This is a genomic window from Aestuariibaculum sp. M13, assembly GCF_024723255.1.
Taxonomy (GTDB): Bacteria; Bacteroidota; Bacteroidia; order Flavobacteriales; family Flavobacteriaceae; genus Aestuariibaculum; species Aestuariibaculum lutulentum.
The window spans coordinates 173,014-288,356 of sequence record NZ_JANIAC010000004.1 but is presented as its reverse complement, the minus strand read 5'-3'; the positions used below and the strand labels follow the sequence as shown (position 1 = coordinate 288,356).

The 115,343-nt window shown below is 32.9% G+C and carries 81 protein-coding genes, 1 tRNA gene and 1 pseudogene (2 of these 83 only partly in view); 16 read left to right on the top strand and 67 right to left on the bottom strand.

Annotated elements, in window-relative coordinates; translation table 11 throughout:
* The 5 genes from NO995_RS14895 to NO995_RS14875 form a co-directional block, all read right to left on the bottom strand.
* Window positions 1-643, bottom strand: the 5' portion of a protein-coding gene (locus NO995_RS14895) for a cellulase family glycosylhydrolase (RefSeq protein ID WP_258228189.1). It extends 1,604 nt beyond the left edge of the window; only the first 643 of its 2,247 coding nucleotides appear in the window; the start codon lies at window positions 641-643; its stop codon lies beyond the left edge, outside the window.
* Window positions 636-2,960, bottom strand: a complete 2,325-nt coding sequence (locus NO995_RS14890) for a glycoside hydrolase family 3 protein (protein ID WP_258228188.1) — start codon at window positions 2,958-2,960, stop codon at window positions 636-638. The genes NO995_RS14895 and NO995_RS14890 overlap by 8 nt, the downstream gene beginning before the upstream one ends.
* 144 nt (window positions 2,961-3,104) lie before the next feature.
* A complete protein-coding gene (locus NO995_RS14885) occupies window positions 3,105-4,616 on the bottom strand; it encodes a RagB/SusD family nutrient uptake outer membrane protein (RefSeq protein WP_258228187.1) in 1,512 nt (503 codons plus the stop codon).
* 25 nt (window positions 4,617-4,641) lie between these two features.
* Window positions 4,642-7,950 carry a TonB-dependent receptor gene (locus NO995_RS14880; protein WP_258228186.1) on the bottom strand — a complete coding sequence of 1,103 codons (3,309 nt, stop codon included), beginning with the start codon at window positions 7,948-7,950 and terminating at the stop codon, window positions 4,642-4,644.
* A 162-nt stretch (window positions 7,951-8,112) separates the two neighbouring features.
* Window positions 8,113-9,288 carry a FecR family protein gene (locus tag NO995_RS14875; protein WP_258228185.1) on the bottom strand — a complete coding sequence of 392 codons (1,176 nt, stop codon included), beginning with the start codon at window positions 9,286-9,288 and terminating at the stop codon, window positions 8,113-8,115.
* 109 nt (window positions 9,289-9,397) lie between these two features.
* On the opposite strand from NO995_RS14875, the gene NO995_RS14870 reads away from it, so the two are divergent.
* Window positions 9,398-10,000, top strand: coding sequence for an RNA polymerase sigma factor (locus NO995_RS14870; RefSeq protein ID WP_258228184.1), 603 nt, complete (start codon window positions 9,398-9,400; stop codon window positions 9,998-10,000).
* A 524-nt stretch (window positions 10,001-10,524) separates the two neighbouring features.
* On the opposite strand, the gene NO995_RS14865 is transcribed toward NO995_RS14870, so the two are convergent.
* The 5 genes from NO995_RS14865 to NO995_RS14845 form a co-directional block, all read right to left on the bottom strand.
* A complete protein-coding gene (locus NO995_RS14865; protein WP_258228183.1) occupies window positions 10,525-11,913 on the bottom strand; it encodes an alpha/beta fold hydrolase in 1,389 nt (462 codons plus the stop codon).
* Window positions 11,914-11,916: 3 nt separating this feature from the next.
* Window positions 11,917-13,887 (bottom strand): TlpA disulfide reductase family protein, encoded by a 1,971-nt coding sequence (locus NO995_RS14860; protein WP_258228182.1) that lies wholly within the window; start codon window positions 13,885-13,887, stop codon window positions 11,917-11,919.
* Window positions 13,888-13,942: 55 nt separating this feature from the next.
* Window positions 13,943-15,358, bottom strand: a complete 1,416-nt coding sequence (locus NO995_RS14855; protein ID WP_258228181.1) for a RagB/SusD family nutrient uptake outer membrane protein — start codon at window positions 15,356-15,358, stop codon at window positions 13,943-13,945.
* A 9-nt stretch (window positions 15,359-15,367) separates the two neighbouring features.
* Entirely contained in the window at window positions 15,368-18,877 is a 3,510-nt protein-coding gene (locus NO995_RS14850) for a SusC/RagA family TonB-linked outer membrane protein (protein ID WP_258228180.1), read from the bottom strand.
* 167 nt (window positions 18,878-19,044) lie between these two features.
* Complete coding sequence (locus tag NO995_RS14845) at window positions 19,045-20,208, bottom strand: FecR family protein (RefSeq protein ID WP_258228179.1); 1,164 nt, start codon at window positions 20,206-20,208, stop codon at window positions 19,045-19,047.
* Window positions 20,209-20,331: 123 nt separating this feature from the next.
* Between NO995_RS14845 and NO995_RS14840 the strand changes: the two genes are divergently transcribed.
* Window positions 20,332-20,913 (top strand): RNA polymerase sigma factor, encoded by a 582-nt coding sequence (locus NO995_RS14840; RefSeq protein WP_258228178.1) that lies wholly within the window; start codon window positions 20,332-20,334, stop codon window positions 20,911-20,913.
* Between the two features lie 361 nt (window positions 20,914-21,274).
* Here NO995_RS14840 and NO995_RS14835 read toward each other — a convergent pair whose 3' ends face one another.
* From NO995_RS14835 to NO995_RS14800, 8 genes are all read right to left on the bottom strand, one after another.
* Window positions 21,275-21,667 carry a ribonuclease inhibitor gene (locus NO995_RS14835; RefSeq protein ID WP_258228177.1) on the bottom strand — a complete coding sequence of 131 codons (393 nt, stop codon included), beginning with the start codon at window positions 21,665-21,667 and terminating at the stop codon, window positions 21,275-21,277.
* Between the two features lie 73 nt (window positions 21,668-21,740).
* The gene (locus NO995_RS14830) at window positions 21,741-23,066 is read right to left on the bottom strand and encodes a hypothetical protein (RefSeq protein WP_258228176.1); all 1,326 of its coding nucleotides are present in this window, start codon (window positions 23,064-23,066) and stop codon (window positions 21,741-21,743) included.
* Window positions 23,067-23,072: 6 nt separating this feature from the next.
* Window positions 23,073-24,398: a hypothetical protein gene (locus NO995_RS14825; protein ID WP_258228175.1), complete on the bottom strand. Its 1,326-nt coding sequence runs from the start codon at window positions 24,396-24,398 to the stop codon at window positions 23,073-23,075.
* Window positions 24,399-24,443: 45 nt separating this feature from the next.
* On the bottom strand, window positions 24,444-26,747 hold the full coding sequence (locus tag NO995_RS14820) for a Gldg family protein (protein WP_258228174.1): 2,304 nt from the start codon (window positions 26,745-26,747) through the stop codon (window positions 24,444-24,446).
* A 38-nt stretch (window positions 26,748-26,785) separates the two neighbouring features.
* The gene (locus tag NO995_RS14815; protein WP_258228173.1) at window positions 26,786-27,709 is read right to left on the bottom strand and encodes an ABC transporter ATP-binding protein; all 924 of its coding nucleotides are present in this window, start codon (window positions 27,707-27,709) and stop codon (window positions 26,786-26,788) included.
* Window positions 27,710-27,891: 182 nt separating this feature from the next.
* Window positions 27,892-29,292 (bottom strand): RagB/SusD family nutrient uptake outer membrane protein, encoded by a 1,401-nt coding sequence (locus NO995_RS14810; protein WP_258228172.1) that lies wholly within the window; start codon window positions 29,290-29,292, stop codon window positions 27,892-27,894.
* 28 nt (window positions 29,293-29,320) lie between these two features.
* Window positions 29,321-32,773, bottom strand: a complete 3,453-nt coding sequence (locus NO995_RS14805; protein ID WP_258228171.1) for a SusC/RagA family TonB-linked outer membrane protein — start codon at window positions 32,771-32,773, stop codon at window positions 29,321-29,323.
* Between the two features lie 200 nt (window positions 32,774-32,973).
* Complete coding sequence (locus tag NO995_RS14800) at window positions 32,974-34,119, bottom strand: FecR family protein (RefSeq protein ID WP_258228170.1); 1,146 nt, start codon at window positions 34,117-34,119, stop codon at window positions 32,974-32,976.
* Window positions 34,120-34,225: 106 nt separating this feature from the next.
* Between NO995_RS14800 and NO995_RS14795 the strand changes: the two genes are divergently transcribed.
* Window positions 34,226-34,762 carry an RNA polymerase sigma factor gene (locus tag NO995_RS14795; protein ID WP_258228169.1) on the top strand — a complete coding sequence of 179 codons (537 nt, stop codon included), beginning with the start codon at window positions 34,226-34,228 and terminating at the stop codon, window positions 34,760-34,762.
* A gap of 122 nt (window positions 34,763-34,884) precedes the next feature.
* On the opposite strand, the gene NO995_RS14790 is transcribed toward NO995_RS14795, so the two are convergent.
* From NO995_RS14790 to NO995_RS14765, 6 genes are all read right to left on the bottom strand, one after another.
* Window positions 34,885-35,406 carry a DUF3347 domain-containing protein gene (locus NO995_RS14790; protein WP_258228168.1) on the bottom strand — a complete coding sequence of 174 codons (522 nt, stop codon included), beginning with the start codon at window positions 35,404-35,406 and terminating at the stop codon, window positions 34,885-34,887.
* Entirely contained in the window at window positions 35,403-37,838 is a 2,436-nt protein-coding gene (locus NO995_RS14785) for a zinc-dependent metalloprotease (RefSeq protein WP_258228167.1), read from the bottom strand. Before NO995_RS14785 ends, NO995_RS14790 begins: the two co-directional genes overlap by 4 nt.
* A 2-nt stretch (window positions 37,839-37,840) precedes the next feature.
* Window positions 37,841-39,265 carry a RagB/SusD family nutrient uptake outer membrane protein gene (locus tag NO995_RS14780; protein WP_258228166.1) on the bottom strand — a complete coding sequence of 475 codons (1,425 nt, stop codon included), beginning with the start codon at window positions 39,263-39,265 and terminating at the stop codon, window positions 37,841-37,843.
* A gap of 6 nt (window positions 39,266-39,271) precedes the next feature.
* Window positions 39,272-42,910 carry a SusC/RagA family TonB-linked outer membrane protein gene (locus NO995_RS14775; protein ID WP_258228165.1) on the bottom strand — a complete coding sequence of 1,213 codons (3,639 nt, stop codon included), beginning with the start codon at window positions 42,908-42,910 and terminating at the stop codon, window positions 39,272-39,274.
* Between the two features lie 131 nt (window positions 42,911-43,041).
* Entirely contained in the window at window positions 43,042-44,181 is a 1,140-nt protein-coding gene (locus NO995_RS14770; RefSeq protein WP_258228164.1) for a FecR family protein, read from the bottom strand.
* 178 nt (window positions 44,182-44,359) lie between these two features.
* Entirely contained in the window at window positions 44,360-44,935 is a 576-nt protein-coding gene (locus tag NO995_RS14765; RefSeq protein WP_258228163.1) for an RNA polymerase sigma factor, read from the bottom strand.
* A gap of 202 nt (window positions 44,936-45,137) precedes the next feature.
* Between NO995_RS14765 and NO995_RS14760 the strand changes: the two genes are divergently transcribed.
* Window positions 45,138-45,584, top strand: a complete 447-nt coding sequence (locus tag NO995_RS14760; RefSeq protein WP_258228162.1) for a hypothetical protein — start codon at window positions 45,138-45,140, stop codon at window positions 45,582-45,584.
* Window positions 45,585-45,800: 216 nt separating this feature from the next.
* Here NO995_RS14760 and NO995_RS14755 read toward each other — a convergent pair whose 3' ends face one another.
* From NO995_RS14755 to NO995_RS14740, 4 genes are all read right to left on the bottom strand, one after another.
* The gene (locus NO995_RS14755; protein ID WP_258228161.1) at window positions 45,801-47,213 is read right to left on the bottom strand and encodes a TlpA disulfide reductase family protein; all 1,413 of its coding nucleotides are present in this window, start codon (window positions 47,211-47,213) and stop codon (window positions 45,801-45,803) included.
* Window positions 47,214-47,293: 80 nt separating this feature from the next.
* Window positions 47,294-48,829 carry a RagB/SusD family nutrient uptake outer membrane protein gene (locus NO995_RS14750; RefSeq protein WP_258228160.1) on the bottom strand — a complete coding sequence of 512 codons (1,536 nt, stop codon included), beginning with the start codon at window positions 48,827-48,829 and terminating at the stop codon, window positions 47,294-47,296.
* Window positions 48,830-48,841: 12 nt separating this feature from the next.
* On the bottom strand, window positions 48,842-52,297 hold the full coding sequence (locus NO995_RS14745; RefSeq protein WP_258228159.1) for a SusC/RagA family TonB-linked outer membrane protein: 3,456 nt from the start codon (window positions 52,295-52,297) through the stop codon (window positions 48,842-48,844).
* Window positions 52,298-52,464: 167 nt separating this feature from the next.
* Window positions 52,465-53,610, bottom strand: coding sequence for a FecR family protein (locus NO995_RS14740; protein WP_258228158.1), 1,146 nt, complete (start codon window positions 53,608-53,610; stop codon window positions 52,465-52,467).
* 131 nt (window positions 53,611-53,741) lie between these two features.
* Here NO995_RS14740 and NO995_RS14735 point away from each other — a divergent pair, with 131 nt between their 5' ends.
* Window positions 53,742-54,314 (top strand): RNA polymerase sigma factor, encoded by a 573-nt coding sequence (locus NO995_RS14735; RefSeq protein WP_258228157.1) that lies wholly within the window; start codon window positions 53,742-53,744, stop codon window positions 54,312-54,314.
* A gap of 118 nt (window positions 54,315-54,432) precedes the next feature.
* On the opposite strand, the gene NO995_RS14730 is transcribed toward NO995_RS14735, so the two are convergent.
* The 9 genes from NO995_RS14730 to NO995_RS14690 all read right to left on the bottom strand — a co-directional run bounded on the left by NO995_RS14730 (window position 54,433) and on the right by NO995_RS14690 (window position 69,806).
* A complete protein-coding gene (locus NO995_RS14730; RefSeq protein ID WP_258228156.1) occupies window positions 54,433-55,107 on the bottom strand; it encodes a hypothetical protein in 675 nt (224 codons plus the stop codon).
* Between the two features lie 27 nt (window positions 55,108-55,134).
* Entirely contained in the window at window positions 55,135-56,439 is a 1,305-nt protein-coding gene (locus tag NO995_RS14725; protein WP_258228155.1) for a site-specific integrase, read from the bottom strand.
* A 428-nt stretch (window positions 56,440-56,867) separates the two neighbouring features.
* A complete protein-coding gene (locus tag NO995_RS14720; protein WP_258228154.1) occupies window positions 56,868-59,978 on the bottom strand; it encodes a glycoside hydrolase family 2 TIM barrel-domain containing protein in 3,111 nt (1,036 codons plus the stop codon).
* A 268-nt stretch (window positions 59,979-60,246) separates the two neighbouring features.
* Window positions 60,247-61,461 (bottom strand): thioredoxin fold domain-containing protein, encoded by a 1,215-nt coding sequence (locus NO995_RS14715; protein ID WP_258228153.1) that lies wholly within the window; start codon window positions 61,459-61,461, stop codon window positions 60,247-60,249.
* Between the two features lie 14 nt (window positions 61,462-61,475).
* Window positions 61,476-62,984, bottom strand: coding sequence for a PKD-like family lipoprotein (locus NO995_RS14710; protein WP_258228152.1), 1,509 nt, complete (start codon window positions 62,982-62,984; stop codon window positions 61,476-61,478).
* 25 nt (window positions 62,985-63,009) lie between these two features.
* Window positions 63,010-63,732: a DUF4843 domain-containing protein gene (locus NO995_RS14705; protein ID WP_258228151.1), complete on the bottom strand. Its 723-nt coding sequence runs from the start codon at window positions 63,730-63,732 to the stop codon at window positions 63,010-63,012.
* Window positions 63,733-63,757: 25 nt separating this feature from the next.
* On the bottom strand, window positions 63,758-65,179 hold the full coding sequence (locus NO995_RS14700) for a RagB/SusD family nutrient uptake outer membrane protein (RefSeq protein WP_258228150.1): 1,422 nt from the start codon (window positions 65,177-65,179) through the stop codon (window positions 63,758-63,760).
* A gap of 12 nt (window positions 65,180-65,191) precedes the next feature.
* Window positions 65,192-68,500, bottom strand: a complete 3,309-nt coding sequence (locus NO995_RS14695) for a SusC/RagA family TonB-linked outer membrane protein (protein ID WP_258228149.1) — start codon at window positions 68,498-68,500, stop codon at window positions 65,192-65,194.
* 157 nt (window positions 68,501-68,657) lie between these two features.
* Entirely contained in the window at window positions 68,658-69,806 is a 1,149-nt protein-coding gene (locus tag NO995_RS14690) for a FecR family protein (RefSeq protein ID WP_258228148.1), read from the bottom strand.
* Between the two features lie 221 nt (window positions 69,807-70,027).
* Here NO995_RS14690 and NO995_RS14685 point away from each other — a divergent pair, with 221 nt between their 5' ends.
* Entirely contained in the window at window positions 70,028-70,615 is a 588-nt protein-coding gene (locus NO995_RS14685) for an RNA polymerase sigma factor (protein WP_258228147.1), read from the top strand.
* A 124-nt stretch (window positions 70,616-70,739) separates the two neighbouring features.
* Here NO995_RS14685 and NO995_RS14680 read toward each other — a convergent pair whose 3' ends face one another.
* The 3 genes from NO995_RS14680 to NO995_RS14670 form a co-directional block, all read right to left on the bottom strand.
* Window positions 70,740-71,678, bottom strand: coding sequence for a serine protease (locus NO995_RS14680; RefSeq protein WP_258228146.1), 939 nt, complete (start codon window positions 71,676-71,678; stop codon window positions 70,740-70,742).
* A gap of 312 nt (window positions 71,679-71,990) precedes the next feature.
* On the bottom strand, window positions 71,991-73,505 hold the full coding sequence (locus NO995_RS14675) for an arylsulfatase (RefSeq protein WP_258228145.1): 1,515 nt from the start codon (window positions 73,503-73,505) through the stop codon (window positions 71,991-71,993).
* Between the two features lie 29 nt (window positions 73,506-73,534).
* The gene (locus NO995_RS14670) at window positions 73,535-76,378 is read right to left on the bottom strand and encodes a sugar-binding domain-containing protein (RefSeq protein ID WP_258228144.1); all 2,844 of its coding nucleotides are present in this window, start codon (window positions 76,376-76,378) and stop codon (window positions 73,535-73,537) included.
* A 427-nt stretch (window positions 76,379-76,805) separates the two neighbouring features.
* Between NO995_RS14670 and NO995_RS14665 the strand changes: the two genes are divergently transcribed.
* Together NO995_RS14665 and NO995_RS17845 are read left to right on the top strand one after the other, a co-directional pair.
* Window positions 76,806-76,952 carry a hypothetical protein gene (locus tag NO995_RS14665; protein WP_258228143.1) on the top strand — a complete coding sequence of 49 codons (147 nt, stop codon included), beginning with the start codon at window positions 76,806-76,808 and terminating at the stop codon, window positions 76,950-76,952.
* Window positions 76,952-77,176 (top strand): sigma-70 family RNA polymerase sigma factor, encoded by a 225-nt coding sequence (locus NO995_RS17845; protein ID WP_375141560.1) that lies wholly within the window; start codon window positions 76,952-76,954, stop codon window positions 77,174-77,176. Before NO995_RS14665 ends, NO995_RS17845 begins: the two co-directional genes overlap by 1 nt.
* A 235-nt stretch (window positions 77,177-77,411) precedes the next feature.
* On the opposite strand, the gene NO995_RS14660 is transcribed toward NO995_RS17845, so the two are convergent.
* The 18 genes and pseudogenes from NO995_RS14660 to NO995_RS14575 form a co-directional block, all read right to left on the bottom strand.
* Window positions 77,412-78,836, bottom strand: coding sequence for a redoxin domain-containing protein (locus NO995_RS14660; protein ID WP_258228142.1), 1,425 nt, complete (start codon window positions 78,834-78,836; stop codon window positions 77,412-77,414).
* A 39-nt stretch (window positions 78,837-78,875) separates the two neighbouring features.
* The gene (locus tag NO995_RS14655) at window positions 78,876-80,273 is read right to left on the bottom strand and encodes a redoxin family protein (RefSeq protein ID WP_258228141.1); all 1,398 of its coding nucleotides are present in this window, start codon (window positions 80,271-80,273) and stop codon (window positions 78,876-78,878) included.
* A 7-nt stretch (window positions 80,274-80,280) separates the two neighbouring features.
* Window positions 80,281-81,684, bottom strand: a complete 1,404-nt coding sequence (locus NO995_RS14650; protein ID WP_258228140.1) for a TlpA disulfide reductase family protein — start codon at window positions 81,682-81,684, stop codon at window positions 80,281-80,283.
* 227 nt (window positions 81,685-81,911) lie between these two features.
* The gene (locus tag NO995_RS14645) at window positions 81,912-83,387 is read right to left on the bottom strand and encodes a PKD-like family lipoprotein (RefSeq protein WP_258228139.1); all 1,476 of its coding nucleotides are present in this window, start codon (window positions 83,385-83,387) and stop codon (window positions 81,912-81,914) included.
* 14 nt (window positions 83,388-83,401) lie between these two features.
* A complete protein-coding gene (locus NO995_RS14640) occupies window positions 83,402-84,175 on the bottom strand; it encodes a DUF4843 domain-containing protein (RefSeq protein ID WP_258228138.1) in 774 nt (257 codons plus the stop codon).
* A gap of 17 nt (window positions 84,176-84,192) precedes the next feature.
* Window positions 84,193-85,635 carry a RagB/SusD family nutrient uptake outer membrane protein gene (locus NO995_RS14635; RefSeq protein WP_258228137.1) on the bottom strand — a complete coding sequence of 481 codons (1,443 nt, stop codon included), beginning with the start codon at window positions 85,633-85,635 and terminating at the stop codon, window positions 84,193-84,195.
* 14 nt (window positions 85,636-85,649) lie between these two features.
* Window positions 85,650-88,904, bottom strand: a complete 3,255-nt coding sequence (locus NO995_RS14630) for a SusC/RagA family TonB-linked outer membrane protein (RefSeq protein WP_258228136.1) — start codon at window positions 88,902-88,904, stop codon at window positions 85,650-85,652.
* Window positions 88,905-89,074: 170 nt separating this feature from the next.
* A complete protein-coding gene (locus NO995_RS14625; protein WP_258228135.1) occupies window positions 89,075-90,271 on the bottom strand; it encodes a FecR family protein in 1,197 nt (398 codons plus the stop codon).
* A gap of 90 nt (window positions 90,272-90,361) precedes the next feature.
* Window positions 90,362-90,916 carry an RNA polymerase sigma-70 factor gene (locus tag NO995_RS14620; RefSeq protein WP_258228134.1) on the bottom strand — a complete coding sequence of 185 codons (555 nt, stop codon included), beginning with the start codon at window positions 90,914-90,916 and terminating at the stop codon, window positions 90,362-90,364.
* A 440-nt stretch (window positions 90,917-91,356) separates the two neighbouring features.
* A complete protein-coding gene (locus tag NO995_RS14615) occupies window positions 91,357-91,911 on the bottom strand; it encodes a hypothetical protein (protein WP_258228133.1) in 555 nt (184 codons plus the stop codon).
* 68 nt (window positions 91,912-91,979) lie between these two features.
* Entirely contained in the window at window positions 91,980-92,702 is a 723-nt protein-coding gene (locus NO995_RS14610) for a hypothetical protein (protein WP_258228132.1), read from the bottom strand.
* Between the two features lie 6 nt (window positions 92,703-92,708).
* Entirely contained in the window at window positions 92,709-93,314 is a 606-nt protein-coding gene (locus NO995_RS14605; protein WP_375141564.1) for a tyrosine-type recombinase/integrase, read from the bottom strand.
* A gap of 36 nt (window positions 93,315-93,350) precedes the next feature.
* A pseudogene (locus tag NO995_RS14600) lies at window positions 93,351-93,548 on the bottom strand (site-specific integrase); the annotation flags it as partial.
* Window positions 93,549-93,569: 21 nt separating this feature from the next.
* Window positions 93,570-94,040 (bottom strand): hypothetical protein, encoded by a 471-nt coding sequence (locus NO995_RS14595; RefSeq protein ID WP_258228131.1) that lies wholly within the window; start codon window positions 94,038-94,040, stop codon window positions 93,570-93,572.
* A 54-nt stretch (window positions 94,041-94,094) separates the two neighbouring features.
* Window positions 94,095-94,167: transfer RNA gene (locus NO995_RS14590), tRNA-Met, on the bottom strand.
* 65 nt (window positions 94,168-94,232) lie between these two features.
* The gene (locus NO995_RS14585) at window positions 94,233-94,361 is read right to left on the bottom strand and encodes a CPXCG motif-containing cysteine-rich protein (RefSeq protein WP_375141563.1); all 129 of its coding nucleotides are present in this window, start codon (window positions 94,359-94,361) and stop codon (window positions 94,233-94,235) included.
* A gap of 120 nt (window positions 94,362-94,481) precedes the next feature.
* Window positions 94,482-95,306 carry a Two component regulator three Y domain protein gene (locus NO995_RS14580; protein WP_258228129.1) on the bottom strand — a complete coding sequence of 275 codons (825 nt, stop codon included), beginning with the start codon at window positions 95,304-95,306 and terminating at the stop codon, window positions 94,482-94,484.
* 99 nt (window positions 95,307-95,405) lie between these two features.
* A complete protein-coding gene (locus NO995_RS14575) occupies window positions 95,406-97,313 on the bottom strand; it encodes an ABC-F family ATP-binding cassette domain-containing protein (protein ID WP_258228128.1) in 1,908 nt (635 codons plus the stop codon).
* Window positions 97,314-97,401: 88 nt separating this feature from the next.
* Here NO995_RS14575 and NO995_RS14570 point away from each other — a divergent pair, with 88 nt between their 5' ends.
* The gene (locus tag NO995_RS14570) at window positions 97,402-97,791 is read left to right on the top strand and encodes a DUF983 domain-containing protein (RefSeq protein WP_240573571.1); all 390 of its coding nucleotides are present in this window, start codon (window positions 97,402-97,404) and stop codon (window positions 97,789-97,791) included.
* Here NO995_RS14570 and NO995_RS14565 read toward each other — a convergent pair whose 3' ends face one another.
* The 9 genes from NO995_RS14565 to NO995_RS14525 form a co-directional block, all read right to left on the bottom strand.
* Window positions 97,792-98,835 carry an FAD-binding oxidoreductase gene (locus NO995_RS14565; protein WP_258228127.1) on the bottom strand — a complete coding sequence of 348 codons (1,044 nt, stop codon included), beginning with the start codon at window positions 98,833-98,835 and terminating at the stop codon, window positions 97,792-97,794.
* Between the two features lie 71 nt (window positions 98,836-98,906).
* Window positions 98,907-99,797: a gliding motility protein GldN gene (gene gldN, locus NO995_RS14560; protein ID WP_240573573.1), complete on the bottom strand. Its 891-nt coding sequence runs from the start codon at window positions 99,795-99,797 to the stop codon at window positions 98,907-98,909.
* A 101-nt stretch (window positions 99,798-99,898) separates the two neighbouring features.
* Window positions 99,899-101,461, bottom strand: coding sequence for a gliding motility protein GldM (gene gldM, locus NO995_RS14555; RefSeq protein WP_258228126.1), 1,563 nt, complete (start codon window positions 101,459-101,461; stop codon window positions 99,899-99,901).
* A 42-nt stretch (window positions 101,462-101,503) separates the two neighbouring features.
* On the bottom strand, window positions 101,504-102,148 hold the full coding sequence (gldL, locus tag NO995_RS14550; RefSeq protein WP_240573575.1) for a gliding motility protein GldL: 645 nt from the start codon (window positions 102,146-102,148) through the stop codon (window positions 101,504-101,506).
* Window positions 102,149-102,252: 104 nt separating this feature from the next.
* Window positions 102,253-103,611 (bottom strand): gliding motility lipoprotein GldK, encoded by a 1,359-nt coding sequence (gene gldK / locus NO995_RS14545; protein WP_258228125.1) that lies wholly within the window; start codon window positions 103,609-103,611, stop codon window positions 102,253-102,255.
* Window positions 103,612-103,767: 156 nt separating this feature from the next.
* The gene (locus tag NO995_RS14540; RefSeq protein ID WP_258228124.1) at window positions 103,768-104,934 is read right to left on the bottom strand and encodes a formimidoylglutamase; all 1,167 of its coding nucleotides are present in this window, start codon (window positions 104,932-104,934) and stop codon (window positions 103,768-103,770) included.
* Window positions 104,935-105,081: 147 nt separating this feature from the next.
* Complete coding sequence (gene topA / locus NO995_RS14535) at window positions 105,082-107,583, bottom strand: type I DNA topoisomerase (RefSeq protein WP_258228123.1); 2,502 nt, start codon at window positions 107,581-107,583, stop codon at window positions 105,082-105,084.
* 137 nt (window positions 107,584-107,720) lie between these two features.
* Window positions 107,721-108,503: a hypothetical protein gene (locus NO995_RS14530; protein WP_258228122.1), complete on the bottom strand. Its 783-nt coding sequence runs from the start codon at window positions 108,501-108,503 to the stop codon at window positions 107,721-107,723.
* Between the two features lie 146 nt (window positions 108,504-108,649).
* Window positions 108,650-109,885, bottom strand: a complete 1,236-nt coding sequence (locus tag NO995_RS14525) for an LVIVD repeat-containing protein (RefSeq protein ID WP_258228121.1) — start codon at window positions 109,883-109,885, stop codon at window positions 108,650-108,652.
* A 167-nt stretch (window positions 109,886-110,052) separates the two neighbouring features.
* Here NO995_RS14525 and miaB point away from each other — a divergent pair, with 167 nt between their 5' ends.
* The 7 genes from miaB to groL all read left to right on the top strand — a co-directional run.
* Window positions 110,053-111,501, top strand: a complete 1,449-nt coding sequence (gene miaB, locus NO995_RS14520; protein ID WP_258228120.1) for a tRNA (N6-isopentenyl adenosine(37)-C2)-methylthiotransferase MiaB — start codon at window positions 110,053-110,055, stop codon at window positions 111,499-111,501.
* 9 nt (window positions 111,502-111,510) lie between these two features.
* A complete protein-coding gene (locus NO995_RS14515) occupies window positions 111,511-112,785 on the top strand; it encodes a sigma-54-dependent Fis family transcriptional regulator (protein WP_258228119.1) in 1,275 nt (424 codons plus the stop codon).
* 69 nt (window positions 112,786-112,854) lie between these two features.
* A complete protein-coding gene (locus NO995_RS14510; protein ID WP_240573584.1) occupies window positions 112,855-113,364 on the top strand; it encodes an LptE family protein in 510 nt (169 codons plus the stop codon).
* Between the two features lie 39 nt (window positions 113,365-113,403).
* The gene (locus NO995_RS14505; RefSeq protein WP_258228118.1) at window positions 113,404-114,372 is read left to right on the top strand and encodes a hypothetical protein; all 969 of its coding nucleotides are present in this window, start codon (window positions 113,404-113,406) and stop codon (window positions 114,370-114,372) included.
* Window positions 114,372-114,722, top strand: a complete 351-nt coding sequence (gene secG / locus NO995_RS14500; protein WP_240573586.1) for a preprotein translocase subunit SecG — start codon at window positions 114,372-114,374, stop codon at window positions 114,720-114,722. The genes NO995_RS14505 and secG overlap by 1 nt, the downstream gene beginning before the upstream one ends.
* A gap of 150 nt (window positions 114,723-114,872) precedes the next feature.
* The gene (gene groES, locus NO995_RS14495; RefSeq protein WP_188216614.1) at window positions 114,873-115,148 is read left to right on the top strand and encodes a co-chaperone GroES; all 276 of its coding nucleotides are present in this window, start codon (window positions 114,873-114,875) and stop codon (window positions 115,146-115,148) included.
* A 31-nt stretch (window positions 115,149-115,179) separates the two neighbouring features.
* Window positions 115,180-115,343, top strand: the beginning of a protein-coding gene (gene groL, locus NO995_RS14490) for a chaperonin GroEL (RefSeq protein ID WP_240573587.1). It continues 1,462 nt past the right edge of the window; only the first 164 of its 1,626 coding nucleotides appear in the window; the start codon lies at window positions 115,180-115,182; its stop codon lies off the right edge, out of view.

Sequence of the window (115,343 nt, the reverse complement as noted above, 5' to 3'; positions counted from 1 at the left end):
ACCTATCGATTAACGAATTTCTAACTGTAAAATCATCTTCCATATACAGATTAAATTCTGCTATGGACCAAAAATTAGAATTAGCCGTTCCTGTTTGTGTTATTTTTATGTATCGCTTAAAATAAATATTTGGTAGCTGAACAAAGATGTTTTCTGTTGAACCAGTTCCAGACATGACTTCCTCCCAATTGTTTGCATCTTCTGAAACTTCAATTTTATAACCACGAGGATAATCACCTGTGTGAGATCCCGCCTCAAAAGACACACGATTAAACAAAACGTTTTCCTGCATGTCAACCATAAAATATTGAGAGCCATCAGGTATTTGTGCCAAACCACTTGACCACCTCGAATTTAAATCTCTATCAAAAACATTCTGTAAATCTGTACCTGGATAGGAGGATGAAGCGCTTGCTTGCCACGTGCTTCTGTTTAATGAGCCTTTACCTACGGGTCCCATCCAATATTCCATGCTTAACCAAGCCCCTAAATTTGTCCCTCTAAGTGTTATGGTATCACCCAGACCATTATTGTTTCGTAAAACGGTGCCATCTGCTTTTAAAAAATCTGCTGAAGTCATTTGACCATGAACAGAAAGTGTTAAAAAGCATACAAAGGCTATATATATCTTATAATTACTCAATGTTCATACTTTTTTTAGTTAGTTTAGATATTTCTCGATTAGGCACAAGGCTTTTCGTTGTTTTCAATACTTCTAAAGTGTTTGGAATTTCTATAGACTCCGTAAACGAAATATTTGATATGGAATTTCCAACCATTATTTTATAGGTTCCAGCCTCTAAAACCCACGCCGATTTTTCAGTTGAAAACGAAGCATAATCTTTAGGCTCTATTTGAAAATAGATATTTTGATATTCATTGGGACTTAATAATTTTGACTTTGAAAATGCCCGTAACTCTTTGCTCGGCTTTTCTAAATTACCGTCAGGTGAAGCTATGTAAACCTGCACAACCTCTTTTCCTTTAACATTCCCAATATTCTTAACAGAACAACTAATTTCCAACACTCCGTCTTTATTTACATTAATAGAGTTATTTGCAATTTCAAATGTTGTGTAAGACATCCCGAATCCAAAAGGATAAGAAACCGGCACATTAAACGTTTCAAAATACCTATATCCAATATAAATATCCTCCTCATAAACAACCTCTGATTCGACACCTACCAATGCACTAGGAAAGGGATTATCTACCAATTCCCTCCCTGGAAAATTTTTAGAAGAATAATGATCCATATACCTGTTAGGAAAAGTCATTGGTAATTTCCCTGAAGGACTAGTTTCACCTATTAAAATATTGGCAATAGCATTACCTCCTTCTTGTCCTCCTTGCCACATTAAAAGAATACTATCTGCATAGGATTTCCAACTCGTCGTTTCAATAACACCTCCTATGTTCAAAACAACGATAAACTTTTTATTTTGGCTGTGATATGCTTCAGCTAATGATTTAAGTAAGGTATCTTCTTCCTTAGACAAATAAAAATCGTAAGCTTGTTTTCTATCGTAAAACTCTCCGGATGTTCTATTTATGGTTAAAATTCCAACACTAGTTTTTTTGGAAATACTGTCCAATTCCGTTCGACTCCATAATTTCTCTGGTAATATTTTATCAGGACCAAAAGACCAAGCTTTTTTGGGCATACTATCAAGCGTTCTTGCTATATAATTTTGATATACCTCTTTTAACTCCTGAGATACCTTTAAATCATTACCTTCTAAACCCTCCAATAAAGAAACTGAATAGGCCATATTTACATTGCCACTCCCAGTTCCAACAGCAATAGTTTTGTAAGATCCAACACCAAATAAAGCCACATCTTTAGGTTCTGACACAGATAAAGGTAAGGTTGTACCTTCATTCTTTAAAAGAATTGCACCTTCTTTAGCTGCTTTTTTGGCTATCAATTTCGATCTATCAAGATCAGGTGCCCCTGTAGGTTCATAACTTAGAAAACTTGGTGTTTTTTGATAAATATTTAAAATTGCTTCTACACAATTATCCAAATCTTCTTTCTTTAACTCACCGTTTTTTACCGCTTCTACAATCATGCCCTTATGTTTTGGAGTTCCCGGCATCAACAAATCATTTCCTGAACGAATTTGTTTAGGAACATCTTCTCCAGCAAACCAATCAGTCATAACAAAACCATTAAAGCCCCATTCATCTCTTAATATATTTTTAAGTAAATCGGCACTCTCTGAAGCATATTCTCCGTTTATCTTGTTATAAGCAGACATAACTGTCCATGGGTGAGATTCTTTGACTGCAATTTCAAAACCCTTCAAGTAAATTTCTCTTAATGCTCTTTCACTTACTATCGCATTAATACGACTTCTATTAGTTTCTTGGTTATTTACGGCTAGATGCTTAATTGAAACACCAACACCTAACGATTGTACTCCGTTAGTAAAAGCTGAAGCCATCTTGCCCGATACTAGCGGATCCTCTGAATAATATTCAAAATTTCTTCCTCCCAAAGGGTTTCTATGTATATTTAAAGCAGGAGCCAAAAGTACATCTACTCCATATTCTTTAGCCTCATGCCCAAATGCTTTTCCTACCTCCTCCATAAGCTCAGTATTAAAACTAGACGCCAACATGGTAGCTACCGGAAATGCTGTAGCATAATATGTTTTATTTGGATTATCTTTACGTATGGGGTTTATACGTACTCCTGCTGGTCCATCTGCAAAAACTACAACAGGTAAATTAAGGCGTTCATTTAATAAACTTTTTCCGGCTGCTCCAGGCACATTACCCCCAACCTCTCCAACTCCAGTATCTCCTCCTTCAGACCATGGTATTTCCATCTCAGACCCAATAACTATTCTTTCTTTCTCTTCCAAAGAAAGTTTTTGAATTAATTCTTTGGTAGATTTTTGAGCATGTAGATTTCCGGCAACTATGAATAATATAATTAATAAGTATTTTTTCATCTTTAGTTTAATTTATTAAGCATGAAGAATACTTCAGCTTATTACACAATAAGACTACCCTTATGTTTTAATAAAGGGAATATTAATCTCTTTCTTGAATAGAAAACACTATTCAAGAAAGAGTTTTATTGATTTCAATTATTACTAATAACCAGGGTTCTGGTCTTCTTGACTAATTTCAGGATTGACTCTTATTTCTCTTTGAGGAATTGGCAGTAACAAATGTTTTTCAGTAACATTATAAGCACCTGGAGGAAGAGAAATACCTATTGGGTAATAATAATTCTGTGGGTTACTTCTGATATTATCACCTTGAGCATTTAAAACAGAAATAGCATTATTTGTTCTTACTAAATCTAACCACCTTTTATTTTCAAAAGCTAATTCAATTTGTCGCTCATGCAAGATCATGTCTCGTAGTTCAGATTGACTGGCAGATGTTATTTCACTTAAACCAGTTCTAGAGTGTGCATGTACCATATTAAAATAGTTAATGGCATCTGCTTCTCCTTGTTCATTTTTAGCTTCTGCTATCATTAACAAAACTTCTGCATATCGATAAACAGGCCAATTATTGTTTGTATTAGGTGCTAATGATGAACCTTGAGTATACTTTTTAATATAAGGAACATCCACATATTGCCCTCCTGTATAGAATTCTATAGAAGCATTTAGCCTCAAATCACCCGACTCATAAGATGCAATAAGTTCAGGTGAAGGAATATTCCAACCGCCAGCTCCATTGGAATATCCAGAAGGGAAACCATCTATAACCCCTACGTCACTTAGAACCGGCAAGAAATTAAAAGCGAAATTACTAGATAAACCAGCACTCGCATCATCCCAATATTGTACTTCAAAAATTAATTCTGAATTTCCTTTGTTAGCTGGATTGAAAATTGCTTCATAATCTGAAAGTAAAGAATAGCCAGACACATCTAATAGAGTTGCCTCGGCTAGATCCCATTCTTCTCTGACAAGATAGATATTACCAAGAAGGGTTTGGGCTGCCCCTTTGGTTACTCGTCCTGCATCTTGATTTCCAACATTAGGCAATAATGTAATAGCTAACTCTAAATCTGATATTATCTGCTTATAAATAACTTCAGTATCCACTCTAGGTCCTGACGTATCGTTATAGGAAGCAGGCGGGTCTAATTTAAGCGGCACCGCACCAAAGTACTGAACCAAGTCAAAATAAGCAAAACATCTAATGAACAAGGCTTGCCCTTTAAAGTTGCTTCTTGCATCTTCATTTATCTCTGCATTATCAACTCTACTTAAAATTTGATTAGCACGACCTATTAAAATATAATTATTATCATATTTTGTACTTGCATGAGCTCCATTTGCATCAGCTATAAATTGGTCAATATATTCCAGTCCAGCAAATCCTCTGTTAGAAGAATTATAATAAAATATAGTATTATCAGATCTCATTTCTCCCGTAATCCATGCTCCATAGTCTGCCAAGCCTATGCCATATAAATTCCTTAGCGGAGCATACATACCTATAGTTGCTTGATCGAAATCTTCCTCGGTCTTAAAAAAGTCATCGGCAGAAACCACTGTCTCTGGTAAGTTTGTTAGGAATTCATCATCGCATGACACAAATAATAATCCCAGTATTAAAAATATATAAATATTAGTTTTCATAGTTTTCATTTAATTTCATTAATTATTAAAGTGACACATTTAAACCCAAAGTGAATGTTCTCGGTATTGGGTAAGCCGTTCTATCTGCTCCAGAGAATAACCCTCCTGCAGAAGACACTTCTGGGTTTGCCCCAGGATACTTTGTAAACACAAATGCCTGTTGCACACTTGCGTAAACTCTGAAATTTGATAAAAAACTGATATTTGATGTTGGAAAATTATATCCTAAAGTGATGTTTTTAATAGTCAAATAAGATGCATCGTAAACCAATTTTGAACTAAACCAATCTCGTTCAGGCCCTGTTGTTCCTGCAGCCACTGTACCGTAACGACCAGCTCCAGGATCGTTTTCAGATCTCCATCTATCTAAAACCCCTCTATTTACGTTAAAAGATCCATCAAGATTTCCTGTAAACCTTTCAATTACATTAACTATTTTATTTCCTTGTGACCCTTGCATCACGACGGACAAATCGAAATTTTTATATTTAAACGTATTTGTTATACCGTAAATAAAATCTGGATTAGTATCTCCTAAATATGTAAAGTCCCTCTCGTCATTAGTTACCTGACCATCTTCATTTTGATCTACAAATCGAATAGTTCCAACAGCTGCACCTGTGTGTTTTGCTCCTTCATCAAACTCTTCTTGATTTCGAAATAATCCGTCAGCCTGTAAACCATACAGTTGCCCCATTGGCTTACCTACTTCGGTAATTGTATACTCACCTCTAACAGGTGCATTATCTACTCCTAATTTTAAAACTTCATTTTTGTTAAAAGCAATATTAAAATTAGTATTCCACTTAAATTCACCTTCAAAATTCTTAGTATCTAAGGCAAATTCATGTCCCCAAAACTTAAAGTCTCCAATATTTGTAGCATAGTTATAGAACCCCGAGGAAATAGGAATTTCAACAGTATATAATAAATCTGTAGTCTTCTTTTCATAATAATCATATGAAAGATTAATACGATTATCAAACAGTCCTAACTCTAAACCTAAGTCTAACTGTCCTGTTCGCTCCCAACCTAGTTCAGAATTATCTAATCCTGCTAAACTTTTTCCACCAAATAAAACATTATTTATAGGATAATTGGTAGATACCACCGAGGCATATTGTGTGTAATTTCCAACATTATTATTACCTGTTACTCCATAACTACCTCTAAGTTTTAAAAATGAGATTTCTGGAATATTCGCCATAAAGTTTTCTTTAGTCACGATCCACCCTCCAGCAATAGAAGGAAAATTACCCCATCTCTTGGCTTTACCAAATTTAGAGGAACCATCTGCTCGATACGATGCGGTTAATAAATATTTATCTTTAAAGCTATATTTCACACGACCTAAAACAGAAGCCAAGCTCCATTCTTGAATATCTGTACTACCTGTAATTGTAGTTGCAGCATTTAAAGTTTCTATACGATTATCAGGAAAACCGGTGCCTGACATTGTTCCACTTTCACCTTGCGCAGCTTGTGTGGTATAACCTCCTAGTACTTCAAAGTCATGATCACCTAAGTTTACATCATACTTTAGCGTATTTTCTAAAATCCAGGAATACCCATAATTATTTGAATGACCTGCATTAATTCTTGAAGGATCGTTAGGGTTACCTGGATTAAATACACCGCCTGCTGTTGAAGGACTAAAATAATCACTCACAGAGTTACCTATATCAATACCAGTCATAATTTTATAGGTTAAATTTGGTACAATCTCTGCTTCTAAAAAGGCATTTGAAAGAACACCTAGATTTTTACTTGTATTTTTAACAGCATGAATTTGATGATACCAGTTAGGCATAGGAACAACTCCGTTAACAAAAAACTCATTATCCCATCCCGGTAAACCATATGGTGTAGAACCATCTGAATTAATATAATCATAAATAGGATTGGTTAGCAAAGCTCCTTGAATAATACCTCCCGTTTGATACCATACGCCATCTGTTTGTGGTGATTTCCTTGTAGTAAAAGTTGGAGCAACATTAAAACCGACTTTGAAGCGATCGCTAACTTCATAATCTAAATTAGCTCTTAAAGAAAACCTTTTAAACTCTGAATTCAACAGTACGCCTTGTTGATTAAAAAATCCTCCGACTACCGAAGCTTTTAATTTATCTGTTCCACTACTATATGACAAACTATAGTTCTGAACTGGTGCTGTTCTTGTTATAACATCAAACCAATCAGTTCCTTTTCCATATTCTTCAGGCGTTTGATAAGCCTCAGGGACGGCTTGCCCCCTAGCTTCAAAAATTTCCTTTTTAAATTGAGCGAATTCAGTAGCATTAAGCATGTCTGGCTTACCTTTATCCGGTATCTGCTGAATACCAGAATACATACTAAAGGACAAAGCGCCTTTTCCCTTTCCTCGTTTTGTTGTAACTAGTACAACCCCATTTGCTGCCCTTGAACCGTAAAGTGAAGTTGCAGATGCATCTTTTAATACCGAGATACTTTCTATTTCATCCGGATTTAAATTTGCAATATCTCCAGTAATAGGAAAGCCATCAACAACATATAAAGGATCACTACCAGCTGAAATGGACGCCTGCCCTCTAACACGTACCGAAAGACCAGCACCGGGTATTCCAGTAGTTTGCTGTATTTGAACACCTGTCAAACGCCCTTGTAATTTCTGTGTTACCTGAGACACCGGAAGCTCCTTTAAATCTTCACCGTCTACTTTTTGTACAGACCCCGTAACTTTACTTTTATCTAATGATCCGTAAGCCACAACAACAATATCATCCAAAACAGAAACCTCCTGCTTTAGGACAATATTTAAGGTTGTTGTTTTAGTAACCTTTACTTCTTCCTTTTTGTAACCTATATAAGTAAATTCTAAAACGGCTTCAGAGTTTACATTTATCACAAATCTTCCACTAAAGTCTGTTACCGTTCCATTCGAAACCCCTTTTTCTAAAACGTTCACACCAGGCAAAGGCATTCCTTCTTCATCAACAACAGATCCGGAAACCTCAACACCTTGAATAATATTATTACCTAAATCGCTATCAACAGAGGCCTCTGTTAAAATTAAATTGTTATCAACCAATTCATACTGAACATGACTGAATGAAAAAACCTGGTTTAACAATTCTGAAATTTCTACTTCCCCTTTTTCTAAACGTATTTTGGGTGCATTTTCAAATAAGCGCTTAGGATAAATAAAACTGTAATCGGTTTGTTTTTTAATTATTTTGAAAACTTGACTTACAGAAACCCACTGATCTTTATCTATAGAAATTTTTTCTTGCGAAAAAGTAATTTCTGAATTGAGACTGAAAACAGTAGTACAAAATAGAATTAAAAAAGTTCTCATAATAATTAGTAGCAGCCGCTTTTGGATTTTAAAACGGCACTTAATAAAATTAATTTTCATAATTTAGCTTAATGTTAGTTAGACAATTGTTTAATTAATGTTTGCAGAGGGATGTTGTTTGGAGACCGCGAAATTTCAAAACTTCTTCCCTCTTTTCTTATTTTAGTTTAGTATTAGCTTCTTTTCATTAAATTTATAATCATTTATTACTCCTGAATTTTTAATTGATTTTAAAATTTCTTTAATATCTCTGTCTTTAAATAGCACCCCCATAAACTCCTCTGATTTTATAGCTTCATTTTCAAAAACAACATCCATATCGTACCATCTAGACAATACAACCATGATTTCCTGTAAAGACATATCTTCAAAACTAAATACACCTTCTTTCCATGAAATGAGACTGGCAACATCAACCTCTGCCAATTTAACATCCCGATTTAAGACATTAAGTTTCACTTGTTGATTAGGTGCTACATGTTGAATTTTATCATCTACGCTTAATTCAATTTCTCCCTCTACTAATGTAGTGTATATATTTGCTTCTTCTCTATAAGCTTTAATATTGAATTCTGTTCCCAAAACATGAACTTCTTGATCATTTTGGTATACTTTAAAATCATCCCCACCATTTCTTTCACTGGAAGTCACATCAAAGTAAGCTTCTCCATAAACCAATTCTACTGTTCGTGTGTTTCCCTTTAAAAAGGCTACAGGATATTTTAATTGAGATTCAGAATTTAACCACACTTTCGTACCGTCAGACAGAGTTATTTGAAACTGTCCTCCTCTAGGTACTGTTAAAATATTATACTTTAAATCTTTACTGCCTTTATCTTCATAAATAATTTCTTCTCCATTACTATTTACATTTTGCAACACAAATTCTTCACCTTTATTCAACTCAATTTCAGAACCATCCTCAAGGGTTAGAGTTGCTTTATCTGTCCCTGGTTCAATAAAAGAATTAACTATAACCGGTTCTTCCCTTTCATAATTAAACAACTTTTCTTTAAACATGTAAGCAGTAGCCAATACTCCGATAATTATTGCAGCTGACGAAACCTTAATAAGGTTATTTATTATTTTTAGCTTAACTACCTTACTTTCTTTAAGTTTTTTATCGTCATCAATTAAACTTAATAGACTATCCCTAACTTCAGTCTTTTCAAATGATTTTAAATTATAGTCCACTGAATAATTAATTTTAACATAAGCTAAGAACAGTTCATAATTACCTGAATCTTGTAACCAATCTTCCAAATAATCCAGTTCGTTTGACGAACACTGATATGTTAAAAATTTAACAATTATATTTTCAGTTTCTTTTGGCACCATTTTTTACTACCTTTTTATTTAATTACGATGCTCAATTACATAACCCTAATTTTTTTAGTATTTTTTTATAAATTGCACAAACAACCAACTAACTAATTACGAATTTGATATGAATAACCATATTTACGAAAATTCAGATCTTATTAACGCATTAAAACAAGGAGAAGCAAAAGCTTATAGTTTTTTAGTGGATCATTTTCATCATAAACTTTGTATTTATGCATTTAGCTTATGTCATGACGATGATATAGCTAAAGATATTGTCCAAAATGTTTTTATTAGTATTTGGAAAAGAAGAGAAGACTTAAACCCTAGTTTTAACTTCAAAAACCTCTTATACAAATCTGTTTACAATGAATTCATAGATCATCATAGAAAAAGAAGAAAAGTTCTTGAATTGGAAAAAAAATACATTGAAGGTTTAAGTACAATTATTGAAGAAGATCATGAAAAATCACTTGAAAAATTAATCTTATTAGTAAAGCAAGAAATAGAAAACTTGCCTAAAAAATGTAAACAAACTTTCCTTTTAAGTAAAAGAGATGGTCTAACAAATATTGAAATATCTGAATATCTTAATGTTTCCATTAAGGCTGTTGAAGCAAATATGACAAAGGCCTTTAAAATTTTACGGAAATCAGTAGGAGATAAAACTAACAGTATTCTTTTTATCTTATTTGATTCTTCGAAAAAGAAAATATTATTGAAATAATAATTTAATACTGAACATCTAACAAAACTCATTAAGTTTTAAACTTAATCATAAAATCTTAATTTTAAAAAATGCCAAATTAATTCATATAATCTTGCCACTTAATTAAAATATATTTTTCCGTGTTTTGTTCTTTCCTTTTAAGAAAACTGTAAATTACTTTAAGGGTCAATTACAGAGAGTTAAAGAAGAATAACAATTTGCTCTCAAACTATTATTATACAGCTCTAATTTTAGCATCAGAAACAGATGAAAATCAAAGTCAAACGCAATTAAAAAAGCTAAAAACCTTTATTAACAATTTACTTGAAAGAAGTAAAGAAGTATTTCTATAAAATAAAATTTCAGGATTGAAATATTCTGAAGTGGCAGAAAAATTAAATATTCCAATTAAAACTATTGAAGGCCATATTTCTAGAGATTTAAGCTATATTCGAGAGTGTATGCATTAGTGTTAAAATATTAACTGCAACCTATTTTAAACAACAAAAGCAGTCTTATTGCTGCTTTTGTTATAATCAAATCTATTTATTGTGTTGCTTAATCCATTTTGCGATATCATTAAGAACCACTTGAGAAAACACCTCATCTAATTCCGGTATTTCTTCATTTGTACATGATACACAATGCTGATACATATGGTTTAGTGATGGATATATTTTAGTTGTTAAATCGGTTGATTTAGGCAAATATTTTTTAAATCCATTTAAATTCTCTTTTGCCAACACCATGATATCCATTTCACCGTTTAATGCTAAAACAGGGACTTCTATTTTAGATAAAAATTCTTCTGGGTTATAATGGATCATATATCTGTACCAATTGGTTTTAGCTGTTCTTGCATAACGGTAAATTAAGTTCATATCTCGACCATCATGTAAGTTAAGAGCTTCAATAGTGCCTTTTTCTTGTTTTTGTTTCCAATTACCAACAGTATGCTCTAGTTTCAATTCTAAACTATCATCTTTTTTTGAATCGTAAACGGTTTGAAACATCTCATTAAACAGTTCCATATGCTTATTCAACAACCCATCGGACTTATGGAGTCCTTTTAAAATTTCAGCATTCTGCAACTCCAACATTTTCAAACCATTAACCGCAACACCAGATAAGCTAATCACATATTTCACTTCTTTGTTTCTTGACGTTTCAATAGAAGCAACCATACCACCTTCACTGTGCCCAATAAGTCCTAATAATGAGTTATCGATATCATTTCGTTTCCTCAAATAATTTATGGCCTCGCTTACATCGTTAGCAAAATCGAGAGTAGTTGCTAAACTAAAATCACCAGTTGTTTCACCAATTCCTCTATCGTCAACTCTAAAAGAAGCAATCCCCTTTCTCGCCAAATAATCTGCCAAAACGGTAAAAAAATGATGTCCTGAATATGAATAATCTCGATCGTGTTGGCCAGTACCAGAAATCAAAACCGCTAACGGATATTTTTTCTTTCCTTTGGGTAATGTTAACGTTGCCCCATAGGTTAAGCCCGTTGAGTTTCCGTTAAACTTAACATCTTCAACAACATATGGATATGGCTTTTTAGGATGTTGTGGAAAGTATAGTGGCTGAACTGAATCTACCTTTTTAAAATTTAAACTGAAAGGTGTCGTATTATAAGGCTGAAGTGTGCTTTTACCAAAATTATTCAATACTAGCATTTTTAGCTTAAATCCGTAAGAATCATTATCTGCAGAAAGACTATCTCCATCTTGTTTTATTACCAAAGGAATATTTTCATAACCCTGCTCCAAAACAGATAGATATATTGTGTCATTTACAACAACATTATTATTTACCTTAACAACATAACGTTTAGAGTTATGTTGCGCTTGCCAAATATTTTGAGAATAACCTGAAATAAAAAAACAACCAAATATTAAAACCAGTAATGACTTATGAAAATGCATATTCTATTTTTCGTTTTTTAAATACTCTATAACAATTGATATTTCATCGGCTAATTCGCTCGGGCTTCCCATATAGCCAGTAGATCGCCATCTTAAATTACCTTTGGCATCGATAATCATTTTTTGAGGTATACCAGAAAAATGAAATGCTTTGGCATATTTAGAATAAGTATTATCTAATTTCCCTGTTTCAGGGTTTTTAGCATCAAAAAGAACATTAAAACTATATTGCTTTTCTTTAATAAATTCGCGTACTTTTTGTTTATAATTTTTATCGAATTCCTGAGTGTCTAAAAAGTAAAATTGTACGTTTTTGTCGTTAGCATACTTGTTTACCACCATTTGCATTCCTGGCATTGCTTTTTTACATGGCGCACACCAAGTAGCCCACATATCAATAACAACTATTTTCCCTTTTTGTTTGCTTAGTTTAACTAAGCTTCCATTCATACTTTCTAACTTAAAACCTTCGATAGGTTTATTTATAATCTCAGAAATAACTTTAGTTTTATGCTCTTCAAATGCTAAACCTTTCGATTTTAGATTTGAAATATATTCATCAAAAGAAATGCTATATTTTTGACTATTAAAATCTGACCTTAGCACTTCTAACATTTCAGGGGTAGTATTATTTTCTTTAACACATGCTTCAATAAAACTTATAGCCTGGTCTTTTTCCCCTCTTCTAATCAGTTGTCTTGCATACAAATCATTATAATCTGAATCTTTGTATTCGTATATAGATTTAATTTTATCAACAAACTTCTCTGCCTCTTCATAGTTTTTTGTGTCTTCCAATATTTTTGCATAGGTTAAATACTCTTTTGAAGACAACTCTAAGGCATTTTGTTTCCATTGATTTGGTGATAACTTACCTTGAAACTCTTTTGGAATAATATGCTCTCTCTTCTCTAATTCCGGGAAAATTTTACGAGAAAACATTAACAAACTATCTAATGCCATAGTCTCACGATTATGAGGAATGGAAACTAAATGCCAGGCATAATCTAAAACCGTGTAAAAACTTGCATCTTGAATGTTATCAAAAATAAAGTTAAAGTCGTTGTATTTGGTTATATGAGTATAGGCAACAGCTTTATAGGTCTTATCGTAATACATGGCCTCAACATCTGTATAAATATCTTTAAATTGTTCATTAGGAAATTGATTTTCAAACACTTTAAAATCCTTTATTTTCTTTTCTAAATTTGGTTCTCTAAACATTTTCAGAATACTTTTATCTCTTGCCAATACACCACTTGGATAAGTTTTTAATAGCACACTTTGAACCGAATCTAAATATGCTTTTTCTTCTTGCTTAGGCAATAATTCCAAAGTATTTTGAAGCTTATATTGCTGAACCTTATTGAGTTTTTTCGATAATAAAAAATTTACTTCCTTCTTAATTCGATCCAAAGGCATATTTGGCTCCATAATTTTACGCAGTTTTAACCCTGCATAAAACACATCAAGTCTGCTCTCTGGATGAAACTGCATTTCATTATTAATCCACATCATCGTAACCTCACGGTCAATCATCGCTAAACTATCAGCAATTTTAGGCGTTTCGTATTGAAAATCTGGACTTCTTAAGAGTGCCCAAGCATAACGACTTAAAGGCTCTCTATCTAACATCCAAGTATAAGTCAATTTACCTCCATTATCAACAACACCGTCCGCTTCAAAAACACAAGTTATTAGCGCTGTTTGTTCTGGTAAAATTATAGAAGCTTCCCATACACCTTCTGATTGCTCCAGAAGAATTAAATCTTTAACCTGCCATTGGTCTTTTACAAATAAATATACCCGACCATAAATTTCTTCTTTGTCATTCAATACCGTTTGCCTAGTATTATATGAAATTGTTATTTGATCGCCAGGATTTGGAAATTTTGGAGTAATATTAAAAGTTTGTCCAAAAACTGAGGTACAAACAGTTAACATACCTATTAAAAACATTGTTATTAATCGCATGAATTTGAATTTTAAAGCACCCGCCGACTAAAACGGGTGCCTATTGATAAAATGATTAAGGGTTTTGCTCTAAATTTGGAGCATAATTAAATAATGTAGATGCAAATGGAAACTGATAACGATTACCTTCTGGCTCTAGAGTAAAAGTCTGATCTAAATACTTATGTGTAATGGTTTTGGCAAAACGCACATCTTTGTTAAGGCGCTTTAAGTCAAACCAACGGAATCCGCCTTTACCCATAAGTTCGCGTCTGCGCTCTTCTAAAACTTTCAATAAAGCATCTTCTGAATCGGTAGCCGTTAAATCAACATAATCAGCAGCCTTAAATCGCTTCATTCGTAATGTATTTATAGTTTGCATTGCCGATTCTGTATCATTTGCTCTTGCCAGACACTCTGCTTTAATTAACATCATTTCTGGTACCGTAGGCCCTGCATTTCTGGCTTCTCCTGTTAATATTTCTCTACAAAACGCTCTACCTCCTGAAAATGCCCCCCAGGTCATATCGCCTATTGGACGTGTAAACATCGTATATCTTAAATCTCCGGAATCAAATAAATTTAACACCTCATCACTTAAAGACAATAGCGTAGGTGAGTAAATATATGATGTGCTGCTTTGCTTAGACAGCATTAACTCAGGATCTTCGTATCGTTTAAAAAAAGAATAATCATAAGCATTTTCATAATCTTCTAAATTGATTAATGAACTATTAATGTCTAATGCTGCTTCTGCATTTTTTAATGCTTCAGTGTAATTGCCCATATACAAATATGTTCTTGCCAATAAAGCGAAGGCTGATGATAAAGAAGGAAACGCTATGTTTCTTCCGGTTTGCTTATCTACCATTCCTGAAGCAATAGCTTCTTCTAAATCTGAAACAATTTGATTGTATACATCTTCAACAGGAGTTCTTATTATTTCTTCTTCAACAGTTGGTTCCGTAAACATTGGGATACCTGGATCTGTTGCTGAACTACTAACGTCATAAGCTTTTCCATATAGATTTACTAACTCTAAAAAAACAAATGCACGATGTACTAAAGCCTCTCCTTTTAAAGCTGCTTTTTCTAATTCAGTTCCTCCATTACTATTCATAACTTCAGAAATAACAACATTTGACAGATATAATGCTGAATACATTGTATTTAAGGTATAATCTGATTCTCCTGCGTAATAAATAGAATCTGCCCATTTATATACTTCTTTATATGGACGATAGTATGAACTTGTTCCGTAGTAATTTTCGAAATACTGGGCGTGTCCATCTCTTATCGCTATATCATCAGACATCAAATCTATTAATGCATTCGATCTATCGAAACTGTAGGTATTGTTTAATAGGTACCTATAGTTGATGGTCTCTTCCGGCACTAATTTGCCTTCAGTTTTAATATCAACATAATCGTCGCAACTGGTTAAACCTAAACCTACTGCTATTGTATATATATAAATTAAATATTTTTTCATCTCCAAAAATTAAAAGTTTACATTAAGCCCTAATGAATACATGGCTGTTGGTGGTAATTTAATCTGACCTGTTGTATATGGTAAGAAATCTGGATCTATACCATCCTTATTCTTACTCCAAATAAGTCCTAAGTTTCTTGCTGTAAACGATAAACTAGCACCTTTTATAAAGGTCTTGGATAAAACATCAGACAAATCGTAACTTAAAGCTACCTCTCTCAATCTTATATGATCGCCATCAATAACTCTATCGCTTCCAAACATATAACGTCCAAAACTATATCCCCCAGTTCCTTGAAGTCCTGGAACAGTTGTGGTTAATTCATCTCCGGCTTGTCTCCAACGGTTTGCCAATTCAGCACTTAAATCATAGCCATTAAAAGTACCCCATCTAGATACCACACTATTGAAGCCAGGCTTGAACAAGACGTAATCAAACTTATACGTCGCTAATGCATATAACGACCACTTTTTATAATTAATGGTGGTATTGAAGCTTCCATAATAGTTAGGTGTTCTACTCCCCATATACTTCATGTCTTCAATATCGGTTAAAACGGTATTGGCATCTACAGTATTCCCGTCCTTATCATAAACTAAGGTTGCCCCAAATTCGTCTAACCCTGCCGACCTAAAGGCAAACATACTATTTAAACTGTACCCTTTAATTGGAGGTGTACTTCCTGTTCCATTTAGGTAATTAGCATAGCTTTCATATCTAGAATCTGTTACTTCATTTTTATTGTAGGATAGCACAAAACCAGAATTTAAGCTAAAATCTTTTGTTCTTAAAATGGTTCCATTTAGGTTTAAATCGATACCATTACTTTCTAAAGTTGCTGTATTTCTTGTTAAAGAATTATTTGGTAATCCATAGAATTCTGAAACTGGAAAGTCCTGAATTAAATCTTCACTTTTCTTTTTATAGTATTCCACAGTACCATTTAATCGACTGTTAAATAATGAAAAGTCTAATCCAAAATTTAAAATACCTGTTTTCTCCCAACGTAACGCAGGATTAGCTGCTGCAGAAATAGAAGCATAAGGTAAGTTAGATAAATTATAATCGCTATCAGCTAATGAAATATTTGTAAACGGGTATGTTGTTAAACTAATATTTCCATTATACCCATAAGACATTCTAAAACTCAAACTATTTACAAAATCTGCATTCTCTAAAAATCTTTCTTTATAAATATCCCATTTAGCACCTGTAGACCATAAAGGTGTTCTTCGGTACTTTTTATCAAGTCCAAAGTTGTTGTAATCGTCTAAACGAACACTTCCTGAAACCGTATACTTGTTTTTATAAGAATATGCAGCATTTCCATAATAAGATAAAAATCGACGTCTAAAATCCTTTTTTTCATTACCATATGAAATTGAAGTGTCCCACCCATAAATCGATATGTACGTTGAAGAAGGTAGATCTATAGACGTTTGTGTTTGTTCATTATATCCAAACAACTTTCCTCCTTCGGTTTGCTCCCTTGTTTGTCTGAACTCAATACCAGCTATGGCATCAATAGCATGATTACCCTGTATTGTGGTATTGTAATTTAACTGACCTCGACCAGTATAACTATTCCTAATATATTTATTTCTTTGAAAAATGCCACCTTGTGGAATACCTACAACTAATTCCCCTGTGTTTGCATCAATAGTAGTAGCCGAATTAATCAAGTTTCTATTATAGATGGTATTTTCATTATAATAGTTTGAATTATCTAAATAAGAACGTTCTGTAAAGTAAGTTCCAACAGCATTAAGGCCCTTCAATAATGGTAAGGTTACAGAAATATTGGCCGAATAATTTTCTTCCTTAACCGGACGATCACTATTTTCTAGTTCATCAATATAATTATAGGTCCAGGGCAAATATCCCTGTGCCTCTAAATTTTGAGAAAAATCCTTATAAAAGGCGTTATAGTAATCTACTGAATTACCATTATCGTCAACTATTTGATCGTATGGCAATAATGTAGTTAGACTTGAAGCTAAAGGATTTAAACCTAAACCATTTTGTTTATAGTCGAAAAACGAGCCTCTTAAACTTGTACTTACCTTCGCATATTTAAACAGTTTAAAGTTTTGATTAGCCGTTAAAGTAAAGCGTTTTCCTTCTGTACCTTTAGATTGTGTTTTTTCTTTTGAAAATGCAACAGACGTAAAATAATTATAATCACCTTGGCCACCGCTTAGAGACAGGTCGTGTGTAGTAGCCTCTGATGCTTGTAATAAATAATCTTCAACCTGCCCATAAGTATATCTATTTCTTAAAACATCCAATGCAGTCTCCTTTTCTTCTGCAGTAATTTCTCCTCGTTGTGCTTGAAACATAATATCAACGCCTTTACTAATAGGCGAAGCATTATAAATACTACTTGAACCCGTTGGATCAAAAATAAAATAGTTATCTACCAATTCTTGCTCTAAATCTAATATTTGAGACGAATTCATTAACGGCAAACCTGATAATGAAGGTCTTGAAGAAAACGTATAACTTTGAGAATAGCTAATATTTGTTTTTCCCGTTTCACCTTTTTTTGTATCGATAACAATTACCCCATTTGCTGCTCTCGCTCCATAAATAGAAGCTGCTGCTGCATCTTTTAGAAATGTAATTTTTTCTATATCGTTAGGGTTAATTGTTCTAATATCCAATTCTGTTGGAGCACCATCTAAAACCACCAAAGGCATATCTTCAGCTTGGTAGGTAGATTGCCCACGAATTCTAAAATTATAACTTGTATTACCTTCTGTTTCTGGTAATAAATTACCATAAACAAATGTATTATCAGATTCTAAAAGGTCTATTTGTAACCCTGCTACTTGCCCCTCGAGTTTCATAATGGCATTAGATCCAGGTATTCTTTGTAAATCTTCAGACTCTATAACAGAAAACGATCCAGTAGCACGTTCTTTTGAAATATTTTGATATCCAGTCGAGATTAAAACCTCTTCTAATTCCTTGATAGATTCCTTTAAGGTTATGTTGATTGTTTTTTCCTTTCCTACTTTAATTTCTTTTGTTTCAAAACCTAAGGCAGAGAAAACTAATATATTCTCTGAATTCGGAACAACAATGCTATAAGAGCCATCAAAATCTGTGGCAGTGCCTTTAAATGTTCCTTTAATCAAAACTGTAACTCCAGGCACAGGCAAACCTGACTCATCGATAACTTTCCCTGTGATTTTTATGTTTTGATCATCTTCCTTTTTCTTAATGAGAATCACATTATTTTCACTTAAAACTACACTGTAGTTACCTGAAGACAGGCTTTTTTGCAATAGACGATCTACAGTAATATCACCTTCTTTTAATTGAATTTTAGGTTCCTTTTCAAATAGTTTGTCATAATAAAGAAAACGATACTTGGTTTGATTCATTATCATTTCGAAAACCTCATCAATTGTTACCGTCTTATCTGCTTGTATTTTAACACGTTCCTGCGCTAAACTATTGCTAGTATTAAAACTGAAAACAGTTGTACAAAGTAAAAAGATAAATGTTCTCATAATCCTCTTTAATAACCGTTTTCGCAAAAGCGAACGGACATTAATTGTTTTTAATTCCATAAATTTGTTTTGTGTTAGTTAGACATTTTGTTTAATTATTACATGTTAGAGGGGCGAAATCAACGACACGACCAAATGCTTGAATTTCGTTCCCTTTTCTTTTTATACTATTTTATTTTTACTTGCTTATTATTAATTTCATAACTATTTATAACTCCTGAATTAAGAATAGTATTTAAAATTTCCTCTACACTTAAATCTTTACTTAAGATTCCAACAAATTTCATTTCTTCAAGATCTTTATTCTCAAAGATGACATCCATATCATACCATCGCGATAATTCTCGCATAATTTGTTTTAAGGCTTTATGCTTAAAAATAAATTCTCCTTTTAACCATGCGGTTTCAGCTCGTACATCAGCTTCTTTAATTTCAATATTTTGATTTTCAATATTTACTACGGATTGTTGATTTGGCTTAAGAATTTTGGTTTCATTTGACGACTGAACAGACACTTTACCTTCTACCAAAGTTGTAAGAACATTTAATTCATTTTGATAAGATCTAACATTAAACTTTGTCCCCAATACCTGTATCTCCTGACTAGCATTAACTACCTTAAAATCTGAACCTCCATTTTTAATACTTGGAGAAACCTCGAAATACGCTTCACCGTAGACTAGTTCTACTTGACGTGTTTGACCTTCTATAAAATCTACAGGGTATTTTAATTGAGTTTCTGAGTTTAACCACACCTTTGTTCCATCAGAAAGTATAACCAAAAACTCTCCTCCCCGAGGAATGGTTAAAGTATTAAACACCAACTCCTTTTTATTTACATCATCATTGTAAACAATCTCTTCTCCATCACTAGTAGCATTAGCTGTTTTTAATGATGCTCCCTTCACAAATACAACCTCTGAACCATCTTCTAAAGTTAGGATAGCTTTATTCTCACCTGATTTAATATTATTGTTTACAATTACCGGAACTATTTGGTCTTTTGAATTATCGAACAAACCGTTAAAAACAATATTCCCTATCAACAAAGCCACAACTAAAATAGCTGCAACATAACCAGTCCATCTATAAATCTTAATACGTTTCGCTTTACGTTTTTCCTCACGTATTACTTTTATATAATTTTGTTTAGCCTTTTCCGAATCAAAAGAATTCAAACTTGAATCCATTATATAATTTGCTTTCACATAACTTTGGAATAGATGGTTATTTTTAGAATCCCTAAGCCAATCTTCTAAATGCTCCAAATCATTACCTTGCGCCTCATTTACAAGAAAATTAATACATGCTTGTTTATCTCTTTCTGTCATTTTATTAAAAGGTTATATTATTAATACGGATGAGATTTGATATCACCCACAACTTTTCGAAAAAAAATTATAAGTTTACACAAACTTTCAACTAATTTAACACTTAATCCATCGTATATTCAGGTGAATAGCAACATCCTTATAGAAAACTTAATAAAAGGAAATGAAAGCACTTATGCTTACATCATGGATGAATATTACACCAAATTATGTATTTATGCTCAAGGATTAACTAAAGATAAATTTAAAGCTGAAGACATTGTTCAGAATGTATTTTTAAAAGTCTGGCATAAAAGAAAAAAATTATCTCCCGAAATTTCAATTAAAAATTACCTATACAAAGCCGTTTATAACGAATTTATAGACCAGTACCGAAAAAATAAAATTATGTCTCCTCTTGAAGAGAAGCACATAAAACATCTTGACAATATTATTGAAGACACAGATTATAACGAAATTAACAAGTTAATTGAAGTTGTTAAAAAAGAGATTTCAAACCTCCCTCCAAAATGCAAAACCATTTTCACTATGGCTAAACTAGAAGGGCTTACCTATAACGAAATTGCAGAGCATCAAAATATATCTGTAAGAACCGTAGAAAACCAAATGTATAAGGCTTTTGAAATTATAAGACAGAAAGTTGGTGATAAAATGGAAAGTATTTTATTCTTATTATTTAAACTCAACCTAGAAAATCGCCTTTAGCCGTAACTATTTTTGGGTTAGAAAATTTCTTCTGACAGGACAAATCTTATACATTTTCGTATTCACCTTTCAAGATATTAGGCATAAAAAAAAACGGTTTAGCAAAAACTAAACCGTTGATTTTGAAAGAATTTAATCTTAGTAGCGGGAACAGGACTCGAACCTGTGACCTTCGGGTTATGAGCCCCAAGACTTCCTTTTAAAAAACCATTTTACTGGGGTTTTCCGCTGTTAATTTACTTAAATCGTATGCTAAAACGTATGCAGCTTTAGTTTTCTGATTATACTATGTAAATATATGAATTTGAAATAATTTTTAGAGAAAAAATAATTTTAACAAAAGACTTGTATTACCTAAATCTTACTGTTGTACCAATTTAATATTAGGATGATTTTCTATTATTTCAAGTATTATTTCAAAATAAGTTTTTCCTTCTCCACTTTCCAATTCAGCTAATTTTTTATGAATAAATTCATTATTAAATTTCTCTGGTTTTTCCAGCTTTTCCAAATAAAATTTTTTAGTTGTATCCAAACCCAAATCGAGCCTACTTTTCTCAAAACCAACCCAAACAAGCTCAATAGTTTTATTTTCTTTCAATATCCCATAAGCTCCATAAAACAAATCATTTAAAGCATCTAAACTTTGTCCTAACTTCCAGTTTTCATCTTTCATAAAAAGGTGATTAATTTCTTCGTAGAATGTTGGAATATTTCTAAAATTATTTCCGTCAAGTATTATTTTTTTTACCATTTGTTCTATTTGTCGTTTTCATGATTACAAATCGTATCATACAAATGTAATAATGTATTTAATTCTATTGGTTTTATAACTCGCCTTTAATGGTTTCAATTATTCTTTCGTTTTGAATAATCATCATGCCTTGGCGATCGTCTGTTAAACCTTCCTTTAAAGTATAGGTATACGTTGGCACATTATTTTCAACAACCGTAGGCAAAAATTTAAAAAAGACTTTTTCGTTTTCTTTAAGTTGTTCGCCTGCTTCTATAATATGTGTAGATATAATAAAAGTGCCTTCTCTTTTAGAAAAAGCATCTACAATGGCTATTGTACCATCTGAAGCATCTTTAACATTAGTTCCTTTAAACAACTCATCAAAAATAACCAAAAGCTGATTATTATCTGCAACCTGAGTCGCTACATGTTTAACCCGCAAAACTTCAGCATAAAAATGACTGTATCCCTTTGCTAAATTATCTGGCACATTTATGGAAGTAAATATACCGTCGTGTAACGAAAAACGCATATGTTTTGCAGAAACAGGGAACCCCATATGCGCCAAATAAAGAGCAACTCCAAACGACTTCATAAGGGTTGATTTTCCAGCCATATTAGCTCCCGTTAAAAAAAGTACTCGTTTGTTAGTATCTATAGACACATCGTTTGAAACAGCATTGGGGACAGAAGGATGAAATAAACCTTCTATTTGTATAAGTTTATCTTCCTTTTTTGATGCCTTAGCATAAGTAAACCCTCGTTTTTCAGCTATCTTTGCCACTGTTACATAAACATCTATATGATAAAGTTCTTCTATAAAACGCTGTATGTCTTTATAAAAGACTCCCCTAAATAGGTGATTTAATTTAATTACTTCCTGAAATGTTAACTTAGAAACAGTCTTAGTTTCCCATACTAAATTAAAACGTTTCTGATTTAATAATGCTTGTAGCTTTTGAGCCTGCTTTTGATAAACTGTATTTTTTGATGCATCTTCTATAACTACTATAATCTCTTTTATACTATGAAAAAATTGAAGTGTTTTATGTACGCCTTCTTCCAGTATTAAATAGTTTTCGTCGTTTATTACTGCATTTAAAAATTTACTTTTTAAAACATATGTACCGTTAACATATAAATTGGAAGATTGTGAAGATGCCAGATAATTTTCTACTAACTCAAAATCTGAAGCTATAAATGGCAAACTAATGTTTAATTTTTGAAATAACGAAAATATAGCACTCTGATTGTTAATAGCTTCAATACTAGAGAATGGTTTATTAAACATTTGCTCTAAAACCCTACTACCTCCAACGGTTACTGTATGATTAAAAAGTTTGAATATCGAATTACTTTTGTATTGTCCTAAAATATTAAGGTCATCAAGTGTTTGCTTATCTGTTATAAATTCCATATTCAACTAAGATTTTAAAATATCCAAAATATTTTCATTCTTTATAATTAACATACCATGGCGGTCTTCTGTTATACCTTCTTTTACCTTATAGGTGTATTCTGGCAGAGCACCTTTCATAAGTGTTGGCAGATATAAAAATTTAATGTTATCGTGTAGCTTTTTCAACACTTCCCCGGCTTCTACAATATGGGTGGAAACTATAAAAGTGCATTTTCTTTTACTTGCAAAAGCTGAAATAACCGCTATAGTAGCATCGTAAGCATCTTTAACATTGGTTCCTCTAAAAAGTTCATCAAATACAACAATTAATCGATCATGAGTATTAACCTCTTGTGCTATTTTTTTAACACGAGATACCTCTGCATAAAAATGACTGAATCCCATATTTAAACTATCGGCTAGATTAATGGTAGTAAACATTCCATCTTGTATACTAAAGCGCATTTGTTCTACCGGTACAGGAAAACCTATATGAGCTAAATACATGGCTATACTGAACGTTTTCATAAAAGTTGACTTCCCGGCCATGTTTGCCCCTGTTAAAAAAATTATATTATTATTTTCGTCTATTAATACGTCATTTGAAACTGCATTCGAAACCAACGGATGATACACTCCTTTTAACTCTATAGTATTGAAATTACTCGTATTTATTTCTGCAAAATTAAATTTCATAGAATCAGAAACTTCGGCTACTGCGATAAACACATCTATTTCGTAAGCATAATTTAGAAGCTTTAAAATATCATCTCTTAAATCGAAACGAAGACTTTCATCATATTTTACAGCCTCTTCATAAGACCATTTTTGCTTACCTTCTTCAGTGTTTAATTTTCTAAAAGATTCACTTGTTAGAATAGAATATATCTTTTTAAAATTATGATCAAATTCAACATCAGAAACCTTTGACTTAAATCTTAATATAAATTGATTAAAACTCCTTATAAACTGCAAAGTATCTTCAATACCTGAATATATTTGTTTGTGTTCAGTATTGGATCCTATAAATTGATCGAACTTTCTTTTTAGATTATCTTCAAATCCGGACAATTTTGTTCGTTCGTCTGTATTACTTAAATAAAATTCAATAGTATCTAAAACACTAGTACTAAAAGGAAATTCCAGCTGTTCTCTTTTAAACAGTTTTATAGCACTAACTCTGCTAGCTATTTCATTAGCTTGAGATATTGGATACAAAAACATATCTTTTAGTATCTCAGCTCCACCTCTTGTTCTGGTTTTATTAAAAAGACTAAATATATCTTTACCGCTACTTGAATTAAATATATTTAAATCGTTTAGTGTTTGCGAATCTACTTTAAATGCCATATCTATTTTGCTTTTAACCCTACTACTCCTTTTAATATCAAACCATTATCTCCCTTTACGACGAAACCAGATTAGTAAAAAAGATACTAACAGCACAAGTGGAACAATTACCTTAAATACAATATTTAAAAAAGGTATTTTACTTTTTGTAACATAAATTTTGTTATCTGTAAGATTTGGTCTTCTAACATCTATTGGCACTTCATTGTTAGATAACCAATAAAACATACCTGTCCCCATGTTAAAGTTTTGGGCACGATAGCCGTTTCTGTTTGTCGACAACTCTCCATTACTAATACAATCTGCGTCTCCTAAAATCATGATTCGCTGCTCCTTATCGCCGACATTTCGCGTTAAAGCTAATGCGGTTGTTATTGGTCCTAAAATTTCTTCTTTTTCAGGATTATATTTTGCAATACTATCTGTGTAATTTCTTGTCTGCAACTCATTCCATGACCCTGCAGAATCTATCGCTGATATATTTTCAACTAAATCTGAAGTTAAAACACGAGTATAATTAAACCCATCTATTTCTTTATATTTTATTCCAACTGCACCAGGCATCATAACAGGTTTTTCGTCACTAATAGTTTCAAATTGATAAGCCAGAGCATAACTTTCTTTGGTTGCAACCGAAGTAACTAAATCCATACCGTAACCTTTATTATGTTCGACCACCTGACCTTGAATAAATTCAACTCCTAAATGTTCTACCAATGGATTCATATTAAACTGCCTGTTTAAATCCGCCGCTATTACCAGGTTTCCACCTCTATCTATATAACTATTTAAATGCTTTAATTCTTTATCTGAAAATCCTTTTTTAGAATCTGAAACAATTAAAATATCGATGCTCTCTTCAACAGGTTTTGATAAGTTAAATTCTTTAAAGTCGAATCCATTATTTATTAAAGAGTATCTGTAATTTTTTTCTTTAGCTAACTGAAGATAACCTCTGGATCCAAAATCATTGACATCTCTTTCACTGTGTCCCGTTACAAAACCAACTACAGGTAAATCCATGGTTAACTTCTTTAAAGCGGCTGTAATTTCAGATTCACCAGGAACACGTTTCATATCGTTATAAACACGTAAATATGCTACCTTACCTGTTTCGTTAGTGATTTTAGTCACAAAACGATTGTTCTCTGATTTAAGATTAATTTCGTCTGTATAATGTTCTGCTGGTTTAAAAATACCTGAACTTACTTCTGATATATTTGACGCCTTCTCTAATGCTTGTTGTAACGTTAAGCCTGCAAATCGTTCGTTGTGACTTTTTAATTCATTTTTATCTGTAGGAAGTGCATAATAGTATTTATAATTTAACTCCATATCGGGGTGAAAACGTAAATACTGATCGTAACGACTCATATCGTACTTTTGATTTGAAGGTGCACCGTACCAAAAATTATCATCAAAAATATTCACATAAGTAGTAACATTAATTTTCCCTTCAACATGGGACACAACGTCCTGACTATTTAAGGTTAAGGTATTTAACTTGGTACGAGTAGCATCGTGATACATCATTAATGATGGTACTGTACTTATATACCCTATTACGGAAATGATAATAAAAACAGCAATGTACCTTAAAGCAGATATATGCTTAGGACTTTTTTCTCTTATACCTTTTAAACATAATACCGTAAAAGCTATAAACAGACCAGATACAAGTATAAAATATAAAATATCTTCACTGCAAATTAGGCCTCTAATAAGCGTATCTGATCTTCCGTTAATTGAAAGCCAATAAGTTATATCTCTAACAAAATCGACATCCTGCCACATAGAGCCTACCTGGCCAAGGATAAATAAAATTGCAAAAGTTCCAATAGCTGCAACAATTTGATACGATGTTAAAGAAGATACAAATAAGCCAACGGCAGCATATGCACATATTAATAAATACAGCCCCAATACAGCTGTAATTACAAGAGATAGTTCAAATTCCCTAATTACGACGCATCCAAAACTTACAGCCAACAAAAGAATAATCACCAATGCCAAACCAAAAATCATCATAGAAACAAATTTCCCAACAACAATTTGAATGTTCGAAATAGGAGCAGAATAAAGCAATTTTATAGAACCAGAGCTAAATTCCTGACTGAATAAGCCCATTGTTAGCAAAGGAATGTATAGGTACAATGTCATTTGCATTCTATTTAGAATACCACTTTGACCTGTAAAAAGAACTCTCGTTAAATTACTTGTAGAATACCCTAGATCAGAATTCACAACTGTCATATTAATTAATTGCATTAATTGCATTCCTGTTTGAATACTAAACGCAATGAGAACTAACCAGGCGATAGGAGAATAAAAAATTTTTTGTAGCTCCATTCGAGCTATTTTCAATATCATTTTCATAAATTATATTCTTACTTTTTTGATAATGCAGCAAACACGTCGTTTAGTGAATTTTTCTCTGCTCTAATTTCTTCAAGTCGCCAATCATATTTAACACTTGCTTGTACAACTCTCTCGACGGCTTGATTTAAAACCGAAAATTTTAATCTGTAATTTGGACCACCAAATTCTTCAACATTTTCTAAACCTTCTATATTTTTCAATAGTTCTTCTACTGTTGGCATTTCTAACAATCGAACAAAAACAGTATTTGGAGCTAAATAATTGTCAAAATCTTCTGCTTTTCCAGAAAACACCATTTTTCCATGTTCAATCATAAAAATATGATCGCACACTGCATGTACTTCCGTAAGCATATGTGTCGATAATAAGACTGCTCTATCTTCAGCTATTTCTTTTACTAATTTCCTTATCTCTAGAATTTGGTTGGGATCTAATCCATTTGTTGGTTCGTCAAGAATTACAAAAGCTGGTTCATGAATTATAGCCTGAGCAATACCTACACGTTGTCGGTAACCTCCAGATAAGTTTTTTATTAATCGTTTTCTAAAATGTGATATCGCGCATTTTTCTAAAACATGATCGACAGCTTCTTTAACCTGCTTAGAATCTATCTTACGTAAATGTGCACAATTAGTTAGATACTCTTCTACAGTTGTATCTAAATACAAGGGAGGATTTTGAGGTAAAAAACCAATCTGCTTTTTTGCTTCAATGGGTTTTTTAGATAAATTTATTCCTTTTACAAAAACATCTCCTTTACTCTGTTTTAAAACCCCACTTATAATATTCATCGTTGTAGATTTCCCTGCTCCGTTTGAGCCTAGTAATCCATAAATACCTTTTTCTGGTATTTCAAAACTAATGTCCTTAACTGCCCATTGAATACTGTATCTATGGGATAGGTTTTCGACTCTTACTAACGAATCTTTCATAAAAATTTTATTTATAAATTAATTTGACGGTATTCTTTGCTCCTGTATCAGCATAAAAAACCTAAGGGGCTATGTAGAAATGCTCCTAACCATCAAATAATAGTTGTCAAATGATTTACAATCTTAAAACAAGATTATAGACAACTGTACATTACAGTTGTCTATAAGTTCTTAACAAAAAATCAATTATCTATTGGATTTTGAGGCCAATCTGGATTAAAATACATTATTTGTATAGGTATTTGTAGTGTGTATTTATTACTATCTGGAGCTAGTGTTTCTACTATTTCTCCTGCAGCATCATACCTGTAAACTGTAGGCATTAAGCCTTCGGCTGCTAACCTACGCATATCGAACCAACGCATTCCGGTAAAAGCCATCTCAAATGTTCTTTCATCTAATACTTTTTGTAAAACCTCTTCTTGAATAGGGTTTTCTGGATCATATTTCTCATAATCTTCCGCCATAAAACGTTTACTTCTCAACAAATCTAATTGGTCAATAGCTGTATTTAAATTATTAGCTCTTGCTGCCGATTCTGCAAGAATTAATCTCATTTCTGCTACAGATGGCCCCCAATTAATTTGAACCATTGAGTTTCTATTTATTGGATACGCATACGAATAATATCTAACACTTCCTCTATCGGTAAAACTATAATCCCCAGATGTTCTGTAATAATAATTCAATCGCAAATCTAACGTATCAAAAGATTGAAGAAAATTAAGATCGCAATAAGCTGTAAAACGATGCGTCTTATTAAGACGGGCATATATGGCACTTTCTCTTGTTCTTAAATCTGGCATTTCACTTCCTCCAGACAATGTTGAAAAATCGACTAAAGCATTTGCTCCGCTATCTAAAGCCAATTGTGCATTTTCAGCCGCCTTTTCATAATCTCCCATAAACAAATAGGTTCGAGCTAACACACTATAGGCTGCTGCTACACTACCTCTAAAACGATTTGTACTATTATCTTCTGGTAAATTTGGAAGCGCTTTTTCAATATCTGAAATAATGTATTCATAAATTTCCTGAACAGTACTACGCTCTGGAACATCATCCTCTAAATCATTAGAAATTACAAAAGGCACTGCTAAATCTTGGTCAGCTGTATTTACATCATATACTTTCCCATATAAATTGACTAAATAAAGATATTCAAAAGCTCTTCCTAGGTAAGCTTCTGCTTTCATATTTTGCTTCTCAGATTCTGCTCCCCCAGTAGCATCATCAATACCTGCTAATACTGTATTAAAATAGTATATATTTTGATAAAAATCGGCCCAAAACACAGGCGTAGCTTTTAAATCTTCTGAAAATTGTAATTGCCAAGCATATATTCGTACCCCATCATAACTTGGAGGGTCTGTATAATCAGCGTCATCAACATTATCAGCTAAATCATTTAACTCATTTGGGATAGATGTTTGAACATCTTCACTATTTAACCATTGATTATAGTCCTCAACCGTTGTTAACAGTTGTACACCTTTAGGCTGTACATCGAGGTAATTATCACAAGAAACTGCCAATAGCCCTATAAATAACGCTATTACTAAATATTTATATTGATTTTCCATTATTTTCGATTTTGTAATTATACAAGAATTAGAAATTAACATTAAGACCTATTGTATAAGTTGGGGTTAAATACGTTTTTTCATAACTACCAGTAGCTTTACTGAAATTGTATTTATTAAACCCTACTGTATACAGATTAGATCCTTGTAGTCTTACTTCAAAATTTTTAATCCCTTTACTCTTTAACCATTTACTATCTCTAAAGCTATAAGTAGCTGTAAGATCTCCTAAGGTTAAATATGCCCCATTTACTGTATATTTATCTGAATACCCCAAGTTTTCATAATATAACGTATTAAGAAAAGGTAATTTACTAGGATCATTCTCATCTCCAGGTTCCAGCCAATAATTACCCGAACCTTCTAATGGTCTTAAATCACCCGCATACGGAACAGTTACCCTTGTCTTAAAACCGCCATAATAGTTTACCATACAATAAACATAGAAGTTACCAATATCTACACGGTTGCTTAAACCTAAGTTATAGGTAGGGATAGAACTTCCTGCATAAGAAACATCTAATATCCCTTCATCATTACTATAGATTTGTTTTGCAACTCCATCCTTATCATATATTAAAGGATACCCTTGTTCATTTAAACCAGCATATCTATAATTAAACATTGCACCTATAGCATAACCTTCTAAAAAATCTGTTGAACTACCCGACAAATATGAAGAGGACAAACTGTTATCTGTTAGATCACTAGCTACCGAAAGTACTTTACTCGTATTATAAGATAAATTTAGACCTGTATTCCAATTAAAATCTTTATGAGAAATCCAATCTGCATTTAAACTAGTTTCCCATCCATTATTTCTAATCGTAGCCTGATTTACATAAGCTGAACTCTGTCCTTTTGTAGCATCAATCTGGTTAACCGCTAATAAATCGGTACTTTTCTTATTGTAATACTCAAAGCTACCCGAAACGTTTTTGAAAATACTATAGTCTAGTCCTACATTAAAATTACTAGTTTGCTCCCAACGTAAACCACTATTAGCAGGAGACATTAAGCTTAACATCAATCCATTATTTGGATCATAATTATTGTAATCTGCTTCAGCAATTACCTGTGGCAATGAATTTTTAGCAACATTACCATTAAACCCATAAGCTAATCTAAGTTTAAGAGATTCTAACCATTCTGCACCTTGAACAAATTTTTCTTTATCAATATTCCATGCAGCTCCTAAAGACCATAAAGGTTTATACTTATACTTTGGGTCTGTCCCAAACAAATTTGATTGGTCTATTCGAATACTTCCGGTTAAGGTATATTTCCCCTTAAACCCATAAACTAAATTTGAATAAATTGAAACGAAACGATTATCTTCATAGCCTTGATCAAATAAACTATTGTAAGATAATGACGGGTTATTTCTAACATATGAAGGACTATAATTAGAAGACATCAATAATGTATTATCCATAGGTTGATGTAATAAATTTTGATCATCATAACCAAAATAAGCACCAGAACTTGTTTTTGTTAGTACATCTCTAACTTCCCCTCCAAATATGGCATTAATGGAATGGTTTTCATTAATCTGTTTATTATAATTTAATTGAGCTCTTACTGTATAGCCGTCAGTTTTTGTCTCACTTTGTCTTAAAAGTGCACCTGTTGGTAAGTTATAAACTAACGTTCCATCATCATCGGTTGTATAATAATTAATATATTGACGAACCTCTGCCGAGTTTTCATTTGATAGTTTTTTTACATCTGTTCTTGAAATCTCATAAACACCTCCAAAATTAAGACTTAAATCTGTATTAAAATCATAATTAAAATTAGCAACAATCCTATTATTTAAAGCATTTGTTACTGTACTTACATCATTTATTTCTTGAAGTGGGTAATATCTATTATCAAGTAATCCTTCTGAAATTAAATAATCGTTATAATACGGATTTGAATATGAATTGTAATATGTAGAAAGCGGGTTACCATATTCATCTTCAAAACGTTCATAAGCATAAAAATTAGTAATATCTGGAATTGGTGCTGAATTAGCTTTTGATTGTTGAAAATTATTCGTTAAATCCATTGAAAAACGATTATTAAACTTTACCGTTGTTCTTCCGGTAAGCATAGTTGTACTATTATCGTTATTAATTTCATTAAACTCGCTATCTGTATGATTTGCCGTTATATAATACAAAGCATCTTCAGACCCTCCTGACAAACTTAAATTATAGGTTTTTACAGCATTCGTTTGTAAAAACAAGCGGCTATAATCTTTTGAATTATTATAAGATCCCATGCTTGCAAATTGCTGATTTGCCTCCTCCTCTGTAATTACCCCGGCACTTTGTTGTGCTAGAATATATTGTACAGGGTCTATATTAAAATCAGGACTCGCATTAGGATTCGTTATTAAATTCCACAACCAAGAACCATTATCTACATAGGTATCCTTTACAAAATCAATATTAACATTAGATGCATCTTTATCCCAACGGTATCTATCATAATTTTCTTTAGGTGTAAACCCTAAAGTTGTTGTGAAGTTAACATTTACTTTTCCTGCTTTAGCTTTTTTGCGCTCTATAACAATAACACCATTAGAGGCTCGTACACCGTAAATAGTTGCTGCTGCAGCATCTTTTAAAACGGTTACAGATTCAATTTCATTTGGATTAATATTATCTAAAGACAATTCGGTAGGAAAACCATCTATAACGATTAAAGGCTCTCTACTTCCACTAATGGTAGAAATCCCTCTAATTTGAAATAAACTATTTCCTTCAAAATCAATATCATTATTTATTAATAAACCTGGGATTTTATTCTGTAATCCTGATAAAAAATCTGTGGTATTGATACGACTATCGTAATCTTTAGACTGTATGGTTGATACACTACCTGTAACTTGTTCTGGCTTGATTTTTTGATAACCAGTAGATATTACAACCTCATCTAAACCTGCTACTTCCTCTTCCAATTTAATATTAATAACATAATTGCTACCTACAAGCACTTCCTGGGTTTTGTAACCCAAAAAAGAAACTACCAGAACATTTTCAGGGCTTATAACATCTATACCATATGTTCCATCAAAGTTCGATACTGTTCCTTTAGATGTTCCTTTTACCACAACTGTAGCACCGGGTATTGGCAGACCTTCCTTATCTGTGATATTTCCAGTAACTCGTCGTTGCTGAATTGTATTTTTCTCTTTAACTATAATAGTATTATCCTCAGATAAAACTATATTAAATTGTTTGCTTGTAATACTCTTTCCTAATAATTTACCTACGCTAATTGTTCCCTTTTTTAATTGTACTTTGGGAACGTCCTTAAATAAATTTTTAGGATACATAAATTTATAATCCGTTTGCTCTCGTATAATTTCAAAAACCTCATCCACTGTTAATAATTGGTCTTGACCTATAGTCACTTTTGTTTGAGAAAATGACATATCTGTGGTTAAACCAAATACCGTTGTGCATAATAAAAAGATGAATGTTCTCATAATTAGCATACATAGCCGTTTTCGCATAAGCGAACGGACATTAATAAAATTAATTTCCATAAATTTGTTTTGTGTTAGTTAGACATTTGTTTAATTAATACTATCTAAAGGGGCGAAGTTTGATACACGTCCAAATGTTTTTATACTTCGTTCCCCTTTTCTTTTAATATCAACCAAAATCAAGGTTGATATATTCTATTCTATCTTATAATTACTTTTTTATTGTTTATTTCATAGTTATTTATGACGCCAAAACTTTTTATTTTAGATAAAATACTTTCTATAGCCTGATCTTTACCTAAAACACCAATAAACTCCTTATCCTCTATATCTTTATTTGCAAACTCAACATCCATATCATACCATCTAGATAAGACTATCATTATCTCTTTTAAAGATTTATCATTAAAACTAAATATGCCCTTTTTCCATGAAACTTCATTATAAACATTGGCTTCTGAAATAGAAATATTATTCTTTGATACATCAACAATTGATTGTTGACTAGGAGTTAAGACCTTTTTACCATTAGAAGTAGACACTTCAACTTTACCAGTAACAAGTGTGGTGTAAATTTTTAACTCGTCCATATAGGCTTTAACATTAAACTCTGTCCCCAATACTTCAACCTCTTGTGAACGGTTGAGAACTTTAAAATGTGAACCTTGATGTTCGGTACTATGTGTAACCTCAAAATAAGCTTCACCATAAACTAGTTCTACCTCACGTGTTTCCCCCTCTTCAAAACTTATAGGGTATTTAAGTTGAGATTCAGAATTAAGCCAAACTTTGGAACCATCAGATAGTTTAATAAAAAACTGTCCTCCTCTTGGAATTGTAAGCGTGTTATAAGCCAACTCCTTTGAACTAGAATCTTTGATATTATAAACTAGTTCTTCGCCATTACTGGTTACCTTTTCATTTTCATATAAAGTCCCCTTTTCCAAAACAACCTCTGAACCATCTTCTAACGTTAAAGTAGCTTTGTCAGATCCTACTTCAATATTATTATTCACAATTACCGGAGTTACAAATTCACTCTTTGAATTTTCATTTTTTGTAAAAAACAATCCTAAAGAGATAAAAATAACAATAGACGCAGCTATATATAAAGTTCTCTTTCTAAACCTATTTTCTGCCTGTGATTTTTCTACAAACTTTTCTAAAGAATACCTGTGATCAAACTTCTTTTTAGAGCTTATTAATTGATTAACTTCAACGAATTCGTTGAAGTAATTTAGATTACCTGAATCCTCAACCCACTTAGCCAACTTTTCTGATTCTTCCTCAGAAATTGTATTATTAATAAGCCTTAAAATCAATCTATCAGCTTCTATTCTATCCATTTGTTTAGTTATTTTGTACATATGATGCAAAAAAGAACAAAAACCCTCTATTAATTTATTTTTTTTTTCACATTTGCATAACATTCCCTAAGAACTAGTTATAATATTGAATAAAAAAGAAAACATAAACTTAGCTTTTGATGCTATTAAAAGTGGTAATCAAAAGGCTTTTGAAAAGCTTTATTCTGATTATTACAAAAAACTTTGTGTCTTTTTATTAGGGTATACAGATGACGAAAAAATCGTTGAAGATGTAGTACAGGATGTGTTCATAAAAATCTGGACTAACAGAAAAAAAATTAACATCACTTCATCATTAAATAGTTATTTATATAAGGCTACTTACACCTCTTTAATGATGAATTACAGAGAGTTAAAAAAAAACAACAATATGTTATCGTCTTACTATTACACGGCTCTAGTTCAAGCTTCTGACTCAGATGAAAATGCTGAAAATTCTCAATTAAAAAAATTAAAAGACTGCATTGACAATTTACCAGAAAGAAGTAGAGAAGTATTTCAAGAAAATAAAATTTCAGGATTGAAATATTCTGAAGTAGCTGAAAAATTAAATATTTCAATTAAAACTGTTGAAGGACATATTTCTAGAGCTTTGAGCTATATTCGAGAGTGTATGAACTAATTTGTACTCTTTCTGTTTTTATAATACTTCTCTTTATTTAATATAAAAAAACCGACGACAAAGTTTGCCGTCGGTAAAAGGACTAATTCATATTTTATATTTACCTTTTTATCGGTATCTTCTTATATACTTGCTTTTACTTCTCCGCAAGTCAGCATATTTTTTGGATAGTATGGATTTTTAATTTCTTTACTATCACTAAGCCACATAGCACCCGTCATCGGACAAACCTGAAGATTTAATTGTACATCTTCAGCTTTTAGCTTTTCAGCTATACTCCAAAATTTCGAAGACATTGTTTCAAAAACCTTACGTTGTTCATCTATGTTAGACGTTTCTTTTAAACCTGAATTAAGTTCTAAAATTTCCCTTCTGGTTTTAGTAGCTTCATTCATCTGGTCTAAGCTTAACTGTTTAAACTTAAACTGACTTAATGATTTTTCTAATTTTACAGAATTTGATATAACAGCCATATTATCTGATATTATAAGACTCTCCTTTATCGCTAAGTAATTAGCAGTTATCTCTCTTTTTAATACTTCTCGTTTTTCAACTAATTCAGGAGCTACCTCATCACTTGATGATAACTGAGCCTGAGCAATACTGCTAATACAAAATATTGCTATTACTAATACCTTTTTCATACTGTTACTTTATTAACTTTATTAATTAATTTTTCGATTTCTAATAAGATACTCTCATAATGAGATTTGTTAATTCCATCTTCTCGCTTCATTAGTTTATTTACCACATTTTTTAAGTTTAAAAGATGCTGCTTTCCATATAATCTAATATCACTACGTTGTGCAGTTGTCAAAGCTTTTCCTTCGGATGGAATAAGTAGTAATTCTAATTTTTCGATATAACTACGCTGAAGACTTCTTCTGTAAAAATCGAATTTTTCATCACCTGTAAAATTAACCCAAACCGTTTTCTGTAAATCATTTAAAAAATCTGAAACCGTATAAACATCTTCAAATTCAATGGATTTTTGATTTAAATTATACAGCATCCCTGGACTTAAAAGCATATTTAAAACCTGATTTTGCTGGTCTGATATCTGAGTTGCTGTTTTTAGTTCTATCAATTGCCCTATTTCCTGAGGATACATCCAAAGAGGCGCTTCAAATAACTGACTTCCTAAATAATCTATAGCTGCCTTTACATTTTGTTTAGGCACAGGCTTAAATACAACACCAGACTCATCAACTGTTCGTTTAGTTATATAGTTACTCCCAAAGTATTTTAAAACATGATACAAATATCTTGAATATTGACTTACAACAGCCTTGTGCATAGTTTCAAGGTTTTCGTAAGCGTCGTTTGGTTCGTAAGTCCATTCTATTAAATTAGGAACAACGCGTTTCAAATTCTTAATACCATACTCACTGGCCAAAACAGCATCATCACCAAGATCTTCTTTTTGGCTTCGAGGATCTTCATCTTTACCTTCACCCCCAAACCACAACTTCGGATTTTGCGTTAAGCTATCTGTTGTTAATTTACTCAACAATTCTTCTTCCTCAAAAGCATCTTTAGTTTCTGGGAAATAACTATAGCCCCATTTTATTGCCCATTTATCGTACATTCCAATACGAGGATAAATCCCTTTCGGACTAATATTATCTTCTGGTTGTGCCACATAATTAAAACGTGCGTAATCCATTATAGAAACAGTATGTCCATTAGCCTCAACCCATTTTTTATCTCTAAGTTTTTCTACTGGCGTTGCGCTACTAGCTCCCATATTATGACGTAAGCCTATGGTATGGCCTATTTCATGAGAAGACACAAAACGAATTAACTGTCCCATTAACTCATCATCTAAATGCATTTTACGTGCTCTTGGGTCTAATGGTCCGGCCTGAATCATGTACCAGTTTTGTACTAATTTCATAACATTATGAAACCACCCCACATGACTTTCTATAATTTCTCCACTTCTGGGATCGCTAACTCTTGGACCATAAGCATTAGGCGTTTCTGAGGCATAATAACGAACCACCGAATATCGAGCATCTTCCAAACTCATTGTAGGATCATCTTCCGGCCATTCTTTACCTATAATAGCATTTTTAAAACCAGCTGCTTCGAAAGCCTTTTGCCAGTCGTTTATTCCAGCTATTAAGTAAGGTCTCCATTTTTTAGGTGTAGCGGGATCTATATAATAAACAATTTGCTTTTTAGGCTCAACCAGCTCCCCGTTTTTATATTTTTCAAGATCTTCAGGTTTGGGCTCCAGACGGTAACGTTGTACTATATTTTTTTTTTGGGCTCTTTGCTGTTCGTCTCCGAACAATATATATTTATTCGCAAAGTAACCAACACGCTCATCAGCGAAACGTTTACGCATAGGCTCTTTTGGAAGCACAACAATGGAAGTATTAAATCTAATAGTTAAACTTTCTCCAGTAGCCGTAGCATTATTATAGGTTTTTGTCGTTTTAACTTCAATATTAATAGGGTATGCATTTATACTTTCTATATAAGACTTATCATCTGCCAAAGAATTTAATTTTTTATCCTTCTTCTCTTTACTTTCAACTGAGAATACTGAATTATCTTTTTTAAATGCATCGGTAACTTCAATAACAATATTCCCTGTCTCAGGATTAATAGCTTTAATAGGAAAAGCTAAAATTATTGGATTTTCATTACTACCTGCCAGCGCTTTTGCTAACATAGCATCAGGCGTTTTAACATCTTGTTTGTACTGTAATGACCTTAGGAATACATTATTATTAGGTCCCTTTTCAAAGTATATGGTTTGCTCATTCACTTTCTCTCCTCCATATCGTTTAAATCCTTCAGGAGTAGAAAGATATCTTGTTACAACCATCATATACCGGTTAAATAAACTGTCTGGTATTTGAAAGTAAAATTTTGAATCGACTTCGCTAACGGTAAATAAGCCTTCCTTTGTACTTGAATTATCGCTAATTAATTTGGTGTAAGACTGAAGCCCTTTTGTTTGAGTGCTATCTGTTTTCTTTTCTAAATCTGTTTGCTGTGCATAAACACACTGCTGCCCTGAAATTATCAGGACTAGCAGTATGTACACTAATTTGTTAATCATAATTAAAATGGTACTGTTTCGTTTGTATTTAATGTAAGGTTTGGATTTTTCATTAAAGCCGATAAAGGGAATGGTATAATATACAACCTCGAATCAGGCTGAAGCGTATACGTTTCCTGAGGTACGGTTTGATTTACTATAGGAAAAACTCTTGTTATTGTTTTAGCATATTCTGGTTCGTTATTTAATCGTTTAAGATCAAAGAATCGATGAAACCCAAAAAGCAACTCTTTTCTTCGTTCATTAACAACAAGTTCCATTGTTTCCTTTTTAGTTGAAGGCACTTGTAAATCGGTTGTTTCAGAAAGAATACGTTTTGCTCTTAAGGTATTTAATACCTCAACAGCTTCACTAAATTTATCATCCCTAGCATAACATTCTGCCAACATTAAATAAACCTCAGGTGTTTTCATTCCTACTGTTGGATTGAAATAATTTGTGTATCGCACATTCCAATAGGCCGTATTTGACCCGGCATCTAAAAACGATGTTGACGTTGTATTGAAAAACAAATTTAGACGTGCATCATCATCCCCAAATAATGTTTTTAATTCAGGACTTATAATGTAGCTGTAGGCATAATTTAATTCGTTATAGCCTGTCATGTACATATAACTAAGCACTTCTGGGTTATCTGCCGCTGGAACTGAAACCACACTTGGTCCACCTTGCTCATTATAAGCCACCATATCAAATATTTCATCATTGAATGTAAGAGACATTTCTGCTGCTTCCTGTGCTTCGGCAATCTCTCTTTTAAATAAATGAACCTTAGCTTTAAAAGCGTAAGCAAAAGCCAAAGACGGATGATAAACATCTAAAGGCACCTCTTGAATGTAAGGTAATGCATCTTCTATATCTTTTTGAATAAAGTCATAAACCTGAGCTACAGTAGATTTAACGGGTTGTGCTTCTAAATCAAATTTATCCATTATACAAATACCTCCATCGGTAGAAGCGGTCTCCGGATCGTAAGCTTTAGCATAAGTATTTACTAATAAAAAATGATCGAAAGCGCGGTAAATTTTAGCTTCCGCCTTTGCTAATCGCTTGGTATAGTCATCGCCATCACTATCATCAACAAGATCAATAATCGTATTCCATCGGTTTATATAGGAGTAAGCTTGATTATAAAAACTTGACCCCTTTAGTAAGGAAACACGGTCAGCAGTTTCATCAAACGTAAAATTGATTGTATTAATATTAGGAGTTTGACCAATAACATAAAACTCCCTTATCCATTGATCATCCACCAAATACTGAAAGTTATTTATAGGATAACCTCTATTGGGTAGAGAGACCATTTTATGAAAATCGGTAGCTGTTTCAATAACTAAAGCCCCCTTTGGTGTTACATCGGTATAATCTTCACATGAAGCGACAAACAGCACTAGTATTGGTAATATAAATTTATATATATGTTTCATAATTTTTTAAATGTTAAGGTTAAGACCTAGCAAAAAAGTTTTTGGTAATGGGATGCTTCGTGTACCTGAATTAGAGGCATAAACTTCCGGGTCAATTCGATTTCCTGCTGCACTCCAATACCAAAGGTTATTAACCTGGAAAGTGAATTTTGCTGATGAAAATTTGATTTTCTTTGCAAAAGCTTCTGGTAAATTATATCCCAATGAAATATTTCTAAGTTTTATATAATCGCCATCAATTACGTTGACATCCGAATTTCTCCACTGACTGCTTATGGTCCCTGCATAGTTTCTAACACTTTCATCAAAATCGACATACAAACGCGTATTACCATTTTGTTGTAAATCTGTATAACGATTAACAATATCTTGGTCGTTAACATCATCAGAACTCATATCGATAACATCTTTTCTCATGACGTTACCTCCTGAAAACACTAACAACATATTTAATTCAAATTGTTTGAATGAAAAATGCTGAGAGAAAGACCCTGTATAGGTTGGCATTAAACTTCCCTTATTTACAAGAGCATCAGGGTTCGTAATTGTTTTTATCGTATTAGATAAAGGATTTCCTTCTTCATCGAAAGTGATAGATGGTTCTCCATTTTCATCCAAAACATAAGGATAACCATTTATCATCCCTCCATATTTGTAAGCATATAAACTATTATACGTCTCTCCTTCTAAGAAATAATTAGTTGGAGAACTCACATATACAGAAGCATTAGACTGCTCTCTGGTTACTTTATCTACAGTAGTTTTATTAAATGCTAAAACTAAATTTGAACCCATTGAAAAACCGCCTTTTTTGTACCAATCTGAGCCTATACTAAACTCTACACCTTTGTTAAGTAAAGCTCCTGCATTTATTCTTCTTGTTAATGCTCCAACAGTTGGATCTAAATCGGTTGTTGCCAATAAATCTGAACTATATTTTCTATAAACATCAATACTTCCTCTTAATTTACTTTGCAATACACTAAAATCTAATCCTAAATTTGAAGAGGTTGTCTTTTCCCATCTTAACATTGGGTTTGGTTGTGCCGTAATATTTATGTACTGTAAAGACTGATAAAGTCTATCATTTCTCCAATTAGCCGTCACATAAGGTGTTGTTGTTTGGTCCACGTTACCGCTAACTCCGTGTGTTGCTCTTAGTTTTAAGGCATTTACCCAACTTACCGATTTCATAAAATTTTCATTAGTAATATTCCAACCTAATCCGGCAGACCATAACGGACGATTTTTATACTTTGAATCAACACCAAATAAATCTGCTCTATCAACACGATAACTTCCTGTTACATTATATTTATTTAAATACGTATAATTTAAGGTACTATAAACAGAAAAATAACGGTGTAATATTTCTTCCTGATTCCTTGATGGAGCAGATAATGTTTTGTTACGTCCGTATATATAACTATCAACCCCTGTTTGACTCAAATCTAATGTATTTATTGTGGCAGAACTTAGTGTTACCGGATCATATCCATAACGTAAACTTTCAATACTTCTAGGCACAGAGGTTTCTCTCATTTCAAAACCCGCTATAGCACTGACAAAATGCTTTCCCTCACCAAATTCCTGACTATAATCTAACTGATTTCTAAAAGAGTAGTTACTTGCTTGACTACTTAATTGTTTATAACGACCTCCTTCTGAAAAACCATCTAAATAAGTATAAGTATTGGTATCAGGATTATACCCTGTTAACGTATTTATGGCGTAGCGCATTTTATATGAGTCTGCACCATAAAATTGATCGCTATTGGTTCGAGCTGTTTCATATTGAAACTGAGAACTTACACTAAGGCCTTTCCATAATTTTGCTCTTAACTTAGCAAAGGCTCTTAAGTTTAGTGAATTTCTATGGGTAACACCTTCCTGAAGTGATTCCAATATATTAAAGGTTACAGGGTTAAACCCACTTAAACCTGCAATTTGAGAGGCTACCAAAGGATTTATAACACCACTTGAAGTAAACCCATCGCTAATACCCACAAAAGGCGAAATAACTAGATTTCCATTATCGTCTGTAATACGTTCGTAACGTTTTTGAATATTGAAATCATCGTAGCTGGAATCTGTAATATCGGCATTTCGAATAGTTCCATTAATCCCTACTGTTGCATCTAACCAGTTATTTAACTGATAACTGCTTTTTGCATAAAGGTTAAACGACTGGTCTTTATTATACTTTAATCGGTTGTCGGACTGGTCATAATTAAATGATACATAGGTATTTTGCTTATTGGAACTCCCTGAAAAAGAAACGTTGTAGCGCTGTCTAAATTCATTTTGCCATACATTTTTACGATAATCATTCAAATAATCATTATTTCTCCATTGAGCGATGGTATTATCGTAATCTGATTGCGAAAGAGTTCCGGTTTCCAAATCCCTGTTTAACTGATACAAAGGACTGTAATATTCGATATTACTGCTCCCAATCGTCCCATAACCATCAAACATGCTAGAAATATCACTGTACCTGTTACGTTCTCTTTCGTAAACAGCCTGCTCGAAATCTATTAAATCGCTGGTTGAAGCATAGTTTAAATCCTTAAGATTAGGTTTGGTTGAAATAAAAAAATCAGTATTTACACTCACTTTTAAATTACCCTTTCCTTTTTTAGTGGTTAATACAATTATTCCATTTGCTGCTCTTGATCCGTAAATAGAGGCCGCAGCAGCATCCTTAAGAACATTTACACTTTCTATATCGTAAGGATTAATTTGATCTAGAGTCAATTCAGTAGGCAAACCGTCAATAACAATAAGCGGGCTATATCCCACCTGCAACGATGAAAAAGTACCTATACCTCTTAAAATAGGAGTATCTGAAGATGCTCCATATGGATTCTTTTGATACATTAATCCCGCAACTCGACCTTCAAGGGCCGCTAAAAGGTCTGTATTAATATTCTGGTTTAACGTTTTTTGATCAATTTTTGAAACAGCACCTGTTAAATGGCTTCGGGTAATAGTTTTATATCCGGTTACAACCACCTCATCCATTTCTGTAATCTTTTCTTCAACAACCAACGTTAATTGTGTTTGACCATTAACAGAAAAAGACTTTTTTCCAATGGTTAAACCCGAGCACTCAATAATGCCATTTGAAGGTACATTTTCAATTGAAAAACGACCATCAAAATCACTTATACTAAATTTATTTGTTCCTAACACATGAACAGTAACTCCAGGAAAGGGCTCTTTATTAGTGTTTAAAACTATTCCCGTTACATTTATTAATTGAGCTGATAAATTATCAGATTTAGTAGATGTAACTACAATAGTTTTATTGGTAAGCGTATATTTCAAATTTTGATTTTTAAAAACGGCATCTAAAGCTTCTTTTAAGTTGGCATTTTTAAAATTAAGCGTTACAGGTTTAGAATCCTTTAGCAACTTCTGCGTATAAAGAACCTCATAATCAGCTTGCTTTGCTAATTCTTTTAAAGCTTTTTCAAGAGAGGCCTCATCAAAATTAACTGTTATATTTTGAGCATAAAGTAAACCGCTCAAAAACAGCATAAAACAAAGGGTAAAATTTCTTAAATAACGAGATTTAACTATCCTAGGAATATTATTCCAGGGGTTCAATTGAGGTGTTTTAAATTCTGAATTAAATTTCATACATTTACATGTGTTTTTAGTTAGACATTTGTGAAAAATATACTGGCTATAAACTCCTGACAACCAGAAGCAACGCAACTGCTTCTGGTTTTTTTATTTTTAAAGCCAGTATAAACCGGTAAACTTCAGATTTAAGGGTACACAATAATGGTACTCCCTTTAATCTCAAATTTTATATTGCTAAGCTCAAGTACCTTTAATACTTCAGACAAATTTTTATTCATAAAAGTTCCGCCGTTAAACTTCAAATCTGGTATATCTCCTTTGTATTCTACTTGAATATCATACCAACGTTCTAACTGGTTCATCACTGTTTTTAAATCGGCATTATCAAACTTAAATCTACCGTCTTTCCACGCCACCGCAGATTCGGCATCTACGTCGTTAACCAAAATAGCGCTTGAATTTTCGGTTACTTTGGCCTGCTGTCCAGGTTTTAAAATAGTTTTTTGATCTTTATATGAAACGGCGACACTTCCTTCTAATAAAGTTGTTTTTATAAACGATTCGTTTGTATATGCCTGAACATTAAAATGCGTTCCTAAAACTTGAATTGTTTGGTTTCCGGACTTAACCATGAATGGTTTAGTTTTGTCTTTTGCAACTTCGAAATACGCCTCACCTTCCAATTCTACAATCCTTTTACCCTCATTAAATTGTGTTGGATATTTTATAGATGATACGGCATTTAAATACACTTTTGTGCCATCTGCAAGCACAACATTATACTGCCCTCCTACTGGTGTCGATAGCGTATTATAAGTATTAAAGTTATGTTTATCGCTATTTAGTTTTGGGTTAATAACATACGTAATGAGTCCATTAGGGTTCATCTGAATAGTCACTTCTTCATTGTCTCCGTCATTGACAATTGAATCATTTACTTCAACATCGGCTAAAACAATTTGCTTTCCATTTGATAGTGTTAACACCCCCCTATTTCCTCCTGGAGTAAATTCTTTAATTTCTTCAGTTAATTGAATTTGAGAATCTGATGTTCTGTTAAAATAGTATAACCCTGTAGCCAACATTAAAGTAATTGATGCTGCCACGGCAACACGCTTCCAAAGATTAACTACCTTTGGTTCTTGTTTTATTGGTAGCTTCGCCCTTAAATACTTATAACTATTTTCCAATTGGTATTCATTCAGCCTCAATTTACTATTCGAGGCTTCAAATAAATACCATGCCTCCAACTTATCTTTCTCTGCATCAGATAAAGTCCCGTTACGATAATTTTTAAGTAAGGTTAAAATTTCAGTTTCAGTCATAATTAAACATAGAATTTCCTACTGTTTAATTATAAGACAGGCTAAATCAGGTTTTGTCATAGACAAAATCAAAAAAAATTAAAAAATTATTATTTTATTGTTAAATAAACCTTTTTTATTCGAAAGTTTAAGGCTTATAAGCGAAACAAATAAAACACTCAAATACAAACAATTACATTTAAATTTTAAACATTAAAATAACCAAAAAAGGGTTTATTTTCTCTTTTAATTTTTTTAATGCATTATATACCTGTTGTTTGGCAGTTTTATCAGAAATATTTAATTGATTGGCTATTTCATCATAAGACAACTCCTCTAGTTTTCTCAAAATGAAAATCTCGCGCATCTTTTTTGGAAGAGACTCTATTTCTTTAGCTATAATGTCTTGTAACTCCTCTTCTCTTTGATCTGTATCTGCAAAGGCATAGTCATTTTCCATGAAACCTGAAATTGAATCTGCGTATCGTAATACAACCTTTTCGTGTGCTATATGATTAAGTATTCTATTTTTTGTAGCCTTATACAAATATGACGATAGAGAGCCTTTAATATTTAATTCATTTCGTTTATTCCAAATAACCAAAAATACCTCTTGAATAATATCGTTTGCTTCATCCTGACTTTGTAAAATTTTATAGGCATGGTTTATTAAAAGTTTACAATACCTATTAAAAATTTCTGTGTAAGCCTGCTGATCATCCTTTTTAAGAAGATCTAAAAGTAATTGATCCGGATATTTGCTATAAACAGACAAGAAGGGAAAGAAATTAAATTAGCTAACAATATTAAACATTTTTTTAATCTATACAAAGAATGTAGGTTTAGTAATGAAATACTAGAGATTCCTTTAATAAAATTTTAAAACAAACTCTTTATATTAAATTTAAGCTCCAAACCAACTATTAAATGCTATTTTAGCGTCAATCTAACGTTAGCTTGACGCTAAATTTATTTAAATGAGATATTACATTTGTAACTATTGCTATAAAGAATTTGAACCTACAAGACGACGCGTTCAAAAATTTTGCTGTAACTCCTGCAGATCCAAAGCGCACAATGCGAAGAAATTAAAACAGTCAAAATTACCGACTACCAAAATTGAAAACACCAATGTTCCCACAAATATTAATCCTGAACAAACCAAAACGAAAGTAGAAGCTATGAGTGTACAAGGCGTAGCAAATGCAACTCTTGGAACTCTACTTGCAGATTGGATAAGACTGGGACTTACAAAAGATGTTAATCTACCTGCTACCAAAGGGGACTTAGTAGAATTGGTTAAGCATTTAACAAAGCGCTATCATAAAATTTTAAACCACCCGCAAAGACACGATGGTACCCTACCCTATTTTGACCTTCATACCAATACTATAATCTATTCATTTATACCGTTGGACAATTAACAAATCCTTTCAATAAACCTAGTTGGTATTCATCTGCTTTAAATAAAAATATAGTTAGAGATAAATACAGCTAGTATTCTTTCCTTAAAAAAAAGAGACTATCTTAAACTCTCTTTTTATAGAACATAAAAAAAGAGTTCGTAACCTACGAACTCTTTTTACCAACTAAACTCAACCAAAAAATTTAGACAACTTATTCTATTACAACAACCTCTTCTACAATTTACTATCTATTAGTTCAAATATTTTATTATTTGAAGGACGAGGAGCCTTTTTTGCTATCAAAGTTCCATCTCTATCAATCAAAATAAAATGAGGTATTCCGTTAACACCATAATCTTTATTTAATTGGGTTTCATATTGCCCTGTAGCTAGTTGAATACCTGTTAAAAAGTTATCCCCTTCTTTCTCCAGCATTTTTTTCCATGTTTCTATGTCATCATCTAAAGAAATACCTATAAAAACAATATTAGAGTCTTTATACTTTTCTTTTAATTTTTTTAAATCGGGCATTTCTTTTAGGCAAGGTCCGCACCATGTTGCCCATAAATCAATATAAACTAGTTTCCCTCTAAAATCACTTAATGAAATTTTATTGCCATCAATATCAGTTAATGTAAAATTGGGAGCTATATCTCCGTTTGAAAACATTTTATCTGACTTTACAAATGCTTTCCACCTTTCAAATAAAACACCTGAAGTAACATGCTCATTAATAATTTTAGTCAAATAGGGTTTAATCTCCGGATTTGTTGTTTTTCCATAATTTATAATAAAAATTGTATACAAATCATTCTTCATATACTCTGGATACGTCATACCACTTAATGCTTCCTCCATTTTTTTCTGATATTGCAATGAATTCGGATCATACCCTATTAATTTTTCTCTTAATTGAGAATTGTATTTACCTCTAGCAATCATTGCAAATTGATCACTTCCCATATAAGTTATTTTACTATCCTTGTCTAATTGATTATTATAATAGGTTTTAAAATATTCAGGAGTTATATCTGTATTATTAGGGACATAACGTTTATGATCATTAGGATAATAGTAAAACAAATAGTGTGCTTCAGAGAGTTCTTGTAGCTTTAAATATTCTATCAGCTGTTTGTTATCAACATTATTATCTACAACAAAATTATCAATCCAATCAAGAATACTCTCCATTCTAACATTTATATACTTTTCGAATTCCAACGGTATCTTTTGATAAATGTCTCTTTTATTAAGTAAAAAAAGACTATCTTTTTGTCTTTTATATTTAAACAAAAGCTCCGTATTTTCAATATTATCACCGGAAAGGGAAATGGCATCAAAAATATTTCTAGAAACAGGCTTAGATATATTTAATGTTAAATTGGTGTTATCATTAATATAAATTGGAAAAGACATACCATTTACAAGTAACCTATAAACACCTTCTGGGTCATCGTTTAAATCTACAGTATAATTACCTAAGGAATCCATTTGAATTTCATCCATATTCATACCATAGGCTATCCTAAAATCTTTTAACGGAATATCTACATTACCTTGAATTTTTTTCTGTTTTGGTGTATTAACACAACTAAAAGTTATAAACAACACAACCAATGAGACGTATCTAAACATATACTGTTTCATTTTCAATAAGAGATTAGCTCTTGAGCAACATGTTTCTCAAGAGCATTAGATTATTTTTATTTAAATAATATTTTCTGTGATTAATATGGATTTTGTACTAACTCACCCTGACTTGCTACAACATCAAAATCTGGAATTGGGGCAGCATATCTATTTGAACCTATTGGCAGTGTATATGTTTGAATTGGCCCATCAGAAAGCACTGATGTTGAGGTGTACTCGTAAAACTCTCTAGTTAGAGTAACATCATCAATACTTGTGCTATTGCTATTATATCTTCGAATATCAAACCATCTCTGGGTAAATGGCAACTCTCTTCTTCTTTCTTCTAATATTAAAAGCAAAGCGTCATCTTGGTTAGAAGCTACTAAAGAAGGTGTTCCTGAAAGCGTCCTTTTTATATAAACTTGATTAACTGTTGTCATTGCTCCAGAAACATCTCCCATTCGAACTTGAGATTCTGCCTTAATTAAATGCATTTCGGCAGCTGTTGGACCACTCGGAATATCGGATTTATAAAAGAAAATATACCCCGGATAATTGTAAGCTGGATTCGTCATCCCTCTGTTATAAGAATATCCTTCTACGATATGATACTTGTAGCGTAAATCGTTTTCTTGATCATACAAACTTAAAAGATCTTCACTTGGAATATACCACCATGATGCATGGTATAGTAACCTTGCATACATAAATTCCCCCCAGTTTAACCTATCTGTTGGATCTGTTTGGTTATCATGACCATAAGGGTATTCCATGGTAAAGGTTTCTTCTTCAATTGTACCTGGATTTAAAATATAATCTTCGCTCATACCATAGTACATATCGGTATTATAATCTACCATTCCAGGGTGGTTATCAATAGCTGTCTGAGCATAATTTTGAGCTTTTTCATAATCTTGTTTTGCTAAATAAAATCTAGCGGCTAAAGCATTTACGGCAGCCGTATTGGCTCGCCAAGTTCTTAATTGCCCCGACTGAAGAATAGGAACGTTTAATTCTAAAGATTTTAAAATGTCGCTTTCAATAAAATCATAGGTTTGCTCTAATGAATTTCTGTCTAAAGACTCCTCATAATTAGGAATTGTCTTAATAGGTAAACCTAACGCCGATAAGTTGTCACTTGAGTATGGTAAACAATAGGTATTTACTAATTGAAAATAACTATAAGCTCTTAAAAACCTTGCCTCACTTTCTAGTCTGGCTTTATCACTGGCAGGTCCTGAAACATTATCCAGATTATCTAAAACAACATTAGCATAAAAAATCTTTTCAAACTCACTTGTCCAATAATTGTCGGTTTGAAGCATTATATTATCAATATCCCATGTGTAATATTGAATTCCTGTTAAATTAAAAGTAGAAGGCCTTTGGTTAAACAACTCTAATGGAAGTTCATAATCGTCGGTACTATAAACACTTGTTCTATTACCTTCTTCATAAAAAACCGCAAAATCGTTTAATAAATTATCCAGCTGCTCAATCGTTTTTATTTCAATATTTGTTGATGTTGAAGGTGGCTCGTCTAAAAATTCATCACAAGAGACAATTACTATTAATATTAAAAGCATTGAAATTATTTCATAAGCTTTATTATGTATATTTTTATTTTTCATTTGTTTCATTTTTTAAAAAGTCCATTTTGTTCCTAAAGTAATTGTAGGTTGCGGTTTCACGGTTCCTAAAGTATATTCAGGATCTTCATTGTAGGTGTTTGATTTCAGGGTAAACAAATTATTACCTTGAACAAACACTTGAGCTTTTGCCTGAGACTTAAATAATTTACTTATTGGCAAATTGTAGGTTACATTAATTTCCTGCATTCTAATATGCGAAGCACTTTCAACCAAATAATTCATATACGGATAATATCTGTCCCACAAATAATACGTTGGTTCCTGATCTGAAGTTGGTAATGGTATGATCTCTGATGGTTCTGCATTTCTAACATCTGTTAAACTACTGTTAGGTAAGACTCTTGAAGTAAACAAACCTTTATAATTAAATGATTGTCTTTTAAATACATGCCCAAATTTACCTGTAACAATAAACGATAAATTAAAATCGTAAATATCGAATGCACTTGTAAAACCAAGCGTGTAAGGTGCTACCAATGTTCCTTTATTCTCAACATAATTTATATCGTCACCTGGCAAAGAACTTACTGTAAAATTGTATTGTGTTCCTTCATTATCTATATGAGTAGGCTTACCATTATCGTCTAGCCCTCCATACATCCAAGTCCATAATGTATTTGCATTTTCTCCTTCTACATAAGCACTACTACCTCCACGTATCATTTGGTAAGCGTTGTAATTTTCGTAATACAAATTGGTTATTTTATTATCGTTATAAGCAAAATTCAAGTTTCCATTCCAGAAAATATTATCACTAATTTTCAGATATGTTCCTAGAGATAATTCTATACCTTTATTAATCATTTCTGCATTATTGAACTTTTGCGATGTTGAACCATTTACAGAGGGTATTGTAATATTAGCCATTAAGTCTTTACCTTCTTTTTTATAGATATCAACACTACCATACAGGGCTCTTTTTAAAATCGAGAAATCCATACCAAAATTCCATGTTCCGGTTTTTTCCCATCTTAAAGTAGGATTTCCTAAACTTGAAATTGATGCCGTATAATCACCTGTATAAACATTAGGTGATGACGAAAGTGATATAAGAGGCTTAAAAGATGTTGTTTTATCGATATTACCATTATACCCGTAAGTTCCTCTTACTGTTAATCTATCCACCCAATTTACATTTTCTAAGAAGCTTTCATTTTTTATTTGCCACGACATCCCTACAGACCAAAAAGGGTCGTAACGAAACTCTGGGTTATCTGTAATTAAATTTGAAGCGTCGGTTCTATAACTTCCTGAGATTGTGTATTTATTGTTATACGTATACTCTAGGTTACTAAATATTGAAAAGAATCTATCTGTGGCTTTACGAAATGTTGGCGAATAAGAAAAGTTTTGCGAAGCACCTAACCAACCTCTTGTACCTGTGGGGCCATTTGGAAAAATACCTGTAGACATAGAAGTAGGATCGTAACCATATCTAATCGGGTCTGAAGACGCGTTTGTTACAGCATCAATTATTTCTGTGCCTCCAATAAAATTAACATTATGCTTATTAGCAAAGCTTTTATTAAAATTAACTTGCGTTCTAAAATCGAAAACTTCCGTTTTTGCACCAGAACTACTCAAAATTCCTCCCAAAGGTAAATTAGCTGTAATTTCATTTGTAGACCTATTCCATGTAGAAGACGTATTCACTAAGTTTCTTACATAAAACGTATTTTCATTATAAATAGCCTGATAATTTGAATTTATAGACTCGTATTGAAGCTTTGTGTCAATATTTAATCCAGAAATAATTTTAAACCTTAAACCGGCCTGAAGTCTTGCAGAATTTATTTCATTTGTAATACTTCTATTGTTCATTTCCTGAATTGGATTATAGGTCCAATCCTGATACGGAAACAATTCTGTAGGCACCATATTTTCAATAATAGGCCAATAGTAATTAGTCGTAATATTAGTTAAATCACCATTCTCATCACGCAACATATCGTAAGGAGACAATGCTTGAATATCGGATAGAGAGACACCGTTTGATGTTATTTCATTTTTTTGCAACATCGCAGATGCTGAAAAATCTAACCATTTAAAAACTTTAGCTTCGGTACGATAATTTAACATATACTCTTTATTGTATGTTTCTTGAAAATTTGTTTGATTATCCTCATACATAAAAGAAAGCGCATTACTCATGCGTTCTGAAGCTCCAGACAGACTTAAATTGTATTGTGTACTAATAGGAGAAGCCAAAAGTTCATCTGAAATTTGCCCTTTATTAGATAGTGTTCTTAAACGAGAAAGTGTAGCATCCTTTTCTGCTTCTGTAATATTCCCAAGCTGATTTTGAAACATTGCTGTTGCCGCTTGAGAATATGTCATAAAATAATAATTTAATATCATTGGCGGAGGTAGAGGCGCTCTCCATTTATTAAATGATTCTATTTCATAATCAATGGTTTCTGAAGAAGAAGCTAACGGATTAACATAATCTAAATCAAGCTTTTTACCCATTCTTGTAAAAGCTGAAAACTCAACCTTTAAAGGTGTTTTCTTTGATACTTTTTTAGTATTAATTACTATAACTCCATTAGATGATTTTGCACCCCATATAGATGCAGCCGATGCATCTTTTAACACTGTAACACTCTCAACATCGTTAGGGTTAACAGAATTAAGACCGCCTTGTATTGGAAATCCGTCAACAACAACTAAGGGCTCTTCATTAGCAAATAAACTAGATTGACCTCTTATTTGAAATTCTGGATCTCCATTTTCATCAACAAACGACTGTACCCCTGCAACATTACCAATAAGTCTTGAACCTATATTTGTAGATGGTTTATCTAATTGACTTTGGTCTACTTTACCATACGAACCTGTCGCTCTGCTTTTATCAACTTCCTGATATCCTGTTGAAACCAATACAACCTCTTCTAAGATATTAACATCTTCCTCTAAAACCACATCAATTGTTGCTTGTTTGTTAACTACAACTGTTGACTTTTGATACCCTATAGAGGAAAATTCTAATGTATCATTAGCCTTTGCTAAAATTTTATATTCTCCATCAAAGTTCGTACTTACTCCAGTTTTTGTTCCCTTTATTACAACAGTAACACCATAAAGAGACACACCATTTAAATCTGTAACCGTACCTGATATTGTTAGTTGTTGTTGTTCTATTTCCGTTACTATTATAGTCTGATTATCGCTTGCTACTTCAAAACTATAATCTTTTAAAGACAGGCTTTTACTTAATAGCTTATTTACTTTTATTGTTCCCTTTTCAATCTTTACACTTGGAAAATTTTTAAACATATCTACCTGATAAATAAAGGTATAGTCTGTTTGACTCATAATTAAATCAAAAATCTCATCGACTGTTAATACCTTATCTGTATCAATCTTAACAAAGGCATTTTGAGACATACCATCTGTGGGACTAAAACTGAATACTGTTGTGCAGAATAAGAGAAAAAATGTTCTCATAATTAATTTAAGTAGCCTCTTTCTATATAGAAAAGGCAATTTGGTTAACATAAATTCCATAAATTTGTTTGTTGTTAGTTAATTAAACCGTGTTTTAAATAATTAATAATTTAATGGGGATAAAGCAGTATACTTTGGCGAGCAGAAACTTTATTCCCTTCTTTTTGTTAGTTTTTAAGTATGATTGTATTGTTTTTTATTTCATAAGCTTTTATATATTTTGTGTTTTTAATAAGGGTTAGTATTAAGTCCATATTTTGATTCTTATTAACAACACCTTTAAATTGTACATCTTCTAAAGTCTTGTCTTCAAAAACTACATCTACGTCATACCATCTAGACAATACTTTCATGATTTCTTTAAGCGTTTTATTTTTAAAAGCAAACATTCCTTTTTTCCATGCTGTTTCGTAATAAACATCTACTTCTTCTACAGTAATATCATCATCTATTAAACTAAATGTGGCTTGTTGATTGGGTTTCAATAGCTCTCTTAAATTTGAAGTATTTAAAGCAACTTTCCCTTCAACCAATGTTGTATAAATATAATTTTCATCCATATAAGCTTTTACATTAAACTCTGTTCCTAATACTTCTATCTCTTGATCTTTAGTAAAAACTTTGAATTTACTTCCTTTATGAAGAATACTAGAAGACACATCAAAATAAGCCTCACCATAAACCAATTCGACTTCTCGAACCTTACCATCAATAAAACTAACAGGGTATTTTAATTTAGTTTCTGAATTTAACCACACTTGAGTCCCATCTGATAATTCTATACGATACTGTCCTCCTCTTGGTATTGTTAAATAATTATATACAATCTCTTCAGATTCTTTGATTGCATTGTAGACAATTTCCTGCCCTTTACTAGTTGCGTAATTACTTTCATAAATCACACCATTTTCTAACACCACTTCAGTTCCGTCTTCTAAAGTCAATACTGCTTTATCTATACCTGGAGTAGGAGTATTTACCATTCTTGGGTTATTATCTAAAGACGTAACATTATTAAATATAATATCCCTAAAAATATAGCCACAAGTAAGCATAATAGCAATTGTTGCTGCCACTGTGTATTTCCAAACATATCTCTTAGGAGCTGCCTTACTTCTATTTATTGCTGTCTTAACTTTATTTAAAGCCAATTCTTCATCAATCTCTTCATAAGCAATATTTACATTACAATTTTCTTTAACTAATTCTGTAAATTTTTGCTTGTTTTTAGGTTTTCTCAACAAAAGCAATAACTCTTGGTATTCAGAATCTGAAATCGAGTCGTTTAAATATTTAATTACTAATTTTTTCATTTAATTTTAACAAAATATCTTATTTATTAGTATGTCAACATCATTTTCAAAAAACCCTTAGTGAAAAATCATTTTTTTTTACTTTTTTTTCAAAACTTTTGTACTCTTGTAATGTTAATAGCTAATTATGAATGAAAGAATTAGATCTAATTCATAGGATTAAAAAAGATGACAGCGAAGCTTTTGATATATTGTTTAAAGAACATTATAGGACTTTGGTACGCTATATTAGATCGCTAAATAATGATCTTCAATTAGCAGAAGACGTCGCTCAACAGGTTTTTATAAATCTTTGGATTAATAGAGAAAGTATAATAATTAACAAATCCGTAAAAGGGTACTTATTTTCTGCTGCTTATACTACTTATATAAATGATTACAGAAAAACGAGAAGAAGATTAGATCTTCTTGAAAACTTTAAATCTGAAATAACAGCACAGCACCTATCTGAAAACAAAGATGATTTAGAGCAAAAGGTAAAACGCTTAAAGAAACTAATAGAAACACTTCCTCCTATCTGTAAAAAAGTTTTAGAACTTAATAAATTTGAAGGTTTAAAATACGAAGAAATAGCCACTAAACTTAACATTTCGAAAAAGACCGTTGAATCTCATATGCGAGTTGCTTTTAAAAAAATAAGAGATGGTTTTGGAGAGGACAATATATTACTATTCTTTATTCGCAGAGTCGTTAACATAAATTAAGGTTTATTTAAACTTACTCCTTCTGGATTTAAGGTTGCTTTTTTTCCTTTGAAAATTATTGGTACTCAGCTGAACTAACCAAAGTCTGTGCATCATTGAATAAACACTCCCTCTAACACTAACTAGCATTAAATACCGTTCGTAACAAAAAATCTTCAACCTGTTCATCAACTAAAAGTGGCATTTGCTTTTTAGGTCTTTTCTTTATTTCCTTTTCTGGTTTCAACTCTTGGTCTTCAGGTATTATAGTTTTCAATGTGTTATTAACAACAGGCACTTTATTTTGAACAAAATTAAGCACATCAATGGGCTTGTTTTTAAAACGGTCAGTTATTAACAATTTGCTTTTAACATCACTAAAATGATTGGCAAATGTATTGGATTGTAGCTTAAATGTATTTTTAGTTTCTTCACTATAGCACGTAATATGATTCACCAGGTTTGTAAATAACCATTCTGAAACATACACACAAAAGTTTAAATGCTCAAGATACTTTTCTAACAGAAATTCAAATTGGTTTACCTCTAATGCTTCCTTCTTTTCTAAAAACTTAAAAAGGGTTTTATCCAGTGAAGCTTTTTTAGTCATCATTTCATAGTACGAAGGTTCAGCTTTAAGCTCCCTATCAAATCCCTTACTATCTATTAAAACGACATTGTTAAAATAAACGGCATACTTAGCATCTTGAAATTCGAGGTTTTTCTCCTCTGGTATTACAGAACTAGGAATATAAAAAATAAACGGCTTATACAGCTTCATTTGAAGTTCTTCAAACAATTCTTCTAACCCCATAAGTTTTGCTTTAAATTATACTTCATTTTACTTTAATAAAGCTGAATAATCTGCCGGAAGTTCAGCGTCTATATCTCTTAAGTATTTTTCAAGAGCCCCCATGGAGCTATGACCTGTAATTAACATCAATCTACTTTTAGCTTCAAAAGGCGACGAAGCCTTAACTAAAGCTCGATACAATTTTGTTATAAATGTATGCCTGAAACTATACAATCCGTAATCAGTTCCTAGATTAAAATGATCCTTTACCACTCGTTTAAAACGCTTAGTAAAATAATCCCGCTTGTTATCTTCATCTATATCCCAGTGACCACCTATACCATCGGGTGTAAATACATCCAGTTTCTTATTTAAATGAGATAGATCCGGTAAGTCTTCTATCAGTAAATCAGGAATAATCTTCGTTTTCACCACGCCACTTTTAGCCATAAAACGAACAGTTTTATTTTTCAAGTCAATATCTTCTACCTTAAGTCTACAGACTTCTATCGGTCTTAAAAAATTATAGGATATAAACTTAATAAACAGCAATAAGGTTGGATCTTCCTTTTCCAAATAACTATAAATATCCTCCTGCTTTTCTAAAGTATAAGTCTTATTACGCTGTGGAATAGTTTTAAGAACAGGTATTTTCTTTACATAGTTTTGACTTATGATATAATTATCTACCAACACCTGAACAATGCTGCTTAAATCTACACGATAATTATTTCTGTTACGAGCACTTGTATTGGTTAATACATTATTCAAAAACTCACTTACAACCCTTTCGTCAAGTTTATCAATGGTTTTCAAATCTGGCTTATCTGTTTCTAACCACAGTAAAAAGTTTTTTAAGCGATTCTCATAGGCTCGCTTAGTCGTTTTGCTAAGTAACTTCTCTTTTAATTTTAAGCCATAGTCGAATGCTTCCTTTATAGTCATTTTAGGAGCTTCTGACTCTTTTTCTTCTTCTTTGGGATTAATCTTCTTTATTTCATTCTGAAGATCTTCCTGTTTAGCCTTACGCTGCTCTATAAGTTCACTGTTATCTTCAAACGGATTAAATCCTTCTTTAAGTAATTTAAGAAGCACTTTCTGGTATTTCGTTAAAACAAAAAGTCGCTCTTCTTTTGTTTTATACCTGTTGGCTTCGCCATAAATGGGAGTCACCCGTTTTAGTTTTCCTGTTTTAGGATTTCGATAAGAAAAATAGACGTACCAGCGTTTACTTAAATCGCCGTTAGCCGTAAATATTTTTGGGTTAGAAAATTTCTTCTGTTGGGACAAATCGTATGCACTTTCGTATTCACAAACGTATGCTAAGGTAAGAATTTCTTTAATTATAGCCATAAAAAAACGGTTTAGTGAAAACTAAACCGTTGATTTTGCTTGACTTAAGCTTCGTAGTGGGAACAGGACTCGAACCTGTGACCTTCGGGTTATGAGCTTGAAGCCACAACCTCCCAAAACCCTTTTTACTAGGGTTTTCAGCCGCTCGATTTACAAAAACGTATTCGTTTCCGTATTCAAATCGTATTCAGTTTGATGTCTGGATTAGACATTTAATTTTTAATAAAAATAATACAATTGATTCATATAATCTTACCATTGGATTAGAATATATTTTTCAAAATAATTCAATACTTCAACTGACACAAAATTTCTCATATTGAAAATATATCCAACAAAAATTAGACAACGATATATCCTTCTTAATTCATTCGATCTTCTGATATTTATGCCCTTTGTTTTTATCAAAAAATAAAATTCTAATTACTTTACTCTTCAAGTGGCATCATCCAATATGAATAAGAATAATCTTTATACGGCAGTAGATACTGGTCCATTGGTAATGTGCCCCAACTATTAATACTTCCTAATCCTTGCTGAAACCCATCAATATTTATATAAACCTCCGGTCTTGCATCTAACTCACCGGCATGTTTTTGCCCTTTTTCATCTCCCGAATCTAAATCCTCCTGGCTGTAGTTTAATGCTGAAAACCTAAATGGTATAGAGCTTATAAACTTAAGGCCAGAACCATTTTCCTTAATTATATCAACCCAACGTACATCTAGCTTGTTTCCCGTTTCCTGAGGTCGTATATATGGAAAATACTGCTCCTTGACTGTTTGTGTATACAAACCGACTTTAGCTGCGTGTTGACGATCAGCGTAAGCCTCAAAGGGGCCTTTCCCGTAATACTTAATCGTCTTATAATCTTTCGGTAAGATTAAACGATTTCCAAATTTAAACAGGTTAGGATGCGAGCCTTTAATAGCTTTAAATTCATTGGTTATTTGAATTGCACCGTTACCATGTACAACGTAGGTTTCTACTACCTGAGCATCTCCGTTTAGTAAGTCTCGTATAAAACGCACTTCTACACTCGACTCATTTAGTGTTTTGATTGAGCTTTTTGTCCCTATTCCTTTGGCTGTATCCTTCCATATTTTATACTTTTTCTGTGTCTGAGCTCCATAATCATTATCGTTTGGTGCGCGCCAGAAGTTAACTTTTGGTCCAGAGGTCATTAGACTGTTTCCTTTGTAAATATATTGCTCTAATACACCTGTAACCGTATTAAAAACTAACTTAAAATCATCTCCATTTACTGTAAGAACATCATTCTGTTCTTTGTAACTAATTGGCTGAGTCGAAAGTTCTGGTGCTTTGATAGACGCTCCCTGTAACTGAAACTGCTCATAAGCTATTGTATACCCCGACTCTAAAAGTGGTTCGTCAGCTTTTAACTTCACATCAATATTTAGAAAATAATCTTCATCTGGTTTGAAAGACGTTTTAAATGGAATATGTAATGTTGTCTTTGCTTGTGGTTTAGTTGTGATGTTATCTATACTACCGTTTTCAACAACAATACCATTTTCTATTACCTCCCAGTTTAATGTGTAGTTTGATAAATCTCTGAAGAAGTACCAGTTTTTCATGGTAATATATCCTTTAGAAACAGCTTTATCGTAAAACTTCACATTCTGATGAACATATTTTACTTCATGAATATGTGGATTTGGTGTTCTATCTGGTTGTACTAATCCATTATTTAAAAAATTATTATCACTTGGTGTACCTTCAGGGCCAAAATCACCTCCATAGGCATAAATCTCTCTACCATTTTTTACTGTTTTAATTCCCTGATCTACCCAGTCCCAGATAAATCCGCCTTGTAACTTATCGTACTTCTCGTATAGATCCCAGTATTCTTTAAACCCTCCCATACTATTCCCCATGGCATGAGCGTATTCACATTGAACTAAAGGTTTTATGAATTCTTCATTATTAGCGTATTCTTCCACATATTTTGGGGTCGCATACATAGGCACAAATAAATCGGTATTCCATTCCAATCCGGCACGCTCGTATTGAGTAGGACGCGTCGTATCTAATTTCTTGGCTAATAGATACGTATTATAAAAATTATAGCCGTTACCTGCTTCATTTCCTAAAGACCAAATAATGACGGAAGGATGATTTTTGTCGCGCTCTATCATACGTTCGGTACGCTCCATATGTGCTTTTAACCATTCCGGATTGTTTGCCAAAGTTTTATGCAGCGCATACCCCATACCGTGTGATTCGATATTGGCTTCATCAATCATGTAAATACCATACTTATCACATAATTCATAAAAATAAGGGTCATTAGGATAGTGACAGGTGCGTACTGCATTAATATTATACTGCTTAAACAACTGGATATCCTTTAACATGTCTTGCCTAGATACCACATGTCCCGTAACAGGATCGTGCTCATGTCGATTGACACCTTTAAATAAAATAGGTTGACCATTTAACAGGTACTGACCGTCCTTTACTTCTGAAGTTCTGAATCCCACCTTTTTTGAAATCGCTTCTAAAACACCTCCTTTTTTATCCTTTACAACTATATCCAATTCATAAAGTGCAGGATCTTCGGCAGACCATGATTTGACATCCTTAATAATTTGGGTGAATGATAAAGTAGATGTACCGTTTTCCAATAATTCGTATCCTGATGAACCTGAAAACACCTCTTCTCCTGATTTTAAAAGTTTCACCTCTACTCTACCTTTTTGCTTTTTAGAGCTAAAACTTTTGACATCCAAGGTTAAGTTAAAATCGCCATCGGTGTAATTATTAACTAAACCAGCTTTAGCCCAATAGTCTTGTAATTGTACCTGCGGTCTGGAATACAAATAGACATCACGCTCGATTCCTGATAGTCTCCAAAAATCCTGATCTTCTAAATAACTGCCATCACTCCATCGATACACCTCTAAAGCAACACTGTTCTTTCCTAGTTTTACATATTGGGTAACATCAAATTCAGCCGGTAATTTTGAACCCTGGCTATAGCCCACTTGCTCCCCATTTATCCAGATATAAAAAGCCGATTTTACCGCTCCTAAATGAATATAAATTTTGTCTTCGTTCCAATTAGATGGCAGCTCAAAATCTCGTTTATAAGACCCTACAGGATTATATTCATCTGGTATATCGGGCGGAGAAACTTTTCCTTTTGCAAACGGGTATCCTGCATTAACATATATTGGAAAGCCATAACCTTGCAACTCTATGTTTGCCGGAACCTTTATAGAGTTCCATGTGGAAGTATCATAATTGTTTTTATAAAAATCTGCCGGACGCCCTTCCAGTGATTCGCTGTAATTAAATTTCCAAATTCCATTTAACAATAAATAGTTTTCTGCATTCGTTAAGTCATTGGATTTACCCAGCTCCATACTTCGATAAGGAAAAAAACTTGATCTTGCTTCCAATTTATTGATTTCTGTTATCTCGGGGTTTTCTATGACTGGATCAAGTGTCTGGGCTTGTAAACAAGAAAAACATATTATAAAACCTAAAACAGCTGATATTTTTATAATTCTCATAATTAATGATTAACTAACATTTCAATCTTTCTTTTAATAACTTTTAAATTCTAATTTTTTCAGTTTTACTCTATAAAAATGTCCAAACATTTTCATTTCCTTAAACAGAAACCTCTATAACAATTTCCGACCATAGGAACGCAAAAAACCATAAAACAACAAACAAGATGAAAAGATACTAAAACTTTATACAATTTAATTTTAAACATAAAAAATCCCCCAAATGTAAATTTACCATAGGGGGAATTTTTAAGATATCATCAATCTTTTACCAAGGAAATTCCTTCTTTGGATTTGGCAGTTTTACAAATCTATAAATAGCATTAGATAACATTGGTTTTGGATAAAACCCTAATGAAGCTAAATATTCATAACCTGTTTTATAGTCACCTTTATTTGCATAGGCAATCGCCATATACAACATAGATTCCTGAGTCGCCTTAAACTTTGCATTTCTTCTTGTAAACTCTATTAACTTATTTGCCTGCTCCATATTTACATTATCGTTTAAAAAGTAGCCACTTACAACTAACGAATAAAAATATTGCTTATACAAGAACGGATAATCTTTATATTCTTCTGTCAACTCGAACATTCTGTCGATAGCCAAGCCATACTTTTTCTCATTAATCAAGTTTTCAAGATCAATAGACTCAACAAAGATGTCTTTATATTCCCAATTTAAGTCTTCCATGAATTTCAAATGTTGCTCTATAGCTTCATCATCTTTTTTCGCTCTTGCTACTGCAATTTTTCTTACTAAAGCAGTGTACATACGCCTCCAGGCTTCAGGGTCATTATTAACCAACTCCATGTAGTGCTTCCAGTTTTTAAGAAGCGTATCGAACAATATATTGTGTTCGGGATTTCTAGTAAACATCATCAATATTCCATAGGCTTCTTGTGACAATTTTTCTTCCTCTGTCAATCCTTCAAAAAACTCAACTGTTAAGGGAAATACCTGGTCTCTATTTAATTTATTAACATATTTCATTACGTAACCTTGATAAATATCAAAATCACGTTTTTCTGTATTCCACTTGTGCTCTGCCGCTTTATAATCGGCCATAATATTAGTTTTTAAGGCTACATTTGTTCTGTCAATTAATGCCTTTGGATCCATATATCCTGAGTATTGATCTAAAATATCTCCCTTTGAATCCAACCAGAATAAGGTAGGATAAGCTGAAGCCTGATATTTTTCAAAAAACGGACTATCTACCTCATTTTCAGCATCCAATTTAATAGCAACAAAGTTTTCATTAAAATATTTACCTACCTCGGCATCTGTAAATGTATTTTTAGACATCTGCTTACAAGGTCCACACCAGGTTGTATATACGTCTACAAAAATATTTTTCTTTTCCCTATCTGCTTTTTTCAAGGCATCTTCGTATTTCCCATGAAAAAACTCAATACCTTGGGCATTAATCATCCCTCCTATTAACAATAGTAAATAGGCAATTCTAATTTTCTTATTCATTTTATTTTATTTGATTAATTTAATTTTTGATCGAAGTCTATGATTTTATCACCCAATCCGTAAATACTTTCGACCTCGGCAATATTAATTCCTCCAACAGTTCCTCCTTGGTAAACAAGAATACCTGCCTGATTTTCGGTTAAATTTGTATTTCTAACGGCTAATGCCAGATAATAATACGTTCTATTAAAACTGCCAACGTAAGGTATCATTCTCATGGTATCTACAATGATTCCTTCCGCCTCAAAATCTCGAATTACCACTTCAGTTGGTTCTGCTGCCTGAGTGTTCATTGCATATAATTTTTTACCATCACTGTACCATAAAATTCCTCTAATTAACGCATCATAACCGGATTGCATCATGGTTGAAGCATATAGCCCAGGATAATTTGCTTCAGGGAAAACCAGAGTTCCATTGTCGTAAAAATTATATGGTGGACGCAACCCTAACAGAAAACTTTTCATCGCTATTTTTGAAGGATCATTATTATCATGCCCTATTACAAAATAAGATGATGCCGTCTCTGGAGACCTTACAACACCACCTCTTTGAATTAAACTAGCTGTAAAATTTAAATTTTTCGCTCCGATATCAGAAATCTCACTTAGATACCCAAGGTTATAGCTTGAATGAAATAAAATACGAGAATGTAAATTATCAAAATATACCCCTTGGTAAGTATTATCACCAATTGAAGGCGCCATTTCATAACTAGACTCTCCTTCAATAATAATTAATGGGGTTCTCCAAATTGGATCTCCAGAACTAACTGAACGCGTATGTACTTTTCCATTAACCATTAAATACTCTGTAAACGTAAAGTTCTGGAATGCATTAACATTTAATTCTGCTGCAGCGGGAACTTGATAAAACGCATCTCTAAATGTTCCGGTAACTTTAAACGAATTCGGATTAAGTATAAACCCGCCATCCTCATTTTTAGAAAAAACAGATACATTTTTCATCTGAGGCTTGTTATCATTTGGGTTTAAAGCTCTAACCATGTAAGGATCTTGAAGAGAAATACCAGCATTGGAGTTTGCAAAAACATCATAAAGTACTGTTTGATCTTCTTTTGCAAAATTAATCACCTTTTGCCCTGCTTGTTCTGCAATAACTACCCAGCCTTTAGACAAAGGACCATATACAGCTGAAGCCATTTCCTTTTTTGTAACAATACCTGTTGATACATCTTTTACACTAAACACTAGTGTGTAATCTTCAGCTGGCGGAGCCGTCATTATCACTTTAAAATCTTTCTCTTTTGACAACGTATCTGCCTCAAACCGACTCGTTGTGGTGAACATATACCAGCGGTACTCCAAATTATCTTCAACCGCATTGGTAACTGTAACCGTTGGAATCACGGAAACCTCCTCCAGATAATTAAATCCGTACGAATCTTCTAACCCCGAAATGGTAATTTCATTTAACGTTTTAAAATCGTGTACAGTGTCATCTTTTACACAACCAACCAAGCTAAGGACAGCTAGTAAGGTAAATAATATATATTTTTTCATTGTATTTCGTTTCGTTTAAATTTGATTAGTATACCGGCCAAGCGTAAATCTTATTTCCATCTTCATCATCAACATCATTATCGATAAAGTATTCTGCGCAATTTCTACCTTGAATTTGTAAATAAGTTATTCCCCATCCGGCTCCAAACCTCGCCTCATCATACGTATAAGGAAAATCCTTTCCCATTAAATTTATGACTATATTATGTTTCACTTTCGAATACTCACCAAAAAACAAATAAAGAAGTGTATCCCAGTATGATGGTTTTATTATTCTGTTAGTCACATAAACTTTTAGATTGGTTCTATTCGAATAACCAGGATTAAAATCTTCAGATTCCACAACTTTTAAAGCAATAATCTTATCTTCTGTCTCCAGTGCCGGATCGTCTTTATATAAGACCAGATTAAAATTTTGTTTAAAATTGTTGGCATTAAATATATATGAACCTTTTAGAGCTTCATAATGCACTCCTTCTACAGCGGTAGTCTTTTCTTGATCTACTTCTACTTTAAAAGTGCGATTTTGATCGATAGGAGTTCCTAAAATTTGTATTGGCAATTTTAACGTATCAACATTATTAATTTTTCCTAAAAAAGAATAGTATACACTATCTGTATCCTTGGTTGCACTTAAGAAATATAACCCGTCTTTTTCTTTATAAACCAACCCTTCATTAGGCTCGCAACTAAAACATGCCCCAACTAAAAGAGCTAATATTGTTATGTTATAAATTATTTTTTTCATAATTCTGATTCTTCAATTTTAAATTCTAAAGATTTCCAAATTCGTATTCGGCTGCAGGTATTGGTAGTGTATAGTTTTCAGGAACCATATCCACATCTTGCAAAATTCCAATAGTTTCAGAATTTTTCCGTTTATTGAAAAAGAACATTTTACCTTCTCCTATAAATTCCTTTTGAAATTCTTTGTTAATTAATACATCAAGTTCTTCTCTTGATACATTTCCTTGAGGTTCAATACCACGATTAGCTGTAAAAGCATTATAATATGCTAATGCATTAGTAATATCTGATTCTGCTTCCGCTGCTAACAAATACAATTCAGAGATTCTAAATTGAGGCATTCTACGTTCATTTTCTTTTTCAAATTTGGCTAACGGTCGTAATCCTCCTGAGCTGGCCCCGAAGAAATTCATTCCTCTAACTTCCACAGACCCGCCTGATGAAGTATATATTTGGTCTATTACAGCAGAATTTATTGCTAAGAAGTTTGTTTTTTGTCCTGAGGCTGCATCAATCCCGAAATATACGTCTGAATACTCTGAAAGTTTTGAAATACTTAATCCAAAAATCATTTCAGAACCTGCAAGAACATCTTCACTAATACTCGCAAATCTAAATAATGATACTGGAGCTGTAGTAACGCCATCGGCAGTTCCAATAATTTCTTGGGCGTATTTTAAGGCTATTTCATGATTTCCTTCATACAAGCTTACCTGAGCAGATAATGCTGTTGCTGCAAAATAATTCATTCTGAACTGACGATTTTCAAGTACTCTTGGCACTGTTGCTTCGTCAATTGATTCATAGTTAGGCCCGTAAGGATCATTTTCTTGCATTAAAGTACGAGCAAGTTCCAAATCGCTTTTAATTTTAGCCAACACCTCAGCTATTGTTGATTCCGGTTGTGGCTCATTACCATAAACATCTACATAAGGAATGGCTTTAACATCGGTACCTAAAACTGGTGCCTGAGCAAATAATCTTAATAAATTAAAGTGTAAATACGCTCTAAGTGCCAGAGTTTCTCCTTTAAACACCTCATAAACTCCTTCAGAAAAATTACTTGAATCTGAATCGATAAATTCTAATATGGCATTTAGATTTGCAATGGCTTTATAATGATCTGACCAAATAGGCTTAATACGATTTTCTTCTGTGATATTATCATAATCATACTCCACCGCGTTAATGAATCTGTGTTGCTCATTATTGTTTATACTTGTGTAATACTGCGCCAAAACATCTAAATATCCATAGCTCAAAACATCGCCATACAATGATTTGGTACTCATGATAGTATAAACACCTACCAACGCGTCATTAAAGCCGCTTTCATCCTTGAAAAGATCTTCTGCCTTTACATTAGCTTTTGGAGAAACATCTAAGTAGTCACTACAAGAACTAAATAATACGATAATTAATAAAAATTGAAATATTCTAATCTTCATTTTTGTGTTTTTTTAAAGTGATAGTTGGATGTTAAATGAATAATAGTGTGCAAACGGATAAGACGTTCCGCGCTCTATTCTTGACGTATTAGCCCTAAATACATCGTTAGCAATAAAAGCTGCTCGTAGACGATTAAATCCTAACTTCTTTGTTAAGTTGTCTTTAAAATCGTAGGACAAGTTTAAAGAAGCTAATCTTAATTCATTATCCTTCTCAATAAATCTCGATGATGGGTAAGTTTGCGATTTATCGCTAATAGCTTTGAATAACGCAACATCACCAGGTTGTTTCCACCTGTCATACAAAACGCGTCTATCTGCATTTGAATTAGGATTCACGTTTTCAACCTTATCTACCAAAGTTTGGTTGTATAAATACCCTCCTAATCGATATGAAAAGAATGCACCCAATTCGAAATTAGAATACTTTAAGAATGATCCAAAAGTACCTTCCAGCTTAGGATCTCTGCTTGCTAACGCTCTTTGATCTCCAAATCGATAATCGTTAGTTATATTTCCATTTCTATCTATAAATACTTCCTGACCATTCGATGGATCGATACCTAATGATTTAACTGCCCATATTGTGTTAATGGAACGACCTTCTTCGTATTTTACAACCGGCTTCGTAATTGGATTTTCACTATCGCCAGCCAATTCATCTTGCTTATCATTAAATGCAGTTAATGCATCATTAATTTCTAACAAGCTATTTTTATTGTGCAGTACATTAACAAATACATCCCATTTTAAACCAGTGTTAGTTTTTTGCGGCTTTAAAACGGTATATCTCATACTTAATTCAATACCTTCATTTTTCACCTTACCTAAATTTTCTGTAAACGTTGGGAATCCTACTGAAGGTGCCAGTGTAACATTAATTAACTGATTTTTGGAAATTTCGTTGTAGTAGTTAAAGTTACCTGTTAAACGGTTTGAAAATAATCCGAAATCTAAACCTAAATTAAACTTATTATTAATCTGCCATTTTAAATCTGGATTACCCAAAGCAATTAATATTGCCCCTAAACTACCATTATAAGTCAGATTATCTAACGAGTCATCATTATAGTTGAACATCATAAAGGATTGGTATGGGTTAAACTTGGTTCCACCAGTTTGCCCTAAAGATGCTCTAACCTTTAATAATTGTACCTTGTCATTATCCTGAAGGAATTCTTCTTTATGTAAGTTCCAACCCAAACCACCACTAAAGAATGTTCCCCAACGGTCGTTAGCTCCAAAAATTGATGAGGCATCAGATCTTACTGAAAGGTCTGCTACATAACGATTATCATAAGCGTAATTCAGGTTACCCACAAACCCTACTAATCTCTGTACTTCATAGTTCCCTGAAGGTGAGCTTCCCTCCTGATACTGTGTCCCCATACTAATATGATCCAAATTTGCATTTGGAAAATTTTCAGCAGTAACTGAGTAAGAATCCAATTTGGTTTCTGAAATATTATAAATACCAGTAGCATTAAGTAAATGTTTTTCACCAAACATCTTGTTATAAGACAGTACAATGTTTCCATCATAAGAAAATGATTTATCTGAACCTTTAGTATATCTGCCTTTAATAGCTGAATTAACAAAAGAAGAATGATCACCAGGTAAAAAATTGTCGCTCGAACCCTTCTTTAAATTTAATCCGATTCGACTCGTAATTTTGAATGCATCTGTAACATTCCAAGAAAAAGAGAAATTATTCAGGAAATTTGTATACTCACTCTCGTTTTTAATATTTAAGGTTGAGTTGTATAAGTAATTTGGTACTTGAGTCCCGTCATTAAATGTATACAAATTTGGTTTTACATTACGATTTTCATCATAAGGATAGAAATATGGATTTAACAATGTATATGCTGCAAAATTTCCATATTTAGAATTTAAACTTTTCACACTGTTAAAAGACATTGTATTCATAAATCTTAAGTTGTCTCGAGTGTGTTGTAATTTAATGTTCATACCATTTCTTGAACGGCTTGAACCTTTTAAAGCCCCCGCATTTTGATTACTATTTAAACCAAATGAGTATAAAAAATGCTTATCTCCACCTTCAATAGTTAACGAATGAGAACTTGTTGTTCCAAGCTTTCTTACTGGTATAGAAATCCAGTCTGTATTAACCCCCTCTTCTACAAGAGTTAATATCTCATTATACTTAGCTTGACGATCTTCATTTACTGCCACATTTGGATGGTTGTACAACCCTGCCAGATTCTCATATTCCAGTTTCTCCCGAGCATTCATTAAGTTATAATCCGATAAATCAGCAGCAGCAAAATCCAAATTAGTATTGTAGAAAACGGTCATCTTTCCCTCCTTCGGTCTTTTGGTTTCAATAACAACTACACCATTAGCTGCTCTGGAACCATAAATAGCTGTTGCCGCAGCATCTCGTAGAACCGTAACATTAGCTACTCTATTAGGATCCAAATCGAAGATAATTTCCGCCGATACTTCAAAACCATCTAAAATAAAGGTAGGAAGGTTAGGATTGTTTTGGAATTCAGATCTTAATTCTGTGCCTGTATTTATACTACTACTACCTCTTATTTCAAAATCAGGTAATCTATTGGGATCACTACCAAATTCATTATTCTCAACCAATTTAAATGTTGGAACTGCTATTGACAATGCTTTCAAAATATTCTGGCTTGACAATGCTGTTAATTCCTTACCCGTAATAGTAGTTTCTGCTCCTGTAAAGCTTTCTTTTTTTCGTTCGTAATAACCCGTAATAACAACCTCTTGTAATTCAGAAACATCAGATTCCATAACAATATCAAATACCTTTTGGTCTTCAATTACAATTTCCTTTGTTGTATATCCAATATAGCTAAACACCAAAATATCACCTTTAGCAGCTGTAACCTTGAACTTACCATCCATATCAGTTATGCTACCGCTAGTTTTTCCTTTTACAAAGACGTTAACTCCCATTAAAGGCATACCTTCCTGATCTGACACTGTTCCAGTTAATCGAAATTGCTTTTGTTGAGTGTTTAGTTCATCTTTTATTAAGATGGTGTTGTTTTTGGTCAATTCGAAAGAATAATCGTTACTGATTAAAAACTGACTAAGCAATTCATTTACCCTAACTTCACCTTTTTTCACATAAACCTTTGGTGCATTTTTAAAAAGGTCTTCCTGATAAATAAATCTGTAATCTGTCTGGTTTCTAATAAGCTTAAAAACCTCATCAATAGTTAAAGACTCACTAGCTTCTATTTTAATTTTTGCATTCTGTGAAATCAATTTCGCAGGATTAATTGCAAAGGAGCTAATGCATAATAAGAATGTTAATAGCCTCATAATATTAATTAGCTGTTTTTTCCTCAAAAAAGGAAAATAGTTAGTTTGTTTTTTTTCCATAAATTTGTTTTGGATTAGTTTGTTTATAAATTAATTCTCTAAATAACAGGGACGAAGATCGATTCCGGCAAGTTTCATTTCTTCGATCCCTTTTTTTCTATTTTAAAATCACTGTTTTGTCATATATCTCATAAGTATTAATAAATCCTAAATCTTTTATATTCTCAATAATTTCTTCTATATTTTGTTTCTTGTCGAGTACACCATTAAAGCGAATATTTTCTATACCATCGCCTTCAAATTCAACCTCCATATCATACCAACGCGATAATACTTTCATGATTTCTTTTAATGGTTTATGTTCGAAACTATATACATTATCTCTCCATGATATTTCATTATAAACATCTACAGTTTCAATGAATAAATCTTGATTTGTTTTATTGAGTGTGGCTTTATCGTTAGGTTTTAAAACTTCCTCTTTACCATCGGCTAGTAAAGCTATACTACCTTCTACTAATGTCGTTGACACATTTTCTTCATCGTAATAGGCTTTTATATTAAACTCAGTTCCTAAAACTTGAACTGCCTGTTCTGGAGCAATAACTTTAAAAGAAGTTCCATTATTTTTAGTACTTGAGGCTACATCAAAATAAGCTTCTCCATAAACGAGTTCGACCTCTCTGGTTTTTCCTTTAGGGAAATTTGTCGGGTATTTTAATTGACTATCTGAATTTAACCAAACCTTTGTTCCATCGGTTAACGTAACTTGAAATTCACCTCCTCTCGGAACCGTTAAATAATTATATGTAATAGCTACTTTTGACGATGTGTCTTCTTTGTAAATTAACTCTTCCCCAGTATTCGTTAAATTCAAGCTTTCATAATTTTGCTCCTCATCCAGACTTATATCGGTTCCATCCTGTAGCGTTAAAATAGCTTTATTACTAACTGGCTTAATGTTGTTATTAACAATAATTGGTTGTGGTACTTGATTACTATTATTTTTAAATGTAACATACCCTACTGTAAGAAGTATTAAAACAACAGCAGCATATTTGAGTATACTTCTTACCCTTCTCGGATTTAGAAAACGTACCTTATCTGATTTCTTTATTTTACTCCAAACTTCATCATAAGCTAACTGCTCATCTAAATTTTCCAGCAAAGACGTTAAATCATAATCATCCCGCACATAGTTTTTAAATGTGTTATAGTTCTTTTGGTCCTTTAACCAAATGCGCAGTTCCTCTTTTTCTGAATCAGAAATTGAATGCGATAAAAATTTGCGAATTAATTTTTTCAACTTTTTTTAATGTTATATTTACACTCTAGACGTATTTAGATTTTAAATACCCTTAAAAAAATTTTATTTTTTTTGAAATAATCTTTATTTAGTTTGTTTTTAAGCCAAGTATTATCTCTTCTTTAGAGTATTTATTGCGATTCTAACTTTTCTTCAAAGTGGAGATTTTTTTTAAATTAATTCGAAAAAATAATATAGATTTAATAAAAGAATAAGCAGCAATGGAGGATTTAGCGTTAATACAAGCTATCGCAAATAATGATAATGAAGCCTTTAATTCATTATTCTCTAAATACTATCGTCCTCTGGTTATTTTTATTACTACCTATACTAACGATGTCCCATCGTCTGAAGATATTGTGCAGCAAGTATTCATTACAATTTGGGAAAAAAGACAAAAATTAGATGGGATAAAATCATTAAAAAGTTATTTATATAAAATAGCTTATAACACTTTTATTGACCAATACCGAACAACCAAAAAGCAAGATTTGTTTTTCGAAGAACTACGTCAGGATATTTTAAGAGAATTAATTACTGAAAATAAAGAATACCAGGAAAAACGCATCCTGAAACTTAAAAAACTCATAAGCACCCTACCTCCTAAATGTAAAGAAATTTTAGAGCTTAATAAATTAAGAGGTCTTAATTACAAGGAAATTGCTAATAAACTAAATATATCAGAAAAAACAGTTGATGCCCAAATGCGATTGGCTTTCAAAAAAATAAGATTAGGCTTTGAAGACAATAATTTACTTTTATATATTGCCCTTATGCCTTCAAATATGGTTAAAAAGATTTTCAACTAGGTTTCTATCATAATTTTATAAAGACGTTCAGAGCCACTATTAAAAATTCTCCAAAGAAAAAATTAAACCTCGAAGAAAGAAGCCCCGAACGTTCTTAGTTCTTGCTGTTTATATTAAACAGAAATTATTCTTGATAACTCCTTACATACTTATGAAGTACACTCACAGGAACAACTTCTTTTACGAGTAATTGCAAATCTCCTTTATCTTTTGATTTGTAACTGTAATTTGCATAAGTAGAACTTACGATACCAACTACCTGACCGTGTTCGTTAACGACAGGCCCACCACTAGAACCCTGTCCAAAATCAGCCGTTATTGCTATTTTAGACACATTCGTATGTTCTTTAATGTATTTTCTTCCAATAATGCCTTTGGTCATAAAATAAGTATTATAAAAAGGATGCCCCATAGTATAAATGGTTTCCCCTACTAATTCTTCATTGGCAAGTGGTAACTCTTTTAGCTTTTGACCGCTTGTATCTAATTGCAATATTGCGACATCATTTGATTTGCTTGCTGATAAAATTTTAGAAACAGGATATAGGTTACCTTTATAGTCTGAAGCAAAGATGGTCGATATATCCATTTTCTCTTTAGCATCAATGACATGATAATTAGTAACCACAACACCGTCTTCTTGAATTACAAATCCGGTTGCACAATTTAAATGAATATTTGGACATCTTTCGCATAGATAGGCAGAACCTATTACCATGGTAGACACCTGTAAATAATTATAAATTTCATTACCTGTCATTAAATCAGGTTTATAAGAACTAACAAACACTTCTGAATTTTCTTCAGTATGCTTTTCCTTTTGAGATTGTAAATCATCAAAAGGCGTATATTTATTGGCACTTATCAATTCTTGTGCTTTAGCGGTAATATCATTAATAAATTTTGATGTATGTTTTGGTTCGATAACTTCAGCTATATTTTCCTTCGGGTTGTTTGGTTGCATTCTTACTGAGTTACAACTTAACAAAATAAATCCTAGAGCAATTGCTGTAAAATATTTAACATACATTTTATCCGTTTTTCTGTTTAAGTGATTCTTCATTTAATTTTAAATCTTATTAATAGTTTGTTTTGGCGTGAATAATTTTACTTCTTAGGTCAAAAAGAAAAAATCTAGTAAATATTTTATTCATTCTTTACCTTTAACCCACACCTATCAGACAGATTTTAAATCTTAAACTCCCTAATTTTTTTTAGATTTTTTAGAAATAAATTTAGATAAGTAATCCAATTTCTTAACATCCCAGTCAAATAACTACAAGTTTTGGTTCGGTTTGAAATAGCCAATTCCTCCCGATATTAAAACCAGCTTTATTAAACCAAGTGATGAATTCCTATTTAATATAGACTTTACTTATATTTTATTTTCAAGTATTTCAAGAAGTTTTTTAGACATCAATCGAACTATTTCAGGATGTTTATTGCAAACATTCTCACTTTCTGTTGGATCCTCTTTAAGGTTATATAATTGAACTTCTTTTCTAAATCCGGGATCTACAAATTTTCTTTCCATCCAATTGGGTGTTGGTTTATCTTTTGGAGCTATATACTTCCAATTACCCATTCTCAATCCATAAGTATATCCTTCTTCCAATAAAAACTCTCTACCCTTAGTAGATTTCCCTAACCATGTATCTAAGTAGTTTCTACTATCTATCGATGCACTTATTGGTATATCACTTTTAATTAAATGAGCAATTGATGCATACAAATCAACTTGCGAAACCAAAGCATTACTTATTGCTGGCTTGACTGTACCCGGCCAAAATACAACGGTAGGCACACGAGTTCCTGCTTCAAACACGGAATATTTACTACCTCTAAAGCTGCCTCCAGGCTTATGGTCTCCTACCAGTTCTTTTGCATAATCTAAGTAACCATCGTCCAGAACCGGACCATTGTCACTACTAAAAATTATGAGTGTATTTTCCAGTATATTAGCCTCTTTAAGTTTTTCGGTAATTTGTCCAACGCACCAATCCATTTGAGCTATAACATCTCCTCTTGGCCCCATGCTACTACTTTCAACAAATTTTATATTTGCCACCCGTGGTTCGTGAATATCAATTAAGGAAAAGTATAAGAAGAATTTATTACTTCTATTTTCATCTATAAAAGCGGTTGCTTTGTCTAATAGTACAAAAGGAATATCCTCATCTACCCAAAGAGCATCCTTTCCTCCTTTCATGGCCCCAATGCGACTAATTCCGTTAATAACCGCTCCCTGATGCTGTTTGTCTGCATGCATTTTTAATAATTCCGGGTGCTCACTACCCAATGGATAACCGTCTATTTTAGCTCCATAGCTTACTGTAATTGGATCTGATAAATCTAACCCCACAACTTCCTGGTTTTCTAAAAATACACAGGGTACTCTATCATTGGTTGCCGGCACCAAAAAGCTATAATCAAAACCCACTTCTTTAGGACCTGGAGCCACATGTTTATTCCAATCAATTTCACCTTGTCCTAAACCTAAGTGCCACTTACCTACCACAGCTGTTTTATACCCAGACTTTTGAAGCATTGCTGGTAAAGTTTCCATTGTTTCATCTATTATTAAAGGAGCATCTCCATCTAAAACAGCCGCATTATTTCTAAAAGCGTAATTACCTGTTAGCAAAGAGTATCTCGAAGGCGTACAAGTAGCCGAACTGCAATGAGCATCTGTAAAATTTATTCCTTGTTGAGCTAATCGATCTATATTAGGAGTTTCAACACCCTTTGCTCCATTAACACCAATATCACCATACCCTAAGTCGTCAACATATATAATTATAATGTTAGGGTGTTCGTTTTGGGTATTTCCTATTTGATAGGAACCTAAAAATACAGTCAAAAATATAATTGGTAATAAATACAATTTCATTCTAGAATAAATTTTATTGTTTATAGTTTTTATTTAACCAACAGAGAAGTAATATCTTCTATGTTAAGAGCAGTATCCGGGTTAAATTGATTGCTAGTCATATACTTTTTTAAGCTGTATAATAATTGTTTAGCTTCCAACCTTTCATTAATATTAGTATGTAAATCTATACCTGACATTAATAAACTTCCCTTCCCCACTTTAGCCTCAATTAAGAGTGCCGTACGACGGTTTTGAAACCAATCGTCTATAACTCTAACAATAGGTTTTAAAGATTTTGGAAATTCATCCAATACAATCGCGTTAGAATGACTCATAGCATCCCACCATTGCCAATTTGAATGATATTCTGTAGGAAACGCTTCCAAAGCAGGATGCTTAGGATCGCATAATATACCCAATGTGTGTGGTTTCTGCCCTAATGTCCAGGAGGTATTCCAAAAAATACTTGAAAACCCAACAGCTATATCACCTCCCTTTTCGGGTAAGATATCCCCCTTTGAAATATTAAAAAGGACTTTTCCCCCATTCTTCAAATACTCTATAGTTTGCTTATCCAGTTTATGAACCACTTTTACAGAATTCTCATTCGTAATTTCCGTTTGCTCAATTGGGTAAACCCAAACATCCCATGTATTTTCAAATTCAGTAACTTGAACTGATAAAATTAACTTTTCCGGGTTCTGACTTTTACTTAACGGAACAACAACTTCGCCTAAAGCAATTCCATTACCTATATCGATTGTTTTTTCGGCAAAACGACCCTCTTCAATTAATTGACCTGACATATTTGTTAACTTCCATTTAGGTTTCGCATTGACTAACGGAGATTTACCAAAATGAGCAATTTCTATTGATGCTTTTAATGTGTCCGTATTACTATAAATACGCTTTTCTAAACGTGCTAACGGCACTGTTTGATTGCAAAACTTACTATACAAGTCGCTTGTAACATAGCCTTTTTCATCCCAAAATGCATCTAATACACCTACTAAAGCTGTTCCCTGCCCCGGGAAGTCATGTAAATCAAGCAATTGAAATCCTGCTAAATTCTTAGTCCTTAAAGCCGCTTCAATATCAGCCTTATAACACAAGGTTTGTAATTTTCCTGAAGCCAAAAGAAATTCATCTGCTAACTCTCCCATCCCATTCTCAATAAGCGTTTCTTGAAAGATTTCAAAATTTCTGGGTTTAAGAACACCAGTATATTTTGACATTTCTTTAAAATTAGGATATGCACACCATTGGCCCATTTCATGAGTCACATAAGGCATCGGGATGCTTTTTACCAGCGAATCGTAATCGAAGTTGGTTTGTGGCGGATATTTATTAATGACACTTTCCAGATTTTGATTCCATAACTGAATTCTTGGAGCTGCATTATCGTAAAAATCCTGGTTTTCTAAATAAGGCCACCCACCCCCGCCGGTATATAATCTTCTATTATCTATACTTTTAAAATGATCAACAAATTTTGCTAAATAGTTCTTGTGATTTTTACCAAAAGGCTCATTTCCATAAGCCATCATGACAAAAGATGGATGGTTCCCATAAGCATTAAGCATAGCTTCACCTTCTTCATAAAGCCATTGATCGATTGGAGCACCATTACCTACGAAGGTCCATGCCGAAGCTTCGACTTGTAGATAAACCCCAAGTTCGTCGGCCGCTTGAAAAGCAGCTTCCGGAGGACACCATGAGTGAAATCGTATATGATTTAAACCAAAATTTTTAACCGTTTTCATAATACGCTTCCATGAATCGACATCGGTTGGCGGATACCCTGTTAACGGAAAGATAGCGCACTCTAAAGTACCTCTTAAAAACACAGGTCTTTCATTAATTGTAAACACCGTACCATTAGCTTTAAACTCACGCATACCAAAACTAATACACTTCTCATCTTTCCCTTGAACAGAATTTAGGGTAAGTTTCATGTCGTATAAATTTGGATTAAACTCATCCCAAAGTTGAGGATGATCTCCCATTGGGTAAACCAATTCGACTTGGTTCGATGTACCCTGGTTTATTTTTTTAGAAACTGCTTTTAAAACTTTTCCTCCTTCAGACTTTTCATTGACCTGAAGCATTAATTCTGCATCAGAATCCACACCATGCTTACCTTCAAAATCTACAAGCACTTTTACAGATTTATCTTTTATGTTCGGATAAATCTTCACATCACCAATAGCTAATTTTGGAACAATTTTAAGACTGATATCTCCCACTATTCCATTCCAATTACTTTGAGTATTATCAGAAACACTATGAGCATCCAAACCTACATCTATGTCCTTAATTCTGTTGTCTACACGAATTGTAATTTTATGGTTACCGGAAGTTAAAATGTCAGTTAGGATGTACTGGTGAGAAGTCCCTAAACTATTTTGCATACCAACCTGTTTACCGTTTACCCAAACCATCGATTCCCAATGTACACGTTCTAAATTTAAAACGATACGTTTGTTATTCCATGCTTCTGGAATAGTAACGGTTTTTTGATACCATGCCGGCCCCACATATTCTTTAACAGGAGTTAAGCAAAAAGGCACCTTTACAACCCCTTCTTTTAAATGCTTTTTTACAACATCGTTTTCATACCACAATTTATCCTTATCCATGTTACCCGTCCAAACTGTTTTCTGAGAAACATCATGTCCTTTTCCATTTTCAGCCATGGACCCTGGCAACTTAACAGTTTCTTCAAAATTTAATTCAAACCAATTTTGGCTAACACCTTCATCTAAGGTATCTATTTTAAAATTCCAATCTCCTGATAAATCAATTTCTGAAACAGAAGGGTTTTCACAACTTTGAAATCCCGCCAGTACAAGTGACAAAAGGATCAATGCCTTAATATTCCTAAATATCATATAGTTATTTATTTTTCTTTGCTAACTCCAATTCTATCTGTTCTATATTCTTGCCATTTGTTTATATCAAGTTCAACTGATTAAACAATATTAATTATGCTGTTTAACAAAACGAACTACTTTTTTAGAGACGAAAACTGATATTGAAAACCCTTAATTTATTTCAAAAATATTTTCCAACTGAAAAACCGGAAATATAAAACCGTCTGCGGCAGAAAAAATTAAGCATAACAGAATTTAAGATGAGTTGCAAAAAACGGAAATACTGAACCACTCAAAACGGAATTTTTTGAGCCACATAAAAACTCTTTACAGTCTAAGCTATTAAAAGGATTCTTATTAATTATTGCTATGCTCAATTTTATCCGCTGTGGGTGGTATACTATAACCGCCCTATCCACATAACCCTAAAAGCTATCTATACTCAATGGTTTATAACACATTTATTGACCATTGTAGAAAAAATAAAAATCAGGATTTGTTTTTTGAAGAATTACGTCAAAACATCCTTCGAGAATTAATCAAGGAGAACAAAGAATACCAAGAAAAAAAATTCAGAAACTCAGAAGATTAATGAATACTCTTCCTCCCAAGTGTAAAGAAATTTTAGAGTTAAACAAGCTACGAGGACTAAACTATAAAGAGATAGCTGAAAAATTAAATATATCTGAAAAAACAGTTGAAAATCAAATGAGTGTGGCCTATAAAAAAATTAGGAAAGGTTTCGAAAATGACAGATTATTTCTTCCGTTGATACTGAAAAAGATATCTAATAAAATCAATAATTACTTGTTTTAACTAATTCAATTTATTTAACCACACTTTATAACAATAATTAAACGAGGGCATTATATCTGCCGTTAATGATCCATGATCTCCGTCCTATCCACTCATAATTCCTATAATTATAACCATAAATTATCTTCTCCCATCTTCATATCCAATCAAATACAGGAAGTTCAAAATTAAAAAGCATCGCAAATGCGATGCTTTCGACTTACACTTAGATTAGCTTCCTAATCAACTTTAAACTCTACGATTTTAAATCTTTACCTTGAGCCATTTCTATCATTGCCGATAACTCTGCAACCATACCGTCAATTCCACCTTTAAAACCAACAACTTTAAATCTCAAATTCCCTTTAGGATCAATAACAACCTTTGTTGGTATACCCGTTACACCAAAAGCTGATGCTGCCTGATTGGTTCTTGTTTCTGCATTTCTATAATCCATATATAAATCGAAATCATAATTATTCTCACTTAAATAATTTTTAGCCAAGGTTAGCGGATCTTTATCTTTCTCGAAAGTATGTACAAATAAAAACATGACATCTTCATCGTTTTTATATTTATTAGCTGCTGCTTTCATACCTGGAAATGATGCTTTACAAGGCCCACACCAGGTTGCCCAAAAATCAACAACTAAAGTTTTTCCTTTTAAATCTTCATTGGTTACATCCTTACCATTTATATCTTTTAATGTAAAATTTGGTGAAGGCTCATTAATCATGATTTCTGCTAAATGATTAAGAATTTCATCATTCATTTTATTCATTAATCCGTCTAAATAAGTGTCGTAATCGGTGTTACCTAATTCTGTATACGCTGTTTTCAAGTATGTTTTTGTCTCTTCGGTTGCTTTACCTTCAATTACCGCATTTTCTAGTGCAGGCAACGCCTCCTCATAGCTTCCGCATTTAGCCAACATCGTAGCATATTTTAAACTTAATTTCCCTTTATTCTCTGAAGTATTTCTTAATACCTGAATGACTTTAATCGCCTCATCAAGTTTTCCTTCTTTATAAAGAGCCTCTGCATAACTGAACTTAAGAGTTTTTAACAATTGACTATCTTTTAGCCATAATTGATTATCTGACTTACCTTTGTTTGCTTCAAATTTTGACAATTCTGATTCTAACAAATCAACCAAACCAAAGTTCTTTTCAGATTTATTTACCTCTCTAGATATTAAATCTAAAGCCAAAAATCTCATTTGACTTCTTTCATCCATTTCTTGTTGATAAACAACTGCTTCTTTGTAATTACCTCTATCCAACTGAAACTTAATCATTGTATAATAAGCTCCTTCAAAATTTTGGGATTGAAAACCCATTTTAGCTTCTTCAAAAAGTTTAATTTTATCTACCGGATCTTCTTCCCTTAAAATCTCAGATGTCTTAACTCTAGCTGCATAAAATCCATATGGAAATTCCTCGGCTGCCAAATCAACAATCTCTTTTGACTTTTCTTTATTTTTTTGAGCGTTATAATAATTAACCACTTTTTTGTAGTCCTCCTCGACTTTACTCTTTAAAAGCTTCTTAATTATTTTACTAGCTCCTGATGAATCCATTTGATTCAATTGCTCCTGAGTAATATTAGAAGCCTTATTAGCTGATCCACATCCCACTAGTAGAATTGCCGAAAAGCCAAGTGCCATATATGTTTTTTTCATAGCCGTTTTATTTAATTATTACTTTTTTATTACTTTTTATTATTGTAAATCTTCTTTTTTAATCATATCTATCATCGCTGATAGTTCGGCAACCATGATATTTTTATCGCTATTAAAACCAACTACTTTAAATCTTAAATTCCCTTTATCGTCAATAACAACTTTAGTTGGAATACCGGTTATCCCAAAAGCTGTTGCTGCTTGATTAGTCCTAGTTTCTTTATTTCTATAATCCATGTATAAATCAAAGTCATAATTATTTTCACTTAAGTAATTTTTAGCAAGTGTTAATGGATCGGTTTGTTTTTCGAATGTATGAACAAATAAAAATTTCACATCTTTATCATTTTTATACTTATTTGCAGCAGCTTTCATGCCTGGAAAAGATTGTTTACAGGGTCCACACCAAGTCGCCCAAAAATCTATTACTAGAATTTTTCCTTTAAAATCTTCATTTGTAACCTCGTTTCCATCAATATCCTTAATCACAAAGTTTGGAGATGGATCATTAATCATTATCTCGCTAACGTGTTTTGAAATACCATCATTCATTTTATTAATTAACTCTTCAAAATAAAGATTGAAATCTACTCCTCCCTCTGCTTTATAGGCTCTTTCTAGATAATATTTTGTCTCCTCATTTAATCGACCGTCTATTATTGCATTTTCAAAAACAGGAATAACCTCTTCATAATCACCACATTTAGATAGGATGAGAGCATCTTTCAAACTTATTTTTTTATTCGTCTTACTAATATCTGACATAACTTCCAAGGCTTCATTAACCTTACCTTTGTCACAATAAGCTTCTGCTAATCCATACCTCAATGTTCTTAGTGTTTTTTCATCATCATTTGTATTTTCTTTAATGGCTTGAAAAGCTTCCAAATTGGTTTTAAACAGTTTAACTTTATCAATTTCAACACCTGATTTATCCGCATGTTGAACTATAATATTTAATAAATAATAGCGAAAACGACTCGTATTTTTCATTTCCTGTTGATAAGCAATGGCTTGATTATACTCTCCATGTTCCAGCTGGAAAAGCACCATCGTATAATAAGCCATTTCTAACTTATGATGTGAAAAATTCTTTCTTAACTCATCAAAAGCTTTAGCTTTTAATTCAGGATCCTTTTCACGATCCATAATACCGGATTGCCTGCTTACTGCATGATAACCGAATGGGAACTTTTCACGGGCCTTTTTAGCTACTTCGTTAATTTTTTTTACGTCCTTTTTAGAATTATAATACTTAACTACCGTTCTAAAATCTTCTTCATTTTCACTTTTTAAGAGCTTTTTAATTGTTTTAGTAATAGCAACTGAATCCATTTGATTAAGTTGCTCTTGAGTAATTTTACTAGCTTTTTTTGATGAAGAACATCCTACAGATAATATTGAAGACAAGCATAAAACCAAATATATTTTTTTCATAACTAATTTATTTTTGAAGTTCAAGTAGTGTATTAAGTTGGTCTTTTAATAATTTATCAGAAGGCCTTAAGGCATTTGTCGATATAATTTTCCCCTCTTTATCAAACATTAAAAAACGAGGAATTGCATTTATTTCATAATTTTTTGCAATACGGGAACTAAAATCTTTATCAGCCATTAACTGAATCCCTCCAAGATTCTCACTTTGAACAAAATCCTTCCATTTTTGTTTATCTTTTAACTTATCTAACGACACGCTCATAAAAACAATATCTTCACCTGCATAATCTTTTTCTAATTTTTTAAGATGTGGAATTTCCGCTTTACATGGTCCACACCAAGTCGCCCAAACATCTACATACATATATTTACCTTTGAAATCAGAAAAAGACACTGGTTTACCGAAAACATCTTCGTAAGTAAATTCAACTCCCGGTTGACCTTCTTCAGAGTGCATTTTTTTTTCACATTCTAAAGTATAGTTTTTACTTTCTTCGGATGTCAGATATTGATACAAAGGACGAATAACAACTTTATATTCTTCAGGTTTTAGCTTCAATTCTTTAAGTGTTTCAAGTATGTATAATTCTTTAAGGTTAGATTCAGAAATATGGGCCATCTCTTGACTAATTACTTCTAGTTTTGATATTTTTTTTGAAGATTGACGCCTGTGATAATAGAAATAACTAAGCATCCATTTTTTACCGTTATCTAATTTTAAAATATTTGGATCTGAAAATTTGATACCTTCAGTATAAAAATCTGCATAAACCTTTGGACGATTGTTTTTTTCGGGATGAGCAACCCTTGGTAAGCGAAAAAAGAAAAAAGCCTCTGTTTCAAAATCTGCTTGAATAGCCAACTTTAAAAGCTTATTAAACTTCTCGTCGTTAGTATGAACGGCTCTTTTCAAATCCTCAACCATCTGATAACCTTTATTTTGAATAAAAGGAAAAAAATCCTTATATGTTTGATAAGCACCTACTCGGTTAAAAGTCCTAAATTGATTATTAATTTCATTAGCCTTTTGTACCAAATCATTATAACCATTTTTCTTACCTTTTAACTTATAACTATTCTCACTAATATCAATATTAATTTCTAAGCCTGGCTGTATATAAAGACGAATATTTTGTCCTCGTAATTTCCTGTTAAATTGTCCATAATCAACATAATAAAATCCAGGATCTATAATAGGTAAATTAAAGCCAAAGTTACCTTCTGAATTAACCTGCGTTGTAGTATGTTCTACTAATTGCCCTTTTACAACATGGAGCAAAGTCACTTGATTAGTTACTGATTGGAAATTTAAGTGCCCTACTATAGTTGCCATGTTCATTTTAGATCTAGCATGCAACACATTTAAAATTGACATAGTACAAGCTATTACAAAAATAATTTGCTTTTTCATTATTAATAGTTTGAATGATTTGTATTTAATTTGGTTAAAGAAATTTCGGCCTTACATACACTAACTCTCTAAAAGATAAATTAGCGGTTCACTTAAGAGTGTAGACCTCTTTTACGCTTTGTTTAAAGCGCTTAAAAATTGAACCTATAAATTTAGAGATTAATATATTTTTAAAAAGGAAAGAAGAAAAGAGAAGGATAGCTTCTCCTTTCTTCTAAATATAACTTTTAACGTCTACGGTATGATGAACTCACGACTTTTCCTAAGCCTTCAAATCGCTGTTCTAAATCTAGCATCCCGTTTACCGGAGGAACTGTATACAATTCTAAAGCACCATTCTGAGTACTTTCATTATAGGTAAATACATGCAACTGTTTTACCATACTACTAGGTATATTATTCTTGTTTTCAAATTTCATTAAGGTAATTTGCTCAGCCCCTTTATCTAAAACTACTTTCGATTGTTTTAAATTAAAATCATACTCATACACCTTACTGCCGTCATTATAAAATAAATATCCAAAATTTGGGCTTATGGCAAAATCTTTAGATTGTAGCATAACTGCCGCTATATCTTCTGGTATTTCTTCATAATACCGTTGTGTTACAGTACCGGATATTGAAACTCCCATTCTAGCTAAGTATAATTTAGAATTATTTGGGTCTTTTAAAAGAGAGTGTACCTCTCCTCCATTATAATAAGTATAAGTCATGTAAACCATATCTTTACCTGTATTATAATCAAATAAATTTCCTTCAGGCAAAGTATAGCAACTTTGTTGATTATAACCTATTTTCAAAAACCTTTGGTTATCTGCATCATAAATTATACTACAGAATAAGAAACATTCTGCTATAAACGGAGCTGCTTTAAAGTTCTTAGCTTCACTAAGTACTGTGTTATTAGGTATTCCATAATCAAAATAAGTAGAGTTATACTGAAAAATATCGCCATCCTTATAAATAAAACACGCTCTATTCTGGAACGAAGCAATATTCATAAAATCAACTCCGTAATCTAATGGCGTATCTAATGTCATCATTTCATAAGATAAGTAATATTCTGGTTTCCAATCAAAAGTATCAGGATGAATCCTTGTTGTTCCCGTATCTTCTGATGTCACATAAATTCCATAAAAATTCCTATGTGAATAACAATAAACAAATTTAGGAGCGCCTTCTAATTTTAGTGATGAACCGGAAAAATCCAATACATCATTAATCGTTCTATATTCATCATCTATTAAAGACAACATATCTAAACGTGCCGTACCATTATCGTCACACAGTACCATCCATCCTTCATAAATGGCACTTTTTACATCTAAATAAAACTGTGTATTCCATTGTACTCCTGTATCTTTATCAGTTACACGATAACGCACATTATATTCTCCTGGAATTAGCTGTACTGCTTCAATAACTAAATTCTTTTCTGTACCCAATATAATATCATCACCGGGACCTTGTGCATACCATTCGTATTCATAATCATTTTCATCACCTTTTTGGTCAAGGGTAAAGTTAAGTTCTGGCTTAATTTCTAAAGGTTCTCCTAACAATACATTGTAATGTGATTCTACTGCACTAAAAAGCACTTCATTAATCTCTTTGTAATCATAATTTCCTAAATCTTCTGCACATGAGTTAAATAACAAAGCGCAGAAAATTATTATAAATGGATATTTTATATTTTTTATCATAACTATAGTTTTAATTAGTTTTGAGCATTACTCCCCATTACCATTGCATTTCCGTCTTCTTCATAAATGGTTTCTCCTGCCTTTTCCTTTTCATTTAGGTAACGTTGCATGTAAACTGCATGATACTTCATTTCAGCATAATCATCAGTCACATCGTAATAATCTAAAGGTATATCAAGAACCTCACTCATAAGTAACATTTTCCTTTCTGAAAAATCTCCAAGCCAATACCAGTTCCAAAAACTTGGTTCTCTAATAATATTATTGATTGTTAGCTGAAAAACAGAAAAGCTTAACGTTTCTTGAGTTAATTCATCTACTACTTTGTCCTTCATATCAACTGCAAAATCTTTACTTTCTTGTAACTCTAAAATAAGGTTATAGGAATTATCCTTCATATCATCTGTTTTATAAAAAGTAACAGGGATAAAATCTGACTTTTTATTAGCTCCAAAAACAATTTTTTCAGGTAAACTATAGTGAACACCTTCAATAGCCGTACTTGCCTCGGAAACTTTTACCTTTACTTCACGATCATAATCAGTCACATGACCTTGAACAGAAACTTTTAAATCGAAAACCAATTCTTTTACTTCATCTGGCTGAAAAGCAAAAGTACTCCCTAAACTGTCTGTGTAAGATAGATACACATCAGTTGTATAACCTTCTAGAGGCCATGTATAATAAATACTGTCTTTAGCACTATACGTTGGTAACTTATCTTCTTCACAAGACAGCATAACAAGACCAATACATAGAAACGTTATATATAAAATTATTTTTTTCATAATTTACTTTTAATTGTTTACTGATATTTTAATTCTGAATCTGGCAATGGAAGAACATACTTTTCAGGACTCATAGTTATAAAAGACCTAGATGATGTAGATTTAGCATTTGGAATTTTCTCTATGTTTCTCCTTTTGTAATAAAAGAAAAGTTGTCCCTCACCAAAAAACTCTCTCATATATTCCTTTTCAATTTCAGCTTGAATATCCACTCCTGATTCTGCATTTACCAATCCTCGATTATATCTTACCGTATTAAGATATTCTAAAGCAGTAATTTCATCCGTTTCTGCTTCAGCTAAAATATAATACATCTCTGTTTTTCGAATTAATGGTTGCATATACCTAAAAGGCATATCTGGCTCTGCAACATCGGCAAATTTGTGAAATGTACGAAAGGTAATTTCTCCACCTTCCGTAGGTTTAATCCAAATGTAATTATATCTATAATCACTTTCATTCGATTCGAACATTTGATCTAATCGTGATTCGTTGTAATACAAAACATCGTTCGCTCTAAGTTCACCTGAAAACATATTATCATATCGGTTGTATAGATTTACATTTTGAGGTCCAAAAATCACCTCTGGTGAAAATGAACGATCCGGATTTCCTCCAGCAGAGGTAATAGCTGAAGGCGATGTCCAAGGGTAAATTGATGATGCCTCATCTATTACAAATTTGGCAGCGGTTTTGGCTGTTTCAATATTCCCTGCATATAAATTAACTCTTGCTTGTAAAGCCTTTACTCCAAAATAATTTAGATGTAATTTTCTATTATTTAAATAGTAACCGTCTGTTATACTTGAATTTCCAAGTATAGGATCATTTTCAAGTAAACTTTCTGCCATATCCAAATCTTTCAGAACTAATTCCATAACTGCTTTAGCCGATAATATTTCTCCATTCTCTGCTTTTGCTTCAGAATAGTATGGAATTGCACTAGATTCCGGGTTTTCACTATAAATAGGGCCAAAAATTCGTAACAAATCAAAGTGTAACATAGCACGCAACCCATAGGCCTCACCTTTAATAATGTTAGATTTTTCTGGATTAAGAACACCATATTTGTCGACATTCGTAATTAAATCATTAAGATTTAAAATCGACACATATGCATTTGTCCAAATACCATCAAAACTACTTCTTAAATCTTCATTAGAATAATTATATCCTACGAAAGGAGCATAGTCGGAATCTGATCTTGCAATAGTATACCTCTGAGCTAAAAGTTCCATGACTCCCATAGTTAACCTCCCTCCATAAAGTGGTTCCGAAGTTATTCTATGATAAACTCCGTTTAATTGATTTTGTATTCCACCTTCGGTTGCATACAATTGTGATTCTAATATTTTATCCTCTGGTGTAACATCTAAATAATCACTACAAGAACTTGAAGTAATCCCAATAAATACCACACCTATTATCTTAATTATATTGTTTTTTATACTATTCTTCATAATCAACATACTTATTAAAATGACGCGTTAATACTAAAAGATACAGAACGAGCAAATGGATAATCAATCCCGCGCTCCGCTAATACTGATGAAACTCTAAAAATGTTATTCATATAAGCATTAAATCGTAATGATTTCATTCCAATAGCCTCCAACCACTTTTTATTACTAGCTCTATAGCCAAAATTAATTGACTCACCTATTAAAACATCTTCATCTTGAACAAAACGTGATGAAATTGGCACTCTTTTAGTGTAGGCATCTACTCTTATATCTCTAAACTGTGCAACATCTCCAGATTGTTGCCACCTTTCGTATAAAGCTCTTCTATCCTGGTTATACAAGACATCCCCATACCTAATGTTCTCAACCTTGTTATACAAAGCATAATTAAACTGCTGTCCCCCAAAACGATATCTTACATTTACTCCCAACGTAAAACCTTTTAAACTAAAATAGTTACTGTAAACACCCTCTAAAGTTGGTCTGGTATTACCAACCACTATTTCATCTTGATAATCATAATCAAAAGTGGTTTGTCCGTTTTTCTTTAAAAAGACTTCTTTTCCGGTAGCAGGGTCTATTCCCATAGAAGGTACCGTCCAAATATCATCAGGACTGTAACCATCCCTATATCTTAATAAATCTCCGCTAGCTATAGCATTTTCATCTAATTCTTGTAATTTATTTCCGAAACCATCATAATTCATTTTTAACGTTGCACCTGTAATTCCGGTACGCCACATAAAATCTTTACTTAAATTATTAATGATTTTATAATTTACGATGGCTTCAAAACCATTTACCTCTAATCGCCCCACATTTAATGGATAACTTACTAATCCAGTAGAAGAAGCCAGACCAACTGCAACAACTAGAGGATCAGTGTTTTTTCTATATAAATTAAAGCGTCCATCAAACCTATTATTGAACATAGCGAAATCTAAACCTAAGTTCATATCGAAAGTCCGCTGCCACTCTAAATCGGCATTTGCAAATTGGCTTAATTCTGTTCCTACTCCTAGGGCGCTTACAGTATTTCCATAGTTATAGACAGATGTAGAAGCTACACTACCTAAATTCTGATTCCCGGTATAACCAAAGGTTTGTTTTAAACGAAGCAGATTAATAATATTTGATTTAAACATCTTCTCTTTATGAATATTCCATCCTAAACCTGCGGACCAGAATGGTGAAAATTGCTCGTTAGACCCAAAAGCCGTAGACCCATCTAAACGGTAATTTAAATCTAGTAAGTATCGTTTATCAAAAGCATAGTTAACAGAAGCCATAATATTATTTCTACGGTATTTTCGTACCGAATAATTAGGCTTAGAATCTGGCCTATAACTAAATGAAAAGCTTGGATTGGCATTTGCACCAACTGGAAAACCTACAACTGTAGTACCATAAACTTCTGAATTTTGCTCCTCTATATCAGCTCGAACATTCGCATTTATACTATGCTTACCATTTATTAAATTATTATACACTAACATCGCGTTAGCCATATAGTTAAAATTATCGTTTTCTGTTTTTGTTAATGTTCCCTTTTCAAAAAAACTAACATCATCAAATGTTGGATCTTCAGGATCTAGGAATACTTCTCTTTCTGAAGAAATCTTTCTCACCTGAAGTCCACCTTGAACTCTTAAATTAGGTGTTAAATCTATTATAATACCCAAGTTATTCTGAATGGAAAAGCTTGTTGTTTCATCTGAATTATTCAGTAATGTTTGGTATAAAGGATTCACTAACCCACTCCCTCTTAATGGATCAGCATCTAAATACCTTGTAATTTCTCCCAAAGCATTATACTTTTTGTAATATGGGTTAGCTCGAGCATAATCACTAAATGATCCATAATTAGATTCCTTAGCCTCGTAACCACTAACATATAATCTATTAGATATGTTTACCTTTCCTCTTCTATAAATTAAATCGACATTACCACCCCAGGTATCTCTTCCAGAGCCTTTCATCACACCTTTTCCATCACGATAATTAAAACCGGCATTAAATCGAAGCGATTCGGAGCCTCCACTTGCCATGACAGAATGTCTTTGAGATACTGCTGTTCTTACAGGCTCATTTAACCAATAGGTGTCCACACCTCTTTTTATATCAGCTAATCTTTGATTATACATACTATCTAAAACTACAGGATTCCCATAAACAGACCACAACCCTGATAGTCTTTCATACTCTAACTTTTCTGAAGAATTCATCAAATTATAATCTGTGAGATCAGGTGTTTCAACAGTAAAATCTCCAGTATAACTTAATTGAATTTGACCTTCTCTTGGCTTAATGGTTTCAACAACTACAACGCCATTTGCTGCTTTAGAACCATACAAAGCTGTAGAAGCAGCATCTTTTAAAATGGTAATGGAAGCCACACGGTTCATATCTAAATCTACAATGGTACGCAGGGTGGTTTCAAAACCATCTAAAATAAATAAAGGACTGTTTGGATCAGCTCCATACTCGTCTCTTAAGTCTTCGTTAGAAATACTCGTTTTTCCTCTTACCTCAATGTTTGGCAGTACATTAGGGTTAGATCCTTGCAGGTTGTTTTCCAATACTATAAAGGAAGGGTCTAATGTTTTTAAACTTTCAATAACATTAACATTACCTATCGCTTTAAGTTCTTCACCAGAAACCGTATTTACAGCTCCCGTGTAGGTATCTTTTTTACGCTCTACGATACCGGTAACCACAACTTCATCTAAAGCTGATATATCTTCAGCTAATTTTATATCAATAGTTTTTTGGCTGCTATAAACAATTTCTTGAGATTTAAAACCTACATAGCTAAATAAAAGAGTTTGTCCTTTTTCAATAACAACTTTATAATTACCATCAAAATCTGTACTTACTCCTTTTTTTGTTTCTTTTACCAAAACAGTTACTCCTGGTAATGGCTGACCTATTTCATCGGTAACAACACCACTAACAAGATTTCCCTGTTGTATTTCTTCAACTGGCACAATTAAATACAGTCCGTTACTTTGCTCTTCTAGTTTAAAGCCAGCACCTATTAAAGATGTTACAATAACTTCTACATCGGTATCTACAAAATCTGCATTAATTATTCTATTAATATCCAGTTCATCATCACTATAAAAGAAATCGATATTAGCCTTATCGCTAACAGTTCTCAAGGCTTCGTGAAGCGTAACCCCATTGAGATTTAGTGTGATTTTTTGTGAAAATGCAAAAGCACCAATATTAAATAATATTATAAACAAGTAGATTGATCGCCTCATAAAGCTTAAAATTTGCGGCATGAATCGCCTGAGAAGAAAATACCCTTCCCTTGAAAAGTTTTTTTTCATACATTTACGTGTTAAATTGGTTAATTATTTTTAGTCACTTAGTTAATCAACAGCATTTTACAACCGATTGATACTACCAATATCAATCGGTTTTTGTACTGTTATTTTTTCAAAATTTTCACTTCTATAGTTTTATTATCATTTTTATATGCCTTGTAATCAATACGAGCTGTTTTTGCAATCATATCCATTAAACTTCTTAATTCATTATCCTTTCTTGCCACACCAGTAAAGACAACCGTTTTGGTTTTATTATCTTCAAAATCGACTTCAAAATCATACCATCTGCCTAATTTTTTAAGTATGTTTTCCAGTGACTCATGTTCAAAATAAAATTTACCATCTTTCCATGATGTGTAATTTCTAACACTTACATTTTTGGTTAACATAATGCTATTGCTTCCTTTTTTATAATACCCTTGTTGATTAGGTGCTAATACCATTGTTCCTGCATTCTCTGATGTTAATTCCACTTTACCTTCTACAAGCGTTGTGGCAAAAAAATCATCATCTTCATATGCACTTACATTAAATGATGTTCCTAAAACCGTAACATTTAAAGTATTAGTTTTCACTATAAACTTCTTATCACTCTTAACCACATCAAAATAGGCCTCGCCAGATAATTCAACCTCCCTTGTATTTCCTGTAAAAGATTCAGGATATTTAATTGATGATGCCGAGTTAACCCAAACTTTTGTCCCATCGGGCAACACCACGCTATAAATACCTCCATGTGGTACATGCAGCGTATTAAAACCTACCGATGCTGATGCTGTATTGTTATACTCTTTATATTCCAGAACATTTTCTTTATTTTCAATAAAGCGTCCTCCTTTAGATTGAATGGTCTCATTTTTATGTGCATCCAAAACCACTTCACTTCCATCGGCTAAAATTAAAACGGCCTTTGAATAGCCAGGTTTAATTTCACTCAAGACTTGCTGGGTAACAATTTGCTCTTGTTCGTGAGTACGGTACTGCCAATAAAAAGTTACTGATAAAAGAACAACCAACACGGCTGCATACTTTAATACGTTTTTAATTTTCTTAACCCTGTTAGATTTTTTAATTTTTTGTTGTAGTTGATTGAATTTTTTATCGGTTCTTATAGACTGATAAAATTTATATTTATCGTTCAGCTTTTTCTGATCGACAATTTCTTGATATAATTTGGAAGCTTCTTCATTTTGCAACCAATGATCAAGTTCTGCTTTTTCAGCCAATTCTATAGTTCCCATAATGGATTTACTAATCAGCTCTGCAATCCTATATTTTGAATACAATTTTTTGCTCATATTTATATTACTAAAACATTATGTATTTATTAAAAACACATTGTTTTTATAATAAGAGTAAAATAAATACAGAATGGGTGGAAAAAAATTTTAAAAAAATTGTGATTTTAACAAAATCGATAAATAAACCACGACAAAAGGCTGGTCTTTAAGGCTTCTTTTAAGAAGCTCTATAGCCCGTGATCTCTGAGATTTTACGGTATTTACAGTAATATCCATTTCAATTGCAATATCTTTATATTTCATACCATCAATACAAGACATTTTGAATACTTTTTTACATTTTTCTGGCAATTCTTCAACAGCTTTCATTAAAATTGCATGGGCTTCTTCTTCAATTATAAACTGTTCTTCCTGAGATATAGATTCGTAATTTACCGTTTCTAAAGATATTTCTTTATAGTTGTTTCTAAGAAAGGCATAGCATCGGTTTTTAACCATGGTGTACAGATAGGACTTTAAATCTTTAATATCCTGAAGTTCCTTCCTTTTTTCCCATAAATACATCATACATTCCTCTACAACTTCCTCTGCTACAAATTGATCTTTTACATATTTTAAACCAAAAGAAAGTAAACGAGGGTATAGAGAATAGTATATTTCTCTGAATGATTTTGCTGTAATTTCTGTATTTTCAGCTATCAACTTGAATTAATTTAACTATTTACGGATTTTATTAATAATTTGATAAATATAATTTTTCTTTTATTAAAACAAAGACCTTCCTTAACATTTCTAGACATTTAATAAACATAAACTTCAAGCTATTTAAACACCAAAATTTCCCACTAGTCATATTCATTCTTGGAAATTTATTTAAATAAAAACCATCTCATTGTAAAGTAATAATGTAACCTATATATAAATGGTAAATCCGAAAGAATACTCTTCACCAAAATTTAATTTTATCACACAATTAAAAAACAACCAATATTGGATGCAACAACTTAAAACACCCCTAAAACCCATCAAAATGGCATTTTTGACTACAATTGTCATCTACACCACCCCTAATTTTATTTTGTGATATTTTTTTATCACAAATGTATCACATAAAATATCACAAATATTTATTAGCTAAATTTCTACCATTTAAGGGTGGAAAGTTTAGGTTTATATGTTTTCAAAAAGACATATCGACTTAGTGCATCGTCATTTAAAAGAAACTCCTGAAGAAGATTAAAATTAAATTTTTCCTTTTCAGAATATGCATCTATAAAAGTGTAAGAATGTGGCAAATATTTGTTTTCATCATTTCTAACTTTTATAATATCCTGCAATATTTTATCAAACTCCCTAACTAAATTGTCAGGCATATGGCCTTCTACCTTCTTTAATGTTGAAATATATCTATTCAACTCATCTTTTGATTCCGTTTTCTTTTTATCAGCCTTCTTAGTATACATCCATACAATCAACTGCATAAAGTCCTGTGAAAACAAAAAAGTTTCTACTTTTTCACCAACAACTTCCTTTTTACAGTAATCACCACTATAAATATTTTCAAGCAGTTCTCTTAAATATTTGGAAACCGTTAGATTTTTCTTAGCTGCTTCGGATTTTATGGTATCTTTTAATTCCTGAGATAATCTTAGGTTTACTGATGGGTCACTGTTTTTTACTGGGTGTTTTTTACTCATGTGATGTTTGGGCGTTTTATAGATTTATTTAAAAGTGGTTATTTAAAATGTTGCTTCCATGGTTAACTTTAATTGGTCTCTAATGGCACATTAAACACTTGTGTTAACAGGACAAACTCTGCTTCGCTTCTTGCCTGCTCTTTTAGTTCTTCAATATACTGCTTTCTTGCATCCTGAGCTTTAGACGTCTTAGTTTCTTTTAACTTAAATTCTAATTTATCAGAGTCTTTATTAACATTCGGAATCAACACACGTTTTACTTCTTCCAGTGTTTCCTCCAGGGCTTTATTTTCAGAAACCAACACCTGCTTTACTTCCGGTTTATTATTTACTTTTTTACCAAACCGCTCTTTAAGCTCTTCTAAATGCTGCTGTGTGATATGTAACTGTTGTACAAATCCATTATACTGATCCTTACTCACATCAGGTATGTCCATTTTCACGTACTCTACATAATAATTGTAAATACGAACAAACCCTTGAACATAGGTTGTATAGCGATCGATTAAAAACTTAACCTTTGTCTTAGGTTCGGTCTCAATCAGTTCCAAGAGGGTGTATATGTTATTATCTAAAAGGAATGATTTAGGGAATACATGAACACTAACCGGTTGTTGGTCTACTAAATAATTGTGTCCATTTTTCTCAAAAAGCAACATCCTATTAGCATGACTTAACAACACCGGTGTCGTTTCGCCAGCCATCTCTAATAATCCTAAAGGCAAGTAATACACCGAAGCGCAAAACAAATTACTTAGAAGTTCTAATTGTATATCTTCATATGATTTCATAAGGGGCTAACTTTTTAGTAATTCTGAAAAATCTTTTGGTAATTCGGCATCAATATCTCTTAAGTATTTCTCTAAAGCATCCATAGTATTATGACCTGTAATTTGCATTAATTTACTTTTAGCTTCATTGGGTGAAGACTCCTTTACCAAGGCTCTGTATAACTTCGTTATAAAGGTATGTCTGAAACTATACATGCTATGCTCTGAATCTAGGTCAAAGGTATCCTTGACGATCTTTTTAAAACGCTTTGAAAAGTAATTACGTTTACTGTCATCACCTAAATGCCACTCTCCCCCTATGCCTTGTGGTGTAAACAAACTGTCTTCCTTGTTAAATTTGCTTAAGTCGGGTAATTCTTGAAATAAAATCTCTGGAATAATTTTAGTCTTTAAGGCTTTATTCTTAGCTTCAAAGGTGACTGTTTTATGTTTCAAGTCTATATCACCTACTTTTAAACGACAAATCTCAATTGGTCTTAACAAGCCATAGGCCACAAACTTTACAAACAACAAAAGTGTTGGATCCTGCTCTTCCATATGCTTAAAGATATCCTCTTGAAGCTCTTTGTTATAGGTTTTATTGCGTTTGGGTTGTGTTTTTAATGCTTTTATATTCTTAATAAAGTTTTGGCTAACAATATCATTATCCTCTAAGGTTTGATATAAGCTACTTAAACTGGCTCTGTAGTTGTTTCTATTTCTGGCTGAAGAATTGGTTAGTATATGATTCAAAAACTCTAAAATAAGCTTTCTATCAACTTCACGGATGAATGTAATCTTTGGGTGATTATCTTTTAACCATTCACAGAAAACTTTAATATGGCTTTTATACGACCTAATACTACTTTCTTTAAGAGACTGTTTTTTTTAAGTCATATCAAATACACAAGCTTCTTCTATACACTTTACTTTGTCAACGACTTCCTCTGATTGTTCTGACTTTAGCTCAACTTTGGGTGTGATTTTAATTTCAGGAGTCTCCGTGGTGTTATCTGTACGCTGTTTTGCCGTTTCTTTTTTAAAAAGTTCGACATTATCAGCATAAGGATTGTAGCCTCTTTTAAGTAATTTAAATAGAATTTGACTGTAAACAGTCAAAATTGCCATACGCTCTTCTTTGGTTTGATACCGATTCGCATTGGCATAGATTGGAGATTGACGTTTTAAGGTATTCGTCTTCGGATCCCGGTAAGAAAAATAGACATACCAACGTTTCTTTAAATTACCACTGGCTGTGTAGATTTTGGGCTTGGAAAATTGTTTTTGCACAGATAAATCGTATTCGTTTCCGTATTCACTTTCGTATTCACCTTGCAATATATCAGAAATATTGGACATAAAAAAAACGGTTTGGTGACACCAAACCGTTGATTTTACTGCCTTTCGGCTTCGTAGCGGGAACAGGACTCGAACCTGTGACCTTCGGGTTATGAGCCCGACGAGCTACCTACTGCTCTATCCCGCGATATTGTGGTGCAAATATACAATCCTTTTTAAGTTCTGCAAACTTATATTTGAAAAATATTTTAATTAAATTTTAGTAGCCTGAAAGTCAATTAAATCTGAATTAAAAAAATTTAATTTCACCTGTATTGGCTGGCAACAAACCTCGCAATCTTCAATATATTGCTGATTTGAAACACTACTATCAAGTAACATTGAGATATGTTCCCAGCAATACGGACAAATAAAAAAATGTTCAACCATAATATAAGTTACAAAAAAAGTCAGCACCAAGGCTGACTTCTTAAAACTATAATTAATTTAAACAAAAACTTACTATTCTTTTTCAATATCCATTGTTGCGGTCGAATTTTGTAAATCTAAATACATAAGACCTGGAGGATTGTTTCCTGAAACTGTAACGTACTCTCTATTTAAATTGTTATCACTAACCATTAACGTAGTTAACTTTGGAAGATTCATAAACTCTAAAGGCAAATCTCCGGTTAATTTATTTGTTGATAACACTAACTCTTCTAAGTTTCTTAATTGAGCCATTTCTGCTGGAATTTCGCCTTCAAGCTTGTTATCCATTAAACTCAATTTTTCTAATTTCGTTAAAGCTGCAATTTCAGTTGGAATGGTTCCTATAATAAAGTTACTTCCCATTAGTAACTCTTTTAAATTGGTTAATCCCATAATGGCCTGTGGAATTGTTCCTGAAAACTTGTTGCTGTATATTTTTAAAGACTCTAACTTTTTTAACTGCCCTAATTCTTCAGGAATAGAACCTTCAAAACCATTCATAAACAATTCTAAAGATGTTAATTCCTGTAAATTTTTAATTGAAGAAGGCAGAGTTCCTGTTAATTTATTGAATCCTAAATTCAATTTTTTCAAATTCACCAAGTTTCCAATTTCAGCTGGTAATACCCCCTGAAGGTTGTTAAACTGTAAGTTTACTTCAACAACTTTATCATCTTGTACTTTTACACCATACCATTTTTCAACAGCAGTGTTTAAATCCCAAGTGGAATTCCATTGACTACCATTTGTAGCATTATAAATGGCCACTAAAGCCTCTTTTTCTCCTGGTGATACCTTTGCGAATGCAAAAGCTGATACGAAAAGTGTTAGAACTAAAATGTAATGTTTTTTCATGGTCGAATTGATTTGGGATTAATTCTTACACGAATATACACAACAATTAGACTAAAAACATATTTATTCGATGAAATGCATTAAATTTTAACAAATAGTCTATTCAAAGGCTTCTATCTCAAAATGAATAGCTTCCCACTGCTCCATTAAGCTATCTAAATTGTTCTTTAGCTTTTCATAATCGTCAAAGAAATTAGGTTTAGATGTGACCTCTTCATAATTAATTAGAAGCTCTGCATCAATAACTTTAATCTTACGTTCTATATCGTTAATTTTGGCTTCAACGTTACTTAATTTATTGTTTAAGGATTTTAATTTTTTCTGATCTTCGTAAGATTGTTGTTTTGTTTCCTTAGGTGTTTCTTTTACAACTGTACGTTTTTCTACTTCACGAAGATTTTCAACATTACGTTGTTCAAGGTAAAAATCGATATCGCCTAAATATTCTTTTAATTTATGATCTTTAAATTCATAAACGCGATCTGTTAAACCTTGAAGAAAATCACGGTCGTGAGATACCAGAATTAAAGTTCCTTCAAAACGCTTTAACGCTTCTTTTAATACATTTTTCGATTTAATATCCAAGTGGTTGGTGGGCTCATCCATAACCAACACGTTAAACGGCTGTAACATTAATTTTGCCAAAGCTAAACGGTTACGCTCCCCACCTGAAAGTACACGAACATATTTATCAACTTCATCGCCTCTGAATAAAAACGATCCTAAAATATCACGGACTTTACTACGGTTGGTTTCATTAGCAGCATCAATCATCGTATCATGAATGGTTTTATTGCCATCTAAATACTCCGCCTGATTTTGTGCAAAATATCCAATCTGTACATTATGCCCAAGTTTTAAACTTCCTTCGTGCTTAATATCGCCGACAATAATTTTAGCTAAAGTCGATTTCCCTTGTCCGTTTTGCCCAACAAAAGCCGTTTTGCTATCGCGCTCTATCATTAAATCTACTTCACGCAACACTTCATTATTCCCATAACTTTTAGAAATCTTATCGGTCTCTACAACTACTTTTCCAGGTGTTACAGATACTGGGAAATTTAAGGTCATTACGCTGTTATCATCTTCATCAACCTCAATTCGCTCTATTTTATCCAGCTTTTTAATAAGCGATTGCGCCATAGTTGCCTTTGAAGCTTTGGCGCGGAATTTCTCAATAAGTTTCTCGGTTTGTTCGATTTGTTTCTGTTGATTTTTTTGAGAAGCCAATTGTTGTGTTCTTAGTTCCTCACGAAGCACCAAATATTTTGAATACGGTTTCGGATAATCGTAAATACGTCCCAATGAAATCTCAATAGTTCGATTCGTTACATTATCTAAAAACATTTTATCGTGCGAAACGATGGCCACAGCTCCAGAATACGATTTTAAAAACCCTTCTAACCAGATAATAGATTCGATATCCAAGTGGTTGGTAGGCTCATCGAGCAATAAAATATCATTACTTTGAAGCAATAACTTAGCCAATTCTATACGCATACGCCATCCTCCGGAAAAGGTATCGGTAAGTTTATTAAAGTCTTCGCGTTTAAATCCTAAGCCCTGAAGAATCTTTTCGGTTTCTCCCTGATAATTGTAACCTCCAAGTATTTCGTATTGATGTTGCAGATCGTTAATATCGACCATTAACTGATGGTAAGCATCACTTTCATAATCGGTACGTTCGGCTAATTCAGCATTCACCTGTTCCATTTGAGCTTCTAACTCCTTTATTTCGGTGAAAGCCTGATAAGACTCCTCTAAAACAGTACGACCAAGAATAAAATCGATATCCTGTTTCAAGAATCCTATTTTTAAATCTTTATCGGAAGCAATTTGCCCCGTATCTGGTTCTAATTCTCGAGCTAAAATTTTAAGCATGGTCGATTTACCTGCTCCATTTTTACCAATAAGTCCTACCCGATCGCCACCAACCAGTTTAAACGTTATATCTTCAAACAGGTATTCGCCTTGAAACGAAATCGATAAATTATGAATGTTTAGCATAGAATTGTAACTTATATCACAGAACCGTAAAGTTTAAAAAATTATATTTGTTCTGAAAGATTAAGAATGCAAAAGTACATTAAATAATATGTTTTCAAAAGGCTCAAAACTATATAGTATATTCACCGGAACTTGCCCGAAGTGCCATGAAGAATCGATGTTTAAAAACAAAAATCCCTATGTACTTTCTGAAGCTTTAGATATGCATGAAACCTGCAGTAATTGCGGTACGAAATATAAAATAGAACCGTCATTCTTTTACGGCTCCATGTACGTAAGTTATGCTGTTGGTATCGCTTTTGCCGTTGCGGCTTTTGTAATTTCTTATTTTGTATTTAATGCAGGCTTAAACGCCATGTTTATTTCTATTGTAGCAACTCTTATTGTTTTTATGCCCGTTATTTTAAGACTTTCAAGAAATATCTGGATTAACTTTTTCATCCATTACGATAAGTCATTTGCGAAACCTAAGAAGTAATTACTGAAAGCGTTTTATATCAATTTCAGACTCTAATGGTAATTCATTTTCAATAAAATCATATAACTGACTGGCTACATACGGCCCAATCATTACACCTCGCGTACCTAATCCATTAAGTACGTACATGTTTCTGTAATCTGCATGATGTCCTACTAATGGTCTGCGGTCCTTAACTGTTGGGCGCACGCCTGCCACCTGATTTACTATTGTAAATGGGCAATTAATTATTTTCTGAAGTTTTGCTGAAAGTTCTTCCTTCGCTACTTCTGAAGGTTGATTTGTTAAGTCCTTCCATTCGTAAGTAGCGCCAACAATATAATTATCATCACCTAAAGGAATTAAAAATGCTCCTGCTTTAAGTACATAGTCAATTTTTAATTCTGGTGCATGAATAATTAACAGTTCTCCTTTAGCAGGATTTAACGGTAGATTATTAAAAAACGGATTATCCTTAATACCGAAACCTTCGGCAAATACTATATGTTTCGCTTTAATATCACGATATTCTATACCATTATTTTCAAATTTCAATTCATCATAATCAAACAGAGTTTCATTGAGTTGATTATTTTTTTGTAATTCATTTTTATAAGCCTCTATCAAGGTTCTTACATCAATACGACCAGTTTCTAAAACCTCCCCAAAACCAAAAGGTGCCTCTACGGCTTCATTGGTGTTTTTAACTATTTGTGTCGATAAATATTTTGATAGTATTGGTTTATCTGACGCTGTAAACCAATGGTTCTGTTCTTCAAGCGAGGCAAATTTTCGGTAAACGGGCAGTTTATAATCCAATTTTACGCCTAATTCCTGTTCCAAACGTTCGTACATAGGTAAGGCTTGTTCCAACTGTTCCTGACATTTCCAAACGGGTGTAAAACGTTTTAACACCACCGGATTATATAATCCACCGGCCACAGTTGACGATAACTGTGAGGCATTATCGAACACCACAAAACTTTTATTATTCGCTCTTAATTGCTCGCAAAAACTAATACCTGCGAGCCCAATACCTACAACTATATAATCAACTTGAATCATACTGCGAAGATAAAAAATAAAAAAGCCAGCTTAATTAAGCTGGCTTTTTTATTTTTTCATGAAAATCATAATTAGTATGTCCACATATCTAACTCGAAATCACGAATTTTTTCTTTAATCCTTTCAGATTCCAATAGCTGCATCAATGCATTATCGGTTACATAATCTGTAATTGCTCTATCCTGCTGTACGTTTTCTTCTTTATAAATCATGGCATTGAAACGACGGGAGTTTAACACGTGATCGAAAGAGAATGGCATTGAGCTATTCTTATTATTAAACGATTTTGCTTCATGCAGTACTTCGCGAGCATCCGGGAAAAACACCCAAAATAACTCAACTAAATCTGGTGTCTCAGAGTCTATAAAGTTAACGTCCGGAGCTACAGGAGCAATACCTAATAAACGGTATTTTAACTCAGCCTGACGCTTATCGAAATACCAAAGACCTTTAATACGGTACTCTACAATATCGGCAGCAGTAAGATCGCGTCTGTCGATATATTCTGCAGATAATTGTTCACCGGCATTAATTTGCTCGATACCTAACTCTGTAGTATCAACCTTTGCTAAAGCCGCTTGAATATCATCAAGGGTACGTTTGGTTTTAAAGTATGAATCGTCGTAGATGTTTTTTATCTTCCCATTTTTAATGTTCTTCATAAGCACATCATACAATGAACGTCTGTCGCTACCAATATTATTAGTATCTATCGGGTAATATAAAGGAAAGTTAGCACGCTCGTCAAGAACGATTCTCTCCCAAACCATTTTAGAATACAAAATATCTCTGTCGTCTACATAACCATACTCTAACGGTTTGTCATTATCAATAGCTATTTGAGCTTCTGTTCTCACACCAATCTCATCAGGGCTCTTTGCATTAAGAATGTTAGCCTGAGCAAACACACCTGATACAGTAAAAACAGTTGTAACGGTTAATAAAAAACTTTTTAAATTCATGTGCTTTGGTTTTATTTTTCTGTAGTTGAACTTCAACTAGGCTCTCTGTAATTTATATCATATCCATATCTAAATATGGATATGATATGATATTTTAACTATTAGTTAGTAAGCTCAATAATAACTGGCGATACTTTCTTAAGAATCACACTAACACCACTAGCCTGAGCCTCGATGTCAAAGATTTGAACATCTGAACCACGTTTCGCTTTTAATAAAGCAGACTTAGCTCGGCTATCTAGTTTATTTCCACTTACATTAATTGTAGGTTGTCCTGGAACTTTAAATTTAAATCCTGTTACACGTAATGGTAATTCGAAATCGAAATCGTCGAATTTAGCACCAACAGTAGAAATCTCTAAAGACTGACGTTGCATTTTAATAGCTCCATCTTCACCTCTAACTGTACCGGTTGGCTTAGGTAAATCTTTAATTCTGAATGTTGCTCTGTCTCCTACTGGTTTTCCATCAGGTAATTTACCTGTTACATTTATAGTAACTTCTCTACCTTGAATTCTAGTCGCATCCATAACATACTTACTTCCACTTACACGGCTTAAACCTTGAGCTGAAGCAGTTACATTATTATCGGCAATACCAGCGAATGAAATCGTCATTGGGTTTTTAACACCACGGTAAACAACATTCATTTTGTCTGCTGAAATAGTAGCCGAATTTGGTTTAGAAATTGTAGCAAACGTTTGACTTACTTCAACAGGAACTTCTTCACCATCCTGATTAAAAATTAATTTACCTTCAATTTTATGCTCACCTGGTCTACCAGTTCCTACTTTTAATTTTACACGACCTTCTTCAATAACATACTGGTCTTCAGTTAACTTCACACCATCTAATGTTAATTCTACTTTATTTGGTTTTGTTGTACCATCTTTACGTCCTAAAACGATTGCTCCATCAAACGTCTCACCGTTAAAGTAGGCTGATTTAGTAGTTTCCAATAATGTGGTATAATTTGTCATAGACACTTCTCTAGCCAATGTTCCTTGCATCATTTTTGCTAGAATCTCTGATCCTACAGTTTTAACATCAGATTGTAACTGTGTCATTTTAGTTAAAGATGCCACTAAAGGGAATCCTTTGTAGTGGTAATCTAACCAATCTACTTTCTGATTTGAACGGTTGATTACAGGCTCTGTGCTGAATTTTTCGTTAACATCTGCAACAACTGAAGCCATTGCCGGATTATCTCCTAAGATTTCAACAACACCACTACGGAAAGTTTCCAATTGTTTTAAAAACTCTTCGCCTTCTGGTTTTAATTTATCGCCTTTAAAGAAATTATTGTCAAGGTAATCACCTTTGTCCATAATTTCATAATCGGTTGGATCATCAACTGTAGCTGACATTTTAGATTTTAAATCTGCTAAATAATCATTAAGATTTTTAGATAACACTCGAATTTGCTCAGCTTTATCTAATAAAGGCTTGTATTTCTCTGTTTGTTCTTCAGCTTTTAACTTTAATCCGTCAAAAAACGCCAGGTTTCTTTCATCGGCTGCACTGTTTGACTCTGTTAAACGCTCGTTCATTAATCCGAAGGCTGAAAGCACTTCTTTCGACATATTTAATGCTAACATCGCAATGAAGATTAAATACATCAGATTAATCATTTTCTGTCTGGGTGATAAGTTTCCTCCTGCCATAACTAATTAGGTTTTTGGTTAATAATAATTAGATGACCCTAATTAGTTTTTGTTCATAGCAGATAACATACCGCCATATACTCCATTTAATGAAGATAAGTTTGAAGCTAAAGACTGCATTTGCTCTTTTAACTTCACAGCATTTTCAACTTGCTCTTGGTTGATTGAAGCTTGTTTGCTTGCGCTTTCTAATTGTACTTTATATAAGCTGTTTAAAGACTCCATTTGAGCAGCAGCTAAAGATAACTCTTCACTGTATTTTTTAGAAGCTTCAATACCGTTTGCTCCAGATGACATAGATTTAGCAGCACCTTCGAAATTTTTGATACTTTCTCCTAAGCTTGTCATTAATTCACCATCAATTTTAGCTTCTTTTAATAATTCGTCTAATTTTTTAGATAATAAACCTGATGGTTCTGTTTCTTCTTTACGATCTCTTTTCACAGCCTTACCTCCAGCTAATTCTGGATAAACTAAAGACCAATCTAAATCACTTTCTACTGGTTCGAAAGCTGATAACGCGAAAATAATTGCTTCGGTAACAAGACCTAATGTTAACATTAAGTTACCTGTAAGTGGACCAAACTCCATGTGAGTAATTTTGAATAGTGCCCCAATAATTACAATTGCTGCTCCTAATCCGTAAGCCATATTCATGAACTTTTTACTTGCTTTTGACTGTGCCATAATTCTGATTTTTTAGTTAAGTAATAAATTACTTAAGTAGGTTAATTAATAGGTTGTTATTTTGTTTATGATTTAGTTAATTAAGATTTTCTGGTTTTAGCGTCTTACTTTCCGGTTACTTGTGTCCCCATGTAATCCTGAACAGTTCTGAAACCAATATAACTTCTTGCAGAATCTGCATATTCGAAATCTCTTGAACTTACTTGTAAATAGTATGCAACATCTTTCCAAGAACCACCACGTACAACTTTACGCTGGTTGTTATAATCGTTAACGTTAGGGTTGATTGTAGATGTGTATTCGTAAGACGAAGGATCGTAAGATGCATTTACCCATTCTGCTACGTTACCTGCCATATTATATAAGTTATAATCGTTAGGCTCATAAGATTTTGCCTCTACAGTATATAATGCCTGATCTGCAGCGTAATCTCCACGTACTGGCTTAAAGTTTGCCATAAAACATCCTCTATCACTCTTAGTGTAAGGACCTCCCCAAGGATACGTTGCAGCTTGCAAACCTCCACGAGCAGCGTATTCCCACTCAGCTTCAGAAGGTAATCTAAAACGGTTTACCATTTGTGCACCTCTATCTTTTTGATATCCATTTTTATTGATTGTTCTCCACTCACAAAAAGCTTTAGCCTGTTTCCAAGTTACACCTACTACAGGATATTCACTATAAGCATCGTGCCAGAAATAATCGTTATGCATTGGCTCATTATAAGAGTAAGCGAAATCTCTAATCCAAACAGTTGTATCTGGGTATACTTCAATTTCTTCCTTTTTAATAACATCGCTACGTTTTACTCCTCTGGCTTTAGCAGCTTCCTGGATATCCATATAATTGTATTGGAATTTAAATTTCTTAACATTCCAAGTACGTTGACCATTATACGACTCTTCCATTGGCAAATACATAGTATCCATAACCTCAGCATAGAATTCGTCTGGATATTCAGCAGTATCATAAACTAAATCGATGTCTTTGTTTAATTTACGACCTTCATATCCTGTTGGACCTAATCCGGTATAGTTTTCGAACATATATTTTTCGTAAACTGTCATATTAGCAGTATCTGCATCTTTAAACGCATACTCTCCAATACCACCATCGCCAGGTACTTTACCAACCTCGTCAGCCAGAATAGCAAGTTTAGTTCTTACTATCGAATCTCTAACCCAATTTACAAATTGGCGATATTCGCTGTTAGTAATTTCAGTAGCGTCCATGTAGAAAGCACGTACTGTAACGGTTTTAGCAGGAGCATCCTGTACACCAGCCAAATCATCGTCGGCTTTACCCATAATAAATGAACCACCCGGTATTAATTCCATTCCATATGGCTTTTCCGGATGCCATTTTTTCCCTTGTACACCTACTAGTTCACCCTTATCGTTAGAGCCACAACTAGCAAGCAAAGTCATTACTGCGGTTAATAATATAAACTTCTTCATATCCATAGAAAACTCGAGGTTAATTATTTAAGCTTTGTTATTGAGAGCGTAAACATATTTATATATTTTTTAAAAAACAACTTTTTAAAGGAAAAAAATACGTTTCATCGTGAAAAAAAGGCATTTTATCGATAAAACACAACCTTTAAGCGGTAACAAATGTTAAATACTATTCTTTTGGAACGCCTTATACCAACGTTCAGGTACTTTATTTTGGCAAGCATCTATATAATCTTGGTGCATGCAAGGTAATAACGTATGTCTTTTTAATTTATTATTAACATTTGATAAAAAAGGAATCTCAATCCACCATCTACCGGTCTTTATACTTTTATAAAACACCAATTCCTGATCTTCTACCAAGGAAATAAATTTTTGATAAGAGGCATCATCCGAAAAATCTTCATCATTCACACGACAATTTACACCTTCAATAAAATACCATAGCATTTGCGACATAAGCATAGAAGTCATGTCATCATCTTTAGATGGTTTATATTCATAAATACCAAATGAAGATACTTTATTACTTATACCTGCATATCTGGCCATAGCACAAATCTCCTTGCCATCTAATCCGTTTGGTGAAAATTTTTGTTTTAAACTCACTTCAGAGCCACGTACAGAAGTTAAATCTATACTAACCATGTTAGCATCTCGCATTACAGGCTCGACAATAGTTACATTATTAGATACCTCACCTAACCTGTATGCCTCAAAATACAGATTATCCATTAAATCTTTTTCTTCCTGAGAATTAAAATAGGTTTGATAGCCTATTGTTGCGTAGTTAAATAAATTATAGGGTTCATCTAAAATAATCTTCCCCATAAAACTATTATTCTTGATAGGTTTTGATGAATCTCCCAAATCGAACCTACAATCGACATTTACCAGATTAACCATGGGCTGAATGTTATCGTAAGCACGATAGACTGCGTAGGTTAAATCCTGTGTCCCACCTATAATAACCGGAATTATATTCTGTTTGATAAGCTCTCTAACAGTAGATTTTAAAGCAAAGTAGGTATCTTCAACCGTCTCACCGCCTTGAATATCTCCTAGATCGGCTACCGTTGTACTCCAACTTCCTGGAAATAGACTGTAAAACGTTTTTCGAACTTCGTTAAGCTGAAACGTTTCACCTATATAATTGATATCATTTCTATTTTCTAAAACACCGAAAACAGCAATATCTACATCTTCTAAATCAGGAAAACCCCATTTAATGGAATGAATTTTAATTTTTTTTCCTAAAGCTTGAGCCGAAAGCAACTCGTTATGAGCTAAAACCAAATCTGAAACAGGCGAGAAAAAATTAAAGGTCATAAGGGGCTGATAGTTTATTGATTAGTTTACTTACAAATATCATTAGAATAAATGAGTTATTATACATTGTAAACATAAAAATAAACTAGCAATAATTATAATTTCCTAATTTAAGAAATCAATAATTACCATTTACGCAACCTTAAACTACTTCTTTTTAGCTGTTGTTTTCTTTGTTGTGGCTTTCTTAGCGGTCTTTTTCTTAGGTGTTTTGGCTTCAATTAACGCTTTTGCTTCTTCTAAAGTCATTTTAGCTGCATCAACCGTTTTATCCAGCTCAACCTTAATTTTACCTTTTATAACATTATGTCTTCCCCAACGTGCTTTTTCAACTTTAATTCCTTCTTCTTCCCAGTTATGCACCACCTTATCAATATCTTTCTGAATTTTAGTTTCGATAAGTTCTACAATGTCTGAATCGGATAAGTTATCCCAGTCGTATTTTTTATTCACATTGATAAACATATTGTTCCACTTAATAAATGGCCCAAAACGTCCTTTACCTTTTTGTACCGGTAATTCTTTGTAGTGATATATAGGAGCGTCGGCTTCCTGCTTTTCTTTAATTAACGCAATAGCATCTTCCAGCTCAACACTTAACGGATCCTGACCTTTTGGAAGTGAAACAAACTCTGAACCAAATTTCACATAAGGACCAAAACGCCCGTTGTTAACTTCAATCGTTTCTCCTTCATAAGTTCCTAAAGCTTTTGGAAGTTGAAATAAGTCCATCGCCTCTTCAAATGTGATGGTATTCAATTGCTGATCCGGACTTAAACTTGCGAATTGTGGTTTCTCGTCGTCTTCTGGTGTTCCTATTTGAACCATTGGTCCAAACTTCCCTAAACGCACACTCACCTGTTTACCCGTTGCAGGATCTACACCAAGAATACGTTCTCCTGATTCTCTATCGGCATTTTCCTGAACATCCTGAACCTGCGGATGAAAATCTTTATAGAAGTCTTTCATCATTTTAGACCAGTCTACTTTACCCTCAGCGATTTCATCAAAATCTTCCTCAACCTTAGCCGTGAAGTTATAATCTAATATCGATTCAAAATGATTCACCAAAAAGTCGGTTACAATCATACCAATATCGGTTGGCACTAACTTTCCTTTATCTGAACCTACTTTCTCTGATAATACTTTCGATTTTACAGCACCTCCTTTTAAAGTTAACTGCGTATAATCGCGCTCGGCACCATCAACCGTTCCTTTTTCAACATAATTACGATTTTGGATGGTTGAAATAGTCGGTGCATAGGTAGACGGACGACCAATACCTAACTCTTCCAGTTTCTTAACAAGAGAGGCTTCTGTATATCGTGCTGGCGGACGTGAATAACGCTCGGTTGCAGTTATATAATTATTTAGCAATGTTTCATTTACTTTCATTGCCGGTAACATACCTTCTTGCTCTACATCTTCGTCATCAGTTCCTTCTAAATATACTTTTAAGAAACCATCAAAAGTAATAACCTCTCCACTAGCTGTGAATAATTCCTTATGTGTAGATGCGCTTACTTTTACATTAGTACGTTCTAACTCTGCTTCACTCATTTGTGATGCAATAGCACGTTTCCAGATTAAATCATACAAACGAGCCTGATCGCGATCTAAATCAACTGAATGTGTAGCAAAACTTGTTGGCCTGATCGCCTCGTGCGCTTCTTGAGCTCCTTTGGTTTTTCCAACATAATTTCTTGGCTTACTATATTTAGAACCGTAAGCTTTCTCGATCTCAGCTTGTGCTCCCTGACGTGCTTCATCAGATAAGTTAACACTATCTGTTCTCATATAAGTAATTAACCCCGACTCATACAAGCGCTGAGCCAAAGTCATGGTTTTACTTACCGAAAAATATAATTTACGTGATGCCTCTTGTTGTAATGTAGAGGTTGTAAATGGCGCTGCCGGCGATTTTTTAGCAGGTTTTTTATCTAATTCAGCAACTTTAAAATCGGCAGTGGCATTAGATTCTAAAAAAGCATAAGCTTCTTCTTTGGTATCAAAATTCTTTGGAAGTTTAGCTTTGAATACTTGTCCGTTTTCATTTGAAAACTCAGCATCAATTCTGTAAGACGCCTCAGGAGTGAAACCCTGAATTTCACGCTCGCGCTCAACAATTAAACGTACCGAAACCGACTGCACACGACCTGCCGACAACCCGCCTTTAACTTTGCGCCAAAGTACCGGAGACAATTCGTAACCTACAATACGATCTAATATACGACGCGCCTGTTGTGCATCAACCAAATCATAATCAATACCTCTTGGGTTTTCAATCGCTTTTTGAATTGCTGTTTTAGTAATCTCATGAAAAACAATGCGTTTTGTTTTTTCTTTATCCAATTTCAAAGTTTCCGCCAAGTGCCATGCAATAGCCTCTCCCTCGCGGTCCTCATCACTTGCCAACCAAACCATTTCGGCATTCTTAGCTAAGTCCTTCAGTTTTTTTACGACCGCTTTCTTATCTTTAGAAACTTCATATTTTGGTTTAAAATCACCTTCAACATCTACCCCTAATTCCTTTGAAGGAAGATCGGATATATGCCCAAAGCTTGACTCTACTTTAAATTCTTTTCCTAGAAATTTTTCAATAGTTTTCGCCTTAGCAGGTGACTCTACGATTACTAAATTCTTCGCCATACTTCGATTTTTTGAGGGTACAAATGTATATGAAAAAAAGTTTATCTGCCTAATTTCACGTAATATCTACCCTAATATATATAAAAAAAGCCCGTTTTCAGCAAGCAAAAAACGGGCTTTTTGTTTCATATTATAATTTATTCTACCGACGTTCCAATTTCATCGATAACATGTGCTTCGTTAAAACCTACAATATGCTTATAGATTAAATAGGTTGGATGATATACAAACGGAGCAGTGATTAACAACCCTATTCCACACAATAAAAAACCTACAATTTGAGACAACAACGACGCTACTAAAATTAAACCAAAGGTGATTAACCATTTCTTATTACCTAGTTTAAAACTCGTTTTCACAATATCACCTACACTAAATTCCGGGTTAAATGCAAAAACTAAAGTGAAATACGACAAAGGTACCATAACATATATAATAGGTAAATAGCATAAAACTGCCGCCAATATTGAAATTCCTAAAGTTGCTAGAAGAAGTAGGAACAACTTTGTCAAATAGTTCATTTTAAAAAAATAGAAAAAATCTGAAGTTGTTGTTACCTCACCATAGTCCAGTTTTTTCATTATTCTAAAAAACCCGGCATTTATAGCTATCGATAAAGTTCCTAACAAAACGCCTCCAATTGAAACCAACAATACATACACAACTGTAATTCCTGCCATAAAATTATCAATAGCCTCTGTATTTGCATACCCACTATTTTGCTGAGCAATCATCATAGTTATAAACGGAATGTAAAATACAATAAGAATTGGCATCAAAACTATTAACGTAAACAGTTGCATTAAAAAGCCCTGCACCCAGGTTTTCTTAAACAATTCGATAGATTCACTAAGAATATTTCCAAAGTCTAAATCTTTAGCTTGAGCTATTTTTTCTAATAATGTATTAATTGTATTCATGAAGTTATTTTGATTAGTGTATAACCAAAGTAACTATTTTCTGTATTATTAAACAAAAATTATAGCGGATTTAAAATTTTGTAAACCACTGAAAACGAAAAAGACTTGTTTAAAACAAGCCTTTTATAATTCTTATACTCTCATCTCTAATTCAAAGAAAAAGCACTTATCAATTTGACACCATTTTCTAAATATTCATATTGATACAAAGTATTACCCCCAATCATTAACAGTGAATTTTCCAAAGGAATTACATCTTTTGATTGAATATCTTTTAAATTTCCTAGCATATTCAAATTTAAAGGATCTGATTTATCAAACAACTTTAAACCAGAAGTCCCATCACAAACATAAAGCACATCGTCTTTTATTCCTAAACCATAGGGATTATCTAAACTGTACCGTGCCGCTAATTCAGGATTAGATTTATCACTTACATCAATAACTTCAAGTACACTTTCTAACTGCCCACAAAAATTACCTCCTCGCAGAGTTAAATAGGCATAATTTCCATCTACAACAACAGGATCACAACCTTGCCAATGAATAAATTCTGAAACGTATTCAGGTCTTACCGGCTCATTCAAACTATATATATACATGCCGTTTGTACTACCTAAGTACAGATAATTATCGACATGAAACATAGTTTCAATATTCCAGCCCACAGACTGTATAACTTCCAAAGTTGGCGCACTTAATTCTTGAATATTAAAAATCGACATTTCAGACCGCCCAACCGCGTATAAATAATTATCAACAATTTGAAAACGTGCCAAAGAACCTCCAACTCCAGTAGTACTTTCGGCACCACCTGAAAAGGCATCATTCATAAGCCCTCCCGTTGCTTCCCAATATATTTTCTCTCTCCATTTACTACTAACCTTCCACCCAACAATAACATCTGTTTCATAGTTAAAGTTAGCATACTCTATGCGCTGAGCCTCTAAAGGAACATCGTAATTATAAATATCAAAAACATCTTCTAATCTTTCAATTAATTTAATGCTGTACAAATCAGAAATATCAAACGCCAATAAATCACTGGCACTATCTGCATAAAGAATATCATCTTTTACAGAAACATCCTCGTTTTTCGGAATTTTAATAAACTTTATTTTTTTTGGAAAAACAGGGTTCGAGTTATCTATTACATGAATTCCTTCATCAACTTCGCCAATAAAAATGTAATTTCTGTAAGCATAAATCTTACCTATCTCCTCCATAGGACATGGTTTTGTTACTTCAACCATTTTTCTAAATTCCGCCTTACTCATAATTTCCGGAGTGGCTACTTGAACGAGCTCCATGCCTTCCTTATCACTATCACATGTAAATACAAGAAAAGCAACTAATACAGGAAATAAATATTTTAGTCTCATAATGTTGGATGTTTGTTTTTAGATGCAGAAAATGAAAAATGGTTGCGTAATAAAATTCAACATTTTTCATAATTTGAATATAAATTTTAAACTGTCACTTTGTCAGAAACAATAAATTAATTGTATCTTTGCATGCTTATTGAGATACACGCGTGATTGAGATAGTTATGGAGAAAATTATAGACGAAAACAAACAAGGAGAAACATTGGTTTTAAACCAAAAGGACGGCAATACCCGCAAACTTTTTATTGAAAGTTATGGTTGCCAAATGAATTTTAGCGATAGTGAGATTGTAGCATCTATTCTTACCGAACAAGGTTATAATACGACACAAAACTTAGAAGATGCCGATTTGGTTCTTGTTAACACCTGTTCTATTCGTGATAAAGCCGAGCAAACCGTTCGTAAACGTTTGGAAAAATACAATGCCGTAAAAAAATCACACAACCCAGGCATGAAGGTTGGTGTTTTAGGATGTATGGCCGAACGTTTAAAAACAAAATTCTTAGAAGAAGAAAAAATCGTGGATCTTGTTGTAGGTCCAGATGCTTATAAAGATTTACCAAACTTATTAGCCGAAGTTGAAGAAGGACGAGATGCCATTAACGTTATCTTATCTAAAGAAGAAACCTATGGTGATATCGCTCCAGTACGTTTAAATACTAATGGCGTAACGGCTTTTGTATCTATTACACGTGGTTGCGACAATATGTGTACCTTCTGTGTGGTACCGTTTACCCGTGGTCGTGAGCGTAGTAGAGATCCGCAAAGTATCATGGAAGAAATCACCGATTTATGGAACAGAGGCTTTAAAGAAGTAACACTTCTTGGACAAAATGTCGATAGTTTCCTTTGGTATGGTGGCGGACTTAAAAAAGATTTTGAAAAAGCCAGCGATATTCAAAAAGCTACAGCGGTAAACTTTGCACAATTATTAGATATGTGTGCCACGACATTCCCAAAAATGCGTTTCCGTTTCTCAACATCTAATCCTCAGGATATGACTTTAGATGTAATTGAATCTATGGCGAAACACCGAAATATTTGTAAATACATTCACCTTCCGGTACAAAGTGGTAGCAACCGTATTTTACAGGAAATGAACCGCCAACACACACGTGAAGAATATTTCGAATTAATTGATAACATTAAACGTCTTATTCCAGATTGTGCTATTTCTCAAGATATGATTTCTGGTTTTCCAACCGAAACAGAACAGGATCACCAAGACACCTTAAGCCTTATGGAATATGTAAAATACGACTTCGGTTTTATGTTTGCTTATTCTGAAAGACCAGGAACTTTAGCTGAAAGAAAAATGGAAGATGATATTCCTGAAGACACTAAAAAACGTCGTTTACAGGAAATTATTGAATTACAACAAGAACACAGCTTTTACCGCACAAAAGAGCATTTAGGCAAAGTTGAAGAAGTCCTTGTTGAAAAACTTTCAAAACGTTCAAGCGAACACTGGTCAGGACGTAATAGCCAAAATACAGTGGTTGTTTTCCCGAAAGGCGATTACAAACCAGGCGATTTTGTTAATGTAAAAATTACCGACTGTACAAGCACCACTTTAATTGGTGAAGCTGTAGGCTATTCAGAAAACAACTAATAATTATTTATGGAATCTGTTCAAGCTATAAAACAACGATTTGGCATTATAGGTAATACCCCCGCGCTAAATCGTGCCATTGAAAAAGCCATCCAGGTAGCACCAACCGATATTTCGGTTTTGGTTACCGGCGAAAGTGGTGTTGGTAAAGAGAGTATTCCAAAAATCATACACCAGCTTTCACACCGAAAACACAATAAATATATCGCAGTTAACTGTGGTGCCATTCCTGAAGGCACTATTGACAGTGAACTTTTTGGACACGAAAAAGGCGCCTTTACCGGAGCCACACAAACTCGTGAGGGATATTTTGAAGTGGCCGATGGCGGAACCATTTTTTTAGATGAAGTTGGTGAATTACCCTTAACCACACAGGTACGTTTACTTCGTGTTTTAGAAAATGGTGAGTTTTTAAAAGTAGGATCGAGTAAGGTTCAAAAAACCAACGTTCGCATCGTGGCTGCAACAAACGTGAATATGTTTGAAGCCATCGAAAAAGAAAAATTCCGTGAAGATTTATACTACCGTTTAAGTACAGTGGAAATTCATCTACCACCATTACGCGAACGTCAGGAGGACATTCATTTGTTGTTCAGGAAATTTGCCAGCGATTTTGCCTTAAAATACAAAATGCCAACCATCAAATTAACCGATGCCGCCGTGCAAACATTAACCAATTACAGATGGAGCGGAAACATCAGACAGTTACGTAATATCGCAGAACAATTATCGGTTTTAGAACAGGAAAGAACCATTTCGGCTGAAACTTTAGTAAGTTATCTTCCTAATAGTTCTTCAAATTTACCGGCAGTTATTAAAACATCTAAATCGGAAAGTGATTTTAGTAGTGAGCGTGAAATTTTATACAAAGTCCTTTTCGATATGAAAAGCGACCTTAACGATTTAAAGAAATTAACGCTCGAATTAATGAAGAGTGGCAACACCAAAGACGTGGAGAAAAGCCATGAAGGATTAATTCAGAAAATCTACGGTAATGATACAGAGGATGATGAAGCTGAATACGAGGAAGACCCTATTCAAAACAGCGAAATGCTTTCCATTCCTGAGCATACCATTCAACATAATATTCCAGAAGCTGTAAGTGATAAATACCATTTTGCTGAAGAAATTGAAGAGGAGGAAACTTTATCGTTACAAGACAAAGAATTAGAATTAATTAAAAAATCGCTTGAGCGTCACGCTGGAAAACGTAAATTAGCTGCAGCCGAGTTGGGTATTAGCGAACGTACCTTATACCGAAAAATTAAACAATACAATTTGTAAAGCCATCAACCGTTGAAAGATTAATCCTTTATGATTTAAATATCGATTATCGAGCAGCGTTTATACAACATGAAAAAACACTTTATTTACTTATCATTTCTAGCATTAAGCTTTACATTATTAAACTGTGGTATTTACTCTTTTACAGGAGCTTCGGTTCCAGCAAACGTAAAAACATTTCAGGTGAATCGTTTTGAAAATACCGCTTTATTATTCGAACCTGGTTTAGATTTAGAATTTCAAAATACATTGCAGGATTTAATTCAAAATCAAACTAATTTAAGTTTGGTAACCACTAATGGAGACTTATTGTACGAAGGCGAAATTACCGATTATCGTATTTCTCCAACCACTGCAACTTCTCAAAACACTGCAGCTCAAAACCGTTTAACTATTTCTGTAAAAGTTAGATTCTTTAATAAGAAAAAAGAGGAAGACGATTTAGAACAAAGCTTCTCTTTCTTCTACGATTATCCAGGATCATCTTTACTTACCGGATCTCAAAAAGCAACAGCTCACGAAGAAATATTTCAGCGTTTAACACAAGACATCTTTAATGCTACACTTGCCAAGTGGTAGTTTTTTGATTGTAAAAAATTATTAAATTTGGTTTAGCCAATGAACCCAACAGATTTCACATATATCCTTCAGCATCCGCAGTCTATAACACACGAGCAGACTGAAGCGGTAAAATCTATCATTGACGAATTTCCATATTTTCAACCGGCACGCGCCATTTATCTTAAAGGATTAAAAGACCAGAGTAGTTTTAAATACAATCAGGAACTTAAAACGACAGCAGCTTACACAACCGATCGCAGCATTCTGTTTGACTTTATCACTTCTGAAGAATTTCTCCAAAATGAAATTTCAGAATCTATAAAACAAAATATTTCTAATGTTTGGGATATTGAAGTTGATTATGAAGATATTTCGGTAAACCGTCGTGTTGAAATTGACGATAATTTACAACAACAAGTAAAAGACACCACAGGTGTTTTAGATCCTGCACTGTTTGAACCTAAGGAAGCTCGTCTACCAAAAACAATAGAAGTTGCTCCCGAACCTTCTGAAATTAAACCAGAAGACAGTGAATCGCCAGCTATAATATTAAACATTGGTAAGCCTTTCGAATTTGAAAAAAACGAAACGCATTCGTTTAACGAATGGCTGCAACTTACTCGTTTTAAACCCATAGAACGCAACGAACCTGCTGAAGAAAAAACTCAAACAGAACCAGAAGTTGCAAAGGAATCAACAACAGAACCTGTAAGTGAACCTGAAACAAACGACAGTTTAGAACGGGAAAAAAAGTTTGATTTAATAGAGAAATTCATTCAGGAAAACCCAAAAATAAACCCGACAAAATCTTCGGCTTCAAAAGGGAATTTAGCCGAAGCACAAATGATACAGCCAGAAGCCTTAATGACAGAGACTTTGGCCAGAATTTACGTAGAACAAAAGAACTATAAAAAAGCAATTCAATCTTATAAAATTTTAAGTTTGAAATATCCAGAAAAAAATAGTTTCTTTGCAAACCAAATTAAAGCAGTACAACAATTACAAGAACAAAATAAATTAGAATAATGAGCACGTTTACAATATTTTTAGCATTAATCGTTATAGTAGCATTTTTACTAATCGTAGTTATCATGGTACAAAACCCAAAAGGAGGCGGGTTATCTTCTTCTTTCGGTGGTGGTGGAACACAACAATTAGGTGGTGTTAAAAAAACAACCGACTTTTTAGACAAAAGTACATGGACGTTAGCAACGCTTTTATTAGTATTAATCTTATTATCTAATATGGCGATTAACAGAGGTGGAGACACTGTAGATTCTAAAGCTTTAGACGCTGAAACTACTGCTCAACCGTTACCAAACCCAGTACAGTCTGCAGACGACACTGCAACACCTGCTAACGAAGCTGCTGAGTAAAACATGCGACAATCATATATAAAAAATGCCAACTTTTCAAGTTGGCATTTTTTGTTGCTGCAAGTTTGTCAGTTATACACTATTGGCACACTTTTAGAATAAAGCATTCGCGATAAACTTTAATTTTTATAAACTTAAAAATATATACAAATGGCATTGAACATTAAACCATTAGCAGACCGTGTTCTTATTGAACCAGCTGCAGCTGAAACTAAAACCGCTTCAGGAATTATTATTCCAGATAACGCCAAAGAAAAGCCACAAAGAGGAACTGTTATAGCTGCTGGAAAAGGTACTAAAGACGAACCTATTACTGTACAAGTTGGCGACACTGTTTTATATGGTAAATATGCTGGAACAGAATTAAAATTAGAAGGTAAAGATTATTTAATTATGCGTGAAAGCGACATTTTAGCAATCATTTAATTTCTTAACAACACAAAACAATACATAAAAAATGGCAAAAGATATAAAATTTGATATTGAAGCACGCGACGGTTTAAAACGTGGTGTTGATGCATTAGCAAACGCTGTAAAAGTAACTTTAGGTCCTAAAGGACGTAACGTAATCATCGGAAAAAGTTTTGGTGCACCTCATGTAACTAAAGATGGTGTTTCTGT

What these genes read in the sequence shown, in the direction of transcription:
- NO995_RS14650 (WP_258228140.1), bottom strand. Translation starts at nt 81,684, where the DNA reads ATGAAAAAGCAAATTATTTTTGTAATAGCTTGTACTATGTCAATTTTA.
- NO995_RS14755 (WP_258228161.1), bottom strand. Translation starts at nt 47,213, where the DNA reads ATGAAACAGTATATGTTTAGATACGTCTCATTGGTTGTGTTGTTTATA.
- gldM (WP_258228126.1), bottom strand. Translation starts at nt 101,461, where the DNA reads ATGGCAGGAGGAAACTTATCACCCAGACAGAAAATGATTAATCTGATG.
- NO995_RS14780 (WP_258228166.1), bottom strand. Translation starts at nt 39,265, where the DNA reads ATGAAACATATATATAAATTTATATTACCAATACTAGTGCTGTTTGTC.
- NO995_RS14575 (WP_258228128.1), bottom strand. Translation starts at nt 97,313, where the DNA reads ATGCTAAACATTCATAATTTATCGATTTCGTTTCAAGGCGAATACCTG.
- NO995_RS14695 (WP_258228149.1), bottom strand. Translation starts at nt 68,500, where the DNA reads ATGAGGCTATTAACATTCTTATTATGCATTAGCTCCTTTGCAATTAAT.
- groES (WP_188216614.1), top strand. Translation starts at nt 114,873, where the DNA reads ATGGCATTGAACATTAAACCATTAGCAGACCGTGTTCTTATTGAACCA.
- NO995_RS14665 (WP_258228143.1), top strand. Translation starts at nt 76,806, where the DNA reads ATGGTTTATAACACATTTATTGACCATTGTAGAAAAAATAAAAATCAG.
- NO995_RS14565 (WP_258228127.1), bottom strand. Translation starts at nt 98,835, where the DNA reads ATGATTCAAGTTGATTATATAGTTGTAGGTATTGGGCTCGCAGGTATT.
- secG (WP_240573586.1), top strand. Translation starts at nt 114,372, where the DNA reads ATGAGCACGTTTACAATATTTTTAGCATTAATCGTTATAGTAGCATTT.
- NO995_RS14880 (WP_258228186.1), bottom strand. Translation starts at nt 7,950, where the DNA reads ATGAGAACTTTTTTAATTCTATTTTGTACTACTGTTTTCAGTCTCAAT.
- NO995_RS14675 (WP_258228145.1), bottom strand. Translation starts at nt 73,505, where the DNA reads ATGAAATTGTATTTATTACCAATTATATTTTTGACTGTATTTTTAGGT.
- NO995_RS14570 (WP_240573571.1), top strand. Translation starts at nt 97,402, where the DNA reads ATGTTTTCAAAAGGCTCAAAACTATATAGTATATTCACCGGAACTTGC.
- NO995_RS14730 (WP_258228156.1), bottom strand. Translation starts at nt 55,107, where the DNA reads ATGGGGTTAGAAGAATTGTTTGAAGAACTTCAAATGAAGCTGTATAAG.
- NO995_RS14655 (WP_258228141.1), bottom strand. Translation starts at nt 80,273, where the DNA reads ATGAAAAAAATATATTTGGTTTTATGCTTGTCTTCAATATTATCTGTA.
- NO995_RS14700 (WP_258228150.1), bottom strand. Translation starts at nt 65,179, where the DNA reads ATGAAGATTAGAATATTTCAATTTTTATTAATTATCGTATTATTTAGT.
- NO995_RS14760 (WP_258228162.1), top strand. Translation starts at nt 45,138, where the DNA reads ATGAGATATTACATTTGTAACTATTGCTATAAAGAATTTGAACCTACA.
- NO995_RS14875 (WP_258228185.1), bottom strand. Translation starts at nt 9,288, where the DNA reads ATGGTGCCAAAAGAAACTGAAAATATAATTGTTAAATTTTTAACATAT.
- NO995_RS14790 (WP_258228168.1), bottom strand. Translation starts at nt 35,406, where the DNA reads ATGAAAAAGGTATTAGTAATAGCAATATTTTGTATTAGCAGTATTGCT.
- NO995_RS14735 (WP_258228157.1), top strand. Translation starts at nt 53,742, where the DNA reads ATGAAAGAATTAGATCTAATTCATAGGATTAAAAAAGATGACAGCGAA.
- NO995_RS14720 (WP_258228154.1), bottom strand. Translation starts at nt 59,978, where the DNA reads ATGAGAATTATAAAAATATCAGCTGTTTTAGGTTTTATAATATGTTTT.
- NO995_RS14510 (WP_240573584.1), top strand. Translation starts at nt 112,855, where the DNA reads ATGAAAAAACACTTTATTTACTTATCATTTCTAGCATTAAGCTTTACA.
- NO995_RS14865 (WP_258228183.1), bottom strand. Translation starts at nt 11,913, where the DNA reads ATGCATTTTCATAAGTCATTACTGGTTTTAATATTTGGTTGTTTTTTT.
- NO995_RS14810 (WP_258228172.1), bottom strand. Translation starts at nt 29,292, where the DNA reads ATGGAAAATCAATATAAATATTTAGTAATAGCGTTATTTATAGGGCTA.
- NO995_RS14585 (WP_375141563.1), bottom strand. Translation starts at nt 94,361, where the DNA reads ATGTTACTTGATAGTAGTGTTTCAAATCAGCAATATATTGAAGATTGC.
- NO995_RS14850 (WP_258228180.1), bottom strand. Translation starts at nt 18,877, where the DNA reads ATGAGAACATTTATCTTTTTACTTTGTACAACTGTTTTCAGTTTTAAT.
- NO995_RS14670 (WP_258228144.1), bottom strand. Translation starts at nt 76,378, where the DNA reads ATGATATTTAGGAATATTAAGGCATTGATCCTTTTGTCACTTGTACTG.
- NO995_RS14505 (WP_258228118.1), top strand. Translation starts at nt 113,404, where the DNA reads ATGAACCCAACAGATTTCACATATATCCTTCAGCATCCGCAGTCTATA.
- NO995_RS14635 (WP_258228137.1), bottom strand. Translation starts at nt 85,635, where the DNA reads ATGAAGAATAGTATAAAAAACAATATAATTAAGATAATAGGTGTGGTA.
- NO995_RS14515 (WP_258228119.1), top strand. Translation starts at nt 111,511, where the DNA reads ATGGAATCTGTTCAAGCTATAAAACAACGATTTGGCATTATAGGTAAT.
- NO995_RS14525 (WP_258228121.1), bottom strand. Translation starts at nt 109,885, where the DNA reads ATGAGACTAAAATATTTATTTCCTGTATTAGTTGCTTTTCTTGTATTT.
- NO995_RS14750 (WP_258228160.1), bottom strand. Translation starts at nt 48,829, where the DNA reads ATGAAAAATAAAAATATACATAATAAAGCTTATGAAATAATTTCAATG.
- NO995_RS14885 (WP_258228187.1), bottom strand. Translation starts at nt 4,616, where the DNA reads ATGAAAACTAATATTTATATATTTTTAATACTGGGATTATTATTTGTG.
- NO995_RS14825 (WP_258228175.1), bottom strand. Translation starts at nt 24,398, where the DNA reads ATGGCATTTAAAGTAGATTCGCAAACACTAAACGATTTAAATATATTT.
- NO995_RS14775 (WP_258228165.1), bottom strand. Translation starts at nt 42,910, where the DNA reads ATGAAATTTAATTCAGAATTTAAAACACCTCAATTGAACCCCTGGAAT.
- NO995_RS14680 (WP_258228146.1), bottom strand. Translation starts at nt 71,678, where the DNA reads ATGAAGAATCACTTAAACAGAAAAACGGATAAAATGTATGTTAAATAT.
- NO995_RS14685 (WP_258228147.1), top strand. Translation starts at nt 70,028, where the DNA reads ATGGAGGATTTAGCGTTAATACAAGCTATCGCAAATAATGATAATGAA.
- NO995_RS14815 (WP_258228173.1), bottom strand. Translation starts at nt 27,709, where the DNA reads ATGAAAGATTCGTTAGTAAGAGTCGAAAACCTATCCCATAGATACAGT.
- NO995_RS14845 (WP_258228179.1), bottom strand. Translation starts at nt 20,208, where the DNA reads ATGACAGAAAGAGATAAACAAGCATGTATTAATTTTCTTGTAAATGAG.
- NO995_RS14610 (WP_258228132.1), bottom strand. Translation starts at nt 92,702, where the DNA reads ATGAAATCATATGAAGATATACAATTAGAACTTCTAAGTAATTTGTTT.
- NO995_RS14835 (WP_258228177.1), bottom strand. Translation starts at nt 21,667, where the DNA reads ATGGTAAAAAAAATAATACTTGACGGAAATAATTTTAGAAATATTCCA.
- NO995_RS14710 (WP_258228152.1), bottom strand. Translation starts at nt 62,984, where the DNA reads ATGAAAAAATATATATTATTTACCTTACTAGCTGTCCTTAGCTTGGTT.
- topA (WP_258228123.1), bottom strand. Translation starts at nt 107,583, where the DNA reads ATGGCGAAGAATTTAGTAATCGTAGAGTCACCTGCTAAGGCGAAAACT.
- NO995_RS14595 (WP_258228131.1), bottom strand. Translation starts at nt 94,040, where the DNA reads ATGTCCAATATTTCTGATATATTGCAAGGTGAATACGAAAGTGAATAC.
- NO995_RS14860 (WP_258228182.1), bottom strand. Translation starts at nt 13,887, where the DNA reads ATGCGATTAATAACAATGTTTTTAATAGGTATGTTAACTGTTTGTACC.
- NO995_RS14715 (WP_258228153.1), bottom strand. Translation starts at nt 61,461, where the DNA reads ATGAATAAGAAAATTAGAATTGCCTATTTACTATTGTTAATAGGAGGG.
- NO995_RS14785 (WP_258228167.1), bottom strand. Translation starts at nt 37,838, where the DNA reads ATGATTAACAAATTAGTGTACATACTGCTAGTCCTGATAATTTCAGGG.
- NO995_RS14530 (WP_258228122.1), bottom strand. Translation starts at nt 108,503, where the DNA reads ATGAATACAATTAATACATTATTAGAAAAAATAGCTCAAGCTAAAGAT.
- NO995_RS14820 (WP_258228174.1), bottom strand. Translation starts at nt 26,747, where the DNA reads ATGGAGCTACAAAAAATTTTTTATTCTCCTATCGCCTGGTTAGTTCTC.
- NO995_RS14805 (WP_258228171.1), bottom strand. Translation starts at nt 32,773, where the DNA reads ATGAGAACATTCATCTTTTTATTATGCACAACGGTATTTGGTTTAACC.
- NO995_RS14770 (WP_258228164.1), bottom strand. Translation starts at nt 44,181, where the DNA reads ATGACTGAAACTGAAATTTTAACCTTACTTAAAAATTATCGTAACGGG.
- gldL (WP_240573575.1), bottom strand. Translation starts at nt 102,148, where the DNA reads ATGGCACAGTCAAAAGCAAGTAAAAAGTTCATGAATATGGCTTACGGA.
- NO995_RS14705 (WP_258228151.1), bottom strand. Translation starts at nt 63,732, where the DNA reads ATGAAAAAAATAATTTATAACATAACAATATTAGCTCTTTTAGTTGGG.
- NO995_RS14855 (WP_258228181.1), bottom strand. Translation starts at nt 15,358, where the DNA reads ATGAAAAAATATTTAATTTATATATATACAATAGCAGTAGGTTTAGGT.
- NO995_RS14640 (WP_258228138.1), bottom strand. Translation starts at nt 84,175, where the DNA reads ATGAAAAAAATAATTTTATATATAACGTTTCTATGTATTGGTCTTGTT.
- NO995_RS14890 (WP_258228188.1), bottom strand. Translation starts at nt 2,960, where the DNA reads ATGAAAAAATACTTATTAATTATATTATTCATAGTTGCCGGAAATCTA.
- NO995_RS14645 (WP_258228139.1), bottom strand. Translation starts at nt 83,387, where the DNA reads ATGATAAAAAATATAAAATATCCATTTATAATAATTTTCTGCGCTTTG.
- NO995_RS14740 (WP_258228158.1), bottom strand. Translation starts at nt 53,610, where the DNA reads ATGAAAAAATTAGTAATTAAATATTTAAACGACTCGATTTCAGATTCT.
- NO995_RS14745 (WP_258228159.1), bottom strand. Translation starts at nt 52,297, where the DNA reads ATGAGAACATTTTTTCTCTTATTCTGCACAACAGTATTCAGTTTTAGT.
- NO995_RS14580 (WP_258228129.1), bottom strand. Translation starts at nt 95,306, where the DNA reads ATGAAAAAACATTACATTTTAGTTCTAACACTTTTCGTATCAGCTTTT.
- NO995_RS14830 (WP_258228176.1), bottom strand. Translation starts at nt 23,066, where the DNA reads ATGGAATTTATAACAGATAAGCAAACACTTGATGACCTTAATATTTTA.
- NO995_RS14800 (WP_258228170.1), bottom strand. Translation starts at nt 34,119, where the DNA reads ATGGATAGAATAGAAGCTGATAGATTGATTTTAAGGCTTATTAATAAT.
- NO995_RS14725 (WP_258228155.1), bottom strand. Translation starts at nt 56,439, where the DNA reads ATGGCTATAATTAAAGAAATTCTTACCTTAGCATACGTTTGTGAATAC.
- NO995_RS14615 (WP_258228133.1), bottom strand. Translation starts at nt 91,911, where the DNA reads ATGAGTAAAAAACACCCAGTAAAAAACAGTGACCCATCAGTAAACCTA.
- NO995_RS14540 (WP_258228124.1), bottom strand. Translation starts at nt 104,934, where the DNA reads ATGACCTTTAATTTTTTCTCGCCTGTTTCAGATTTGGTTTTAGCTCAT.
- miaB (WP_258228120.1), top strand. Translation starts at nt 110,053, where the DNA reads ATGGAGAAAATTATAGACGAAAACAAACAAGGAGAAACATTGGTTTTA.
- NO995_RS14870 (WP_258228184.1), top strand. Translation starts at nt 9,398, where the DNA reads ATGAATAACCATATTTACGAAAATTCAGATCTTATTAACGCATTAAAA.
- NO995_RS14660 (WP_258228142.1), bottom strand. Translation starts at nt 78,836, where the DNA reads ATGAAAAAAACATATATGGCACTTGGCTTTTCGGCAATTCTACTAGTG.
- gldN (WP_240573573.1), bottom strand. Translation starts at nt 99,797, where the DNA reads ATGAATTTAAAAAGTTTTTTATTAACCGTTACAACTGTTTTTACTGTA.
- NO995_RS14625 (WP_258228135.1), bottom strand. Translation starts at nt 90,271, where the DNA reads ATGAGCAAAAAATTGTATTCAAAATATAGGATTGCAGAGCTGATTAGT.
- NO995_RS17845 (WP_375141560.1), top strand. Translation starts at nt 76,952, where the DNA reads ATGAATACTCTTCCTCCCAAGTGTAAAGAAATTTTAGAGTTAAACAAG.
- gldK (WP_258228125.1), bottom strand. Translation starts at nt 103,611, where the DNA reads ATGGATATGAAGAAGTTTATATTATTAACCGCAGTAATGACTTTGCTT.
- NO995_RS14630 (WP_258228136.1), bottom strand. Translation starts at nt 88,904, where the DNA reads ATGAGGCGATCAATCTACTTGTTTATAATATTATTTAATATTGGTGCT.